Here is a 114912-nt window from a genome sequence, read left to right as displayed (position 1 = left end):
GCGGCCGTGGCCCAGGACGGGACACGGCCCGCGGCCGGGGCCGGCCGGGCGGGTGCGGACACCTCCGCCGGGTCCGGCCGCGCCGCCCTGCGGTCGTCCGGCGCGGCGGACACACCCACCGGGCTCATCGTCAGCAGCAGGGAGGAGGGGATGGTCACCTCGGCCGTCACACCACCGCCCGGGGTGCGGGAGAGGACGACCTCGACCTCCCAGCGGCGCGCCAGGGTGCCCACCACGAACAGGCCGAGCACCTTCGTCGGCACCAGGTCGAGGCGCTCGCGGCGCACCAGCCGGGCGTTCTCCTCGGTGAGCCGCTCGGCGCTCATGCCCAGGCCGTGGTCGGAGACCAGGATCAGCGCGCCCTCGACACCGTCCTTGACGGTGACCTCGACGGGGCTGCCGGCCGGGGAGAACGACACGGCGTTCTCCAGGAGTTCGGCCACCATCAGGGTCAGGTCGCCGATGATGTCGGGCTCCACCATGACCTCGGTGGCGGCGTGCAGCCGGACCCGCTGGAAGCCCTCGATCTGGCCGAGCGCGGCCCGGACCACGTTGGCGAGCTCGGTGGGACCGGAGTCGAGCACGGTCTCGTGGATGCCGGCCAGCAGCATCAGACTGTCGGCGTTGCGGCGCAGACGGACGGCGATGTGGTCGATGGAGTAGAGGCGTTCCAGCAGCGCCGGGTCCGTCTCCCCGCGCTCGACCGCGTCGATCAGCGCCAGCTGCCGGGTGGTGAGGTTGCTGACCCGGCGGCCCACGTTGCCGAACATCTCGGCCACGTTGCGGCGGCTGAGCACCTGCCGTTCCAGCAGGGCGGCCGCGGTGGTCTGCACGTGGTTGAAGGCCGTGGCCAGGTCGCCGATCTCGTCGTGGGCGGTGACCGGGACCTCGCGCAGCCGGGGCGGCCCCTCGTCCTCGCCGTCCTCGTCGGCAACCCTCGCCAGCTCGCGTCCGGCGACCTCGGCGACCTGCCGGGCGGCGCCGGTGAGCGCCTGCACGGGGCGCACCACCGAGCGGCGCACCAGCACCGAGAAGGCGATCCAGACGGCGAAGCCGAACAGGGAGATCGCCAGCAGCAGCCCCGCGCGCCAGGAGGCGTCCTCGGAGGCGTCGTCGGCCCGGTCGGCGATCGCGCCGATGAGCGACGTGGTGATCGTCAGCCGGGTGTCGGACTGCTTCTGGTAGGTGGGGTAGGCGTCGAGGGCGTCGGTGAACGCCCGCCGGACCTGCTCGGGCGAGGTCGCCTGGAGGCCGCTGGGGTCGAGCTGGAGCTCGGCGTAGTGCTGGGCGATGGCCGCCTGCGCGAGGTTGTGCTCGATGCCGCCGAGCCGGTCCGTCTGGGCCTCGGTGGCGAACCGGCCGAACCGGGTGGCCTGGTGGGTGTACAGCTCGTACGACGCGACCGCGTTGTTGTATTCGATCAGCGCGTTGGTGTCGCCGGTGCGCGCCGAGAACACGCTGGTCTCGAAGGAGCTGTGGGCCGCGTCGGCGCGCAGCAGGGAGTCCAGCAGGTTGCCGGTGAAGGTGGCCGCGAGGGACGAGTTCCGGTCGAGCCCCAGACCGTCGATCAGACCCTCGGAGGCGTTGGTGTAGGCCGGGTCGATGTTGTCGGCGGGCAGATAGCCCTGCTCGATCGTGTCGCGCAGGCTGTCCAGGCCGCTGACCTCCTTCAGGGCCTGCGTCTCGGTGGCCGGCAGCCGCTCGCCGAAGGTCTCGCGCACCTTGAGCACCTGCGCGTCCGTGGACAGCTGTGCGGCGCGGTAGGCGGCCTGCGAGGGGGTGCCGCCGTCCTGGGTGGCCTCGTGCCGCACGGACAGCAGGACGGCCTGCTGGTGCTCGGCCTCCACCCGGTCGACGAGCTCCGCGACCTGGGCGCTGTCGCGGACGAGCCGGGCCGCGTCGTCCGCGGTGCCCGACTGCCCTACCTGGTCCGCGATGAGATAGCCGAGCAGCGCGGCGACCACGGCCAGCGGAATGCCGACCAGGAGGTTGAGCTTGCGGCGGAAAGGCCATCGGTCGGCGAAGCCGCGCAGACCGCCCCGGTGTGGCGTGGGGGCCGACTGGGCGGACGCGTCCACTCCGTTCGTGGACACCGGGCCTCCTTCATGAGGTGCCGCACGGCGCTCGAACGGGCCACCGTGACTGGTTCTGATCGAAGTCCGCGTCAGGTCCGCAATGGTGCGCGATGACACCCGAGCGGCCCCCGCACACCGCTGTGACCGACGCCAACTGCGGTGAGAGTACCGCTTCTTCGAACGATCAAGCGCGTCGCCCTACGTCAAGAATCCGTTACGAGGCGCTTGCACGGTCGTGTCGCCTTGTCCGCACTTCCTTCACATGTGATCACACATTGAAGCCAATTGGTGACCAGGCTGCTCTTGACTGCCCGGGAACCGGCTGGATTGGATCAGTACAAGAGCTTGCCAACACCCCTCGAGCCCGGAACGGGAATCGTGACTTCCAACAGCCCTCGCAGCAGGTCCATCAGGAGACATCCCGGCGCGGCCGCCTTCGCGCTCGCCGCCACGGCGGCCCTGCTGGCGGGATGTTCCTCCTCCGACGGCAACTCCGACGACCCCCTCGCGAACGACAAGGCGAGCGGTGACACCGTTGTCGTCGGCTCCAACAACTTCGCCGAGAGCATCCTGATCGCCGACATCTACGGCGAGGCCCTCAAGGCCAAGGGTGTCAAGGTCACCTACAAGCCGAACATCGGCAGCCGAGAGACGACCTACGGTCTGCTCAAGAACGGTTCCATCACCGTGCTGCCCGAGTACAACGGCGCGCTGCTGGCCTACCTCGACGCCAAGGCCACCCCGAAGACGGTCGCCGCCACGACGGCCGCCATCGAGGCCAAGCTCGACTCCAAACTCGCCCTGCTGGAGCCGGCGTCCGCGCAGGACAAGGACTCCGTGACCGTCAACGCGGCCACGGCGAAGAGGTACAACCTGACGTCCGACTCCAGCATCGCGGACCTCAAGAGCGTCGCGAAGGACCTGGCCATCGGCGCCTCGCCGGAGTTCCAGACCCGGCAGCAGGGTCTGGTGGGCCTCAAGGACGTCTACGGCCTGGAGTTCAAGTCCTTCAAGGCGCTGGACGCGGGCGGCCCGCTGACCCAGGCGGCGCTGAAGAAGAACACCGTGCAGGCCGCGGACCTCTTCACCACGGACCCGACCATCGTCAAGGAGAAGCACGTCGTCCTCCAGGACCCGGAGAACCTCTTCGGGTTCGAGAACGTGCAGCCGCTGGTCTACAAGAGCGGTCTCTCCCAGGACGGCGTGACCGCCCTCAACGCGGTCTCCGCCAAGCTCGACACGAAGGCCCTGCTGGACCTGGACTCCCAGGTGCAGACAGACAACAAGGACCCGCTCGACGTCGCCAAGGCCTGGCTGAAGTCGGTCGGCCTCGCCTGACGTCCACCGTCCTCGGTGGAGACGGACGCCGACGGACCGACGCGGGTGCCCCCACGCACCGGGGGCACCCGCGTCGTCCTGGACGGCACAGGCGTGCGGATCGAGGCGCTCGTGGCGCTCGCCGACGGCGCCGCCGAGCCCGCCGTGGCCCCGGAGGCCCGTGAACGGGCGCAGCGTTCCTGGCACACCGCCCAGCGGCTCGCCGCGGCCGGCCGTCTCTACGGGCGCGGCACCGGCGTCGGCGCCCACCGTTCGGTGGCGGTCGACGCCCAGGACGAGGCCGGACACGGCCTGAGGATCCTGCGCAGTCACGCCGGCGGCGCGGGCGCCCTGCTCCCGGCCCGCCAGGTGCGGGCCATGCTCGCCGTGCGCGCCAACCAGCTGCTGGCCGGCGGCTCCGGCATCCGGCCCGTCTTCGTCGACGCCCTCACCGACGCCCTGCGCCTCGGTGTGCACCCCGCCGTCAACGAGTACGGCGCGGTCGGCACCGGTGATCTGACGGCGCTGGCCCAGACCGGCCTGACCCTCATCGGGGAGCGACCGTGGCTGGGCGATCCCGCTCGCGGCCTGCCCGCCCCCGTCGCGCTGGAGCCCGGCGACGCGCTCGCCCTGCTCAGCAGCAACGCCCTCGCCCTCGGCCAGGCCGCGCTCGCCGGCCACGCCCTCGACACCCTGCTGCGTGCCTCACACGCCGTCACGGCGCTGTCCCTGACCGCGGTGTCCGGGTCCCTGGAGGCCTACGCGGCGCCCGTCCACGCCCTGCGCCCCTACCCGGGCGCGGCCCGCGCGGCGGCGGAGGTGCGCCGGTTGCTGGGCGCGTCCGACCCGGCCCCGGGCGCGTCGTCCCGGCCCGCCCCGGAACCCGGCCGCCGGCTCCAGGACCCGTACGGCTTCCGCGCCTTCCCGCAGGTGCACGGCTGCGCCCTGGACGCGGCGGAGGGTCTGCGCCGGATCGTCGAGGTCGAGATCAACTGCCCCTCGGAGAACCCGCTCATGGCCCCCGACGGCAGCGCGGCCTTCCACCACGGCGGCTTCTTCGCCGCCCCGCTCGGCCTCGCCCTGGACGGTCTGGACCTCGCCGTGCTCCAGACCGCCCAGTTGTCCGCCGCCCGCCTGACCGCGCTCGGCCGGCCCGACCTCACGGGCCTGCCCGCGTTCCTCGCCGCGGGCCCCGCGAGCAGCTCGGGCACGATGATCCTGGAGTACACCGCCGCCTCAGCGCTCGCCGAGCTGCGTTCCTGCGCCCTGCCCGCGTCCGCCGGCCACACCGTCCTGTCGCACGGCCTGGAGGAGGCCGCCAGCTTCGCCTCCCAGGCCGCCCGGCAGGCGCTGCGCGCGGTGGACGCCTACGGCACCGTCCTGGCCTGCGAACTCGTCACCGCCGTACGGGCGTTGAGGATGCGCCCGCTACCGCCGCGGGCTCCGTCGTTCACCACGGCGGCCGCGGCCCTGCCGGCCGGCACAGAGGACCGCCCGCTGACGGCGGACGTCCAGACGGCGGTCGAACTGCTGCCGGTGCTGGCGGAGTTGTAGCCGGACAGCTCCTGGTAACCGATCTGGCAGGCCGCGTCCCGCTGTTCGGCGGCGGTGGAGACGGGGCCGATCCAGCCGTATGCAGCGGCTCGGGAAGTCGTACGAGCGCGACGACGGCCAGGAGACCGTCTCGCTGCTCACCGTGCGCTCCCTGGGTGGATCCGGGCCCCGCCCGGTGGTCCGCGCAACCGCTCAGCCGGGCCGGCGGGTGAGACCGTCGCCCGAGCCCGCCCGGCCCGCGGCCACGATCAACTGGTCGACCAGCGCGATCAGCACGTCACGGCAGGACCCGCGTTCCCGCGCGTCGCACAGCAGCACCTGCACGTCCTCCGGCAGCGCCAGCGCGTCCCGGATCTGCTCGGGCGTGTAGGGGTGGCGTCCGAAGAAGCCGTTCACCGCGACGACGAAGGGGATGCCCCGGCGCTCGAAGAAGTCGACCGCGGCGAAGCTGGTCTCCGGCCGCCGGACGTCGATGAGGACCACCGCCCCCAGCGCCCCGATGGCCAGGTCGTTCCACATGAACCAGAACCGCTGCTGCCCGGGCGTGCCGAACACGTACAGCACCAGGTCGTCGCCGATCGTGATCCGGCCGAAGTCCAGGGCGACGGTGGTGGCGCGCTTGCCCTCGATGCCGTCGAGGTCGTCGACGCCCAGACTCGCGACGGTCAGCGACTCCTCGGTCCGCAGCGGGGCGATCTCGCTGACCGATCCGACCATCGTGGTCTTGCCGACTCCGAAGCCCCCGGCGATCAGGATCTTGACCGTGGCGGGTGCCGTGGCCGCCTCGGCGGTGGGGTCAGAGCCGGTCAAGGCCGTCCCTCACTTTCTGCAGCAGGTTCAGGTCCCGCTCGGGGTCGCGGTGCACCGGATGCGGCGGGGTCACCGTGATCCGGCCCGCCTCCAGCAGGTCGCACAGCATGATGACGATCACGCTCACCGGCAGGTCGAGGTGGGCGGCCAGCTCCGCGACGGCCACCGGCCGCGCGCACTGCCGGAGGATGCGCGCGTGCTCGGGCTGCGCCCGGACGCCCCACTCCGGCGGCGGATCCACCGCGGTCACCGTCGCGATGAGCGTGAAGTCGGCGCGGCTGGGCCGGGTCCGGCCACCGGTCAGGGTGAACGGCCGTACCAGCCGGCCCGACGGGTCGCCTCCGCTCACCTCACGCGCCGGAACCGGCCGTGGGACCGATGCCCGCCCGCGGCGCCGCGGCGAGGTGCTCGCCGATCTTCTTCACCAGCATGTTCATCTGGTACGCCACCACGCCGACGTCCGCGCCCGGCCCGGTCAGCACCACCAGATGCGAGCCGGCCCCCGCCGAGGTCAGGATCAGATAGCTGTTCGCCATCTCGATGAGCGCCTGCCGCACCGGACCGCCGCGGAAGTCCATGCTGACGCCCTTGCTGAGGCTCATCAGTCCGGACGCCGTCGCCGCCAGCCGTTCGGCGTCGTCGCGCAGGAACCCCGTCGACTTGCTGACGACCAACCCGTCCTCGGACAGCACGACGGCCTGGTTCACGTCGGCGACCCGCTCGACGAGGCCGGTGAGCAACTGGTCGAGCTGGGCGTGCGTGGCGGGGGCGGGACGTGTCATGGCGGTGTCCTTCACGAGCGGTCGGCGGGCGGGGGCGAGGGGACTGCGGTGGGGGCGTTGTCGGCGGGGACCGGTGTGCCGAGCTCCTGCGGGGTGGCGGCTTCCTCCAGGTCGTACCGCTCCGGGGCGTCGTCGTCACGCGCCCGCAGCGTGCCGCGCTGGAACCCGGCGAGCGAGGAGGCGGCGCGCTCCGCGGTGAAGTCCTCCAGGGTGTCGTCCTGTTCGGGCGGCGCGGCCTCCTCGCGCAGCTCGGCGGCCAGGCTGGTCTGCGGCACCCGGCGGGGCAGCGGAGCGGGGCCGTCCCCGGCGGCGGGCGCGGGGGCCGCGGTGTCGGAGGTCCGCGCGGGCACGGCCGGCCGGGCCTCCCGCGCGGGTTCGGCGGCCGCCTCCGGGGCCGGGTCCCCGGGCGCCTCGCGGACCACGATGTCGTGCGGAAGCAGCACGATCGCGGTGGTTCCGCCGTACGGCGACGGGCGCAGGGTGACGTCGATGCCGTGCCGGGTCGCGAGCCGGGCGATCACGAACATGCCGAGCCGCAGGTCGTCGGCCAGCGCCACCACGTCGAACTGCGGCGGCTGGGCCAGCTGCGCGTTGAGCGAGGCGTAGTCCTCCTCGGACATCCCGAGGCCACGGTCCTCGACCTCGACGGCCAGACCCCTGGCGACCATCGCGGCCCGCACCCCGACCGGGCTCGGCGCCGGGGAGTACACGGTCGCGTTGTCGATGAGTTCGGCCAGCAGATGGATCACGTCCGCCACCGCCGGCGGGGTGAGGTACAGCTCCTCGCCCGTCTGCACCTCCACCCGCCGGTACTCGGCGACCTCCCCCACCGCGCTGCGCAGGATGTCGATCAGCGCGACCGGCTCGGTCCAGCTGCGGCGGGGCTGCTCACCGCTGATGATGACGAGGTTCTCCTCGTAGCGGCGCAACTGGCTCGCGGTGGAGTCCAGTTCGTACAGCCCCTTGAGGACGTCGGGGTCCTGGTGCTCGCGTTCCAGCGCGTCGAGCTTGGTGAGCTGGAGGTTGACCAGGTTCTGGCTCTGCCGGGCGATGCCCAGGATCACCTTCTGGAACCCGCGCCGGGTGTCGGCGAGTTCCACCGCGGTGTGCACCGCCGTGCGCTGCGCGGCGTTGAACGCCTGCGCCACCTGGCCGAGTTCGTCACGGCCGTAGTCCAGCGGAGGAGTGGCCTCCTCCACGTCGACCGTCTCCCCCCGGTCCAGGCGGGCCACCACGTCGGGCAGCCGCTCCTGGGCGAGGCCGAGGGTCGCCATCCGCAGTCCGTGCAGCCGCCGGGACAGGGAGCGGGTGATCCGCCAGGACATGCCCACGCACAGCAGCAGGGCGGCCAGTCCGCCGGCGCTCAGGGAACCGGCCGTCACCAGCAGGCTGTGGGCCTTGTCGGAGCTGTCCGTCAGCAGTGCCGAGGTCTGGTCCTGGATCAGCCGCGTGTACTGGGCGGACACCGTCGCCAGCGCGGCGTCCCACCGCTGCCGCAGGTCCGGCAGGACCACCGCCTTCGTGTCGCCGGCCGCCCGGGCCGCCAGCACCTGGTCCTCGACGTCCTGGATCGTCTGCCACTGCGGGCTCTGCAGGATGCGCTCGGTCTGTGTCTTCGCGCCGCCGCGCAACTGCGGCAGGATCTGGTCCTGCACGAGCCAGCGCCGGGTGTTGACCAGCTGGGTGAACCGCGCCCACGTCTTCTCGTCGAGACGGCCGGCCGGCCGGGCCAGCGTGAGCTGCGCGTCCTCCTCCGAGACCAGCTCCGCCGCGTGCTCCAGGGCGACCAGCGGGCCGGCCTGCGAGGTGAGGTCGCCGTCGTCGACCTGCGACAGCCCCTGGAAGGCGTGGATCTGGTCGTCGATGATCGACGTGTACTGGTCCAGGGCCTGTCGGGCGGTGATGTCGGTGGGGTCGTCCACCTGGCCCCGGTAGTACTCCAGGCTGCCCACCGACCCGAGGACCGAGTACAGCCGGTCGGCGACCCGGCCGGGGGCCCGCTGGATCGCGTCGGATCGGCGCACCACCTTGGCGACGGCCGCGTCGGTTCTCGTCCGCTGGGCGTCCAGCGCGGCCCGGGAGCCGCGCGGCGAGGAGGCCAGCCACGCGGCCGACAGGCTGCGTTCGCGCTGCAGCGCGAGCGTCGCGTCGGTGCCCATGGCCCCGGTCGCCCGGCTCAGGTCCGTCTGCTCACGAAGCCGCAGCCCCTCCGCGAACATCTGCGTCGTCGTCACACCCCACATGGCGGCGAGGGTCACGCTGGGGACGAGGGCGAGGAGAATCAGGGAGAGACGTATGGAGCCGAGACGGCGGCGGGCGCCTGTCCGTGGAGACATCGTCGTCCTAGTGCGGGGAGCGGCGGGCGGGGAGGCCCGGCGGGGGAGCGGGGCGTGGCGGACGGGCGCTGGGTGACTGCCCGCCGGTACGGCGCAAGGGGTGCGCAGGATGTTATCCGTACAAGTGGCCGTACGTACGACGAGTGACCGAATCGTTGGCGGGGCCGCCGCGCGCGGTCAGCGCGTCCCGGCGGCCGCGAACCGGGCCACCGCGGCGACGTTGGTCCTGGTCACGAACGCGGGACCGGTGAGCACCGGAGCCACACCGCCGCCGCTGATGTTGCCGTTGGTCCGGTAGAGCCACAGCGAGTCGACGGCGAGATAACCCTGGAGATACGGCTGCTGGTCCACCGCGAACTGCACGGTGCCGTTCCGCACGGCCTTCACCAGGTCCTTGTTGAGGTCGAAGGTGGCGACGTGGGCCTTGCTGCCCGCCTCCTTCACCGACGCGACGGCGCCGAGAGCGAACTGCGCGCCCATCGTGACGACCTCGTCGATGCTCGTGTCCTGCCGCAGCTTCTCCGTGAGGGCGGCGTTCACCGCGTCGGTGTCGGTGCCCTCGACGTACAGCATGTCGGTCTGGCCGCCGAACGCCTTCTTCACGCCGGCGCAGCGCGCCTCCAGGGCGACGTTGCCCCGCTCGTGGATGACGCACAGGGCGTGCCGGGCCTTCAGGTCGTCCAGCTTGTCGCCGACGGCACGACCGGCGACGCTCTCGTCCTGGCCGAAGTACTCCAGGAGTCCCGCGGACTGCCAGGCGTCGATACCGGAGTTGAGGCCGACCACCGGGATGCCCGCCGCCTTCGCCCCGGCGACCGCGGTCCGCATCGCCTCCGGCTTGGCCAGGGTCACCGCTATGCCGCCGACCTTGTCGCGGACCGCGTCCCGCACCAGTTCGGCCTGGCCGGCCGGGTCGGAGTCGTTGGCGTAGGTCAGGTCGACACCGTCCTTGGCGGCCGCCGCCTCGGCGCCCTCGCGCACCAGGTCCCAGAAGGCGTCGCCCCGCCCGCCGTGCGTGACCAGGGCGACCGTCATCCGGGTGGTGCCCGCCTTCCCCGCCGTGTCGGCGTCGGACCCGGAGGAACCGACGGACAGGGAGCAGCCGGTCACCAGCAGGCAGGCGACCGCGAGGGCGGCGAGGCGCGCGACGCCGGGGGAGGCATGAGGTGGGGGAGGAGTGTTCATGAGGGTGCGGCACCTCGCTGTGCGGCCGAGCCGGAGGAACGGGGAGGGCACGGCCGGACCGTACGAGCAGGTGGGCCGACCGGGTGACTCTCGATGGCTGGGAGCCAATCGTGTGTGACCGCCGGTAGTCAAGTGAGCGGCCACCTGGAGTGAGTCGTCGCTGCCGCATTGTGATGATCTACGGGTGGACGGCCGGTCGTCGGCCTCCGCCCTGGTCGTCGGGCCGGAGCCGCGGAGTCAGCCGGGTGCGGCGGAGTCAGCCGGGTGCGGCGGAGTCAGCCGGGTGGGGCGGGCGGGGTTGCCGGGCGGCCGGGTTGCCGGGGCGGCCGGGAGGGGCGCCGGACCCGGCCTCCCCCGGCCACACACCCGGTCTCAGAGATCGAACTCGTGCGGCGGCAGGTCGAGCGAGAAGCAGGCCTCGCGGACCACGGCCTGCTCGGTCTTGTCGAAGTCGCCGTCGGCGCCGCCGATGACGATGCCGATCTGGATGACGGCCCGCGCCTCGGCGGGCTTCTTCTTCGCCTTGGCGATCTCCTGGAGCACGCTCACCTTGCCGAAGGCGAAGTCGGCGGTCAGTTTGTTCAGGTTCTCGTCGAAGCGGCGCTGCAGGTCGGTGGCGTCGAAGTTCTTCAGTACCTCGTTCGTGGCGATGAGCTGGGCGACGCGCTGCCGCTCGGCTGGGTCGATGCTGCCGTCCGCCGCCGCGACCAGGGCGCACATCGCCATACTGGCGTCGCGGAAGGCGCCGCTCTTCAAGTCGTTCTTCTTCGCCACCAGCTGGGTCTGCATCGTCGACGCGGACTCCTTGACGCGGTCCCACAGGGCCATGTGTGCTCCAGGTGTGCGTAGTCGTGCCTCTGTCATCTACAGCACTGTAGAAACTCGCCCGGCGGCCGACGAGTTCCCGTAATGCGCCGGTCTTTTTTCGACAAAGGGCGACGGACCTGGGCAGAGTCCGGACAGCGGCCGGCTGTACAGTCGCGCACGGCAGCACCTGCGCTGGAAGGAAGAAGGCGGCATGCTCCGCAACGGACTGGAACCCTGGCATCTGCTGATCGTGGCGATCGTGGTCGTCGTGCTGTTCGGCTCGAAGAAACTCCCGGACACCGCACGAGCGCTGGGCAGGTCCATGCGCATCCTCAAGAGCGAGGCACAGGCCCTGAAGGCGGACGGCACCCCCGCCCCGGCAGAACCCCCGGCGGCGTAGCCGGACGGGGCGTTCGCGGAGGGCGCGGCCGGTCCTGCCGTACGGCGACGGTGTGCACCCCGACAGCGACCCGGGCCGGCGTCCGCCGGTCCACCGGCTGGTCGCGGACGGAACCCTTCCCGTTACCCACTGCACGGACGACGGGGACGGTCCGGCCTTTCGTCACCGAACTCGTCGAGGCGGTCACCGAGGTCCCGGGGAAGGGCGTCTACGTCTTCGCGCGCGACGGTGACGCCGCGGTGGAGCGGGTCGCCGAGCCTCGCGGGCTGCCCGGCGTGTCAGGGTCCGCCGGGCGGCCGTGGGCGCGCGTCGGGAGAGCCGGAGGCCGCTGGGAGAGCGCCGCACGCTGGTGCCGCGACAGGCGACGTTCGCCCCGCCGCGGCACTAGGAACGCGCCTCCGCGACCTCCGGGCCCTTCGTGAGGTTCACTTCCGAACCGTTCGTCGCCTCCGAACCGTTCGCGGTCTCCGAACCCTTCGCGGCCTCCGCTCGCGCCGCCCGCTCGCGCTGCCGGCGTTCTCGGCGCGGTTCCTGGTCCGGGAGCCAGCCGAAGGCCAGGCAGCTGCCCACGGCTCCCAGGATCAGGCCGACGAAGAAGCCGCCCAGGTTCGAGGTGAGCCAGGTGCCGAGGGTGACCAGGATCCCGGTGATGGAGTAGAAGAGGCGCTGGGTGGGGTTGAACAGGATGAGCAGGCCCAGCAGCAGCATCACCGTGGGCAGGAGATAGCCGGACAGGGTCCGCGCGCTGCTGTGCAGGATGACGTCGAGCGACGCCTTCTCGGTGAGCAGGATCTCCGCTCCGCCCAGGGTGAGCAGCAGCCCGCCCCAGAACGGGCGGTTGGCCCGCCAGCGCCGGAAGCCGGCCCGTACCCCCTGCCCTGGCAGGTCCGCCATCAGCAGGCCTCGTCGCTGAAGCCGAGCTTCAGGCCCGGCAGCCTGAAGATTCCCGCGGTGGTGGCGTAGTTGGTCTGCCGCAGATCGTCGATGTGCACGGTCTTGGCCTGCTGGCTGAAGACGCCGGGCTGGCCCTTGGGCTTGGCCCTGTTCAGGGTGCTGGCGTCGTTGCCGATCTCGATGTCGGTGAACTCCGCGTTGCCCGACAGCTGTGTCGAGTCGGTGGTGAGGTCGGTCGCGGTCACGGGGTGGCCCTTGGCCGCGCCGGCGCGGATGACCAGGTTGATCCCGCCCAGGTCGACGCTCTGGCACAGCTTGACGAGCGTCGCGTCCTTGATCGCGGAGGTCACGACCAGCACCTGGCCGCCGGTGTCGCCCTGGTTCGGGCTGCCCTCGATCATGTTGTCGAGGTCGCCGTACTGTTCGAAGCCGGTGCCGTCCAGCGAGGTCGCGGTGACCGTGAAGGGCATCCCGGAGATCGCGAACTGCACACCGAGCGCTCCCTCGGCGGTGAAGATCGCGAGTGCGGCGGCGATCGCGGCGGCCGGCACGGCCATCACCGCGGCCCGCCGCAGTCTGACCTGCCCGCGTCTGCCGGTCCTGTCGGAGGTGTCGGGCACGGAACCGCTTTCCGGGTTCTCGGGCGTGTTGGCGGCGGACGAGGTGTCCGAGGACGAGGCCATGTGCTGCTCCCGTGGGCATAGTCAGTGCGGTTGGGCTTCAGTGGCACGTTGTCCTGGCGCGGACAGCGACTGAGGCGTGCGTCTCCTCGCACCTCCCGGTGGCGCAAGGGCTTTCACGTACTCCGCAGTAGCCGACGAGGAAGTTACCGGGGGTTACACCCAGGGTCAAGGGAGTTGTGGAAAAAACGTGTCGATTGTGCTTCGGGCGTGTGTCGCGGCACGTCGGAGATGTCACGACGCATCAACTCCCGCCCGATCCCTTGACGCTGACTGATCCTCAGGTCTACAACTTGCCCTGGCCTTCCCCGGATCCGTGGCGCCGGATCCGTCACCGCGTGGCACCGTCCACGCGTCTCCCGGACGTCACGTCCAGTACGGGCACGTCCTCGCCCCGGCCACATCCGGCAGGGGCGCCGCATCGCCCGGACCGCATCCGACGGGCACCACCTCGCCCGGACGGAAACCCTCACGGCACCCGTACGGCCGCTTCCCCCTCGGCCGTGCCGGGCCACCCTCTCGCCCGGCCCGGCCGAACTCCCGCCCCCACGGGTCATCGGCCGGTCACCGGACGCCTGCCGTTGCCGGCCCGTCGCGTACGGAGAAGGCGCCACGGGCCGGCAGCGGTGGACACCCCGCGTGTCCGTCACCCCCCGCACCACCCCACCCCCAAGAAAGAGGCACCCGCATGCGTACGCGAACCCTCCTCGCCCTGACCGGCGCTGTCGCGGCACTCACCCTCCCCGCCGTCGCCCCCGCGTCGGCGGCCGACAGCGCGGTCCTCACCACCGGCGGTCCCGGCGGTACGGCTGTCGCCGTGGGCGACGTCCTCACCGCGCCGCTCGCGACCGGCACGGCCGCCACCCTCTACTCCAGCGCGACCGGCACCAGCGGAATCTCCTGCACCTCCTCGCAGTTCACCGCCACCGCCACCGACAACCCCGCCGCACCCGGCACGGCCACCGAGTCGCTCACCGCGCACACCTTCGCCAGCGGCAGCTGCACCAGCAACGTCCTCGGCGTCACCAGCGTCACCAGCATCACCGTCAACAACGTGCCGTACACGACCTCGGTGGCCTCCGACGGCACCGTCACCGTGACCCCGGCGAGCGGCTCCACCATCCAGACGACGGCCGTGCTGCGCACCCTGCTGGGCAGCATCACCTGCGTCTACCAGGCGCCCAGCCTCACCGGCACGGCGAGCAACACCGACAACAGCATCAACTTCGCCAACCAGCACTTCACCAAGACGTCCGGTTCGTCGCTGTGCTTCGCCAACGGCTACTTCACCGCGAAGTACGCCCCGGTGACCGACGGTGGCGCGGCGGTCTACGTCAACTGATCCTCGTAGAAGAGGAGTTCACCGCCGACGAAGACGAAGTGCCAGGGCGGCGCCACCGGTGAGGACGAGCACCGCGGCGGCGCCGCCCGCCAGCAGTGGGGCCGAGGGCCCGCTGGAGGCGGGGTCGGCGTCGGCGGCGACCGGCGTGCTTCCGGGGGCGGTGGCGTCCCCGGCCGGCGGGGACGCCACGGTCCCCGCCGTCCGCTCGGTCCGCGCGGGAGCCGTCCGGCTTCCGGCGGTGGGTGAAGGGCTCCTGCCCGTACGGTCCTTGCCGCCCGTCGGGGAGGCGGACACGGCCGGAGCGGGCGAACTCCTCCTGCCCGCACCCGAGCCGGCGGCCGCCGGGAACACCACGTCGGAGCACGAGTAGTAGGTGTCCGGCGTGCTGCTGTTCTGCCAGATCGTGTACAGCACCTGGTGGCCGGTCCGGTCGGCCGGCAGCTTCGCCCGGATGCGGTAGGCGCCGTCCGTCAACGCCGGGTCCGTCACCTGCGCGAACGGCTGCTGCGGCAGGTCGGACCAGGTCAGCGGCTTCGACGGGTCGTAGCCCGGCTTGGTGAGGTAGAGCCGGAACGTGCCGGTGTGCGCGATCGTCGAGGCGTACTTCATCGTCATGGTCGCGCCCGGCGTCAGACGGGTCGTCGGCCAGTCGGAGCGGGCGAGGTCGAGACCCTTGTAGGCGGCCAGTCCGCCGCTGCACAGCTTCCCGTCGGGGATCGTCTGCCGGTCCCGGCCGCCGACGCCCGCGACCCGCAGGTTGTCCCAGGCCGTGAAGGGAGACCCGTTGGCGGCCACGGCCGCCCGGCACGCCGCCGAACCGGACGCGCTCCCGCCGTCGGGGGAGCAGGCGAAGACCCGGCTGACCGGGTCGGTCGGCGCGCCGTGCGCCTGGGCGGGACCCGCCGCCCACAGCAGAAGCGGAGCGAGGGCGGCGGCCGCCAGAGCGGTACGGTGTGCGGTCATCCGGGACATCCGGAACGTCTCCTCGGCCGACGCGGGAACAGGCTGCTCCCCCGTAGTACGGGAAACCCACCCGAGGCGTTCAGCACGAGGCGCGTGTCACGTGGTGGGCGGAGGCCCGGCGACCCGCCCCCGACCTCGACGCGCCCCGTACCCGGCGCCCCGACCTCGACGCTCCCCGTACCCGGCGCCCCGACCTCGACGCGCCCCGCACTACCCCCGAAACACCGCCAGATGCTCGCGCACCCAGTCCCGGTAGCAGCGGGCCGGGCGGCCGAGGAGGTGGGCTGTCGTGGGGTCCACCCGGTTCTTGGCCCCCGCCCGTCCGCGCGAGGCGCTCTCCACGAGAGCGTCGGCCACCGGGGCCGGCAGCCGGGTGAGCAGCCGGCGGCGGGCCTCGTCCTCGGTGAGTTCGACGAACCGCAGGGGACGGCGCAGGACCTCACCGAGGATCTCCGTCTGCCGCACCGCGCTCATGGCCTCGGGGCCGGTGAGCGCGTGCGCCCGCCCCGCGTGGGCGTCCGTGTCCAGCAGGGCCCGCGCCGCCACCTCGGCGATGTCCCGCGGGTCGACGGTCGCGTTGGTCGCGCTGCCGTTCTGCGCGCGCACCACGCCCTCCTCCCGGACCGAGTGGGCCCAGCTCAGGGTGTTGGTCATGAAGGCGCGCGGCCGCAGCAGCGTCCACAACAGGCTGGAGCCGCGCAGGAGTTGCTCGTTGTGCCGCTGCCAGGTGGTGATGAGGTCGGTCGCCCCGGGATCGGTGACCGCGAGCGCCGACAGCTTCACCACATGCCGTACGCCCGCCGCCCGGGCGGCCGCCACGAAGCGCTCGTCCTGGGCGGGCGCCAGCGGGTCGGAGGTGACCAGCAGGGCCGACCGTACGCCGCTCAGCGCCCGGTCCAGGCTCGACCGGTCGTCGAAGTCCCCGCCGGCCACCTCGTCCCGGGGGCCGGCCAGGGCGGCTGCGCGCCCCGGGTCGCGGGTCAGCAGCCGCAGCGGGGTCACCCCCGACAGCCGCCGGGCGACCAGGCGTCCGACGGTTCCGGTGGCTCCGGTCAGCAGGATCACGGCCCGTACCCGGACAGTTCGGCGCCGGCCAGGACCCGCGAGCCCCGGTCGGGTGCGCTGTCCAGGCCGAGCAGCAGGCCCGGCACCGCGATGCTCGGCAGGACGTGGGACCACAGGACCGAGATGCGGTGCCCGAGGTCCTCCCGGCCGGTCAGCGCCCGCGACATCTGCTGGATGCCGGCGAACGCGCCCACCAGCAGTTCCACCGTGTCCCTCGGCTGCACCGTCGGCAGCAACTCGCCCTGTTCCCGGGCCTGTTCCATCATGCCGACCAGCAGGTCCGCCCACTGCCGGTAGGGGCCCGTGTGATCGACGCCGGGTGGCGCGCACTGGTCCACCGTGAGCCGCACACTGCCCTGGAGCAGCGGGTTGTCCAACAGCCGGTGCCCGAACGCGAACGTGATGTCGATGATCTCCTGGAGCCTGCACGGGTGCGGCGGCACGGCCCCGAACGGCAACTGCTCGTCGAGGACCGCCTGGGCGAGGGATTCCTTGGACGGGAAGTGGAAGTACAGCGCGCCTTTGGTGACTTCGGCCCGCTCCAGGACCATCGAGATGGTGGTCGACGCGTAGCCGTGTTCGTCGAACACCGCGCCCGCGGCCTCCAGAATCGCCTTGCGCGTCCGGATGGCGCGCTCTTGTCTCGCCATAAGAGCCCTTCCCATGTGCCGAATCGGCCATCACGGGTCTCATTGAAAACAAACCGTCCGCCTCGTACTCTAGCGCTCACCGGTGCGGCCACGTCGCCGTCCGTCATCGCTTTCGGGGGTTCCGAGGGAGGGACATGCCTCAATTCCGGCAGCTTGCCGAGACCCCGAAGCCGTACGGTACCGAGCGCGCGGCGCCACCGCCCGACCCCGCCGCCGACACGCGGGACGGCGCGTTCGCGGCGGCCGGGTCCGACGGCCCGCCGGAACCGCTCACGGCCACCGTGCCAAGGGAGTTCGTGCACCGTGCGGCGCTCGCCGAGACCCTCCTGACCGGCTGGAGCGGCACCGCGGAGGACCGGTTCACGGTGTCCGCCCAGTGGCCGCGCGCCCACCAGCTGCACGTGTCGCCGGACCGCACGTCGTACGACCCGCTCCTCGTCGCGGAGACCGTCCGGCAGTGCGGCGCGCTCCTCGCGCACACCGAGTACGGCGTCCCCCTGGGCCACCGCTTCGTGCTGCACGAACTGCGCCTGACCGCACGCCCGGAGCGGCTGGCCGTCGGCCCGCTGCCCGCCGAACCCGTCGTCGGCGTCACGGTCACGGAGGTCCGGCGCCGCGGCGGCCGCCCGGCCGCGATGCGCTACGACGCGGACGTCACACTGGACGGCGACCGTGTCGCCACCGGGTACGTCGACGTCTCGTGGACCGGCGAGAACGTCTACCGGCGGCTGCGCGGCGGCCGTACCGCCGACTCGGTCGCGGCCCTCGCCGTCCCGCCCGGACTGCCGGCCGCCGCCGTGGGCCGTGCCGTGCCGGAGGATGTCGTGCTGGCCCCGACCCGCCGCCGCGACCGCTGGCAACTGCGCGTCGACACCGGCCATCCCGTCTTCTTCGACCATCCCCTCGATCATGTGCCCGGCATGCTCCTCCTGGAGGCGGCCCGCCAGGCGGCACGGGTGCGCCGCCTCGCCTCCCGTCCGCCGGTGGCCCTGCGCGCCGTCTTCCGCCGGTACGCCGAACTGGACCGCCCCGTCTGGATCCAGGCGACGGAGGAGGACACCGAGCACACGCAAGTGGTCGCGATGCAGGGCGAGTCGACCGTTTTTGAATGCCGGGTCAGTACCGGGGGCCGATGAGTTATCATGCACAGCTAAGAAACAAACGGCATGACCCGTTCTTTTCGCCGCCAGAAGTGTTCCGTTCCGTCCCAGGAGTGTTCAGCCGATGGCGAGGCAGTTACGCGCCGAGCAGACCCGAGCGACGATCATCACGGCCGCCGCTGACCTCTTCGACCGGCACGGCTACGAGTCGACCAGTCTCAGCGACATCGTCGACCACGCACAGGTCACCAAGGGCGCCCTGTACTTCCACTTCGCCGCCAAGGAGGACCTGGCCCAGGCCATCATGGAACTCCAGGCCGGCACCTCGCGCCGGCTGACCAACGAGATGGACGCCAGAGGCTGTTCCTCGCTGGAGGCCCTGATGCGCATCACCTTCGGCATAGCGCGGCTGTCCGTCGAGGGACCCATCCCGCGCGCCGGGCTCCGGCTGGCCACCGGCGGCGTCGAGGTGCGCCCGCCGCTACGGCACCCCTTCACCGAGTGGCTCGACATCGCCTCCCGCCGGCTCGTCGGCGCGGTCAAGGAGTCCGACCTCCACCCGGACACCGATGTCGAGGCCGTCGCCCACTCCCTGATCTGCTTCTTCGTCGGCACCCGGGTGGTGAGCCGGACCGTCGAACCCGTACGGCGGCAGCCGCGCCGCCTCGCCGAGATGTGGCAGATCCTCATCCGGGGCCTGGTCCCCGTCCACCGGCGCGCCCGCTATCTGACACTCGTCACGCGGCTGGAGGGGGAGACCAGAACGGCCTGACGTGCGCGATACGGTGACGCGCATGGCCGACACCCCGCCCGCACCCGTGATCCTCGGCGACGAACCCGGCTCGTTCCCCCACAGCGTCCTCGCCGAGCGGCACCCCGCCATCATCCGGCAGGTCCGGGACGCCTTCCCGTACGGCCCCGAGCAGCACCGCGCGCTCGACGCGCTGCTCGACAACTGCACCGGGGGCGTCATCGAAGCCCTCCCCGACGATGCGCACGACCGGGGCCACTGGGCGCGGTGGGGACTGCCCGAGTACACCGGCCGGTCCTGGTTCGACGTCCCCTGGCTCTGGTCCGAGAGCTACTTCTACCGCCGCCTGCTCGACGCGGTGGGCTACTTCGGCCCCGGCGCCTGGCAGGGCATCGACCCGTTCCGCCCGTTCAAGCAGGCCGAGCTCGACGCCCCGGAGACCGACGGGGAACTCGCCGCGCTCGACGGCCTCGCCGGCCTGCCCGCCGAAGGACGGCTGCGGGCGCTGCTGCTCGGCTCCCTGTGGGGCAACCGCGCCGACCTCGGCTTCCGCCTCTCCGCGCCGCGGGACTCCCCGGCCGCCGCGCCCGGACTGGTGGCGGACGACAGCGAGGCGCTGTGGGCGCTGCTCACCGGCCCCGGCACCCTGTGCCTGATCGCCGACAACGCCGGCCGCGAACTCGTCCCCGACCTGCTCCTCGTCGCCCGGCTCCTCGACGAGGGCCGCGTCGAGCGGGCCGTCCTGCATGTCAAGCCGTACCCGTACTACGTCTCCGACGCCACCACCGCCGACGTGGTCGACGCGGTCCGCCGGCTGACCGCGGCGGACGGGGAGGCCGCCGGGTACGGGCGGTCGCTCAGGTCCGCCATGGCCGACGGCCGGCTCGTGGTGCGCGCCCACCCCTTCTCCGCCGCCCCGCTGCCGTTCGCCGACCTGCCGGCCGACCTCCGCGAGGAGTTCGCCGCGGCCACCCTGACGATCGTCAAGGGCGACCTCAACTACCGCCGCCTGGTGGGGGACCGGCGGTGGCCGCCGACCACACCGTTCGCCGACGTCACCGCCTCCTTCCCCGGCCCGGTCGCCGCCCTGCGCACCCTGAAGTCCGACGTGATCACCGGCTTGGACGCGCGTACCGAGGCCGCGCTCGTCGCCGCCGGGGGACAGCGCTGGCGGACCGGTGGCACCCACGCGTTGATCCAGGTCCGGGGACACGGCGCCACCGGGGGCGCAGGCGCACGCGACGACCACTGACGCGCCACCGGTTCACGCGATGGTGTGATCATGTGCGGGCCCGCGGATGCCCCCGCGGGGCCCTGGGTAGGGCCCGGCCATGACGCAGCAGCCCTTCGAACTCCCGCACTTCTACATGCCGTACGTGGCGCGACTGAACCCCCATGTCGACGAGGCCCGCGCCCACTCCACCGCGTGGGCACGCGGGATGGGCATGCTGGAAGGCTCCGGGATCTGGGAGCAGTCCGACCTCGACGCCCACGACTACGGCCTGCTCTGCGCCTACACCCACCCCGACTGCGACGGCCCCGCCCTCTCGCTGATCACCGACTGGTACGTGTGGGTCTTCTTCTTCGACGACCACTTCCTGGAGATCTTCAAACGCACCCAGGACCGCGCCGGCGGCAAGGCCCACCTCGACCGGCTGCCCCAGTTCATGCCGCTGGACCTGTCGACCCCCGTGCCCGAGCCGCAGAACCCCGTCGAGGCGGGACTCGCCGACCTGTGGGCGCGCACGGTGCCCTCGATGTCCGTCGACTGGCGCCGGCGCTTCGCCGTGGCCACCGAACACCTGCTCAACGAGTCCCTGTGGGAGCTGTCCAACATCAACGAGGGGCGCGTCGCCAATCCCGTCGAGTACATCGAGATGCGCCGCAAGGTCGGCGGGGCCCCCTGGTCGGCGGGGCTCGTGGAGTACGCCACCGCCGAGGTGCCGGTGTCCGTCGCCGGGTCACGGCCGCTGCGGGTGCTGATGGAGACCTTCTCCGACGGCGTCCACCTGCGCAACGACCTGTTCTCCTACCAGCGCGAGGTCGAGGACGAGGGCGAGCTCAGCAACGGCGTGCTGGTCCTGGAGACCTTCTTCGGATGCACCACCCAGGAGGCCGCCGAGACCGTCAACGACGTCCTCACCTCCCGCCTGCACCAGTTCGAGCACACCGCCCTCACCGAAGTCCCCGCGGTGGCCCTGGAGACCGGCCTGGACCCGGCCGAGGTCGCCGCCGTCGCCCGGTACGTCCAGGGCCTGCAGGACTGGCAGTCCGGCGGCCACGAATGGCACCTGCGCTCCAGCCGCTACATGAACGCCCGCGCGCAGGCCACCACGCCCTGGCAGCGCCTGACGGGCCCCGGTACCTCCGCCGCCGACGTCCGCGCCCTGCTCGCCTCGGCCGGCGCCGAGCGGCTGCGCGCCCACACCCACGTGCCGTACCAGAAGGTCGGCCCCTCCCTGCTGCCCGACTTCCTCATGCCGTTCACCGTGCGGCTCAGCCCGCACCTGGCCGGCGCCCGCGAGCGCCTCACCGACTGGACGCACCGGATGGGCATCCTGCACGAAGGCGTCTGGGACGAGGACCGGCTCGCCGCCGCCGACCTCCCGCTGTGCGCGGCCGGACTCGACCCGGACGCCACCGCCGAGGCCCTCGACCTCAGCTCGCGATGGCTGGCCTGGGGGACGTACGGCGACGACTACTACCCCCTCGTCTTCGGCGGCCGCCGCGACCTGGCCGCCGCCCGCCTCACCACCCGGCGCCTGTCGGACTGCATGCCCGTCGACGGTGAGGAGCCCCTCGTCCCCGCCAACGCGATGGAACGCGGACTGATCGACCTGTGGGCGCACACGACGGCGGGGATGACCTCCGACGACCGGCGCGTCCTCAAGGCCGCGGTGGACGTCATGACGGAGAGCTGGGTGTGGGAGCTGTCCAACCAGCTCCAGAACCGCATCCCCGACCCGGTCGACTATCTGGAGATGCGGCGCGCCACCTTCGGCGCGGACCTCACCATGGGCCTGTGCCGGATGGGCCACGGTCCCGCCGTCCCGCCGGAGGTGTACCGCAGTGGCCCCGTCCGCTCACTGGAGAACGCGGCCGTCGACTACGCCTGCCTGCTCAACGACGTCTTCTCGTACCAGAAGGAGATCGAGTACGAGGGCGAGATCCACAACGCGATCCTGGTCGTGCAGAACTTCTTCGGTATCGACTACCCGAGCGCCCTCGGTGTCGTCCACGACCTCATGACCCAGCGCATGGAGCAGTTCCAGCACGTCGCCGCGCACGAACTGCCCATCGTCTACGACGACTTCGGGCTGTCGGAGGAAGCACGCGAGATCATGCGGGGCTATGTGGGCGACCTGGAGAACTGGATGGCCGGCATCCTGAACTGGCACCGGGCCGTCGACCGCTACAAACCCGAGTTCCTCGCCCGCCGCGCCCACGGCTTCCTGCCGGACCGGACCCCGGCGCTCCCGGTGGGCTGACCGGGCTGACCGGGCTGCGCGGTGCCGCGCACCGGGTCCGCGGCCCGGTCCCCGGCGTGGGCGCGGGCAGTCTCACTCGTTCGTGGTTCGTCGTGGGGCGGTGGGCCGGGTAGGGCTTCTGCCGGAGGTGATCCATGGAACAGACCGCGTTGCGGCCCAAGCCCATGCCGGGTCAGGAGTGCGGCGGGGACTCCCCGCCCGACCCCGTCCGGCGCCCGCATGCCACGCGCCGGCGTGGCCGCCGGCTCACCACTCTGCTCCTCGGCTGCTTCGCGGCAACCGTGCTGGTGCTGTCCGGGGTCGGGCTCGGGACGGTGGGCGCCGCGGTGATCGGCATGAACAGGCTCGCGGAGACACAACGGCAGACCGCCGGCGCCGCGGCCACCCGGCGCCCGGACGTCCCGGCACCGCCCGCCCCGGCGCCCTCGCCGACCCCCGCGCGGGTCAGCCTCGGCGTGGAGGCCGTGGACGCCGGGAGGCCGGGGGCCATGGTGGTCGGCGTGCACGTGCCGGGGCCCGGCTTCTCGGCGGGACTGGTCCGGGGCGACGTCCTCCTGACGTTCGGCGGGACCCGTATCGACTCCGCCGACGACCTGGCCCGGGCGGTGGCCGGGGCACACCCGGGAACCGCGGTCACGCTCACGGTCCGCCGCCGCGGCGGCTACCAGCAGCTCACGGCCACCCCGGGTGTCGTGACGTGACCGGCCCGCGTGCCCCTCGGCGGACGCGGCGGACGGCCGGCGGCGGCGAACCGGCTCGCGCGGCGACTTCCGTGCGGGCAGGATGCTGCCCGTAGTCCCTTCACGCCCAGGGAGATCCGGATGACCGTGAGTACGACCGCGCCGTTCACCGCCGACGACTACCGGGCCCGGATGGAGCGCGCCGCGCGGACCGCCGCCGAGGCCGGGCTGGCCGGTCTCCTGGTGGCGCCGGGACCGGACCTGGTCTGGCTCACCGGCTACGCCCCGACCGCGACCACCGAACGACTCACCCTGCTGGTCCTGGTCCCCGGACAGGACCCCGTCCTCGTCGTCCCCGCCCTGGAGGCCCCGGACGCCGCGAAGGCCACCGGCGCGCCCGCCCTGACCCTGCGCGACTGGAGAGACGGCAAGGACCCCTACGCGGCCACCGCCGACCTGCTGCGCGGCGCGGGCGGCCCGCAGGTCTCCTTCGGCATCAGCGACAACGCCTGGTCCCTGCACCTGCTGGCGCTCCAGAAGGCGCTGCCCACCGCCGCCTACGCCTCCCTCACCGAGGCGCTGCCGATGCTGCGCGCCGTCAAGGACGCGGCGGAACTGGAGCTGCTCGCCGCCGCGGGCGCCGCCGCCGACGCGGCCTTCGAGGAGATCCGCTCCGTCACCTTCGGCGGGCGCCGGGAGTCCGACGTCGCCGCCGACCTCGCCGCCCTGCTGCGCCGGTTCGGGCACTCCCAGGTGGACTTCACCATCGTCGCCTCCGGCCCGAACGGCGCCAACCCGCACCACGAGGTGGGCGACCGCGTCATCGAACGCGGAGACATGGTCGTCCTCGACTTCGGCGGCCTCAAGGACGGCTACGGCTCCGACACCTCCCGCACGGTCCACGTCGGCGAACCCACCGGCGAGGAGCGCCGGGTGCACGACCTGGTGCGGGAGGCGCAGGAGGCGGGCTTCGCGGCCGTACGGCCCGGTGTGGCCTGCCAGGAGATCGACCGGGCCGCCCGCGCGGTCATCGCCGGCGCCGGATACGGCGAGTACTTCATCCACCGCACCGGCCACGGCATCGGCGTCACCACGCACGAGCCGCCGTACATGATCGAGGGCGAGGAACAGCCCCTCGTCCCCGGAATGTGTTTCTCCGTCGAGCCCGGCGTCTATCTGCCCGGCCGGTTCGGGGTACGTATCGAGGACATCGTCACGGTCACCGAGAACGGCGGCCGGCGCCTCAACGACACCACACGCGAGCTGGTCACAGTGGACTGACCGAGCCCCGCCACCCTCACCCCCGACGACGACGGCGCGACCATGACCCAGGCACCCACACCCACGGCGGACACCGTCCGCCGGCTGGTCCGCTCCCTGCTCGACGACGGCGCGAACACCGCGGCCGGCGCGAACGGCGGGAGCGGCGCGGACCGCGGCGGACCCCGGGTCCGGCCGGTCACCGAGGACGGGGAGCACCGCACGTGGTGGGTCGGCACCCGCCACGTCCTGCGGCTCGCCCCCGACCGGGAGGCCGCCGTCCGCCAGCGGCGCGAGCTGCGCCTGCGCGACCTCGTCCGCCCGCACCTGCCTCTCGCGGTGCCGACGAGCGTGGCGCACGGCGAGTGGGCGCCCGGCCTGACCTACACCCTGGACACCAGGCTGCCCGGCGGTACGGCCGAGGACCACGACGTGTCCGCCGTCGGCGAGGACGATCTGGCGGGGCTGCTCACGGGGCTGCGCGAGGTGCCCGCGCGGCAGGCCGAGACACTGGGACTGCCGCGGGCCGCGCCGCGCTCCCTGGAGGCCCTGCGCCGAGCCGCCGAGCGCGCCGCCGAACGCCTCGCCCGCGCCGACGAGTTCGACCCCGCCGGCCTGCACCAGCTGACGTCCGCGGCGGCGGTCCAGCTGGCCGCCCAGCCCGGCGGCCAGGTCCTGGTGCACCACGGCCTCACCGGCGAACACCTCGTGGTCGCCGCCGACGGCCGGGTGCACGGCGTCCTCGACTGGAGCGCCGCCGCCCTCGGTGACCCCGCCGAGGACATCGCCGGGCTCGCCCTCGCCGTCGGCTCACCCGCCGCCGTCCGCGCCGCCACTCTCGCCGGCTACGGCGCCCGCCCCTGTCTGCGCGGCCTGTGGCTCGCCCGCTGCGACACCGTCGTCCGCCTCGCCGAACAGGTCGGCCGCGGCACCGGCGGCCCACCGCCCCTGCTGCGCACCCGGCTGCGGCGCGCCTGGGAGGCCATCCTGCTGGAGCGCGTGACGGAACTGCGGGACGACCCCGACGACTCCTAAAGCGTGTTGCAGAAGGTCGGGTCCGGGCAGGTCAGAGCCGAGATGGTGGCTGATCGGTTCATGCGGCCAGGGCGAGGTTGTGCATGTGGGCGACGGCCTGGACCGCGTGGTGCAGACCGTTGCCGCGCTGTCGGCAGTCGCGGAGGATCTTGAAGTGCTTCATGCGTGCGAAGGCGTGCTCGACGCGGGCTCGGACTCGGCGGTGCTCGGCGTTGTCCTCTTCCTCGCCGGGCAGGAGGGCACGTCCTGGGCGTTTGCGGTGCGGGACGACGAGCCCGGTGTTGATGTACGCGCCGTCGGCAAGCACGGTGACGCCCTCGCATGTTGCAGCCAGGCCGGAGTCCCGCCATGCCCTCGCATCAGCGGTGTTGCCGGGCACCGGCCGGGCCGCGGCGACCACCAGCTTGGTGTCGGCATCGATGATGACCTGCACGTTCGCTGAGAACCGGTAGTTGCGGGAAGACGCCCCGGTCTTCCGGTCGCGGACCGGAATAAGGGTGCCGTCCACGATCCACAGCCGTTCCACCGCGTCGACCGGACGGGTTGCCGGCTCGATGGCCAGGAGCGGCCGCAGCCGCTGGATCACCCGGCACACCGTCGCGGGTGAGACGCCGAAGAGCGGGGCGAGCTGCCGCATGGTGAGGTTCGTGCGGTAGTAGACGGCCACCAGCAGCACCCGGTCGGCCAGCGGCAGGCACCACGGCCGACCGCCACCAGGCCCGTTCCCGCCCCGTTCACGGACCACCTTCAGCAGCCGTTCGAACTGCCGCATCCGCAGTCCCGTGAACGTCTCCACCCACAACGGTTCAGCCCTCAACACCCCACGCATACACGGGAAATGCCCGCTCCCCAGCCTTCTGCAACACGCTTTAGGGCGTGTTTCGAAAGTCCCGTCTGCCCGGCGACGCCTGGCACGCACGCTCACCGCGTTGTCGGGATCGCCCCGATACAACCAGTATCGGGGCGACCCTCCGCCTTGCGATCGCACGCACCAGACGCCGCCGGGCCTGCCCTTCGGGCAGACGACGCTATTTTCGAAACACGCCCTAGCCGCAGGGGCGCCGCCGGGGCCCTGATCCGGACGGGGGGCCCTGGCGGCGCGGTGGCGCCGGGCGCCCGGCGCTCACGTCTGCAGGAGGACCACGGCCGACTCCCCGGGCACGTGCAGCACCCCGTCCGCGCCCGGCGTCGTCACGGGTTCCCACGCGGCCAGCACCTGCGCCCGGCGCGGGCCCAGCGGGATCGCCGCCGGCTCCTCGGCGAGGTTCACCGCCACGCGCACGTCCCCGCGCCGGAAGGCGAGCCAGCGTTCCTGCTCGTCGTAGGCCACCTTGATGTCGGCGAGGTCGGGGTCGGTGAGGTCGGGCTGCTCGTGGCGGAGCGCGGCGAGTCGGCGGTACCAGGCCAGCACGCGCGCGTGGGGTTCGCGTTCGGGTTCGGACCAGTCGAGGCAGGAGCGGTCCCGGGTGGCCGGGTCCTGCGGGTCGGGCACGTCCTCCTCGGCCCAGCCGTGCGAGGTGAACTCCCGCCGCCTGCCCTGCCGTACGGCCTCGGCGAGCTCGGGGTCGGTGTGGTCGGTGAAGAACTGCCAGGGGGTGCCCGCCGCCCACTCCTCGCCCATGAACAGCATCGGCGTGAACGGGGCGGTCAGCGTCAGCGTCGCCGCGCAGGCCAGCAGGCCGGGGGAGAGCGAGGCCGAAAGGCGGTCGCCCTGGGCGCGGTTGCCGACCTGGTCGTGGGTCTGGCTGTAGCCGGTGATCCGGTGCGCGGCCACCCGCGCGCGGTCCAGGGGACGTCCGTGGTGCCGGCCCCGGAAGCTGGAGTAGGTGCCGTCGTGGAAGTAGCCGCCGGTCAGCGTCTTGGCGACGGCCGCGAGGGGAGCGCGCGCGAAGTCGGCGTAGTAGCCCTGGGACTCACCGGTCAGCGCGGTGTGCAGGGCGTGGTGGAAGTCGTCGTTCCACTGCCCGTGCAGCCCGAGGCCGCCCTCCTGGCGGGGTGTGATGAGCCGGGGGTCGTTGAGGTCCGACTCGGCGATCAGGAAGTGCGGCCGCCCCTGGTCGGCGGCGAGCGCGTCCACGGCCGTCGACAGTTCCTCCAGGAAGTGGCACGCGCGGGTGTCCGCGAGCGCGTGCACGGCGTCCAGGCGCAGGCCGTCGATCCGGTAGTCGCGCAGCCAGGCCAGCGCGCTGCCCAGCAGGTAGGCGCGCACCTCGTCCGAGCCGGGCGCGTCCAGGTTGACGGCCGAGCCCCAGGGGGTGTGGTGCGTGTCGGTGAAGTAGGGGCCGAACGCGGGCAGGTAGTTGCCCGAGGGGCCCAGGTGGTTGTGCACCACGTCCAGGACCACGCCGAGGCCGAGTTCGTGGGCCCGGTCGACGAAGCGTTTCAGCGCCTGCGGACCGCCGTACGGCTCGTGCACCGCCCACAGCGACACGCCCTCGTACCCCCAGCCGTGCCGACCGGGGAACGGGCACAGAGGCATCAACTCGACGTGTGTGACGCCCAGTTCGACGAGGTGCCCGAGGCGCTCGGCGGCCGCGTCCAGGGTGCCCTCGCGCGTGTAGGTGCCCACGTGCAGCTCGTAGAGGACGGCGCCCGGGAGCGGCCGTCCGGGCCACTCGGCACGCCACGCGTAGGTGTCGTGGTCGACGACCGCGCTCAGCCCGTCGGGGCCGTCCGGCTGCCGCGGCGAGCGGGGGTCGGGCAGCACCGGGCCGTCGTCCAGCGCGAAGCCGTACCGCGTGCCGTCCCGCGCGTCGGCGTCCCCCCTCCACCATCCGGCCCTCCCGGGATCGCGCTCCATCACCCGCGTGACACCCTCGCAATGGAGCGTCACACGGCCGGCCTGCGGTGCCCACACCTCGAACTGCACGGACGGTTCCCCTTCGTCTGCTCACTGTGGAGTAGCACGTCCATGGTGCGTCAAACGAGATCAATGCGCTTTTGCAACACCCCTTTTACGGCAGGTGTCGCCGGGTTTCGCGGCGGATGTCGTCGGGCACGCGCGCGGGGCGGCCGTTGTCCCGTTTTCTGGACACGCGCGGTCCGCTGCCCGACAATCGCGAACGTGACGTCGTCTTTCGAGTTCAACACGTACCCCGCGCGGTTGTCCGACGCGGAGCGCGACAGGGCGCTACAGGTGCTCCGTGACGGCGTCGCCATGGGTCGTCTCTCGCACGACACCTTCGTCCGCCGGATGGAACTGGCGCTGACCGCCCGCCGCCCGGACGAGCTGGCGGTGCTCACCGCCGACCTGCCCACCGAGAGCCGGGTCTCCCGCCTGGTGTTCGGCACCGTCGAGGCGGTCTCCGGCTTCACCGTACGGCTGCGCAGGGCCTGGCAGGCGGAGCGGCTCCCCAAACTGCTGCTGCCGCACCCCGGCGACAGCCGGTCGCTGCGCATCGGCCGCGACCCCGCGAGCGGCCTGCGGCTGACCCACGAGACGGTCTCCCGCGTGCACGCCGAACTGCGCCGCCAGGGCGGCATGTGGGTGCTGCGGGACCTCGGCTCCACCAACGGCACGACGGTGAACGGGCGGCGGGTCATCGGCGCGGCCGTGGTCCGCGAGGGCGACCAGGTGGGCTTCGGCCGGATGTCGTTCCGGCTCGCCGCCAACTGAGCCCAACCTCACCTCTGGCCTGGGCTTTACGGGGTGTCTTCTCCTGGACGGCGGACCAAAACCCTTTCCGTTCGCCGGTGTTGACGTACCCGTCAACTCGTGACTGACTGTGCCTACACCATGCACAACAGGTGAATCGACGGCACCGCATTGTGGAGGTGTGCCCTGCCGCCCCTCCTCCGCTACCCGACCGTCGACGAACTCGCGGCCCGGGCTGCCGCACTCGTGGCCCGCCACCCGCGTGAGGCCCGGCTGCGCCGGGTCGGCACCTCCCGTGCGGGCTCGCCCCTGCTGCTGCTGTCCGTCGGCCACGGCAGCCGGCACGCCCTCGTGGTCGCCGGACCGCACGCCAACGAACCCGTGGGCGGCGCCACCGTCCTGCGCCTGGCCGAGCGGGCTCTCGCCGACCCCCGTCTCACCCAGGGCGCCGACGCCACCTGGAACCTGCTCCTGTGCCTCGACCCGGACGGGCTGCGCCGCAACGAGAACTGGCTGCACGGGCCGTACACCCTGGGCAACTACTTCCGGAACTTCTTCCGCCCCGGCTTCCTGGAGCAGCCCGAGTGGCTGCCCGAGGGCGCGGACCGCGCCGGCCTCCCGGAGACCCGGGCCCTGCTGGACGTCCAGGACGAGCTGCGGCCCTTCTTCCAGTGCTCCCTGCACGGCGTCGACGTCGGCGGCGGCTTCGTCGAACTCACCCGCGACCTGCCCGGCCTCGCGCAGCGCGTGGCGCACTGCGCGGCCGGCCTGGGCATCCCCCGTGAACTCGGCCCCTACGACACCCTGTACTGGCCGAGCCTGGGACCGGCGGTCTACCGGATCCCGTCCCCGCGCGTGAGCGATCTGGCCGCGGCCATCACCGAGGCCGCCGTGGAGTCCACCTGGTTCCATCCCCACCGGCACGGCACGGTCACCGCGATCGTCGAGGCGCCCATGTGGGGCGTGGCCGCCGTGGAGGACGCCACCCCACCCGCCGACCGGGCCGCCGTACTGCGCACCGTCAGCCACACCCTGCGCCGCGACGCGGGCCACCTGGAGCGGCTCCTCGCCCGGCTCAGACCGCACGTCCTGGCCGGCCCGGACGCGGCCCGGCTGCTCGCACCGGTCGACGACTACGTACTGGTCTGCCCGGGACTCGCCGACACCTGGGACCCCGACGTCGCCGACGGTGCCCGGCCGCTGCCACCGCTGAGCACCGGCCACCTGGCCGCACTGCGCATCGCCGGGCGGCGGCTGGCCCTGCGTACGGCCGGCCTGCTGCACCAGCTCGTCCGCCGCGCCGGCACCGACCCGGCCGGCGCGCTGCCGGAGCTGGACCGGCTCGTCGAGGAGTGGTGCGCCGACTACCGCGACGGCTGCGGGGCGCGCTGGATCCCGGTCGCCCGCCAGGTGGAGTACCAGTCGCGGGTGGTGCTCGCCGCGTTCGAGCTCGCCGGCCGGTACGCGCCCCAGGGCTTCCGTTCGGGTGAGCCGGGGTGGGGTTCCGGGGCCGCCGTGCCGATGCATCGGGAATGACGGCTTCCTCCACGACACGCACCCTCCCGGCGGCGATGGTCCGCGGCGCCCTGCTGGCCGCGGCCGCCCTGCTCCTCGCGACCCCGGCCCCGGCCCGGGCGGCGGCGGCCGGGGACGCCCTCCCGGGCAACTGGCTCTACCTCACGGTCACCAAAGGCGACGCCCCCTCCAGCGACGCCCGCGGCACCCTGCTGATGTGCGCCCCGCCCCAGGGCCACTCCCGCGCGGCCGAGGCCTGCGCACAGCTGGCGGCCACCGACGGCGACATCCGCGCCCTGCCGGTCCAGGACACCTACTGCCCGATGATCTACGCGCCGGTGACCACCCACGCGCGCGGCCAGTGGAACGGACGGCCGGTCGAGTACACGGAGACGTTCCCGAGCGCGTGCGTGCTGGCGGCGCGGACGGGAGCGGTGTTCGCCCTGGACGGCTGACGTGGCCCGGTTGACAGCAGGTGCAGGGGCCTGCCCGCGCGGGAGATGCCCACCTGCCGCAGGCTGCGCAGGCCCGGCCGGTGAGCGGCCGACGCCCGCGCGGACGAGATCATTTCGGTCACGCTGGGGCAGCGCAGCTCCGGCAGGAGACTCACCCCCGTCACGTCCGCCCGGCCTCGCAATCCGCAGTACCCCACGGTCCGGTTGGCTTGTCAGGGACACCGCGGGGGAGGCGCCAGCGGGCGCCCGGAAGCGCGCCCCCGGCCGGGGCGTCCCCCGCGCCGCCACCGGGCGAAGGGGCCGGCAGCCCACCGGGGCGCGGGCCCCGGCGCCCCACTCACCGGGCCCCGCGGCCCTACAACGGAGGCCCTCCGCCTCCCAGGCCCTGCGTCCCACTCACCGGGCCCCGCGCCCCTACGCGAGGGGTCCTACACCGAAGACCTCCGCCCTCCAGGCCCGGAACTCCACTCACGGGCCCGCCACGCCGTGGTCGCCCGGTGCGGCATCCCCCACGCGTTCCAGCAACGCCACCGGGAGGCGGTCGAAGAGGTCCGCGGCGCGTACCCGGCCGGTGAACTCGCGGTCCGGGTGCGGGGTCAGCGCGTCGGTCCAGCGTCCGGGGGGCAGGGTGAGCGCGGTGTCGCGCCAGCCGCCGGCCTCCGCCAGGCGCAGCGACAGGCGGGTCACCGCGGTGACCACCTCTCCGGAGCGGGCGAACGCCAGGCAGTGCGCCGCCGCCGGTCCCTCGGCGGTGAGCGGCGTGTACGTCGCCGAGTCGCCGAAGACGTCGGGCCGCCGCGCGCGCAGCGCCAGCGCGGCCCGGGTCACCGCACCCTTGTCACCGGGGTCGTCCGGCGGGGGGAACCCGGCCGGCCGCCGGTTGTCGGGGTCGACCAGCGCCCGGTACTCGCCCTCGGTGCCCTGGTAGAGGTCCGGCACGCCGGGCATCGTCAGGTGGACCAGAGCCGTCCCCAGCACGTTCGCCCGGATGGCGGGTTCGAGGTCCCGGCGCAGGGCGGCGACGTGCTCCCCGGGCGCCCCGCACGGTCCCGCCGTGACGAAGGCGGCCACCGCCTCCTCGTACGCGGGTTCCTGCTCGGTCCAGCTCGTGTACAGCCCGGCCTCGCGCACATGCTTCAGCAGGGCTTCCCGCACCCGGTCGGGGTCCGCCGGGCCCAGTCCGAACACCGTCTGCCAGGCCGCCCACGCCAGCTGGGCGTCGGGGACGCCCTTGCCGGTGTGCGTCACCTCGGTCAGCACGTCCGCCCAGCGCCGCGGGGACTCGGTGAGCACGGCCAGCGCTGCCCGTACGTCCGCGCTGCGCTTGGTGTCGTGCGTCGACACGGCGGTTCCGGTGGCGGGCCAGTCGCGCTGCACGCGCGCGCAGTAGGCGTGGAAGTCCTCCGGGCGGACGCCGGGGCTGCCCGGGTCGCCGCCCACCTCCGTCGCCGACAGCAGCGGCACATAGCGGTAGAACGCCGTGTCCTCGACGGACTTCGCGCGCAACGCCGAGGACGTCTGCGCGAACCGGGTCCGGAACTCCACGTGCTCCGGCCCGTCCCCGGCGCGCCCCAGCACCAGGTCCCGTACGACGTCGACGGCGCCGGCCTCCTCGGGCACCGTGAAGGCCAGCCGGGCCTCGGCCGCCGCCTCCTCGGTGACGACACGGGCCGCGTCACCGGACTCGTAGGGCCGGTAGACCTCCATCCGGACCAGGAGTTCCTGGAGCGCGGTGCGCAGCGCCCAGGGTGCCCGGTCGCGCAGCGCGGGGTCGGGTGAGGTGGCGCACAGCCGGCTGGTCAGCCGGGTCAGCCGGTCGGTCTCGGCGGCCAGCTCGTGCGTGAGGACCTTGTACGCGGCCCGCCGTACCGTCGCCGCCCAGTCACCGCCACGGTCGGTCTGCGGGGCCGCGAACCGCCGGTACTGCCCGAGGAGCTCGCCGGCCCCGGCGCGGTCGGTGAAGAGGCCGTCGACGTAGCGCAGGGCGTCGTAGCCCGTGGTGCCCGCGACCGGCCAGGAGGCGGGCAGCTCCTCCCCGTCGGCGAGGATCTTCTCCACGACCGTCCAGCGGCCGCCGCTCGCCTCGTGCAGCCGGCGCAGATACGTGTCGGGGTCCGCGAGGCCGTCGGGGTGGTCGACGCGCAGTCCGTCGACGACACCCTCGTGGAGCAGGGAGAGGATCTTGGCGTGGGTGGCCTCGAACACCTCGGGGTCCTCCACGCGCACCCCGATCAGCTCGGAGATGCTGAAGAACCGCCGGTAGTTCAGTTCCGTACGGGCCAGCCGCCACCACACCGGGCGGTACCACTGGGCGTCCAGGAGCTGCGGCAGCGGCAGGTCCGCGGTGCCCTCGCGCAGTGGGAACGCGTGGTCGTGGTAGCGCAGGACGTCGCCGTCGACCCGCAGGGCGCCGATCTCCTCGCCGAGCGGGCCGCCGAGCACCGGCAGCAGCACCTGGCCGCCCTGCGCCTCCCAGTCGATGTCGAACCAGCGCGCGTACGGCGACTTGGGGCCCTCCCGCAGCAGACCCCACAGGGCGCGGTTGTGGCGCGGGGACATCGCCATGTGGTTCGGCACGATGTCCACCACCAGGCCGAGTCCGTGCTCCCGCGCGGTCCGGGACAGCGCGCGCAGTCCTTCCTCGCCCCCGAGCTCCTCGCGCACGCGCGCGTGGTCCACGACGTCGTAGCCGTGCGCCGAGCCCGGGACCGCCTCCAGGACGGGGGACAGGTGCAGGTGCGAGACGCCGAGCGAGGCCAGGTACGGCACGGCCGCCGCCGCGGCGGCGAACGGGAACTCGGGCTGCAGCTGGAGCCGGTAGGTGGCCGTGGGCGCGCCGCCGCCCCCGGCCACCGGGTCAGGTCGCTCAGATGTCATGCAGACCTACGTACCCGCCCCGGCGCCTTTCGTGTCACCGTGTGCGCAATCGTTCCCCGCGGGCGTCTCCACCCCTCCCGCGTGATCCGGCCCGCGCCCCCGTGGGAGGGCCCGGGCCGATCGCGCCTACACGGGCCGCTGCAGCACCACCATGCTGCGTTCCACCAGCGTCAGCCGGTCCCCGGCGGCCACCTTCCGGCCCTCGTCCGCGGGCACCCCGTCGGTGGCGGCGGTGTCGACCACGACCTGCCACTGGCGGCCGTGGTTGACCGGCACCACGAACTCCAGCGTCTCGGGCGAGGCGTTGAACATCAGCAGGAACGAGTCGTCGGTGATGCGCTCCCCGCGCACTCCGGGCTCCGAGATCGCGTTCCCGTTGAGGAACACCGACAGCGCAGAGGCCTGCGTCGAGTCCCAGTCCCGCTGGGCCATCTCCTTGCCCTCCGGGGTGAACCAGGCGATGTCCGACAGCTCGTCGTGAGTGCCCTCCACGGGCCGCCCGTGGAAGAAGCGGCGGCGGCGGAAGACCGGGTGGTCCCGGCGCAGCCGCACGATCGCGCGGGTGAAGTCCAGCAGCTCACCGCCCGGCTCGTCGGCGTCCGGCCACTGCACCCAGGCCAGCTCGCTGTCCTGGCAGTAGGCGTTGTTGTTGCCGTGCTGCGTGCGCGCGACCTCGTCGCCGTGGCTGATCATCGGCACGCCCTGGGACAGCATCAGCGTGGCGATGAAGTTGCGCATCTGCCGGGCCCGCAGTTCCAGCACGGCGGGATCGTCGGTGTCGCCCTCGGCCCCGCAGTTCCAGGACCGGTTGTGGCTCTCGCCGTCCCGGTTGTCCTCGCCGTTGGCCTCGTTGTGCTTGTCGTTGTAGGAGACGAGGTCGTGCAGGGTGAAGCCGTCGTGGCAGGTCACGAAGTTGATCGAGGCCAGCGGGCGGCGGCCGTCGTCCTGGTACAGGTCGGAGGAGCCGGTCAGCCGGGAGGCGAACTCGGCGAGCGCCCGCGGCTCACCGCGCCACAGGTCCCGCACGGTGTCGCGGTACTTGCCGTTCCACTCGGTCCACAGCGGCGGGAAGTTGCCCACCTGGTAGCCGCCCTCGCCGACGTCCCACGGTTCGGCGATCAGCTTCACCTGGGAGACGACCGGGTCCTGCTGCACCAGGTCGAAGAACGACGACAGCCGGTCGACCTCGTGGAACTGCCGGGCGAGCGTCGCCGCGAGGTCGAAGCGGAAGCCGTCGACGTGCATCTCGGTGACCCAGTACCGCAGCGAGTCCATGATCAGCTGAAGGACGTGCGGGGACCGCATGAGCAGGGAGTTCCCGGTGCCCGTGGTGTCCATGTAGTACTGCTGGTCGTCGGTGAGCCGGTAGTACTGCGGGTTGTCGAGGCCCTTGAAGGACAGCGTCGGGCCCAGGTGGTTGCCCTCGGCGGTGTGGTTGTACACGACGTCGAGAATGACCTCGATGCCGGCCTCGTGCAGCGCCCGGACCGCCGACTTGAACTCCAGGACCTGCTGGCCGCGGTCGCCCCAGGAGGCGTACGCGTTGTGCGGGGCGAAGAAGCCGATGGTGTTGTAGCCCCAGTAGTTGTTGAGGCCCATGTCCACCAGCCGGTGGTCGTTCACGAACTGGTGTACGGGCATCAGCTCCAGCGCCGTGACACCCAGCTCGGTCAGGTGTTCGATGATGGCCGGGTGGGCGAGCGCCGCGTACGTGCCGCGCAGTTCCTCCGGCAGTCCGGGGTGGCGCATGGTGAGGCCCTTGACGTGGGCCTCGTAGATCACCGTGTGGTGGTACTCCGTGCGCGGCCGCCGGTCGTCGCCCCAGTCGAAGTAGGGGTTGACCACGACCGAGGTCATCATGTGCGGCGCGGAGTCGAGATCGTTGCGCTCGTCGGGGGTGTCGAAGTGGTAGCCGTAGACCTCCTCGCCCCACTGGACGGACCCGCTGATCGCCCGCGCGTACGGGTCGAGCAGCAGTTTCGCCGGGTTGCAGCGCAGACCGCGCTCGGGGGCGAAGGGGCCGTGCACACGGAATCCGTACCGCTGTCCCGGCATGACACCGGGCAGGTAGGCGTGCCGCACGAACGCGTCGCTCTCGCGCAGCTCCACCGCCGTCTCCGAGCCGTCGTCGTGCAACAGACACAGCTCTACTCGGTCCGCGGCCTCGGTGAAGACCGCGAAGTTGGTGCCGGCGCCGTCGTACGTGGCACCGAGTGGATATGCCTCTCCAGGCCAGACCTGCATGTATTGGACTCTTTCAGCTGTAGCGCGCTGCCGGGGTGCCTTGCTTCCGAGTGTCCAGGAAAGAGATGGAACCACCTATGACTTACGTCCCTCTTACCCAATGACCAGTGCGTACGGCGCTCTATCGGGTGCCGTGTGCCGAACATGTGGGGCAAAACGTACTCCCGGGGACTTTGGGGGAGTAGGGGGAAGATGTGCGCAAGATAGTGCACCGCCACCTGGGCAAGGTGGTGGCCGGTGCGGCCGTCGCGGTCGCCGGGACCGCCGTGATGGTCGGGATCACCCTGCCGGGCACGGCGGGGGCCGACGAGGCGGGGGGCGCCGGTCAGGGCGGCCGGTCCGCACAGCAGCAGGCGGGCCAGGAACAGGCCGCCGTCAAGCCCGGTGTGGTCGAGCAGGCGCCGGCCCAGACCGAGCGGGGCACGGGCCGGGACCCGCTGACCGACGACGAGGTGGAGCGCGTCGAGAAGCTCGCCGTGAACCGGCAGCTGTTCGACTCCAGCGAGGACGTCGAGGGCGCCCGCGGCCCGCAGCGGCTCGGCGTCGACCTCGCCGAGCCCGAGGACGCCGAGGTGGACGACCCGAACGCGCCGCGGCGCGCCGAGGTGTCGTTCTACGACTACCGCGACGACACCCTCGTCACCAGGACCGTCGACCTCGGCACCGGCAAGGTCGTGGAGAGCGGCACCCAGCACGGCGTCCAGCCGCCGCTGAGCCGGGCCGAGAACGCCGAGGCCGCCGCGCTCCTGATCGCCGACCCGCTCGGCGCGGGCCTGAAGGCGGACTACAAGGACGCCATCGGCAAGGAGCTCACCTCCCCGGACCAGCTGCTGCTCAACGGCGCGGTCTACCGGGCGGCACCGGGCGCCCAGCCCGCCGTCCTCGACAAGTGCGGCGAGCACCGCTGCGTGCGGCTGTTCCCGAAGGCCAAGAACGGGCCGTGGTTCGACGCCAGGTCCCTGGTGATCGACCTCAGCGCCCGCAAGGTCGCCCGGCTCGACCGCGGCTGAGCCGCCCCCATCCACCTCTCGACCTGCTACTCCGGCAAGGGAGTCACCTCTTCATGCGCGTCAACAGAATCGGTCGTGTCCGCAGGGGGGCGGCCGTGGGCTTCTCACTGGCCGCGCTCGCCGCCGGTGCCACGACGGCTGCGGGACCGGCCGTCGCCCAGCCGAAGGCCGCCCCCGCGGCCGCCGCCGACTGCAGCGCCGCCTACCGCATCGAGCAGACGCTCTCCAGCGGCACGACCTGGCGGATGTGCTGGCACTACAACAGCAAGGCCGGGCTCGTCCTGGAGGACATCTCCTACCAGCCCAAGGGTGAGACCAAGCCGATCAAGGTGCTCAACAGTGCCAGGCTCGCCCAGATCGACGTCCCCTACGACGACGGAAGCGTCGAGTACGACGACCTGACGGGCTTCGGCTTCGCGCAGGGCCTGGTCAACCTGGCGTCGGGCGAGTGCCCCGGCGGCACCATCAAGACCGTCAAGGTCCCCGACGCCTGGGACCCCGAGCACCCGGACGTCAAGGGCCTGTGCACCACGACCCGCTCCCGGGGCCACGCCTACCGCATGCAGGGTGACTCCGCGAACAAGGTCTTCCAGGCCCAGGGCAAGGACCTGCTCGTCTACACGGTCAACCAGGTCGGCTGGTACGAGTACATGACCGAGTGGCGTTTCCAGGACGACGGCACGATCAACATGAACGTCGGCGCGACCGGCAGCCTCAGCTACGAGGACTACGACGCCGGTGACGGCCGCGGCTGGCCCATCGGCAAGGGCGCCAAGGCCTACGCCACCAGCCACAGCCACAACGTCTTCTGGCGCCTGGACTTCGGCCTCGACGGCTCCTCCAAGGCCAAGGTCGAGCAGTACGACTCGAAGGTCACGGCGCGCGCCGCCGGCCAGGAGGCGCCGACCAACAAGACCACCCGCACCAAGATCACCAAGGAGCTCGCGGGGGACACCAGGCCCTACCGCTGGTGGCGCGTGGTCAGCGCGACCGGCAAGAACAAGGACGGGCACGCGCGGTCGTACGAGATCGTCCAGGGGCCCACGACCCGCTACCCGGGACGCAGCTTCACCAAGCACGACATCTTCGTCACCCAGTACAACAAGTGCGAGCAGTACGCCAGCAACAACCCGGGCAACTGTCCCGCCCCGGCGGGCAAGTCGGTCGACAAGTGGGTCAACGGGCAGACCCTCACCCACCCCGTGGTCTGGATGAACGTGGGCTTCCACCACATCGCCCGGGACGAGGACCAGCAGCCCATGCCGATCCACTGGCAGGGCTTCTCCATCGCCCCGCGTGACGTCACCGCCATGAATCCGCTCACTCCCGCCGAGCTGGCGTCGCAGAACGGACACTGGCAGCCCGGCAGTTGAGAAACGACCTGTCCATCCGGCTGCACCGCCGACCGCTCCCGGAGTACCCTTCCTTGATCGTTGGGACGGGTAGAGCTCGGGGGAGCGGAAGGCGGTGCACGGGTGGGCTCGGGAGGGCTGGAGCTGCCCCCTGGTGACGAGGGTCACGAGGGGAACTCCGCAGACGTCCCGCCCGGCACGGTGTCCCTGGCCCGGCCGATGGACGCGGGTGCCATCGGTCCGGAGCTGGACTGGGACGCCGACGCCTGGCGCGAGGTGCGTACGCGCGCCCAGCGGGCCGGCCGGGCCTACATCTGGCTGAATCTCGTCGAACAGCGGCTGCGTGCCGTCGTGGCCGCCGTTCTGCGCCCCGTCTACGAACCCGTCCACGGTGACGAGTGGGTGGTCGCCGCGGCCGGGCCCGCCGGTCAGGAGTGGGTGCAGCGCGCCGTCGCCGTACGCGAAGTCAGCCGCCGCAAGGGGTACTTGCTCGACCCGGCCGACGACAACGTCCTCAGCTTCCTCACGCTGCCGCAGCTGCGCGAGCTGATGGTGCAGCACTGGCCGTGCTTCGAGCCCTACTTCGACGAGCGCCGCGACGTCGAACTCGCCCTGGACGAGCTGGAGGTCACCCGCAACGTCGTCTCGCGCAACCGGGCGCTGTCCGAGGCCGTCCTCGGCCAGGCCGAACGCGCCTCCGCCAAGCTGCTGGAGATGCTCGGCACCGGCAGGGACGTGCCGTCCGCGCGCCGGCTGCCGGTCGACGCGGTCGAGAACCTCGTCGGCGACCGGTTCGCGGACGTGGTCGCCGTGCACTCCGACCGGGTCCGGCTCATGCGCCAGTTCCCCGCGGAGGACCTGTTCGCCAGTGCCCGCCGGCTCGACGCGGTCGGCATCGGACTCAACCTGCTCGTGCAGAACTTCTCCGGCCGGCGGCTGGTGCGGCTGGCCGAGTCGGGCTGCCGGGTGCGGCTGCTGTTCCTCAACCCCGCCTCCAGCGCGGTCAAGCGGCGTGAGCGGGAACTCGGCATGAAACGCGGCGAGTTGAGCCGCTCGGTGGAGATGAACATCCTGCACATGCGCCGCGTCCGCTCCCGGCTGCGCGACCCCGGCGCCTTCGAGATCCAGGTATACGACGAGACCCCCCGCTTCACGGCCTACCTCGTCGACGGCGACGGCTCGGACGGTGTCGCGGTGGTGCAGTCCTATCTGCGGCGGGCGCGCGGCATGGAGGCACCGGTGCTGGTGCTGCGCGGTGGCAGCCGCGTGGTCAAGCCGGGCGACGTGGACGACAGCGGGCTTTTCCCGACATATCGCGAGGAGTTCGAGGTGGCCTGGGCGGATTCGCGCCCTGTGTCCTGACCTGTTCCGGTTCCCGCTCGTTCCTGTTCCCGTTCCGGTTCCCCGTGCCGCTCCTCTGCCCGTGCCGTCCTCTGCCCGTGCCGCTCCCCTGCTTGTTCCCGGCCCCGCTCCGTTGCCTGTTCCCTTGCCTGTTCCCGGGCCCCGATTCGCTTTCTCGGGCCCGGTGGTGGCAGGCGGCCGGCCGATTGTCAGTGGCCCGTGGGAAGGTGGAGGCCACTGGGGGGAAAGCACCACCGAGAAGGGGGGCCGCCGATGGGCTGGCACCAGGAGCTGCTGGTCGGCTTCGACCTGGAGACCACGGGTACCGATCCGCGCGTGGCACGGATCGTCACGGCAGCCGTGATCGAGGTCAGAGGCGGACAGCCCATGGGGCACCGTGAATGGCTCGCGGACCCGGGCGTGGAGATCCCGGCTGACGCGGTGGCCGTCCACGGGATCAGCAACGAACGAGCCGCCGGCGAGGGCAGACCGGCCGACCAGGTCGCCGACGCCCTCGCGGACGTCCTCGTGGCGTACTGGAAGGCGGGCGTCCCGGTCGTCGCCTACAACGCGGCCTTCGACCTGAGCCTGCTCGCCGCCGAACTGCGCCGCCATCACCTGCCGTCCCTGCGCGATCGCCTGGGCGGCGGCCTCGACCCCGCCCCGGTCATCGACCCGTACACCATCGACCGCTGGGCCGACCGCTACCGCCGCGGCAAGCGCAACCTGGAGGCGGTCTGCACGGAGTACGGCGTCGCGCTCGACTCCGCCCACGACGCCTCGGCCGACGCCCTCGCCGCCGCGCGGCTGGCCGGCGCGATAGCCGTCCGCCACCCGAAGGTAGCGGCCCTCGGCCCGGCGGAACTGCACCGCCGCCAGATCGAGTGGTACGCCGAATGGGCGGCGGACTTCCAGGACTTCCTGCGCCGCAAGGGCGACCCGACGGCGGTCGTCGACGGGGTGTGGCCGCTGCGGGAGTTGGCGGACGAGCCGGCCTGACCCGGACGCCGTCCGGCTGGCAGCCGCGCGAGCCGCCCGGCCCGGCGCGGCCGGTACGGAGCGACTGCCCGCGGCCGTTCCTCAGAACGGGTACCAGCGCACCGTCTCGTCGCCGTCCCGCAGGGACGCCACCCGTCGCTCGAACTCGGCCCGCGCCTTCGGGTTGGCGGGCGCGTGCTGGGCGACCCACGCGCAGCTGGCCGTCTCGCGCGCGCCGCGCAGCACCCGGCAGCCCTCCCAGTCGCGCACGTCCCAGCCGTACGCCTCGGTGAAGGAGTCGTAGGCCGCGGCCGGCAGACCGTAGCGGTCCCGGGACAGGGCCATCACCACCAGGTCGTGCTCGCGCAGGTCGGCGGAGAAGGTCTCCAGGTCGACCAGGACCGGGCCGTCCGGGCCGACGTGCACATTGCGGGGCAGCGCGTCGCCGTGGATCGGACCGGGCGCCAGCCGCGGGGTGAGCGCGGCCGCGGCCGCGGCGAAACCGTCGCGGCGCTCGCGCAGATACGCCGCGTCCGCGGGGTCCACGGCGTCGCCGGCGAGCCGGAGCCAGCGCTCCACCCCGCCCAGCAGCTCGCGCGGCGGCAGTGCGAGAGCCCCGGGTGGGGGGAGGGGCAGCGCGTGCACCGACCGCAGCAGTTCGGCCAGATCCCGCGGTGCGGCGGGCCGTACGGCCTCGGGCAGCCGGTGCCACACGGTCACCGGGTGTCCCTCGACCAGCCGCGCCCGGGGGTCGGCCGCCCGCACCGCGGGCACGCCCGCTCCCGCGAGCCACACCGCGACGGCCAGCTCCCGGCGTGCCCGGTCCAGGAGTTCGGCGTCGCGGCCCACCTTCACGACCAGGTCACCGACGGCGAACACCGCGTTCTCGCCCAGGGCGAGCAGCCGCGCGTCACCCGCCGGACCGGGCAGTACCTCCGCCGCCGCCAGTACGTCCCGCGCCCGCGTCTCGTCCATCGTCCGCCTCTCCGTCCTGTCCGTCCGGCCGTCCGGTGCCTCTGGTCCGTCCGGTCCGCCCGTCCCTCGTCCGTCCGGGCGGTCCGCCCGCCCGGTCGGTTCGCTCGGCCCGTCCGACAGGTCCGGCTTGTCCCGGACCCGGGTGCCGGGTTTCCGCCATCCGTCGGCCAGTCTGGCATTCCCACAGGTCGGGGCGTGTGCGCGGTCCCTTGACGAGTCGTCGGGCCTTCACGACCATGACGGAGGCCCGCCGGACGGGGATCGTCACGACCCGCGCGAAGGAGCACATCACGTGACCAAGGAGCACATCAGGTGACTCTGGTGACGGCGACGAAGCGGTCGGTGCCCGGCGCGCCGCGCGCCGACGGAGACCGGCGGCCCACCGGACACGGCGCCTGGTTCCTGGTGCTGCCCGCGCTGGTCCCGATCCTCCTGCTGAGCGTGGGCCCGCTGCTCTACGCGATCCTGCTCGCGTTCACCGACTCCCAGTCCGGCCGCACCGAACCCACCCGGTGGATCGGCGCCCTCAACTTCCAGGACCTGCTGCACGACACGCTGTTCTGGGAGTCGTTCCGGATCGGACTGGTCTGGGCGGTCGGCGTGAGCGTGCCGCAGTTCCTGCTGGCCCTCGGCCTCGCCCTGCTGCTCAACGAGGACCTGCGGCTGAGAGGGGTGGCCCGTGCTCTGGCGATCGTTCCGTGGGCGATGCCCGAGGTCGTCGTCGGCATCATGTGGCGGCTCGTCTACACCCCCGACGCGGGCGTCCTCAACGAGACGCTCCGCGACCTCGGACTCGGTGACGGCCGGGACTGGCTGAGCGGCCTGTCCACCGCCCTGCCCGCGGTGATCGTGGTCGGTGTCTGGGCGGGCATGCCCCAGACGACGGTCGCACTGCTAGCCGGGCTGCAGAACACCCCGCGCGAACTGCACGAGGCGGCCGCCATGGACGGCGCGGGCGCCTGGCGCCGCTTCCGCACGGTCACCTGGCCCGCCCTCAGACCGGTCGCCCTGTCGATCACCGCACTCAACTTCATCTGGAACTTCAACTCGTTCGCCCTGGTCTACGTCCTCACCAGCGGGGGGCCCGGCGGCCGTACCCGGCTGCCCATGCTCTTCGCCTACGAAGAGGCGTTCCGCTACGGCCAGTTCGGGTATGCGGCGGCGATGGGCTGTGTCATGGTCGCGGTCGTCTCGGTGCTGCTCGCGTTCTTCCTGGCCGGCCGGCTCCGGGCGGGTGACGACGCGTGAGGACCAGCGGACGGGCCCGCGCCGGACAGTATCTGGCGCTGCTCGCCTATCTCGTCTTCCTCGCCTTCCCGTTCCTCTGGCTGGTCTCCACCGCGTTCAAGTCGCCGCGCGAGCTGGGCAGTCTGCACCCCACCTGGATTCCACGGCACCCCACCCTCGACAACTTCCGGCAGGCCTTCGACGAACAGCCGCTGCTGCACGCGGCGCTCAACTCCCTGCTCGCCGCCGTCGCGGCCGCCCTGCTCGCCGTCCTCCTCGCGATCGGGCCGGCGTACGTCATGGCCCGCCACCGCACCCCGCTGGCTCGGGCGGCGACCGGCTGGGTGGTCGTCAGCCAGGCGTTCCCCCTGGTCCTGGTGATCATCCCGCTGTTCCTGGTGCTGAAGAACCTGCGGCTGATCAACTCCCTGCCCGGGCTGGTCGCGGTGTACGTGGTGTGGGCGCTGCCCTTCGCGCTGTGGATGCTCGTGGGGTACGTGCGGGCCGTGCCGGCCGAACTGGAGGAGGCGGCGGCCGTCGACGGGGCCGGGCGGGTGCGGACGCTGGTCTGGGTGACCGCGCCGCTGCTCGCGCCGGGACTGGTGGCGACGGGGCTGTTCGCGTTCGTCACCGCGTGGAACGAGTTCTTCTTCGCGCTGGTGCTGCTCAAGACGCCGGAGAAGCAGACCCTGCCGGTCGTCCTCACACATTTCATCGGTGCGGAGGGCGTCGCGGACCTCGGGCCCCTGGCCGCGGCCGCGTTCCTCGCCACGCTGCCCTCGCTGGTCGTCTTCGCGGTCATCCAGAAGCGGATCACGGGCGGCATGCTCACCGGGGCGGTGAAGAGCTGATGCGCCTCAGAGCCGGACACCTTCTGACCCTCGTGCTGGCGCTGCTGCTGGCGGGCTGCACGGGCGACGGCGGTGACCGGTCCGGCGGCCGGATCACCCTCCGTTTCCAGTCCCTGGCCTGGCAGGAGGAGTCCGTCCGGGCCAACAAGGATCTGGTGGGGGAGTGGAACGCCACCCACCCGGACATCAAGGTCGAGTACGTCCAGGGCAGTTGGGACAGTGTCCACGACCAGCTCCTGACCTCCTTCGAGGGCGGCGAGGCACCGGACATCATCCATGACGCCTCGGACGACCTCGCCGACTTCGCGTACGGCGGGTATCTCGCCGATCTGCGCGAGCTGCTGCCCGCGCGGCTCAAGGCCGACATCCCGCAGCGAAGTTGGCGGACGGCCACCTTCGGGGACGGCGTCTACGGCGTGCCGTTCCTTCAGGAGCCGCGCGTGCTGATCGCCAACGCGACCTGGCTGAGGAGGTCAGGGGTACGGATACCCACCCCCGAACGGCCGTGGAGCTGGGCGGAGTTCCGGCGGATCACCAGGGAGCTGAGCGGCCCGGGCCGGTACGGCGTGGCCTGGCCGCTCAAGGAGCCGGTCTCCGCCACGCTCAACCTGTCGCTGTCGGCCGGCGGGCAACTGTTCCACCGCGGCCCGGACGGCCGGGTCCAGGTCCGCTTCGAGGCGGCCGACGAGGTGGTGCCGCGCACCGTACGCGACCAGGTCCGCACCGACCACAGCGCGCCGGGATCGACCCTGGGCAGCGGCGGCTCCGACACCCTGCCCGGGTTCTTCGGCGGCAGGTACGCCATGGTCCCGCTCGGGTTCTCCTACCGGCAGCAGATCGCGCAGCAGGCGCCGAAGGGGTTCGACTGGCAGGTGCTGCCCGCTCCGGCCGGCGCGGACGGACTGACCCAGGGCGTCAGCCCGCAGACCCTGTCCATCGCCGAGGACAGCCCGCACAAGAGGGCGGCCGCCGCGTTCGTCGACTTCCTGCTGCGGCCCCGCAACATGGTCCGGCTGGCCCTCGGCGACTGGATGCTGCCCACCGGCACCCAGGCCCTGCGGGACCCCGCCCTGCACACCGCCAAGGACGGCTGGGTCACCGGCACCGCACTCGCCGGCCGGCTGCGGTCGGCGCCCGCACAGTCCGTCCGCGGTTACCCGGAGTGGAAGGACAAGGTCGCCACACCCGCCTTCCAGGAGTACTACAGCGGAGCCATCGGACTCGACGAGCTGCGCGGACGCCTGGAGAAGGACGGCAACCTGGTACTGGACCGCTACCAGCGCTGAGCGCCGGCCAGGGCACGGCGGGACCGGCGCGACGCCACCCGTCGCCGGACAGCTGAATCTGGCCGGCACCTGAGCGTGTCCGACACCCGAGCGTGCTCGACATCCGAGCGTGTCCGATACCTGGGCGTGGCCGACATCCGCGCGTGTCCGACACCTGAGCATGGCCGACACCTGAGCGTGCCCGACATCCGAGCGCGGCCGACTCCCGAGCGCGGCCGAAGCCCGCACGGGTGAGGGCCCGTTGGCTCCCCCGGAGACCAACGGACCCTCGTTCGGTGGCGGGTCGGATCCTCCGGCCCGCTGGCGGTTCAGACGCCCAGCCGCTCGCCCTCGTCGTTCCGCACGGCGGGCGCGACGGCCTCCGCCGACTCGTCGTGCGTCAGGTCCGGCAGCCGGTGCAGCCACTTCGGCAGGTACCAGTTGCGCTCACCGAGCAGCGCCATGACCGCCGGGAGCAGCACACCCCGGATGATCGTCGCGTCGATGAGCACCGCGGCCGCGAGACCGACACCCATCTGCTTCATGGACTGCATCGACAGCGTCCCGAAGATCGCGAACACGGCGACCATGATGACCGCGGCGCTGGTGACGACACCCGCCGTGGTGACCACACCGTGCCGGATCGCGTCGTTGGTGGTCCGGCCCCGCAGACGCGCCTCGCGGATACGGGAGACCACGAACACGTGGTAGTCCATCGACAGGCCGAACAGGATCACGAAGAGGAACAGCGGCAGCCAGGTGATGATGGCGCCGACACCCTCCGCGCCCACCAGGGACGCGCCCCAGCCGTGCTGGAAGACCGCCACGAGGATGCCGTAGGCCGCGCCCACCGACAGCAGGTTCAGCACGATCGACGTGATCGCGATCGTCAGCGAGCGGAACGACAGCAGCATCAGCAGGAAGGCGAAGACGACGACGAACGCGAACACCGGGACGACCGCGCCGGCCAGCTGGTCGTTGAAGTCGTGCGAACCGGCGACCTGTCCGGAGATGGGCGCCTCGACGCCGTCGACCCGGCCGAGGGTGGCCGGCCGTACCTCGTCGCGCAGCTTCTCCAGGCTGGCGCCCGCCCTGTCCAGGTCGGAGCCGCCGACCAGCGGGACGTACACGAAGGCGATGTTCTGCCTGTCGTGCAGCTTGATCTCGACCGGGCCGCGCGAGGCGCCCGAACTGATCGCCCGGTCACGGAAGTCGGCCAGCGCGGACTTCACCTCGGGCGCGTTGATGTCCTTGGCCCGGACGACGACCTCGGCCGGCTCGGAGCCGCCCGGGAAGGCGTCGTTGACCCGGTTGTAGGTGCCCACGATGGGCAGCGAGTCGCCGAACTCCTGGTCCAGCGTGAGGTTCTGGGTCTTCATGCCGATCGCGGGAGCGGCGATCGCCAGCAGCGCGCCGGCCGCCACCAGGACACAGACCAGGGGCTTGGCGAGCACGCCCTTGAGGACGGCCGTCCAGAACCTGCTGTCCCGGGCGGCCTTGCGGCGCCGCTTGAGGAACGGAAGGCGGCCCCGCTCGACCCGCTCGCCCAGCAGGGAGAGCAGCGCCGGAAGCACGGTCACCGACCCGACCATGGCGACCGCCACGACCATCAGGGAGGCCAGGCCCATCGCCTCGAACTCGGCGAGCCCGGTGAACAGCATGCCCGCCATCGCCACGCACACCGTGACTCCGGAGACGACGATCGCGCGTCCACTGGTGGCGGCGGCGATCCGCAGCGCCGTCTGCGCGTCCCGGCCGGCCTCGCGCTCCTCCCGCTCACGGCGCAGGTAGAACAGGCAGTAGTCGACACCGACGGCCAGGCCGACCAGGAGCATCACGGAGTTCGCGGTGTCGCTCATCGGCATCACATGGCTGACGACGCCCATCAGACCCATCGTCGCCATGATCGCGGTGACCGCCAGGGCCACCGGCAGCAGCGCCGCGACCAGCGCGCCGAAGGCGATGAGCAGAATGCCGAGGGCCACCGGTACGGCGGACAGCTCGGCCTTCTGGAAGTCGTCCCCGAACGCGTCGTCGAACGTCTTCATCATGCTGGCGCCGCCGATCTCCTCGATCCGCAGCGACCCGTGCGCCTTCCGCACCCCCTCGACGGCCTTCAGCACCGGCTCGACCCGCTCGCCCGCGGTGTCCGCGTCGCCGCGCATGTCGAACTGCACCAGCGCGCTGCGGCCGTCCTTCGAGATCGTCTTCGTGTCGTAGGGCGAGGTCACGTCCGTGACCTCGCCGGTCCCCTCGACCGCCCGGACGACCGCGGTGACCGCGGACCTGAACTCGGCGTCGGTGGACGTGAGGCCCGCGTCCTTCGCCTGGACGAGCACCGTCTCACTGGCCGGCTCGACGATCCCGGCGTCCTCGACGATCTTGGCCGCGGTGTGCGTCTCGCCCTTGAGCTGGTCGCTGTCCTTGACGTCGACCCGGCCCGCCGCCGAACCGAGTCCCATCGCCAGGACGACGAACAGCACCCAGATGCCGACCGCCGCCCAGCGGTGCCGGGCGCTCCAGCCGCCGGCTCGGGCCGCGATGCCCCGTACCCGCGTATTGCCGTTCCCCATGACGGGCCTGCCCCCTCGTGTGCCGTGACAGCCGCCTGCCGCCACTTCCACTTCGAAGGTATGGGCCCGATAAAGCCATCTCCTCCTGCTGCCCGACGACCTGCCCGGGCCCCGGCTCATCCCCTCGGGCCCCGCTCCCTCACCACTGGGGAGGACCCTGACCCCTTACATCTATCCGGCCGCCTCGGGGACGGTGATCAGGGTGCCCACTCCGGCGGTCCGGGCCCCGGCCGCTCTAAGGTGAGTGGATGACGACGACGTACGCGGCCCTGCTGCGCGGGATCAACGTGGGCGGCAACAAGAAGCTCCCGATGGCCGAACTGCGCGCGGTCCTGGAAGCCCTCGGGCACGAATCCGTAGGTACCTATCTGCAGAGCGGGCAGGCCGTGTTCACCAGCGCCCACGGCGACGAGGAGTCGCTCGCCGGCGAACTGGGCCAGGCGATCGAGAAGCGCTTCGGGTTCACGGTCGACGTCATCGTGCGCGACCACGCCTATCTCAGGGCGATCGCCGACGACTGTCCGTTCCCGGCCGCCGACCTGGAGCCGAAACAGCTCCACGTCACGTACTTCTCCTCGCCCGTCGGACCCGAGCGGTTCGCCGGCGTCGACCGGGCCGCCCACCTCCCGGAGGACTTCCGGCTCGGCGACCGCGCGCTGTACCTGTACGCCCCCGACGGCCTGGGCCGCTCCAAGCTCGCCGAGCAGCTCGCCAAGCCCCGGATCACCAAGGGGCTGATCGCCACCAGCCGCAACTGGAACACCGTCCTGAAGCTCGTGGAGCTGACCCGACCCGTCTGACGGCCGTCCCCCCGCCTGTGGGAGGCTCCTGGCATGCGCTACATCATCATCGGGGCCGGGGCGGTGGGCGGCACCGTCGGCGGACGGCTCGCGGGTTCGGGCCACGAGGTCGTCCTGGTCGCGCGCGGCGCGCAGTACACCGCCCTGCGGGACGGCGGACTGCGGCTGACCGTGCCGGACGGGGAGTTCACCCACCACCTGCCGACGGTCGACGGACCGGGCCCGCTCGGACCGCTGCGTGAGGACGACGTCCTCGTCCTCACCGTCAAGACGCAGGACAGCGAGGCCGCCCTGCGGGCGTGGGGGCCGGCACCGGTCCAGGGCGGCGGCACGGCCGCCGAGCGGCTGCCGCTGCTGTGCGCGCAGAACGGGGTGGAGAGCCAGCGCCTGGCGCTGCGCCGCTTCCGCCGGGTGTACGGCGTCTGTGTGTGGCTGCCCGCGACCCACGTCGAACCTGGCGCCGTCAGCGCCGCGGGCAGCCCCCTCACCGGCATCCTCCACCTCGGCCGCCACCCCGGCGGCACCGACGACACCGTCCGGCGGATCGCCGCCGACCTGGAGAGGTCGAGGTTCGAGGCGCCGGTCGTGCCGGACGTGTCGCGCTGGCAGTACGCCAAGCTGCTGTCCAACCTGGCCAACGCCGTCGAGGCCCTGACCGGGCCGGTGGCCGGCCCGGAGGCGGAACGGCTGAGCGCGCGGGTACGGGCGGAGGGCGAGGCCGTGCTCGACGCGGCGGGCATCGCCAGGGTGAGCGCGGAGGAGCAGCGGGCGGCACGCGGCGACAAGGTCACCCTGGTACCGCTGAACGGCACGGCACGCGGCGGGGGTTCCTCCTGGCAGTCCCTCACCCGGGGCACCGGCACGATCGAGGCAGACCATCTCAACGGCGAGATCGTGCTCCTGGGGCGCCTGCACGGCGTACCGACCCCGCTGAACGAACTGCTGCAGCGACTCGCGAACACCTTCGCGCGGGAGCGGCGGGCGGCCGGCTCGATGCCGCTGGACGAACTGCTCGGGCTGGCCGGCGAGGCTGCCGCGTTCGTCCAAGAGTCCTGAGCGGCCCTTTCCGGGGGCACGGGGCACGCGAGGACGAGAGACCCTACGCGCCGACCGCCGCGAGCGCCGGCACCCGCGCCTCGTCGTAGCGCTGGAGCAGCACCCGGGCCACCTCCGGTGCCGCGCCGAGGACGTCCGCGAGGACGTCCGCGCCGGCCGCGCCGCGCGCGATGCGGTCCGGGAGGAAACCGGGGGCCAGGACGTACGGCGCGACGGCGACCCGCTCGCAGCCCAGTTCCCGCAGTTCCCGCACCGCGTCCTCGGTGCGGGGCAGCGCCGCGGAGGCGAACGCCGGCCGTACGGCACGCCAGCCGGTGCGCCGCCACTCCCGCGCGATCGACGCGATCACGGCGATGGCCTCCGGGTCGGTGGACCCCGCCGAGGCCAGTACGACCCCGGTCGCCGTGCGGTCGGCGGACGTCAACCCGGCCTGACGCAGGCGGCGTTCCAGCGTCGACAGCAGCAGCGGCGACGGACCGAGCACCTCCGCCTGCCGGATACGCAGCCGCGGCGGCGCGTCCCGCAGTACGGCCGGGATGTCCGCCTTGGCGTGGAACGCGCGGGTCAGCAGCAGCGGAAGCGCCACCACGTCCCGCACGCCCTCCGCCGCCAGCGACTCCAACACCCCCTGCACGGAGGGAAGGTTGAAGTCGAGGAAGCCGGTCTCCACGCGCAGCCCGGGCCGCAGTGACCGTACCCGCCGAACCAGGGCGTGCACGGTCGCCGCGTGCCGCGAGTCGCGGCTGCCGTGGGCGATGACCACGAGGACGGGACGAACCGGCTTGTCGTTCATGTCAGTTCAGCTCTTCACCAGCAGACCGCGGCCGCGCAGCACCCGCCGCTCCAGCGGACTGAAGATCAGCAGGTCGATGGCGATACCGACGAACAGGATCAGGAAGATGGCCTCGAACACCATGGGCATCGAGCTGGCGTTGCGGCCGTTCTCCAGCAGCGCGCCCAGACCGATGCCGAGGTCGGGCGAGGAGGCGATGATCTCCGCCGCCATCAGCGAGCGCCAGGAGAACGCCCAGCCCTGCTTCAGACCGGCCAGATAGCCCGGCAGCGCGGCCGGCATGACGATGTGCCAGGCACCCTTGAGGCCCGTCGCCCCCATCGTGCGGCCCGCCCGCAGATACAGCGGCGGCACCTGGTCGATGCCGGAGACGAGCCCGTTGGCGATGGAGGGGACGGCGCCGAGCAGGATCACCGCGTACATCATCGAGTTGTTCAGGCCGAGCCAGATCACGGCCGGCGGCACCCACGCCACCGACGGCAGCGACTGGAGGCCGGACAGGACCGGGCCGATGGCCGCGCGGACGAACTTCACCCGCGCCACCAGCAGTCCGAGCGGAGTGCCGATGGCGAGCGCGAACAGGAAGCCGAGCAGACCGCGGGAGATGCTGGTCCAGACGTAGCCGAGGAGTTTGCCCTCCAGCCAGGCGTCCTTGAACTCGCCGCCCACGTCCGCCGGTGAGGGCAGCTTGGTGGGATCGTCGACGATCCTGAACGAGATCAGCGCCTGCCAGACGACCAGCACGACGACGACCGCGACGATCGGCGGCAGGATCTTGTCACGGAAGGTCTGCCGGAAGGGCGTCCGGCCCGAGGCGGAGCTCTCCAGCGCGTCGAGGCCCGCCTCCAGGCCGCCGAGGCCCGCGCCGTCCTTGGCGGGAGTGTCCGCCGGCGAGTCGGTGGTCTCAGTGCTGGCCATGGCGGCGGATCTCCCCACGCAGTTCTTCGGTGATCTCGAGGGACAGTTCGGCGACGGGGGCGTCCTCGATGCGGCGCGGCTGCGGGATGTCCACCGTCCACTCGCGCGCCACCCGGCCCGGCCGCGACGACAGCAGCACGACTCGCTGCGCGAGACGCACCGCCTCGCGCACGTTGTGCGTGACGAACAGGACCGACACACCGGTCTCCGCCCAGATCCGGGTCAACTCGTCGTGCAGCACGTCCCGGGTGATGGCGTCCAGCGCCGCGAACGGCTCGTCCATCAGCAGCAGCCGGCTGTCCTGCGCGAGCGCCCGGGCCAGCGCCACCCGCTGGCGCATCCCGCCGGACAGCTCGTGCACCCGCTTGCCGTACGAGCCCTGCAGCCGGACGAGTTCGAGCAGTTCCTCGGCCCGGCCGCGCCGCTCGTTCTTCGCCACCCCGCCCAGCCGCAGGGCGAGTTCGATGTTCTTGCCCGCGGTGAGCCACGGGAAGAGGGCGTGCTCCTGGAACATCAGAGCGGGACGCCCGTGGGTCGTGATGCTGCCCGAGGACGGGTCGTCCAGACCCGCCACCAGGTTCAGCAGCGTCGACTTGCCGCAGCCCGAGGCCCCCAGGAGGGTGACGAACTCGCCGGGTGCGACGTCCAGCGTGATGTCGTCGAGGACGAGCTGCTGTCCGGCCGGCCCGCCGAAGGACTTCGAGACGTGCTCGATACGGGCGGCGTGCTCCACCGACGTGATGTCGTCGGTCTTGGCAAAGGCTGTCGCCATGGTCGTCACCTCCTGGGAACTCATCGGGGTCCGGGCTTACTTGACGCCGAGACCGGCGTCGTCGACCGGGCTCTCGCCCGCGGCCTTCAGCACCTTGTTCAGGAGCGTGAGGTCATAGATGCCGTCCAGCTTGGGGTTCTCCAGCAGACCGGCCTTGACCGCGTGCTCCGCCTCGGTGTTGAGGGTGGAGGCCAGCGGGTCGTTGGTGATCTGGATGGACTTCCACGCCGGGTCCAGGACCTCCGCCGGCAGCGCCTTGCCGGAGTCCGTCTCCAGCTGCTCGTTCGCCGCGGCCTTCGCCTCGTCCGGGTTGGCGCTGATCCACTTGTTGGTCTCGACCGACGCCTTCAGCACCGCCTCGACGGCCTTCGGGTGCGCCGTGAGGAACTTCTGCGACACGATGATGTTCGTGATCACGAACTTCTTGTCCGGCCACAGGTCGGACTCGTCGAGGAGCACCTTCGCACCCTCGGCGACCAGCTTGGAGGCGGTGGGCTCCGGCACCCAGGCGCCGTCGACGGAACCGGCCTTGTAGGCGTCCGGGGTCACCTTGTTGTCGGTGCGGACGACCGAGACGTCACCCTTGCCGCTCTCCGCGTCGACCTTCCAGCCCTGGTCCGCGATCCAGTTGAGGAACGCCACGTCCTGGGTGTTGCCCAGCTGCGGGGTGGCGATCTTCTTGCCCTTGACGTCCTTCAGGGACTTGATCTTCTTGGGGTTGACCACGAGCTTGACGCCGCCGGAGGCCGAACCGCCGATGATGCGCAGGTTCTTGCCGCCGGACTTGGTGTAGCCGTTGATCGAGGGGGAGGGGCCGATCCAGCCGATGTCGATGGAGCCGGAGTTCAGCGCCTCGATCTCGGAGGGGCCGGCGTTGAAGATCTGGTACTTCGCGGCGGTGGCGCCGAGCTCCTTCTGGAAGAAGCCCTTCTGGTTGCCGACCAGGGCGGTGGCGTGGGTCAGGTTGCCGAAGTAGCCGATCTTCACGGAGTCGAGGCCGTCGATCTTCTTGGACCCGGCGGCGACCTTGGCGTTCGAGTCGGTGTCCTTCGAGTCCGACCCGTAGCCGCAGGCGGCGAGTGTCAGAAGGGGGAGTGCGGCGGCCACGGCGATGCCACGGCGAAGGAAAGCGGTGCGGTTGGCAGGCACGGGAGGTGTTCCTCTCGTTGGCCCGGCGGTCACGGTCTCAGGTCGTGGCCGGGAGGTCGGCAGGTCTTCGTCGCTTCCGGGACGTCGGGTGGGGGGACAGGGCGCGCAGGCGGTGCGCGTACGTCATCGCGCACATCGCGCGACTCCGCCCTGTCCGCTGCCGAGGGCGCCGCTGCCGACGCGGCCGCCCTCCTTCGCGAACGTGGAGTAGAAGTCCTGGCAGTTCATGTCAGAAGTCCCACCCGTCGTCGTCGGAGGCGTCCTTGACGGGCTCGGGGGACGCGAACGACTCGCCGACCATGCCCGCCGTCAGCGTGGTGCCGTCGCTGGGGTCGATGAGGATGAACGAGCCGGTGCGGCGCGAGTCGGCGTAGGAGTCGACCGGCAGCGGCTCGGCGGTGCGGATCTTCACCCGGCCGATGTCGTTGGCGACGAGCTGCCCCGGATGCGGGTGCAGGGACAGGTCGTCGAGCGTGAGCCGGGACGGGATGTCCTTGACGATCGCCTTCACCGTGCGGGTGCCGTGCCTGAGGAGCACCCGGTGGCCGATGGTGAGCGGCGCGTCGGCGACGTGGCAGACGGTCGCCTCGACGTCCTGCGTGGTCGGCGGGGCGTCCTTGCTGGGCACGATCAGGTCGCCGCGGGAGATGTCGATGTCGCTCTCCAGCAGCACGGTCACCGACTGCGTGGTCCAGGCGACGTCGACGGGTTCGCCGAGCAGGTCGATCGCGGAGATCCTGGAGGTGCGGCCCGAGGGCAGCACGGTGACGTCCTCGCCGACGCGGAAGGAGCCGGCGGCGATCTGGCCCGCGTAGCCCCGGTAGTCGGGGTGCTCGGCGGTCTGCGGCCGGATCACGTACTGCACGGGCAGCCGGGCGTGGCAGTGCGACAGGTCGTGGATGACCGGCACCGACTCCAGGTGCTCCAGGAAGGTCGGCCCGCCGTACCAGTCCATGTTCGCGGACGGCTCCACCACGTTGTCGCCGGCCAGCGCCGAGATGGGGATCGCGGTCACCTCGGGGACGCCCAGCTCGGTCGCGTACGCCGTGAACTCCTCGGCGATCGCGGCGAACACCGGCTCCCGGTACTCGACGAGGTCCATCTTGTTGACGGCGAGGACCACGTGCGGCACGCGCAGCAGGGCGGCGATCGCGGCGTGCCGGCGGGTCTGCTCCACGACGCCGTTGCGGGCGTCGACCAGGACCACCGTCAGCTCGGCCGTGGAGGCCCCCGTCACCATGTTGCGGGTGTACTGCACGTGGCCGGGTGTGTCGGCGAGGATGAACCGGCGCCGCGGGGTGGCGAAGTAGCGGTAGGCGACGTCGATGGTGATGCCCTGCTCGCGCTCGGCCCGCAGGCCGTCGGTGAGCAGCGCGAGGTCGGGAGCGTCCTGGCCGCGGCTCGCGGAGACGCGCTCGACGGCCTCCAGCTGGTCGGTGAGGACCGACTTGGAGTCGTGCAGCAGACGGCCCACGAGGGTGGACTTGCCGTCGTCGACGGACCCGGCGGTGGCGAACCGCAGCAGGGTGGTCTCCGTCAGCTGCCAGGCCGGCAGGGGCTCGGTGGTGCTGGTCATGGTTAGAAGTACCCCTCGCGCTTGCGGTCTTCCATCGCGGCCTCGGACATCTTGTCGTCGGCGCGCGTGGCGCCCCGCTCGGTGAGCCGGGAGGCGGCGATCTCGGCGATGACGGCGTCCAGCGTGGTGGCGTCGGAGTCGACGGCGCCGGTGCACGACATGTCACCCACGGTGCGGTAGCGGACGAGCCGCTTCTCGACCCTCTCGTCGCCCTTGGGGCCGCCCCACTCGCCGGCCGTCAGCCACATGCCGGCCCGCTGGAACACCTCGCGCTCGTGCGCGAAGTAGATCTCCGGCAGTTCGATCCGCTCGCGGGCGATGTACTGCCAGACGTCGAGCTCGGTCCAGTTGGACAGCGGGAACACGCGGACGTGTTCGCCGGGCGCGTGGCGTCCGTTGTAGAGGTTCCACAGCTCGGGCCGCTGCCGGCGCGGGTCCCACTGGGAGAACTCGTCGCGCAGGGAGAAGACGCGTTCCTTGGCGCGGGCCTTCTCCTCGTCGCGCCGGCCGCCACCGAAGACGGCGTCGAACTTCTCCGCCTGGATCTTCTCGGTCAGAGGCAGCGTCTGCAGCGGGTTGCGGGTCCCGTCGGGACGTTCGCGCAGCACACCGCGGTCGATGTAGTCCTGTACGGAGGCCACATGGAGGCGCAGCCCATGGGCGGCGACGGCACGGTCGCGGTAGTCGAGGACCTCGGGGAAGTTGTGCCCGGTGTCCACGTGCAGCAGGGAGAAGGGCACCGCGGCCGGCGCGAACGCCTTCAGTGCGAGGTGGAGCATGACGATGGAGTCCTTGCCGCCGGAGAACAGGATCACCGGCCGCTCGAACTCACCCGCCACCTCGCGGAAGATGTGCACCGCCTCCGACTCCAGCGCGTCCAGGTGGGACAGGGCGTACGGCCGGACCGTACCCTCCTGCCCCCTGACCTCGGCGGCGGCCGTCATGCCAGTCCCCTCTCGGTGAGCAGCGCGTGCAGTACGGCCGCGGACTCCTGGACCGTCTGGTGCTGCGACTCGATCCGCAGGTCGGGCGACTCGGGCACCTCGTAGGGGTCGTCGACCCCGGTGAGTCCGGTCAGTTCGCCCGCCGCCTGCTTGGCGTACAGACCCTTCACATCCCGTACGGAGCACACGTCGAGCGGGGTCGCCACGTGCACCTCGACATACGCTGTCCCGCTCTCCTGGTGGCGCTTGCGCACGGCCTCACGGCTGTCGGCGTAGGGGGCGATCACCGGGACCAGCGCCGTGACGCCGTTGCGGGCGAGCAGTTCGGCGAGGAACCCGATGCGCTGCACGTTGGTGTGCCGGTCCTCGCGGCTGAAGCCGAGGCCCGCGGAGATGAACTCGCGGATCTCGTCGCCGTCGAGCACCTCGACGAGGTGGCCCTCCTCGCGCAGCCGGCCGGCCAGCTCGTACGCGATGGTGGTCTTGCCGGCACTCGGCAGACCCGTGAGCCAGACGGTGGCTCCGGTTCTCACGTGCTTCTCCTGGGTGGTGTCGGGGGTGGTCGTCATCCGTGCAGCCCGCACTCGGTCTTGCCGCTTCCGGCCCAGCGGCCGGCGCGCGCGTCCTCGCCCGCGAGGACGCGGCGGGTGCAGGGGGCGCAGCCGACGGACGCGTACCCGTCGGCCAGCAACGGGTTGGTGAGGACGCCGTGTTCGGCGACGTAGGTGTCCACGTCGTCCTGGGTCCAGCGGGCGATGGGGGAGATCTTGACCTTCCGGCGCTTGTCGTCCCAGCCGACGACCGGGATGTTCGCCCGGGTCGGGGACTCGTCGCGGCGCAGCCCGGTCGCCCAGGCCGTGTACCCCTCGAGGCCCTCCTCCAGCGGCCGCACCTTGCGCAGGGCGCAGCACAGGTCGGGATCGCGGTCGTGCAGCTTCGGGCCGTACTCGGCGTCCTGTTCGGCGACCGTCTGACGCGGGGTGAGCGTGATGACGTTGACGTCCATCACGGCCTCGACCGCGTCCCGGGTGCCGATGGTCTCGGGGAAGTGGTAGCCGGTGTCGAGGAACACGACGTCCACGCCCTTCAGGACGCGGGACGCCAGGTGCGCGACCACCGCGTCCTCCATCGAGGAGGTCACGCAGAAGCGCCTGCCGAAGGTGTCGACCGCCCACTGGAGGATCTCCAGCGCGGAGGCGTCCTCCAGCTCGCGGCCCGCCTGCTCGGCGAGCTGCTTCAACTCCTCGGCCGTACGCTCTTCCTGAGCCGTCGTCATATCTGGTCCCCTCCGCTGTCGGCCTGCTGAACGCCCCGGGCGAGCAGCCCGAGGAACTTCAGCTGGAATGCGCGGTTGCATGCCGCGCATTCCCAGGAGCCGTGGCCCTGCTCGCTCGGACGCAGGTCCTCGTCGCCGCAGTAGGGGCAGTAGAAGGGGGCGGCCCGCTCGCTCATGAGAGGGCCTCCTCGGAGGCGCGCGCCGCCCAGGCGGCGAAGCGCTCGCCGTCCTCGCGCTCCGCCTGGAAGCGCTTGAGGACCCGCTCGACGTAGTCCGGAAGTTCCTCGGAGGTCACCTTCAGGCCCCGGACCTTACGGCCGAAGCCGGCCTCCAGGCCGAGCGCGCCCCCCAGGTGGACCTGGTAGCCCTCGACCTGCTCACCGTTCGCGTCCAGGACCAGCTGGCCCTTGAGACCGATGTCCGCCACCTGGATACGCGCGCAGGCGTTGGGGCAGCCGTTGAGGTTGATGGTGATCGGTTCGTCGAAGTCCGGGATGCGGCGCTCCAGTTCGTCGATCAGCGCGGCGCCGCGCGCCTTGGTCTCGACGATGGCGAGCTTGCAGTACTCGATGCCGGTGCAGGCCATCGTGCCGCGCCGGAACGAGGAGGGCCGGGCGGTCAGGTCCAGCGACTCCAGGGCCGCGACCAGCGAATCGACCTGGTCCTGCTCGACGTCGAGCACGATCATCTTCTGTTCGACGGTGGTCCGGACGCGGCCCGACCCGTGCGCCTCGGCGAGCTCCGCGATCTTCGTCAGGGTCGCGCCGTCCACGCGGCCGACACGCGGGGCGAAACCGACGTAGAAGCGGCCGTCCCGCTGGCGGTGCACGCCGACGTGGTCGCGCCAGCGCTCGACGGGGGCGGCGGGCGCCGGGCCGTCGACGAGCGTGCGCTTGAGGTACTCGTCCTGAAGGACCTGGCGGAACTTCTCCGGGCCCCAGTCGGCGACCAGGAACTTCAGCCGGGCGCGGGTCCGCAGGCGGCGGTAGCCGTAGTCGCGGAAGATGCCGATCACGCCGGCCCAGACGTCCGGGACCTCGTCCAGCGGGACCCAGGCGCCGAGCCGGACGCCGATCTTCGGGTTGGTGGACAGTCCGCCGCCGACCCACAGGTCGAAGCCGGGGCCGTGCTCGGGGTGTTCGACGCCGACGAACGCGACGTCGTTGATCTCGTGGGCCACGTCCAGGAGCGGGGAGCCGGAGATCGCCGTCTTGAACTTGCGCGGCAGGTTGGAGAACTCCTTGCTGCCGATGAACCGGCTGTGGATCGCGTCGACGGCCGGGGTGCCGTCGATGATCTCGTCCTCGGCGATCCCCGCGACCGGCGAGCCGATGATGACACGCGGGGTGTCGCCGCAGGCCTCGGTGGTGGACAGCCCGACGGCCTCCAGCCGGTTCCAGATCGCGGGCACGTCCTCGATGCGGATCCAGTGCAGCTGGATGTTCTGCCGGTCGGTGATGTCGGCGCTGCCGCGGCCGAACTCCTCGGAGATCTCCCCGATCACGCGCAGCTGCCCGGTCGTCAGCCGGCCGCCGTCGATGCGCACGCGTAGCATGAAGTACTTGTCGTCCAGCTCCTCCGGCTCCAGGATCGCGGTCTTGCCGCCGTCGATCCCGGGCTTGCGCTGGGTGTAGAGGCCCCACCAGCGCATCCGGCCGCGCAGGTCGTTGGGGTCGATCGAGTCGAAGCCCCGCTTGGAGTAGATCGTCTCAATGCGTGTCCGCACGTTGAGACCGTCGTCGTCCTTCTTGAACTGCTCGTTGCCGTTGAGCGGGGTGAAGTGCCCCGCTGCCCACTGACCCTCACCGCGGTGACGGCTCACCTTGCGGCGGGGAGTCGCGGCAGCAGGGTCCTGCGGGGTGGCGGCCATGGTTCTACGTCCTTCGGGACAGGCGGAAAGCGGCTCTTACCTGCGGGTACGGGCGCATGCGTGTACGTGCGCGGCATTGCGCGGGATAAGGAGACGAAAACAGAGGTGTCGGGCGGCGCTGCGGCTCAGCTCGCCGGACAGATGGCGCTGGACATGCGGCCGAGATCGACGTGCCGTCGACTCACCAAGGCGATTCCAGTTCCAGACATGACGGAAGCGTGTCACGGCGTTCTGGACACAGTCCAGCTTCGTCCGACATGCGGACACCCTGGTCCCGAATGGTGAGACCGGGGTGGTGTCGGTCACAGCACCCGGAGCGGCTCGCTTCCGCCCAGGTCAGGAGGGGTGGGCACCCGGCCACGGTCCGGGCGCCGACACCTCGGCCACCTGCTCGACCTTGGTGTCGAAGAGCGTGAAGCCACGCCGCAGGTAGTTGTCCATCGCGTGCTCGCCGTCGAGGCTGCAGGTGTGCAGCCAGACCCGCTTGGTCGGCGTCAGGCCCGGCCAGCGGTCCGCGAGGTCCCAGGCCCGGGCGACACCGTACGACAGCAGGTGCCCGCCGATCCGCCGGCCCCGGAAGGCGGGGAGCAGGCCGAAGTAGACGATCTCCACCGCCCCGTCGTCCTGCGGTTCCAGCTCCGCGTACCCCGCGGGCGTGCCCCGGTCGTGAGCGACCCAGGTCTCCACCCCGGGCCGGGCCAGGTGCTCCCGCCACCGCGCGTACGTCCAGCCGAGCCGGTCGGTCCAGCGGATGTCACCGCCGACGGACGCGTACAGGAAGCGGCTGAACTCGGGGGAGGGCACCTCGGAGCGTACGATCCGCACGTCCCCGGCGGGCGCCGCGGCCGACCGGAGGTCGGTGGGTGCGGTCTGCTCCAGGGACCAGGTGGTCACGGCGATGTCGGTCATGCCGGTCAGGGAATCATCTGCCCCAGAGATCTGTCGACCGAGGCCAGGGGCAGCGCGAACAGCACGCGCCCCGACTGCGACCACAGCTCGCCGGTCTCCTCCCAGTACGACAGGGACTCCGTGCGCGGGCTCCAGCAGCGCCGGTGCGCCTCGTCCGACCCGCACCGGGTGGCCTTCGCGCCGCTCGTGCTCTGCTGCCACAGGGTGCCGTGCGCGTCCGGTGTGCCGGTGGCGCCGCCCACGTACCAGTCGGAGCGGTACGACAGGACACCGCCGATCTCGGTCGCCTTCGTCTCGTACGCCTCGCTCGCCCGGACGACTCCCGCCGGGTCCGCGCCGAGGAGGCCGGACTGCCGCTCGTCCCTGCTGAACGGGTAGCGCCACAGCAGAGCCCGCCGGTCGCCGCCCGACGGGACCCACTGGTTCACGGCCAGAGAGTCGGGCGCCGTGCTGCGGTCGAGCGAGATGCCGTCGAGGCGCGGGGCGCTCGCGCCGCCGGTCAGCCGGTAGGAGCCGACGGCCGGCAGCACGTACCGGTAGCCGTGCGCCGACCAGCCGCCGTGCACCCGGCCGACGGCGTCGGCGGCGACGGTGGTGCGCTGGATGCGGTTCATGTCGTACACGTACAGCGCGTCGCGGTCCCCGCTGGTGGTGGTGACCAGCAGTTTGTTCTCGTACCAGACCATGCCGGACAGGCGGGAGGACAGGGCGCGGTAGTCGCGTCCGCCGTCGACCGGGACGGCGAGCAGGGCCCAGGTGTAGGTGGGGTGGTTCAGGTCGTTGGCGTCCACGAAGGCGATCCGGGCCAGGTCCTGGCCCGCCGAGGCGGACCCCCGCCGGCTCCAGCCGGAGAGGATCACCCGGTTCTGGCCCCACAGGCCGTCGTCGTCGGCGTCCCCGGAGGTGGTGACCGCGCCCGGCTGCCAGCCGCGCGTGTCGGTGGCGTCCCAGCAGTAGGCGCGGGTGGCCGCCGGCTCCACCGGCAGCGACTTCCGCTCCCCGGCCGAGCAGCCGATCGCCTCGCGCAGACCGCGGTCGGCGTCCGCGAGTACCGCGCCCACGCCCACCGGTCGGCCCATCGCCGAGGCGAGCCGCTCCAGCGAGGCCGGTGCCACCGACTGCTCCCGCAGCCGAAGTTGGCCCCGGTCTGCGACGGAGAGCGCCTTCAGGGCGCCCGGGTTGTCACCGACCGTGGCCTGCGAGGCGCTGATCAGGGTGGCGGCCGCGGTCAGGGCGAGAGCGGTTCCGGCCAGGAAGGCGCGTAGTGCTCTGCCCCGCCTGCGCCTGCGGTGTCGGCCACGTTGCGTCATACGTCCTCCCGAGGCGGGCCAACTACGCCTGATGAGCCGTACGTTGATCTAGACGCAGGTGGGGTGGCCCGTACCGGGATGCTACGGCAGTCAGGGGCGCCAAGGGGCGAAGACCCTGCAAATATGCGGAAGATGCCCCGAGAGGGTGCTCAGGGTACGAACGTGCTCACGTTGTGTCATCACGCGTGCGTTCTCCCGCCACCGCCGGGGCGGTCGAGTGGGGCAGCAGATCCCGTGGGTCCGCGGGCCGGAGCACCTCGATCTCCGCGTCCTCGCAGAAACGATACGGCCGGTGTTCCAGGAGACCCCCGAGATACCGCCGTACCCGCGACATCTCGGCCCGCACGGTCACCGTGCGGCCCGGATCGCCGAACACCTCCCCGGCCAGCCCGGCGGCGCTGCGGCCACCGCGTTCCATCGCCAGCAGATACAGCAACTCCGCGTGCCGCGGGCTCAGTTCATGGGTCCAGGAACCCGCGCCGCCGGACACCGTCACCGAACGTCGGTGCGGATGCGCCAGATCCAGCACGATCCGCGCCACGCCACGAGACCGCGGCTCCTCGGCGACCCGGACCAGCCAGCCGCCCGCCAGCGGCTCCACCTCGCACTGCCCCAGCGCCGGCAGCCGCCACGGACCCGCCGACAACGGCCTGGGCAGCGCGAACCGGTTCGCGTACGGCATGCCGCTCACCGCGGCCGTCCAGCCCTCCCGGTCGACCACCACCGCCCGGCCGGTCAGCCCCGCCAGCACCGGTGACGCCACCGCGCGCAACCGCTCCAGCGAGACCTGGTGCCGCTCCCGCAACCTCGCCTCCGCGAGCTTGGCCACCGAGTCGACCCAGGCGAGCGTCGCCGGGTGCATCGTCTCCAGCGGCCCGCTCACGTCCACCACGCCGATCAGCCGGCCGTCCCGCGGGTCCGTGATGGGGGCGCCGGCACAGGTCCAGGTGGTGTGCGTCCGCACGAAGTGCTCGGCGGCGAAGACCTGCACGGGCCGCCGTACGACCGCCGGAGTGCCCACCCCGTTGGTGCCGACGACGTCCTCCCGCCAGTCCGCGCCCAGTTCGAAACCGATCCCGTCGGCCTTGCGCAGCACGGGACGGTCGCCCTCGCGCCACAGCACCCGGCCGTCCTCGTCCGCGACCACCATGATGTGGTGCGTGACGTCCGCGACCGACAGCAACCCCTCCCGCAGCACCGGCAGGACGTGCCGCAGGGCGCTGCTCTCCCGGCGCCGCTGCACCTCCTCGCGGGACAACAGGCCCGTCCTGACGTCGTGGTCGGGATCGACGCCGCCGCGCAGCATCCGCCCCCACGACTGCTCGATCACCGGGCGCGGCGCCAGCGGGGCGGGCCGTCCGGCCAGCCGGGCCGAGCGCACCTCGCTGAGTACGCGGGCCGCGCCCGCCGCGTCCACGGCGGCGAGCCGCGTCACATCGGCCGGCGAGAGCGGCACGGGTCCTCCCGGGTAGAACTCGGCACAACCGGTTCCGGACAGCGGCCGCCGCGGTCCGGACGTCCATCCTGAACGCTCCTCTCCATAGTGGCGCCGGCCGCGGCCGGAAGGGCACGGTCCGCACACGCGGACCGACACGTTGCAACCCCCTGCAACCCTGGCGGCCCGCCCCGCTCCTGCTCGAAACTTGAGCGACGCCGTCCCGAGCGGCGTTCGAGGCCTCGAACAGGCCTGGGGGCGGGGGTGGTGCCGTGTCGGCGCAGCACCACCCCCGCGCCGCGTTCCCGCGGCTCAGGACACCGGCCTGGCCCGCTCGACGAGGGCCGCCAGCGGCAGGGTCGAGGGCAGCGTCCCGAAGGCGGTGCCCGCGTCGCCGCCCAGCCGCCCGGCGCAGAACGCGTCGGCGACCTCCGGCGGCGCGAACCGCACCAGCAACGACCCCTGCAGCACCTGGGCGAGCCTTTCGGCCAGCCTTCGCGCCCGCCCCTCGACGCCGTCCAGGTCGGCGAGTTCGGTCAGCAGGCCCTTGATCGCCCCGTCCAGCCGGTGATCGGCGCCGCGCGCCGCGCCGACCTCCTGGAGGTAGGCGTCCAGCGCCGCCGGCTCCCGCCGCAGCGCCCGCACCACGTCCAGCGCCTGCACGTTCCCGGCGCCCTCCCAGATCGAGTTGAGCGGCGACTCCCGCACCAGCCGGGGCAGCCCGGACTCCTCCACGTACCCGTTGCCGCCGAGGCACTCGGCGGCCTCCACCGCCACCGGCGGACACCGCTTGGTCACCCAGTACTTGGCGGCCGGCACCGCGATCCGCAGCAGCGCCCGCTCCCGCTCACCGCCGTCGTCGTGGGCGGCCGCGAGCCGCAGCGCGAGCGTGGTCGCCGCCTCCGACTCCAGCGCGAGATCGGCCAGCACGTTGCGCATCAGCGGCTGGTCGGCCAGCTTCGCGCCGAACGTCTCACGGTACGAACAGTGGTGGACCGCCTGCGCGACGGCCTGCCGCATCAGCCCCGCCGAACCCAGCACGCAGTCCAGCCGGGTCGCGGCCACCATGTCGATGATGGTGCGCACCCCGCGCCCCTCGTCACCGACCCGGCGCGCCCACGTCCCGTCGAACTCGACCTCGGCGGACGCGTTCGACCGGTTGCCCAGCTTGTCCTTGAGCCGCTGGAGGAGGAACACGTTGCGGGTGCCGTCCGCCAGCACCCGCGGCACCAGGAAGCAGGTCAGCCCCTCCGGAGCCTGCGCCAGCACCAGGAACCCGTCCGACATCGGCGCCGAGCAGAACCACTTGTGCCCGGTCAGCTCATACGTCCCCGACTCGGCCAGCGGCCGCGCCGAGGTGGTGTTCGCCCGGACGTCGCTGCCGCCCTGCTTCTCCGTCATGCCCATCCCGAAGAGGGCCCCGGCCTTCCGGTCTGCGGGCCGCAGACCCTGGTCGTAGACCGTGGACGTCAGCCGCGGCTCCCACTCGGCGGCGAGTCGGGGGTCCGCGCGCAGGGCCGGCACCGCCGCGTGGGTCATGGACAGCGGACAGCAGTTGCCGGCGTCGACCTGGTTCCACAGCAGGAAGGCGGCCGCGCGCCGCACATGCCCGCCGGGCCGTGCCCAGGCGGCGGTCAGGCCCGCCGAGACGCCCTTGCCGAGCAGCCGGTGATAGGCCGGATGGAAGACGACCTCGTCGACGCGGTGGCCGTACCGGTCGTGCGTGCGCAGTTGCGGCGGGTGGTCGTTGGCCTGTGCCCCCCATTCCTGCACCTGGGCCGAGCCGCAGGCCCGGCCGAGGGCCGCCAGCTCGTTCCGCACCTCGTCGAGCAGATCCGGGGCGGTGTGCCGCTCCACGGCCGCCGTCAGGACACGGTCGGCGGTGAAGACGTCGTATCCGGCCAGTGGCGGGGGCTGGTTGATCACGGTGTGGGTGCTGCCTGCCATGCGGCTGAACCTACCCCCGCGGGGGGCGGGGCAGCGCCGTGACGCGGGTGGGGAGGGGGAGGTGGGGTGGGTTGGGGCCGGGGGGAGCGGACGGTCGGGTGGATGCCGAGGGCCCATACGGTCTATCGCATATTGCATGCTGAATTGCTCCGCCTACCTCAGGGGGCGGGGTGAGCCGACGGCCGGGGCCGGGTGGATACGAGGGTCGCATACGACCTATCGCATACCGCATATCGCATATTGCATACCGCATTCCTCCGCCCACCTCCGGCATCCGGCAGGGGCCGGGTTTCCGCCGCCGCGCGAGCGGGGAGCCGCTTCCGGCGGCAGGTGCCACCGCGGGTGGGTGGAGGCCCCCACGGCGGATACCTTTAGGGCGTGCAGCCAGCAAGTGAATCCCCCGAGCGGTCCTCCGGACGTCTCCACCGGGCGCGTGCCCTGTACCGGAACGTCTCGAAGCGCAGGACTGCCTGGCTGCTGCTCAAGGACACCGTCAACTCCTGCATGGAGTACCGCATCCTCGGCCTCGCGGCCGAGGCCGCGTTCTTCACCCTGCTGTCCGTGCCGCCGCTGCTGCTCAGCATGATCGGACTGCTCGGTTACGTCGACGACTGGACCGGCGCCGACAGCATCCAGAGCCTGGAGAACAACCTCCTGGAGGCCTCGCGCACGGTCCTGTCCGACAAGGGCGTCAACGAGATCGCGCAGCCGATCCTGCACGACGTGATGAAGGGCGGCCGGCCCGACGTCATCTCCATCGGCTTCCTGTTCGCCCTGTGGTCGGGCTCCCGCGCCGTGAACGTCTTCATCGACACCATCACCGTCATGTACGGCCTCGACGGCGTCCGGGGCATCGTCAAGACACGGCTGATGGCCTTCCTGCTGTTCGTCGTCGCCCTGCTGATCGGCTCGGTCGCGCTGCCGCTGATGGTGGCCGGACCGGACGCGGTGGTGAACGTGGTGCCGTGGTCGACGACCGTCGTACAGGTCCTGTACTGGCCCGTCGTCATCGTGCTGTCCATCGCCTTCCTGACCACGCTCTACCACGTGTCCGTCCCGGTGCGCTCCCCGTGGATCGAGGACGTGCCCGGCGCCCTCGTCGCGCTCGCCATGTGGGTCCTGGGCAGCTTCCTGCTGCGGATCTACCTGACCAGCACCGTCGAGGGCCCGACCATCTACGGTTCGCTCGCCGCCCCCGTGGCCGTCCTGCTGTGGATCGGCGTGTCCGCGTTCGCCGTGCTCGTCGGGGCCGCGGTCAACGCCGCCATCGACCGGGTCTGGCCGGCCGCCGCCACCGCGGCGGCCCGCGCCGCCAACGAGCGGTTGCGGGAGGCGCAGGTCGCCGAGTACGTGGCCCGCGCCGCCGCCCACCGTGAGCCCGGCCTCGAGGCTGACGACGAGGACCTCGACGACCCGGACATGCCGTCCGAGTTCCCGGAGCGCTGGTCCCGGTTCCTGCCTCCGGAGGACGTCACCTCACGGCTGCGGACCCATGTCAGGAGCACCCACCCACCGCACAAGCCGGACGGTTCCTAGTGCCGCGAGAGGCAACGTTCGCCCCGTCGCGGCGAACGTCGCCCGTCGCGGCACCAGGCCGCGGCCGAACGTTCCCGCCGGGCGGCCGACGCCCACGGCCGGACGCGACCGAGCGCCGCGGAACCGGCCGACGCGGTCACAGCTGCCAGGTTCCGGCCGCCGCGGCCTCCCGGGCGAAGTCCGTGAAGTCGCGTGGCGGGCGGCCCAGTGCCTCCCGTACCGCGTCCGACGACAGGTAGGCGTTCCGGCCGTCGAGCAGCGACTCGAGCAGCTCGACCAGGAAGTCGGCCTCCTCGGCCGGCACCCCGGACCCGGCCAGGTCGTCGCCGTGGCGGCGGGCCGACACCGCCCGGTAGGTCAGCTCGCGCCCGGTCGCCGCGGCGATCTCCGCGACCGCCTCCCCGAAGCTCAGCAGCCGCGACCCCGACACGGCCAGGCCCTGCCCCAGGTAGCGGTCGCCCGCCGTCAGCGCGGCCACCACCACGTCGGCGACGTCCCGCACGTCGATGAACGGCTCACGCACCGCACCGCCCGGGAACACCAGTTCCCCGCGCCGCCGCAGCCCCTCCAGCAGCGGCCCCTCGCTGAAGTTCTGCATGAACCACGCGGCCCGTACGACGGTCCAGTCCGCCCCCGACTCGCGCAGCGCCTCCTCGGTGGGCCGCGCCCGCGCCTCTCCCCGCGACGACAGCAGCACCAGCCGCCGTACACCGAGCCCGACCGCCTCGTGCGCGAGCAGGCCGATCGCCCGGGCGGCGTCCGGCCCGCCGACGTCCGAGGGGAAGACCAGGTAGGCGGCGTCCGCGCCGCGAAGCGTCCCGGCCCACGTCGAGGCGTCCTGCCAGTCGAAGCCGTGGCTCCGCGAGGCCGGCCGCACGCTCCATCCCGCCGCCCGCGCGGACTCCGCCACCCGGCGCCCCGTACGGCCCGAGGCACCCGTCACCACCAGCGTCATGTTCCGCGTGTTGTGCGTCATACAGGCCAGTCAACTGCCGCTCGCAGCGGGCGGCCATCGCTGCACGGTCGGCCGCTCCGCATGGAAATCGAACGAGCATGCGAATCGAATCGGCAGGGCGTAGCCTTTCGTCTGTGTACGTGGAGCGGGCGTCGGCGCTGACCGGGGCGGTCGTGTGGCGCAACGTCCTCGACGGCGACCCCGCCGTCCGGCCCGTCCTGCCGGACGGCTGCATGGACCTGCTGTGGGACGGCGACCGGTTGCTCGTCGCCGGTCCGGACACCCGTGCCCACCTTCCCGGCGCCGGCCCCGCGCACTGGGCGGGCGTCCGCTTCGCGCCCGGTACCGCGCCCGCCGTCCTCGGTGTGCCGGCCCGCGAACTGCGCGACCGGCGGGTGGAGTTGTCCGACCTGTGGCCCGTGGCGGAGGTACGGCGCCTGGGCGGCCGCATCGCCGCCGCCGCCGACCCCGTGTCGGCGCTGGAAGAGGTCGCGCTGGCCCGCGCCGCGGACGCCGCCCCGCCCGACCCGCTGACCGGGATGCTCGTCGCGGCGCTCGACGCGGGCCGGCCGGTCGCCGCAGCCGCCGATGAACTCGGCATCGGCGCACGCCAGTTGCACCGCCGCTCACTGGCCGCCTTCGGCTACGGTCCCAAGACCCTGGCCCGCGTCCTGAGGCTTCAGCGGGCCCTCGTCCTGGCCCGCGGCGGAGTGCCCCTCGCGGTGACGGCGGCCCGGTCCGGCTTCGCCGACCAGGCTCACTTCACCCGCGAGGTCAGGCAGCTCGCGGGCATGACTCCCGGGGAGCTACTGGGCCGCCGCCGGCAGTGAGGCGAACAGGTCCACGCCGTTGCCGTCCGGGTCGTGCAGTACGGCGTATCGCTGCCCCCAGAACGCGTCCCACGGCTTGAGCTCCCCGTGGTAGCCGTCAGCCACCAACTCCTGGTACACGGAGTCGACTTCGGCGGGGTCCGCGCACGACAGGCCGAGCGCTGACCGGCTCCCCCCGGACGGAGGCCGCCACCCGGCGTGGAAGGAGCGGACCGTGTCCTCGGTGTCGAGCAACAGCCGCAGCCCGCCCGGGAGTCCGGCCTCGGCGTGCGGCAGTTCCTCGGCGCCGTCGGGGAAGGTGAACCCGAGGCGCCGGTAGAACGTGACGGAGGCGGCCATGTCGGTGACGACCAGCCCGATGGCATCGAATCGCGGAGTCATGCCGCCACGGTAGGCGCCCCGGGCGCGGCCGGTCTTGAAGGAATCGGACCTGCCCGCCGGGACCTGCCTGCCAGACCCGTTCGCCGGGACCCGCGCGCCGGACCCCGCCGGGACCCGCCCGCCGGACCCGCCGGGCCCGCCTAGGCTCCTGCGCATGGCCCCGCGACTCCTCGTCTTCACCCGTACCACCGACTACCGGCACGACTCCATCCCGGCCGCCGTCGCCGCCGTACGCGCGCTCGGTGACTTCACGGTCGACGCCACCGAGGACCCGGCGGCCCTGGAAGAACCCCTCGACCGGTACGCCGCCGTCGTCTTCCTCTCCACCAGCGGCGAGGTCCTCACTCCGGCCGGGCGCGCGCGGCTGGCCGCCCACGTGGAGGCGGGCGGCGGGTTCGCCGGCGTGCACGCGGCGGCCTGCACCGAGTACGACTGGCCGTACTACGGCGAACTCCTCGGCGCCCGTTTCGCCCGCCACCCCGCGTTCCAGCCGGGCCGGGCCCTCGTGGAGGACCCCGGGCATCCGGCCACCCGGCACCTGTCCGCCGTCTGGGAGTTCACCGACGAGTGGTACGACTTCCGCGCCAACCCCCGTGACGCGGTACGGGTGTTGCTCCGCGCCGACGAGTCGTCGTACGACGGAGGCGGGATGGGGCCGGACCACCCGCTGGCCTGGTGCCGCGGGCAGGGCGACGGCCGGGTCTTCTACACGGCACTCGGCCACGCCGTCGAGGCGTACCAGGACCCGGACTTCCTCGCCCACCTGAGGGGCGGCATCGGCTGGGCGGCGGACCCCGAGGGCAGTTGACCCGTCTCCGGGCCGCCGCCGCAGCACCCGGCGCGCCGCCGGCCGTCCCACCCCGTCCCGAGCCGTCCCGCGCCGTCCCCGGGCGGACCGCGCTCGGCCGTGACACCCCCGCGTCCGGCGTGGACCGTCCCCCGCCGGTCCCGGTACGCCGTCAGCCCTCGCCGTGCCCGCCGGCGGGCCGTGACTCTTTGCGTGCCAAGCCAATCGAGCCGCCCCAGGAGGAGAACGACGGGGGCCGGCGGTTCGGAAAGGAAGACTTCATGAGTATGCGCAAGCGGACCATCGCGATGACGACGGCCGTGCTGCTGGGGGCCGGCGCCACCGGCTTCGCGGTGGCGCCGGCGGCGAACGCCGCCGCCCCCTACCACGGCATCGACGGCAGCGGAGTCGTCAACGACGACTGGCAGGACGAGGAGGACCTCAGCGTCGACGACTACGCCCAGAGCAACGCCACCGCCGTCTGGGAGACCGTCCTGTACGCGGACGGCGCCCAGTGGCAGGACGACGACGGCGACTGGCACCCCTTCCGGAAGAACCAGGTCGACGGCTCGTTCGGCCCGGAGACCGAGTCGGCCACCCAGTGGTGGCAGGACCGGCACGGCCTCCCCGACTCCGACGGCGTCGTCAACGACGACTGCTGGCAGTCCGCCCAACTCCGGCTGCACGGCCTGTTCCCGGGCGGCGTCGTCCGGTACGCGGGTTCCGTGCGGACCGTCACCTTCAAGCGCGTCGGCGTCAAGTACCGGGTCAAGCTCAGGGGCACCGGCGCCTGGAAGAACGCCTCCTACGACACACTCGGCTGACGACCGGCAACGCGCGCGGGAGCGGGGGGCCTTGGGGTCACCCGCTCCCGCTGGGCAGCGTCCACAGCAGCCACAGCGCCAGCAGCGCGATCACGGCGAAGGAGACCAGCGCCGCCGCCCGCCACCGCCGGTAGCCGGCCCCGCCCGCCACCGTCGTGCGCACCGGCACCACCTCGGGGTCCGGTGGTCCGGGCGCTCCCGTCCCGCCGTGCGGCCAGGTCTGGTCGGCCAGTTCCCACAGCGCCAGCAGCCGCGCCTGCTCCACCTCCGCCACCCGGCACAGCGCCTGCACCGCTCCTCGCGGCGGCTGTTTCGCCCCGCTCAGATACCGCTGCCACGACGACTTGCTGTACGCGGTCCGCCGGGCCAGTTCGGCAAGGCTCAGACCCGTCCGGTCCTTGAGTCCGCGCAGCCGCCCGACCAGGTGCTGCGCCTCCCTCGGCAGCGCTTCGGGCAGCGGCCTCCAGCGTGTCATCGTCGTTCCCCCAGCGCTCGCCGCCACCCCTTCCCGGGGCGATGGCCCCTCCCCGCCGCATCGTTCGACGCCCCCTCTCGCCGGCCAGTTCCCTGCCCCGCGAGATGAACAAATGTGAGCGAATACGACAACAAGTGGCACACGCCGACATCCCGAACGCTCACGCACGTGAACGCGGTGGACACCCCAGCGCATGCGGGGGGACCGGGCACGCCCACTCGCTCCCCGGCGCGACCCTCCCGCGCCGGGGGTCGCTACGCGTCGGCGTGGCGGTGCGGGGCTGCCGTGCTCGCGCGCTCGACCAGGCGTGTCGACAGTTCCGTACGGGTGCTCTCCGGACGGGCACCGTCCATCATGCGGACCAGTAGGTGCAGCGCCGTCGCGGCCATCTCCGACAGCGGCTGGCGGACCGTGGTGAGCGCCGGTGCGGCCCAGCGGGCCTCGGGCAGATCGTCGAAGCCGACCACGCTGATGTCGTCCGGCACCCTCAACCCCCGTTCCGCCAGCGCCTCGTACGCCACGAGGGCCATCCGGTCCGAGCAGACGAAGACCGCCGTGGGCGGCTCGGGCAGGTCGAGGAGGTGCAGCATGGCGCGGCGGGCGAGCGTCTCGTCGGAGCCCGCGTGGCAGACGTACTCGGGGCGGTGGCGCACACCGGCGGACGCCAGCGCGGAACGGTATCCGGCCACCCGAGCGCCGCTGCCCAGCGTGCGCTGGTGCCCGGCGATGACGGCGACGCGTTCGTGGCCCAGCCGCAGCAGGTGCTCGGTCGCCGTGACCCCGCCGTGCCAGTTCGCCGCGCCCACCGACACCACGCCCGGGGGCGGCTCGACAACCGGGTCGATCAGGACGTACGGGATGCGGTGCTGGTCGAGCCAGGCGTACTGGGACGGCGCCGGCTCGGCCAGGTTGAACAGCACCCCGGACGACCCGCGGGCGGTGAGCCTGTCCAGCCAGCCGCGCTCCGGACGGGCACCGCGGGTCCGGGTCAGGCCCGCCGAGACGACCACCTCCAGCCCGAACTCGTGGGCCGCCGCCTCGACGCCGTGCAGGACGGCCCCCGACCCGGAGCTCTCCAGCGAGTGCACGACCAGGTCGACCAGTCCGGACGACTTCAGGGTGTCGAACCGGGGCCTGCGGACGTAGCCGAGCCGGTCCAGCGCCTCCGTGACGCGGCGGCGGGTCTCGGGTGCGACGTCCTCGCGGCCGTTGACCACCTTGGACGCGGTGGGTACGGAGACCCCCGCCTCCCGGGCCACGACCGCAAGGGTCGGCCCCGCCGCCATGCTCGCGCTCCCCGTGCGGACCATCGGGAACCACCTCTCCGGCCCGCCCGAGGGCCATCGACAGTCTCGACCAGCGCTGCCTGGACGGCCGAGTGATCGACCGACAGTAAGCGCTTCCTACCCTAAGTTGACCGCGTGACCCCGGGAAGGGGCCGGACTTCGCAGGAGGACGTCGACGCGCTGGGCTTTCGAAACCCCGAACGGGTTCGAATACCGTCGATCGCATACGATATCCGGTCGCCGGTCGCCGGTCGCCGGTCGCCGGTCGCCGGTCGCCGGTCGCCGGTCGCCGGTCGCCGGGCGGCGGGCGCCGGGCGCCGGGCGGCGGGCGGCGGATTGCGGCGGCCCCGTCCGTGCGTCCCCCAAATGGTCGCCGAGCGCTGCTCGCGCGCCGGAATACCCGCTCATGATGAGGTGCTCTGATGTTCACGGTGATCGGCGACGGGTGATCGATCACAGGTGATCGCGTGCCGGTCCCGGCGCGCGGGTGCGCACGGCCCACGGCCGGCCGGACGGACACCGCGTGGGGCCTCACGCGGTGCGCAAGCGCGGCGAGGAGGCTGGTGTTCGGATGACGGCAGTCCAGGCAGATCCCGTGGTGCGCACCCCGTACGGGGCGGTGCGCGGCCGGTACGAGGACGGCGTCGCGGTGTTCCGCGGGATTCCCTACGCGGCGCCCCCCTTCGGCACCCGCCGGTTCCGGCCGCCCGTGCCGCCCGAACCGTGGGACGGCGTGCGCGACGCGGGCGCCTTCGGCCCGACGCCGCCGAAACCGCCGTACTCCGAGGCCTTCGCCCGGCTGCTGTCCGACCCGGCGGTGCCCGGCGACGACTGTCTCAACCTCAACGTCTGGACGCCGGAGCCCGGTCCGGGGGCGCGGCTGCCGGTCATGGTGTGGCTGCACGGCGGCGCCCTCACCCGGGGCTCCTCGGCGGTGCCCGTGTACGACGGGCGGCCCTTCGCCAGGGACGGCGTCGTCTTCGTCTCGGTCAACTACCGTCTCGGGGTGGAGGGTTACGGCCTCTTCCCCGACGCTCCCGCCAACGCCGGTCTGCGCGACCAACTGGCCGCGCTGGCCTGGGTGCACGAGTCGATCGGGGCGTTCGGCGGCGACCCCGCCCGGGTGACGCTGTGCGGCCAGTCCGCCGGGGCGATCAGCGCCGGCGCCCTGCTGGCCGCCCCGCAGGCTCAGGGCCTCGTACGGCGTGCCGTCCTGCAGAGCGGGCCGCCCGAGGCCGCCGACCGGGACAAGGTCCGGCGGATGGTGCGCCGGATGGCGACCCGGCTGAAGATCCCGGCGACCGCCGCGGCCTTCGCCGACGTCGACCGCGATCTGCTGCTGCGCACCCAGGCCGACGTGGGCCGGCTCAGCAGTCCGGTGCTCGGCGGGCCCGCCTTCGGGATCGTCGTCGACGGCGACCTCGTCCCGCGTGACCCCCTGGCAGCCCTCGTCGAGGGTGACGCGGCGGCCGGCGTCGACCTGCTCATGGGCTGGACCCGTGACGAGTACCGGCTGTGGCTGGTGCCGGGCGGGCTCGTGGAGCGCGTCGACCGGCTCGGCGCCGTCGCCCTGGCCGGCGCCATGGCACGCTGCCACTGCGGCCACGAGGTGCCCCGCGGCTACCGCGTCCTCCATCCGGGGGCGACCCCCGCCGAGATCGTCGGCCAGATGGTCACCGACCACCTGCTGCGCGTCCCGCTGCACCGGCTCGCCGACGCCCGCCCGGACTCCTCGTACGTCTACGAGTTCGCCTGGCCCTCCAGCCGGCCCGGGCTGGGCGCCTGCCACGCGCTGGAACTCGGCTTCGTCTTCGACACGGGCGACGTTCCCGAGTCGGTCAGGCTCGCGGGGGAGGGGGCGCCGCGGGAGCTGGCCGACGCGATGCACGGGGCGTGGGTACGGTTCGCGGTCGACGGCGACCCGGGCTGGCAGCGCTGGGACGCCTCGCATCCGGTACGGATCTTCGGCGACGGTGAACCGCATATTGCATACGGTCCGCGGGATGCCGAGTTGGCGGTGTGGGCGGCGGACGCGGCCGCCCATGAGGGCCGGGTCGTGCCGGAGCCCCTCGACGGCGGTCCCACCGTCCGCGGAACGGAGCTGCGCTCGGTCGTACGGCGCCTGCGACTGCCCGGCGCGGTCCGGCGGGACTGACCCCGTCTCGGCCGGCGGGAGCACCGGGCTGAGAGCGGGGCCTCCTGTGCCCGGGCGCGGCCGGCCGGGGCGCGGCGGGACGGGGTCGGGCGGGGTGAGCCAAGGCCGGTCACCGGCCGCCGAACGTTGAGGTCTGTCCGGCGACGACACCGGCCACTCCGGTCACACCCGTGACCCGGACGCCATCGGCTACGACGCGATCGGCTACGACGCCATCGGCTACGCGGCCGGCTTCAGCGTGTCCGCGATCGCCGCGATCGCCGTCGGTCCCACCCGGCAGCACCCGCCGATGAGCCGGGCCCCGGAGTCCCGCCAGCCGCGCACCTCGTCGGGCGCGAACGTGGAGCGGCCGGTCCAGGCACGGGCGCCGGCGTCCCAGGTCTCGCCGCTGTTGGGGTACACGACGACCGGCTTGCCGGTGACACGGCTCGCGGTCTCGACGGCGGCATCCACGTCCTCGGGTGCGCAGCAGTTCACGCCGACCGCGATGACCTCCTCCGCGTCGGCGGCCAGGGCGAAGGCCTCCTCCAGGGGCTGTCCGGCGCGGGTGCGGTCGCCGGAGACGGTGTACGACAGCCAGGCCGGTACGCCGAGCCCGCGTACCGCCCGCAGCAGCGCCTCGGCCTCGTCGGCGTCCGGGACCGTCTCCAGCGCGAGCACGTCCGGTCCGGCCGACGCCAGCACCTCCAGGCGCGGCCGGTGGAACGCCTCGAGTTCCGCGACGCTCAGGCCGTAGCGTCCCCGGTACTCGGAGCCGTCCGCCAGCATCGCCCCGTACGGGCCGGCCGAGGCCGCCGTCCACAGGGGCCGCCGCACCCCCTTCGCCCGTGCCTGCCGGGCCGCCTCCCGCGCCAACTCGACGCTGAGGGCGATGAGTTCGGCGGCCCGCTCGGATCCGAGCCCGCGCTTGGCGAAGCCCTCGAAGGTCGCCTGGTAGCTGGAGGTGATCGCCACGTCCGCGCCCGCCTCGAAGTAGGCGAGGTGCGCCTGCGTGATCGCCTCGGGCTGTTCGGCGAGCAGGCGTGCCGACCACAGCTCGTCGCTCAGGTCGTGCCCGGCGGACCCGAGCTGGTTCGACAGGCCGCCGTCGAGGACGACCGCGCCGGCGGCGAGGGCCTGGGCCAGATCCTGGGCGGGGGAGGACGGGGTTTCCGGGAGGTCGCTGGTCATGACACGACGCTAGTCGACGGGCCCGGCGAGAGCCGGACGTGTCCAGTGAGTGAGCAAATCGCCCACCATGCGGGACGAAGGCGGCCGCGGGCCATGGTGACCGCCCGCACCCCTGTCGCGGGCGGTCACCACCGCGAGGCCACCGCGAGGCCGCCGTGAGGCCGCCGTGAGGCCGCCGTGAGGCCGCCCGAGGCTGCCGTGAGGCCGCCCGAGGCTGCCGTGAGGCCGCCGCGTGGCCGCCCGCCCCCGCCGTGAAGCCGCCAAGTGGCCGCCGTAAGGCAGACCCGTGGACAGCCCAAGGCCACCCCCACGCCAGCCCAAGGCCACCCCCACGCCAGTCCAAGGCCACCCCGCGCCGACCGGCAGCCCTGACGCCGACCGGCGCACCCCCACGCCGACCGACGCCGCCCTGACGCCGGCCGGAGCCACCCCACCGCCCCCGCCCTACCCCGCGTGTCGCCCACCCCCGCGACGCCCCCCGCGTCCACCCCCGCGTCGCTCCCCGCGTCCACCCCCGCGTCGCCCGCCCCGGCGGTGGCGGGTCGCCGGGATCACCAGTCCGCCCAGTAGGCCCAGTCCCAGTACGTACGGCCACCAGCCGAAGCGTTGGTCGTCCGAGGCGGCGGCGCTGCGGGTGACCGCGGGGGCGGTGGCCGGGGTCGTGCGGGCGGCGGGCGGGGCCGAGGTCGCCGCCACGGCGCTCAGCACGACGTCGTTCCCGTCGCCGCCCCGGTAGGTGACGCGGTAGGTGATGCCGGCGCGTTTCACGTGGGCGCCCTCCCCGAGCCCGGAGAAGGTGCCGGTGGTCTTCGACGGGCCGGTGTGGTCGATCACGGTGACCTGGCGGGCGGGCTGCGCCCCCGCGGCCGAGGGGTCGAGGCCCCCGGCCAGCCGTACGCTCCCGGACACCTTCAACGGCCGTACCCCCAGCACGAGTTCGCCCGTGGACCGCTGCGTGAAGTCGCCGCGGACCGTGAGGCCGCCCGCGACCACGCCCTCGTTGCGCACCGCTCCCCGTACGGTCCCCCTGCCGGTGAGGGTGTGCGTCACCCGCAGCCCCGCCGGTCCGGCGTCCAGCCGTGCGCCGCCGGACGTCAGCCGGATCGCCCTGCTGCCGGTGAGGCTCGCCCCCGAACGCAGGGCGAGGGTGCCCCTGTTCACGGTGGTCGTCCCGGTGTACGTCACCTCGCCGCCCGTCAGCGTGGTCGTCGCGGTGCCGGACTGGACGAGCGAACCGGAGCCGCCGATCCGGGACAGGGACACGGGTGTCGACGTGTTGCGCACGATCAGCGTGCCGTCGTTCACCACCGCGCTGTGGGGCGTCCCCGTCAGCAGGGAGCCGTCCCCGCGGCGGGAGCCCAGGCGCAGCACCGCGCCCTTCTCGATCGTCGTGGACCCGTCGTAGTACTGCTTCGCCGCGAAGGTCACGTCGTTGCCCGGTGTTCCGGCGACGAAGATGTCCCCGGCTCCTGGCGCGGCCAGCGTGTCGTGATAGCGGCCGCCGCCGATCGGGGCGCCCAGCGTCACCGGACCGTCGTAGTCGAAGGTCAGCCGGGACCGCCGGCCGCCGGCCTCGTGCAGGTTGACGTACATGGTGTCCGCGGTGCCCGGCATGAAGATCCGGTGCGTGCTGCCGTCGCCCCACCGGACGTCCGCACCCTCGATGTTGGTTCCGCGCTTGTTCAACTGGTGAGGCAAAGCACGCCAGTTGAGCTCCGGGTCGCTGAGTGAGGGGTTGGTGTCGCCGCCCCGGTCGCTGTAGCCGTACTGGCCGGTGAGCACGACCCGAGTGCCGGGCCTGGTGTGCACGTTGACGTCACTGCCGTACGCCCGCTGGTAGAAGTCCTGGCGCAGGGTGATCGTCTGGTTCAGGGGTGTGTCGACGATCCAGGAGCCCTGGTTGAGCACGGCGCGGACGTGAGGCAGTGCCACCGGGTACTCGGGGCGGCCGACCGCCATGCCGGTGCCGTTGTCGATCACTCCGGTGAAGGGCTGGGTGCCGGCGAGGTCGAGGGTGCCCCACATGTTCCGGGGCTGGGTGAGCAGGCCGGAGCCGCTGACGGTGCCGATGTTGAAGGTGCGGGTCAGGGACAGTCGGAGGGTGCCGTCGACGCGGACGTTGAGCTGGTTGAGCCGGTAGCCGGGGGTGTCGTACGGGAAGTGCCCGATCAGGCCGGTGCCGCCGCCCGTGCCGTACTGGAGGGTGGCCCCCCGCTCCACGGTGATCGCGGGCGGGTCCGGGTCGGCCACCGTCGTCCAGGGGTGGTTGCCGCCCTGGGTCGTCACCTTCTGCCGCTGCCGGGACCGGGGCAGGGTGAAGTCGCTGTCCCGGGTGAGGATCAGGGTCCCGCCGCCGCGCACGGTGAGGGTGCCCTCGCCGCGGAACACGCCGTCGTACGTCGTCGTGCCGGCGGGCACCGTGACCAGCGTGTCGCCGGTCAGGGTCACGTCCCGGCCGGCGAGCACGTCGGCGGTCGCGTCCCGGGGGCCCGCGGCCGCCGCGGGGGGAGTGGTGAGGAGGAGGGCCACGGCCGTGAGGGCACCGGCGACCGCCGCTGACGTGTGGATGTTGCTGCGCACGTGAGGGAGACGGGCGGCCGCTCGGCCGATAACAGAAAAACGCGGTCGGTTTTTGTCACGCGCGATCCGTTGACCTCCTCGTAACGCACCCGTACCTTTTCGGCGTCCGCGATGAAAGAACTTGTTCGTTATTTCGAACTTTTGGTTGTTCCGAGCATCGTCGACCACCTCGTATCCCCCCGCGAGAGGCAGTCCGTATGAGCCGCGACGACGACCTGCCCGACCACCCCGGCCGCCGCCTGATGCTGAGAGGCGCCCTGGCCGCGGGCGCTCTGGCGGCCACCCCCTCGATCGCCCGTGCCGCCGGCCGGCGGGCCGCGGTCGCCCCCACCAACCCGTTGGTCCGCAACCGCGCAGATCCGCACATCCACCGCCACACGGACGGCCAGTACTACTTCACCGCCACCGTCCCGGAGTACGACCGCCTCATCCTGCGCCGCTCCCGCACCCTGGCCGGTCTGAGTACCGCGGCCGAGTCGGTGATCTGGACCCGGCACCAGAGCGGCCCGATGGGTGCGCACATCTGGGCACCGGAGATCCACCGCATCGGCGGCAAGTGGTACGTCTACTTCGCCTCCGCCCCCGCGGAGAGCGTCTGGGACATCCGCATCTGGGTGCTGGAGAACGCCAACAGCGACCCTTTCCAGGGAAGTTGGACCGAGCGGGGACAGGTCAGGACGGCCTGGGAGACCTTCTCCCTCGACGCCACGACCTTCACCCACCGCGGCTCCCGCTATCTGGCCTGGGCCCAGCACGAGCCCGGCCTGGACAACAACACGGGCATCTTCCTGTCCCGGATGGCGAACCCCTGGACCCTCACCGGGCCGCAGGTCCGGCTGTCGACACCGGAGCTGGACTGGGAGTGCGTCGGCTACAAGGTCAACGAGGGGCCGTCGGTCATCGCGCGCAACGGCCGGGTGTTCATGTCGTACTCGGCCAGCGCCACCGACCGGCACTACTGCCTGGGTCTGCTCACCGCGGACGCCGGCAGTGACCTCATGAACCCCGCGAACTGGTCGAAGTCGCCGACGCCGGTCTTCACCAGCAACGACACCACCCGGCAGTACGGCCCCGGCCACAACTGCTTCACCGTCGCCGAGGACGGTCGCAGCGACGTCCTCGTCTACCACGCCCGCCCGTACGAGGAGATCACCGGCGATCCACTGGACGACCCCAACCGTCACACCCGTGTCCAGAGGCTGCGCTGGAACCGGGACGGCACCCCCGACTTCGGGATCCCCGTGGCCGACACGCCCGCGGCCGCGGGCACCGCCGCGAGCCCGGCCGCAGCCACCGGCTCGGCCGGCCGCACCACGGACCGGGCCGCGACCGCGCCCGCCCTGATCGACACCGGCAAGGAGAGTTGAGATGAGACGTCCGTACGCGGCTCTGCTCGCCTTCTGCCTGGCCCTGCTCGGCGCCCTCGCCATCGCCGGACCGGCCCGGGCGGCATCCTGGACACTCACCAACGGCACCCAGATCAACGACACCTCGGGTGCGCTCGTGCACGCGCACGGCGGAGGGGTCATCAAGGTCGGCGCCTACTACTACTGGTTCGGTGAGCACCGCGACACCGACAACACCTTCCTCTACGTCGACGCCTACCGGTCCACGGACCTCAGGAACTGGGAGTTCCGCAACCACGTCCTGACCCGCTCCAGCGGCGCCGAACTGGCCAGCGCCAACATCGAGCGGCCCAAGGTCATGTACAACGCCTCCACCGGCAAGTTCGTGATGTGGATGCACAAGGAGAACGGCACCGACTACAGCGAGGCCCGGGCCGCCGTCGCCGTCTCCGACACGGTCGACGGCGACTACGCCTACCAGGGCAGCTTCCGGCCCCTCGGCGAGCACATGTCCCGTGACATCACGGTCTTCGTGGACAGCGACGGCACCGGCTACATGGCCTCCGCCGCCAACGAGAACTACGACCTGCACATCTACCGGCTCACGGCCGACTACACCGGGATCGCGAGTCTCGCCGCGAACCCCTGGCCGGGCGGCCACCGCGAGGCCCCCGCCCTGTTCAAGCGGAACGGCGTCTACTTCATGCTGACCTCGGGCGCCACCGGCTGGAGCCCCAACCAGCAGCAGTACGCGACCGCGACCAGCCCGGCCGGCCCGTGGAGCGCGATGACGAACGTCGGCGACTCCACGGCCTACGGCTCGCAGACCGCGTACGTCCTTCCGGTGCAGGGCACTTCGGGCACGGCGTACCTCTATCTGGGGGACCGCTGGGGCAACTCCTTCGGCGGGACGGTCAACGACTCGCGGTACGTGTGGCTGCCGCTGACCTTCCCGAGCTCCACCACGATGTCCATGTCCTGGTACCCGGAGGTCACCGTCGACGCGGCCGCCGGAACGGTCACCGGCACGAGCGCCACCTACAACACCCTCATCGCCCGCCACTCGGCCAAGTGCGCGGACGTGACCAGCCAGTCGCTGTGGCCGGGTGCGGTCGTCAAGCAGTACGACTGCAACGGCGGCGGCAACCAGAAGTACTGGTTCAAGTCCGTGGGCGGCGGCTACTACCAGTTGGTGGGGCGCGGAAGTTCGCTGTGCCTGACGGAGAACGCCACCAGTGTCACCCAGGAGAACTGCACGTCGGCCACCGGCCAGCAGTGGAGTGTGACGTCGTCCGGCAGCTACTCGCTCCTCAAGGCCAGGGCGAGCGGCAAGTGCCTGGACGTGAACGGCGCGTCCACCGCCAACTCCGCCGCGATCATCACGTACACCTGCAGCGGCGGTACCAACCAGCAGTGGACGCGAGGCACCTGACGGTGTGTGAGCCGTTCAGCCCAGCAGGTCGATGGCATCGACCGACGTGCCCGCGCTGAGATAGGAGGACGTTCCCGAACCGCTCACCACGTTGATCCTCAGCACGTTGTACCGGCCGGTGTCCGTGAGCCAGGCACTGGCCGGCACGCTGTAGGTGAACGTGTGGTTGTTGCCCCTGTAGGAACCCACGGTCAGTGACCGGGTGCCCGGCTGGGCGGGCGGCGCGGGGACGGCCGAGGTCCAGGTGTCGTTGACGACGACCTGCGGCCGGCCGTTGGCGTAGGCGGTCGTCACACCGATCCGCAGCGTGTGCGCGGCGGCGGCCTGTGCCGCGGTCAGCCGGAAGTACACCAGCAGGCCGCTGTTGACGTCCTTCCAGAGGTACGCCGGGAAGTCCGAGGTCTCGGTTCCGCTGCCGATCACGACGTCGCCCCTCCAGGGGGCGGCGCGGACGTCCGACGGATGCGCGTACGTCATCAGCGCGGCGTTCTTGAAGCCGCCCGGCGTGCCGTTCCAGTCCCCGATCCGCCAGATCGCGCTCGCGTTGCCGGGATCGTTCGAGGACGGGACGGCGAGGGTGTTGAGGGTGGTCGTCGCGCCCGCGGCCACCGTCACCGATGTACTGTGTACAGCCAACTCTCCCTTGTAGACCGTCAGCGTGTACGCACCCGGCAGTACACCTCCGACCGAGAACCAGCCGTCCGAGGCCCGCGCGGAACCCCAGTACTGCGCCGCGGCGTTGGCGAGCCCCACGGTGTACGGCTGCGCCGGGTCCCGTCCGGTGATCCCGACGCCGGCCACCCTGCCCCGGCCGCTCGCACCGACGTACCCGGCGATGCCGAGCGAGTCCGCCCACGGGGTGGTCAGGGTGCCGGGGGACAACGCGGAGGAGGGCGCGCCGCCGTCCGTGAAGGCGATGACGTAGGGCCCCTGGAGGCCGAAGCGCTGGTCCTCGGTCTGGTTCTCGCCGTAGTAGAGGATCTCGTACAGGCCGCCGCCGTCCGCGCTCTGGTGGCGCAGCAGCGATCGGTAGAACGGGCCGCCGGACGCCTTCTCGTGGTTGCTGCGGACCATCCACAGGCCGACGCCGCCGGCGGACCATCCCACGTGGTCGTAGTCGATGACCCGGAGCTTGGAGTAGTGCTTCGAGCGGGTCTGGCCGTCGGACTTCCCGAACACGTCCGAGGCTTCGAGGGTGGTGGGCGCGTACGTGTAGGAGTCGGGTTCGTCGTTGAGGAACAGGCCGGCCCTGACACGCACGATGTAGCGGGTCGCGCTGACCGACGTGTCGGCCTTGTTGGTCCACACGTACACGTTGTCCTCGCCGCTGCGGGCCGCGTAGTAGTGCCGCAGCGTGCCGTACGCGACGGAGACCAGGATCGTGGAGCCGGACTGCGCGAGGGTCACCGTGGAGGCGCCGAGGCCCGACTCGACGTGCGAGTTCTTGCCGCCGTAGCCCTGGTACTCGGTGCCCCGGTAGACCAGTGAGGTCAGGTCGCCGTTGGTCTTGTCGACCTTGAACACGAGGTGGGCGCCGGTGTCGACGACGTAGTGGGAACCGTCGTCCGACCAGCCGAACCCGGCGGCCGAGGCGGTGGGGGCGAGCGGTCCTGCGAGTGCGGCCGAACCGGCGCCGGCGGCGGTGCCGAGGACGAAGGTGCGGCGTCGGACCGGTCGGTTCAGGGAGCCGGACATGGGGGTGCCTCCTTCGGGAGGTGAGGGGTGCGGGTGATGGGTCAGCGTGGCAGTTGAATCGATTTCGCGAAAGGGCTTTCACCGTGCGGGAGTTGGCGGTTGTGTGAAAGGCGCTCAAAGACTAGAAAGCGCTTGCCGGGCACGGTACGGTCCACCCGCCAGGCCCCGCAGACCTGCCGGAGGAGCTGTTCATGAGACGTTTCAACCTCGCCGTGCTCGCGGCGCTGACCCTGGGCACCGGCCTGACGGCCGTGCCGGCCCAGGCCGACGGAGGGCGGCACCCCTCCGGCCTCGACCACTGCGCCGCCGGCGCCTGCCACTTCGACGTGCCGCCCGGCACGTACGACGTGACGGTCCGTCTCGGCGGCGCCGGCGGTTCGACGACGAGCGTCGCCGGAGAGACCCGGCGTTCCCTGCTCCCGGAGACGGCCGCGCCGGCCGGGGAACGCGTCACCCGCAGCTTCACCGTGAACGTCCGCACCCCCGAGGGCGAACCGACCGGCCCGGACGGAAATCCCGGCCTTGACCTGACGATCGGCGGCCCGGCACCCGCCCTGGCCGGCATCCGCGTCACCCCGGCCCGCCCGTACGCCCGGACCCACGCGGACCCGACGGCCCGCGCCGCCCGGCAGATCATCCTGGTCGGCGACTCCACCGTCTGCGACCAGCCCGCCGCCCCCTACTCGGGCTGGGGCCAGCAGCTGCCGCAGTTCCTGCGCCGGGGCGTCTCCGTCGCCAACTACGCGGACTCCGGCGAGAGTACGGTCAGCTACCTCCAGGACCCGCGGCTGTGGGCCACCGTCCGGCCGCTGATCCTCCCCGGCGACCTGGTGCTCGTGCAGCTGGCCCACAACGACAAGACCACCGACGAGACGACCTACCGGGCCAATCTGGAGACGCTCGTCGCCGGTGTCCGCGAGCGCGGCGGCCGCCCGGTCCTGGTCACTCCGATCGTGCGGCGCTGGTTCAACGCCGACGGCACCCTGAACAACGACACCGCGCTTCTGGTCAACGGCCTCGGAGTGAACCATCCTGAAGTGATCCGCTCGGTCGCGGCGGCCCAGGACGTGCCGCTGATCGATCTGACGGCGAAGACGAAGGCACTGGTGGAATCCCTCGGCGTCGAAGGCTCCAAGGCCCTGTACCTCTACAACGAGAAGAGGGACAACACGCACACCTCCGCGTACGGTGCCACGGTCTACGCCGGCCTGGTCCGCGACGAACTCCTCGCCCGGCACCTGGTGCCGCGGGCCGGAGTGCGGGTGGGCTGAGTCCCCCACGATCCCTGGGGCGTCCCGACCGGAACCGGGGCGCCCCAGGCCCCACCCCGCCCGCCACCACCCTGCCCGCCACTGTCCATCGACTGCCGACTGCCGACTGCCGACTGCCGACTGCCGACACCGCGCCTGCCGACTGTCGCCACCCACCGCCCTTCACAGCGACCTACGTCACCGTCCTTCACCACCGAGCCGCACCCCAGCCTCCACCGCCGACGAGGAAGAGAGCCGATGCACCTGCCCCCCGACGACCGCGTCCTCAGCCCCCGCACCGGCTTCACCCGCGCCCACTGGGAGGCGGCCGCCGACTCCCTGCTCGCCGCGGTCGAGCCGTACGCCGTCGAGGGCGGGGCGCTCTACCACCTGCCCGGCGACCGGGTGAGCTGGTCGGGCCGGCTCTCGGACGGCCTGGAGGGGTACGCCCGTACGCTGCTGCTCGCCGCCCTCCGCCGGGACGAGAACGCCCTGGAGCGGTACGCCGAGGGTCTCGCGGCCGGCGTCGGCGGCGTCTGGCCGCGCATCGAGGACCGGAGCCAGCCGCTGGTGGAGGCGGCGTCCATCGCCTTCGCCCTCCGCATCACCCGTGAGCAGCTGTGGGACCGCCTCGACGACCGGGTGCGCGGGCGCGCCGCGGCCTGGCTCGGTGACGCCCTCACCGCCGAACCCTGGCCGTGTAACTGGGAGTTGTTCCCCGTGACGGTCGGCGGCTTCCTCCAGGAGATCGGCCACGAGCCCGACGCGTCCCGCAAGGCGGTCGACCGGGGCCTGGAGCGCGTCGAGGAGTGGTACGCCGGTGACGGCTGGTACTCCGACGGCCCCGGCCGTGCCTTCGACTACTACAACGGCTGGGCCATGCACCTCTATCCGGTGCTGCACGCCTGGCTCGCCGGCGACACCCGCCTGCTGGACCTCTACGGCGGCCGGCTCTCCCGCCATCTGGAGGACTACGCCCGCCTGTTCGGCGCCGACGGCGCCCCGATGCGCCAGGGCCGCAGCCTCACCTACCGCTTCGCGACGACGGCCCCGCTGTGGCTGGGCCAGCTCACCGGCCGTACACCGCTGTCGCCGGGGGAGACCCGCCGGCTGGCCTCCGGCGCGCTGCGGTACTTCCTCGACCGCGGCGCGGCCGACTCCCGCGGCCTGCTGACCCTCGGCTGGCACGGCCCCGACGCGACCGTCCTGCAGGGCTATTCGGGCCCCGCCTCGCCGTACTGGGCGAGCAAGGGCTTCCTCGGTCTGCTCCTGCCGGCCGACCACCCCGTGTGGACCGCCACCGAGGAACCGGGGCCGGCCGAGCGGGCGGACGCCGTCACGCCGGTCGCCGCCCCCAACTGGCTGGTCCAGTCGACGCGTTCGGACGGCCTGGTACGTCTGCACAACCACGGCAGTGAGGACGTCCGCTACGACCCGCACTACACGCGCCTGGCCTACTCGACGGTGACGGCGCCCTCGGCGTCGTACGACAACAGCGTGATCGTCGGCGGTGATCCGGGCCGTACCGGCATCGAACCGCTGGGCGTCGGTGAGGGCTGGGCGGCCTCGCGGCACCGGGCGGGGGGTGGCGCGCGGGTCACCGGCGTCGTGCTCGCGCACGGGGCGGCGGAGGTGCGCGCCCACCGGGTGACGGGGGCGGACCCCGGTACGCCGGTGCGGGTGACCGGCTGGACCGCCCCGGACGGCGTCCGCGCCGAACTCCTGCCGGTCGTCGGCCTCACCGGCGACCTCACCGGCCTGACCGGCCCGGACACCGAGGGCGGCACCCTCTTCGTGGCCCTGGCCCGGCTGACCGCCGAACCTGCCCCGGCGCCCCTGCCGAAGACGGTGTCCCTGCGGGTGACCGAAGCCGGGGATCTGGAGGTCGACTGGCACGGAGGGCCCGCACTGCGGGTGCGGCTCGATGACGACGACGTGACGGTCACCACGGTCGGCTGACCGGCGGGGACAGGGCCGGGCGCGGGCGGGGCCGGGGCTGGGAGGCCGGGCGAGGGGACAGGCCGGGGAGCCGCGTCGAAGCCGGTGGCGGAGCCGGCTGCCGGTGTCCGGCCGGTACGTCGCGTGCCCGTGGGCGCGGTGGGCGTGGCGCATGGGGTGGGACGGTGCGGAGGGGGAATTGCGGGCCCGCTATCTTCGGTGCGGACATCCGACGTGGGGAGCTGGTGTGCTGACGACAGTCCAACGGGCCGAGGGGGCGGCGGTCACCACCGGCACCCCGGCGGACCAGGAGCCGGCCGGCGGTGGCTGGCCCCGGCACTGGCCGCTCCTGCTGCTGGGCGCGGCGGCGGTGCCGGGGCCGGCGCTCTTCGCCTTCGGCCGGTGGGGGGACGAACCGGCCGTGCACGCCTGGCGGACCGTCTGTCTCGCCGTCACCCTCCAGGCCCTGCCCTTCCTGCTGCTAGGCACGGCCCTGTCGGGGGCGATCAGCGCGTTCGTGCCGGCGCGTGTGTTCAGCCGGGTGCTGCCCCGACGGCCCGCGCTGGCCGTCCCGGTCGCCACGGCCGCCGGGGTCGTCCTGCCGGGCTGCGAGTGCGCCTCGGTGCCGGTCGCGAGCAGTCTGATCGGCCGGGGCGTCACCCCGGCCGCCGCCTTCTCCTTCCTGCTGTCGGCGCCCGCCGTCAACCCGGTCGTGCTGACCGCCACCGCCATCGCCTTCCCCGCCAGTCCCGTCATGGTGCTGGCCCGGCTCCTCGCCTCCCTCGCCACCGCCGCAGTGATGGGCTGGCTGTGGCTCTGGCTGGGCCGCGCGGAATGGCTCAGGCCAGCCGTACGGCACGCCGGGCACACCCCCGGCCACAGCCGCTGGACGGAGTTCCGGCGCGGCTTCCAGCACGACTTCCTGCACGCGGGCGGTTTCCTGGTGGTCGGCGCGATGGCGGCGGCCACCTTCAACGTGTCGGTGCCGCGCTCGGTCCTGGACACGTTCTCCGGCTCGCCCTGGCTGTCGGTGCTGTTCCTGGCGGCGCTCGCCGTCCTGCTCGCGGTGTGCTCCGAGGCCGACGCGTTCGTGGCCGCCTCCCTCACCGGTTTCTCACTGGCGGCCCGGCTGACGTTCATGGTCGTCGGGCCGATGGTCGACCTGAAGCTCATCGCCCTCCAGACGGGCACCTTCGGCCGGGCCTTCGCGGTCCGTTTCTCCGCCGCCACCACGGTCGTCGCGATCGTGTGCAGCGTGCTGATCGCGGGCGTGCTGCTGTGAGACGCAACCTCCAGACACTCCTGCTCGTCCTCAGCGGCCTCGGCGTCCTGCACGCGTCCCTCTTCACGGACCTGTACGTCAGATACGTCAAGGAGGGCATGCGTCCGCTGCTGGTCGCCTCCGGCGTGCTGCTGCTCCTGCTGGGCGTGGCGGAGGCGTGGTCCCGGCACGGGATGCCGGACGGGGGCACGGGCGACGCGGACGCGCACCCGCGCGACGACGCCCACCCCCATGACGGCGGGGTCGCCCATGACCGCGGGGTCGCCCATGACGACGAGGGCGTCCAGGCGGGCGGCGCCCACAGCGGGCACGATCACTCCGGGGTGCCCCGGGTGGCCTGGCTGCTGTTCCTGCCCGCGCTGAGCCTGCTGTTCTACGCGCCGCCCGCGCTCGGCGCGTACACGGCGTCCCGGGAACCCGCCAAGGCCGTCACACACCGGGACGACTTCGGCCCGCTGCCCGCGACCTCACCGCTGCCGATCACGCTCAGCGACTTCACCGGCCGGGTCACGCAGGACCGCTCGCGGGCCATCGCGGGTCGTACCGTCCTGATGACCGGTTTCGTCACGCCCGGGAGAGCGGGCGGCGCCTGGTACCTGACCCGGATCATGCTCTCCTGCTGCGCGGCGGACGCCCAGTCCGTGAAGGTGCTGGTCCACGGTTTTCCGGCGCCGCCCGCCGACAGCTGGGTGAGCCTCACGGGGACCTGGCACCCGGGCGGCACCCTCGGCACGAGGTCCGCGCCGGTGGCCCTGGACGTCCGTACCGTCAGGAAGATCGCCCGGCCGACGAACGGGTACACCGACGCCCTGCCGATCGGCGCCCCCTGACGTCCCGGCCGCGGTTCCCGGCCCGAGGCACCGACACCCGCGTCGTCGCGGCCGGAACTCAGCCGTCGCCCGCGTGCCCCGCCTGCCCGGCCCGCTCGGGTGCGTCCGCGGGCCAGTGTTCGAGCGCGATGTGCAAGGCGTCGATCGCGCGCTCCCAGGACTTCTGTACGTCCCTGGGGGCGCCGAAACCGCCGCCGGCCTCCAGGGCGCAGTAGCCGTGGAAGGTGGCGCGCAGCAGCCGTACCGCGTCGGTCAGGTCGGGTTCGGCGAGACCGTAGGCGCGGAGCATGCCGTGGGTGATCTCGGCGGTGCGGCGCAGCGCGGGGGAGTCGGCGACCAGGGCTTGGTCGATCCGGATCTGGGTGGCGGCGTACCGGCCCGGATGCAGGCGGGCGTACGTCCGGTAGGCGTCGGCGAAGGCGCGGAGGGCGTCCTTGCCGGCCCGGCCCGCGACCGCGTCGGCGATCCGGTCGATCAGCTCGCCGCCGGCCAGCAGCGCGACGCGGGTACGCAGGTCCTGAAGGTTCTTGACGTGCGAGTAGAGGCTCGCGTCCCGCACCCCGAAGTGCCGTGCCAGCGCGATCAGCGTGACGTTCTCGAAGCCCACCTCGTCGGCGAGTTCGGCGGCGGCCGCGACGACGAGGCCGGGGGTGAGTCCTGCGCGAGCCATGGGCGACCTCCGCGTGCGATGCCGGCAGCCTGGGACAGCCGGGGAGAGGCCCATGATCCCAGTTCCGCGACGCGCGGCGGACCCGGCGGGTCGCGAGGGCGTCCGCGGCCGGGCGGGAAACGCGCCGGGCGGCGCCTGGAAGAGGCGGCAACCGGCGTGACGAACAAGGGCAGTTGGGACAACCGGGGGCCGTGGGCCGACCCGCCGTGTCCGGGGCATCCGGCGCTCACTCCCCGGTCGTCCACCGTTCAGGTTCCGCCTCGATCCTCCACACGCGGCGCCCGCGCACAGCCCGGCGGGCGGCGGCGGGCGGCAACGGCATCCAGGAGGCACACATGGGGCACGGGCACGGTCACCACCACGGACATGACCACGACCACGGGCACGACCACGCGGACGGGGCTACAGCGCCCCTGCCCGCCGCCTTCGACCTCGCCGTCCCCGACGAGGCCCTGACCCCCGAGCAGCAGTCGCGCCGCTCCCTGCTCCGCCGGGCGGGCCTGCTCGGCGCCGGCCTGACGGCCGCCGGTGTGCTCCCCGGCGTGGCCGCCCCCGCGTACGCCGCCACCCCCGCGTACGCCGCCGCCTCCGGTGCTCGCGGCAAGAACGGCTTCCTCTGGCTGGCCGGCGACCACCACATCCACACCCAGTACAGCAGCGACGGCAAGTACCGCGTCGTCGACCAGGTCCGCCAGGGCGCCCGGCACGGCTTGGACTGGCTGGTCATCACCGACCACGGCAGCGAGACGCACGCCCGGATCGGTGTCGACAAGGTCAACCCGGACATCAGGGCGGCCCGCGCCGCCCACCCGGACACCCTGGTCTTCCAGGGCCTGGAGTGGAACATCCCGGCGGCCGAGCACGGGACCGTGTTCGTGCACCCGGGCAGGAACGAGGTCGCCGTCCTCAAGCAGTTCGAGTCCGACTACGACGGCAGCGTCCACAACGCGTCCGACTCCACGCCCGCCAACGAGGCCCTCGCGGTCGCCGGCCTCGCCTTCCTCGGGGAGCAGGTCAGGCTCCGCAGGGTCAGGGACGCGCTGATGCTCGCCAACCACCCGGCGCGGCGCGGGGTGGACTCCCCGCACGAGATCCGCGCCTGGCGCGACGCGACCGACGCGGGCCACCGGATCGCCGTCGGCTTCGAGGGCGCGCCCGGCCACCAGGCCGCCGGCCTGCCCGCGCCGCTCGGCGCCGGCCGGGCCCGCGGCATCTACGACAACAGCCCGAGCGCCAACTCGTTCGCCGGGTTCCCCCTGGAGAGCTACCGCACCTGGGGCGGCTTCGACTGGATGACGGCCACCGTCGGCGGCCTGTGGGACAGCCTCCTCGCTGAGGGCCGGCCCTGGTGGATCACCGCCAACTCCGACTCCCACCAGGTCTACGCCGACACCGCCGTGCGCGGACCGGGTGGTGACTTCAACACCGACGGCCGGTACCAGGACCCGGTCTACGGCGGCCAGATCGACATCACCCAGGGCGACTTCTGGCCCGGCCAGTACAGCCGTACGCACGTCGGCGCCGACGGCTTCTCCTACGCGGCCGTCATGGACGGCATCCGCGCGGGCCGCGTCTGGGTCGACCACGGCCAGCTCCTCGACGGCCTGGACGCGCGGGTGTCCGGCGGCGGCCGGTGGGCCACTCTCGGCGGCGCCCTGCACGTGAAGAAGGGCACGAAGGTCTCGCTGACGGTGGACGTGACGACAGCGGGCGGCCCCAACTGGGCCGGATTCATGCCGGCCCTGGCCCGGGTGGACGTCATCCGGGGCGAGGTGACCGGCCCGGTCACCGACCGGGACACGTTCACCGCGCCCACGGCGAAGGTCGTCCGCTCCTACGACGTGCACGGGGCCACCGGCACGGTCCGTCTCACCTACGACCTCGGCCGCGTCGACCGCCCGCTGTACGTGCGGCTGCGCGGCACCGACGGCAACCGGTCCGCGGTCGGCGCGAGGGGAGCGGCGGTGGACCCCGCGGGCCCGGCCATCGACGTCGCCGGCGACGCCGATCCGTGGCGCGACCTGTGGTTCTACGCCAACCCGGTGTGGGTACTGCCCTCGTGACGCCGTACGCCCTCACCGTGGACGCGGGGGTGCGGGACCTGCGCGCCGCCGATCACCTGCTGCACTCCCTGGCAGCCGAACTCGCCCTGACCGAGGACGCGTTCGGCTGCACCCACCTGTTGCGCCAGGGGCGGCCGCGCGTCGCCCTGTCCTTCGCGCTGCCGAGCGAGCCGCTCCTGCGCACCGCCCTGGAGCGGCTCGGGGCCGGAGGGTACGAGGTGTCGCCCGGTGTTCCGGACCCGGTGGGCCGCGCGGTGCTCTACCCGGGGGTGTCGGCGCTCACCGGCACCCTGTCGGTGGCGGACCTGCTCGCCCGTTCCGCGATCGACCGCGTGACCGTCCTGGGTCGGGGCACGCGACAACCTCACCCCGACACGCCGTTCCTGACGAACGATCACGTACGTCCGCAGTGGCAGGGCGGCGCGCTGGTCCTCGCCGCCATGCCCGCCGTGGCCGGCGCCCTCGTCCCCTTCGAGGTCCCCGACCCGACCCCGTGCTGCGCGGACCACTGACCGAAGTGCCGTCCCCGGGCCACCCGTTGACCCCGCGCAGTGCGCAGGCCGCGGTGCCGCGGGAGGCGGGCCGCCGCACAGGCCAGGACGCCCAGCAGGGGGGAGAGGGCGGCCGGCCGGCACGGTACGCGGGTGCCGTGGCCGGTGAGGACGGCGGCCGGGAGGTCCGCCACGAACGCGAGCGGAAGGCCGTACGTCACAAGGCCCCGGACCGCCGATGCCGGCAGTCACTCGGTCGACCGCCACGTGGAAAGGCGGCCGGCCGGCTGGGAAGCCGGCCGGCCGCGGACAACCTGACGACCTCGGCGAACTGTCGGTTCGATCGGTCGACCGGTTGGTCGGCTGTTTCCTCGCCCGGAAGTCACGGGCCGGGCGTCACCGGTCGAGGACCGAGAACACGAAGGAGAACTCGGTCGGTTCGGCCCGCAGGTAGTACTGCGGCAGCGGGCCCGGACCGCAGGACTGCGAGCCGATGCCGTGCTGTCCGTGGTCGAGGTTGACCCAAACCGTGTCGCCGGGCGTGAGATCGGTGAGGTGGGCGGCCGCGTCCAGCCGTTCGTTCGTCCAGCGGCGCGCGCTGAACCAGAACTCCGGGTCGCCCTCGACGCGCAGGCCGCCGATCTCCACCCAGCGGACGTCGGCGCGGGCGCCGTTCTCCTGCGGGCGCACGTACGGCGTCTGCAGTGCGTCGACCGTGGACTCCCAGCGGTTCAGGACGGCAGCCGTCCTGGTGTCCGGGTACGCCTCACCGGGGCCGCCGCCGAACCAGCGCACCCGGTCCGCGGTGCCGGGCAGCCCGAGGCGGACGCCCAGCCGGGGCAGCGGCAGCGTCCACTCGCCCTCGGGGGACACCGACACCGCGAGCCGCAGCCGGTCGCCGTCCGAGGTCCAGCGGTACACCGTGGCGAGGCCCAGTTCCCGGGCGGCCGGCGCCACCCGGGTCCGTACCGTCAGCGCCTCCTCGGTCAACTCCACGGCGTCCAGGCGGTGTTGCATGCGGTGCAGGCCGAGTGTGCGCCACAGGACGCCGTAGCGGGTGTCGGACTGCCACTCGGCGCCCTCGTCGTTGTCGGTGGTGGCGCGCCACACGTCCAGGCGCGGGCCGCTCACCTCGATCCCGCCGATCGCGGTGAGCGCGCCGGTCCGGGCGTCGAAGCGGGCCGGGCCCAGGGTGATGTGCCCTTCGCCGCGTACCGGCCGGCCGGTCGAGCCGACGACCGGCAGCGGCCGCGGGGCGACGGGGAGCTGACCCCACGCGACCCGGTGGCCCGTCGGCGCCCACGCGGTGTCGGCCGCGAGCAGCGCGCTCACCGTCCACTGCGTCTCCGCGCCCCGTGGGCCCGCGGGCGGCTCGGGCAGCTTCACCTCGGCCGACTCGCCGGGCGCGAGGGGCGGCACGGACAGCGTGCCGGCCTCGACGGTCTCGCCGTCCACCTGGTACGACCACTCGAAGGTGAGCGCCGACAGGTCCGCGAAGTCGTGCTTGTTGGTGACGCGGACGGTGCCTTCGAGGCCGTCACCGTCGATGCGGACCGGTTCGAGGACCTTCTGGAACTCGACGAGCCCGGGGGAGGGGCTGCGGTCGGGGAACAGCAGTCCGTCGCAGACGAAGTTGCCGTCGTGCAGCTCCTCGCCGAAGTCGCCGCCGTAGGCGTAGCCGAGCTCAGGGTGCTTGACGCCGTGGTCGATCCACTCCCAGACGAAGCCGCCCTGGAGTCGCTCGTACGTCTCGAACAGCCGCTGGTAGTCGGCGAGTCCGCCGGGACCGTTGCCCATGGCGTGCGCGTACTCGCACTGGATGAAGGGCAGTCGGCGCCGCTTCTCGGTCCCGCCGTCCTGGCCCCGGCCGATCGTCTCGACCTCGGCGTGGAAGGCGTACATCCGCGAGTACATGTCGGTGTCGCGGCAGTTCCAGTCGCCCTCGTAGTGCACGAGGCGTCCGGCGTCCCGGGCGTGGATCCACTCGGCCATCGCGGTCAGACCGCGGCCGGTGCCGGCCTCGTTGCCGAGGGACCAGATGACGACGGACGGGTGGTTCTTGTCCCGCTCGACCATGCGGGCCGCGCGGTCCAGGAGGGCGGGGGTCCAGCGGTCGTCGTCCACCGGGTTGTCGCGCCAGCCCTGTTCGGTGAAGCCGTGGGTCTCCAGGTCGCACTCGTCGATGACCCACAGGCCGTACTCGTCGCACAGGTCGAGGAAGGCCGGGTGCGGCGGGTAGTGCGAGGTGCGGACGGCGTTGATGTTGTGCCGCTTCATCAGCAGCACGTCCTCGCGCATCGTCTCCAGGTCCAGGGCGCGGCCCCGCTCCGGATGCCACTCGTGCCGGTTGACGCCCTTGAAGAGGATGGCGCTGCCGTTGACCTTGATCAGGCCGTCGGCGAGTTCGACGGTGCGGAAACCGATGCGCAGCGGCACCCGCTCGCCCTCGGTCACCAGCTCGCCGTCGTACAGCCGGGGCGTCTCCGCCGTCCACGGCAGGACCGGGACCGTCACCGGGGTACCGGTCGCGACCTCGATGTCCAGGTCGGGCACGGTCACCCGTCCGTCGACGTCGGAGTCGACGCGCAGGGTGCCCTCGCCGGAGCGGTGGTCGTAGGAGGCGTGCACGAAGAAGTCGAGCGCGCTGCCCGCCGGGCGGTGCAGCAGGGTGACATCACGGAAGATGCCCGGCAGCCACCACTGGTCCTGGTCCTCCAGGTACGAGCCCGCGGACCACTGGTGGACCCGGACCGCCAGCACATTGCCCGCGGGCTTCAGCAGATGGCCCACGGCGAACTCGTGCGCCAGCCGCGAGCCCTTGAACTCGCCGATGTCGGTGCCGTTGAGCCAGACCCGCGCGCACGACTCGACGCCGTCGAAGCGCAGGACCGCGCCGCCCGCGTCCGGCCCGGCCGGCCAGTCCCGCGGCAGGTCGAAGACCCGCAGATGGTCACCGGTCGGGTTGTCGGTCGGCACGTGCGGCGGGTCGACGGGGAACGGGTAGAGGTGGTTGGTGTAGATCGGGGACCCGAAGGCCCCGTCGCCCTGGAGGACCCAGTGGCCGGGGACCGTGACCTCGGCCCACTCCCCGGCGTCGAACCCCTCCTCGGCGAACGAGTCGTCCTCGGCGTCGGCCGTCGCGGACAGCCGTAGCCGCCAGCTGCCGTTCAGCGACAGGGACTTCGCGTCCGAGGACGCGTACCAGGCGCGGGGCGGCAGGGCGCCGCTGCCCGGTGAGACGTCCTCGACATAGCCGGCCGTGGTGGTGCGGAAAGACATCGGTCTCCAGGTTTCGGGAAGAGGCGTCAGCCCTTGATGCCGGTCTGCGCGATCCCCTGCACCAGCCAGCGCTGGAGGAAGAGGAACACGAGCAGCAGGGGCAGGATGGAAATGGCGGTGGCCATGAAGATCAGGTGGTAGTTGACCGTCTGGTTCGTCATGTACGAGGACAGGGCGACCTGTACGGTCCACGCGCTCGGGTCCTGACCGATGACCAGTGGCCACAGGAAGGAGTTCCACCCGTTGATGAAGGTGATGGTCGCGATCGCCGCGAAGAAGTTCAGCGAGTTGGGCACCACGACGCGCCAGTACGCGCCCCAGTAGCCGAGCCCGTCCACCCGCGCCGCCTCCTCCAGCTCCTTGGGGAACCCCAGGAAGTACTGCCGGAAGAGGAAGCAGGTGAAACCACTGAACAGGCCCGGGATGATGAGACCCCGGTAGGTGTCGACCCAGCCGAGGGACGAGACCAGCACGAAGCTCGGCACGAAGGTGACGGCGGCCGGCACCATCAGGGTGAACAGGACGGCGTAGAAGATCTTGTTGGCGTGCCGGTAGGGGATGCGGGCCAGGCCGTAGCCGGCCAGCGAACACACCAGCAGCGTGCCGACGGTGTGCAGCACGCCCACGACCAGCGAGTTGACCATCGACTGGCCGAAGTCGACCGTGGTGTCGCGGAACGGCTCGGTGATGTTGCTCCACTGGATGTCCGTGGGGAAGAACTTCCAGTTCTCGCCGGTGATGTCGGGGTCCGTCGAGAGGGAGTTGCGGACCAGCAGGTAGAACGGGATCAGGAAGAGGAAGGCGGCGACGCCGGTGGCGAGGTAGAGGCCCGTGGACCCCATGACCGCGCCGCGCCGCCTGCGCGCCGGCGCTGCGGGCGGCGGTGGCGTCTGCCTCACCTCGGGTGCGGTGGTGGTCACTTGGACTCCTCCCCCCTTCCGAATCCCATGAGCTTGCCCTGGAACAGGGTCACGACGACGATCAGCAGGGTCAGCATCACCGCGCCGGCGCTGCCCGCGCCGTAGTCCTGGTTCTGGCCCAGGGCGGTGTAGTACAGCTCGACCAGCGGCGGCCGGCCCCAGGTGGTCTTCGACAGGAGGTTGAAGAACTCGTCGAACGCCTGGTAGGCGGCCACCAGGAGCAGCAGGACCACGGCCGTCGAGGTCGCCCGCAGCTGGGGCAGCGTGATGTACCAGAAGGTCTGCCAGCCCCGCTTGGCACCGTCGATCGCGGCGGCCTCGTACAGCTCGCCCGGGATGTTCTGCAGCGCGGCCAGGAACAGGATCATGAAGAACCCGGACTGGAGCCAGAGCCTCGCGGTGAGGATGACCAGCCAGTACCACGGCGGGTCGGGGTTGGCGAGCCAGGCGATGTTGTCGACGCCGAACCAGCCGATGACGGTGTTCGCCAGACCGAAGCGGACGCCGTTGAAGAGGGACATCTTCCAGATCAGCGAGGCGGCGACGTAGCTGCACGCGGTCGGCAGGAAGAAGACCGAGCGGAAGAACGCCCGCATGAAGCGCAGCCGGTTCACCAGCAGGGCCAGGCCCAGCGACAGGGCCCAGGTGGTCGGCACGATGAACGCGGCGAACACGGTGAAGGTGCCCAGTGAACCGACGAAGTCGCTGTCGCCGAGCATGAAGCGGTAGTTCTCGAGGCCGACGAACTTGTCCGGTGTGACGGTGAAGCGGGCCTCGAAGAAGCTGAGCCAGATGCTCCAGCCGATGGGAACGTAGACGAAGATCACGAGCCCGATGAGGAACGGGCCGGTGAAGAGCCAGAAGTTGAGGGTGCTGCTGCCCCGCAGCCCCCGCCGCGACGACGCCCCGGAGGGCTTCGCCGGGGCGGGGCGCGCGAGGTCGCGTGTGGTGGTCGTCGACATGGCGCAGTCCGTCCGCCGGCCTATCCGAAGAGCTTCTTGAGCTCGCGGCCCACCGTCTTGTCGGCCTTGTCGAGAGAGGCCTCCGGATCCCCGCCCTTGCGCACCGAGTTGGCGAACACGTCCTCCAGCGCGGTGATCATCGCCTGGGTCCAGCCGATGTTGTCGAAGTGTCCGTAGTCCGTGAAGAGTTTGACGCCCTCGGCCGGCAGACCCGACTTCAGCTTGGTGGCCGACGCGGCGATCGAGGTACGCGGCGGGATGTGGAAGCCGTAGGAGGTCGCCCAGTCCTCCTGGTACGTCTTCTGGTCGATCCACAGCCACTTGACGTACGCCTTGGCCGCCTCGACGTTGTCCCCCTTGGCGTTGACGAACATCGACCAGCCGCCGTTGTAGACCGAGGGCTTGCCGCTGTCGGTGACCTTCGGGAACGGGAAGACGCCGATGTCGTCGCCGAGCGTCTGCTGGAACTGCGGCATCGCCCACATGCCGCAGAACTGCATCGCGCACAGGCCCTGGTTGAGCGCCGAGGGGTCCCAGTAGTCGGCCGGGGCGTCCAGGAGCAGGTGACCGCTGGTGAACAGCTTGCGCATCTTCTTGATGCCCTCGATGACGCCGTCCGTGTGGTAGGCGATCTGGTTCTTGTCGTCGAGGGTGTCGGCGCCGGCGGACCAGATCATCGGGTTGATGACGGCGTGCAGGTCGTTGCCGAGGAACAGGCCCTTGACCTTGCCCGTGGTGAGCTTGGCGGCCGCCTCGATGAGCTCGTCGAGGGTGGTGGGCACCTTGACGCCGGCCTTCTCCAGCAGCGAGGGCCGGTAGAAGAAGAACTGCGGGTCGTCGATCATGCGGACGCCGTATATCTTGCCGTCGACCGTGTGCGACTTGATGTCGGCCTGGTTGAAGTCGTCCTTGACCGGCTCGATGATGTCGGTCAGGTCGGCCACCTGACCACTCTTCACGAGCTGGATCTGCGGGTGGAACTCGAAGAGGTCCGGCGCGTTCTTGGTGAGCAGCGTCGCGAAGAGCTTGCTCTCGAAGTCGGAACCGGTGATCCACTGCGTGTTCACCTTGGCCTTGTCGTACGCGGCCGCGTACTTCTTGATGGCCTGCTCGGTGCCCGCCTCGCCGTAGGCGTGGAAGAACTGGGTGAGGTTCGTCCCCGAACCGCCGCTGCCGCCACGGCCGTTGTTGCTGCCGCAGGCGGCCAGCGTGCCGGCCGCGGCCAGGCCCGCTGCTGCCTTGAAGAGTGACCGGCGGTCCCAGTTGCTGCTCATTGCCGACATGGTGACGTCCTTGTCTCGAGTACGGCGGTGGCTCCACGGCGTTGCGGCCGGGCGGCTCGATTCGGCTTGCGGTGCGGGACGTTAACCTTCGGCCAATCCTTCGGCAAGGGGTTGGACGAAGTCTGTTCGAAGCGTTGTGTGGCGTTCGGGATACCGGACGTGACGGAGGGCGGGCCGCCGTGGCGCGCCCCGCGCGGTCTTCCGGTTTCCCCTCGTCGTCAGGAAGGGTGTACGCCGCGGCCCCTGGCGGGCGAGGTGCGCGCCGCGTTGCGCTGACCCACCGACTGGAGCGCGCCCTCGAGCGCGAAGGTCGCCGCGCCCAGGCACACCGGGTCGGTGGGGATGGGTGACAGGACGATCTCGGTGGCGGCCAGCGGCCGTCTCAGCGCGTGCCGGGCCACGGCCTCCCGCACCTCCGCCACCAGCGGCGCACCGAGGGTCGCGGCCACCCAGCTGCTCAGTACGACGACCTCGGGATTGAACAGGTTCACCAGGTCGGAGATGCCGGCGCCCAGGTAGCGGGCGGTGTCGTGGACCACCTTGAGTGCCACCGGATCGCCGTCGGCGACCCCGCGGGCCAGCGCGTCGACGGTCGCCGTCTGGTCCTCCGGGTGCAGCAGGGGGCTGCCGGGGCTCAGCTCACGCAGGTTCAGCATGATGCCGGGCGCGCCGACGTACGTCTCCACGCACCCGTGGTTGCCGCAGTGGCACAGCCGCCCGTCCAGGACCAGCGTGGTGTGCCCCCACTCGCCGGCACTGTTGCTCACGCCCCGGTGCAGTCCGCCGCCCAGGACGAGCCCGGCGCCCACCCCGGTCCCGAGGTTGACCACCACGGCGTCCCCGCGGCCGCGCGCGGCACCGAACCACAGCTCGGCGACCGCGCAGGCACGCAGCGGATTGTCCAGGTAGAGGGGGTAGGAGATGTGCTCGGAGAGCAGGTCGAGCAGGGGCACGTCGTGCCAGTCCCAGTTGGGCGCGTACTCCGAGATCCCGGTGTCGCGGTCCACCTGGCCCGGCACACTGACCCCCACGCCGAGAACCCGCGCGCCCTCGATCCCGGCCTGGGTGACCACCGAGCCGACGGCCGCGGCGACATGGCCGACCACCTGCTCGGGGCGGCTCTCACCGGGGCGCATGTCCTCCTCGGCGCGCGCCAGCACGTTCAGCCCGAGGTCGAAGAGCTCGACATGGACGTACGTCTCGGCGATGTCCACGCCGATCAGCGCGCCCCCCGACGCGTTGACGGCGACGAGACCGCGGGGGCGTCCCCCCGCCGAGTCCTCGAACCCGACCTCCGTGATCATGCGCAGGTCGAGCAGTTCGCCGACCAGTGTGGCGACCGTCGCCAGACTCAGTCCGGTGGCGGCCGCCAGCTGCTGGCGGGAGGTGGGCGAGGCGGCGACGAGCTGGCGCAGCACCCCGTAGCGGTTCGCGGTCCGGATGTCACGTGAGGTGCGCTTCATGGGGCCGGCCCCCGTCCTTTCGACTCCGGCGGACCGGGGCAGAACGGCACCGGCGCGGCGCAAGGCTATGGCGCGCCGGGACTTACTACAAGGGGTTAGGAAAGGGGTTTGACAAAGTCAGGAGCCCAGCAGGTCCCGGACGAAGGCGTTGCTGAACTTACCCTCCCGGTCCAGGTCGCGGACCAGCGCCCGGAAGTCGTCCAGGCGGGGGTAGCGGCCGCGCAGCACCTCCGCCGGCACGGTGAACACCTTCCCCCAGTGCGGGCGGGCGTCGAAGGGGTCCAGCGCCTCCTCCACGCGCCGCACCACCGGCAGCACCGCCTCGGTGTCCTCGACCCAGGTGAAGTGAGCGGCGACCGTGTCCCGTCCGTGGGACGGGCTCAGCCACTGGGCGTCGGCGGCGACGGTCCGCACCTCGCAGGTCTGCAGTACGGGGGCGACCGTCTCCCGGATCCTGTCGATCGCATACAGCATGTCGGCGGCGAACCGGCGCGGCAGCAGGTACTCCGACTGGAGCTCCGTCCCGCTGCTCGGCGTGAACTCGGCCCGGAAGTGCGGCAGCCGCTCGTGCCACGGCCCCGGCACACCGAACTGCTCGGTGCAGTTGACCGCCGGCATCCCCGGCACCGGATGCAGCGCCTCGGTGGCCGGCGCCGCCCACGGGAAGTCCGCGAGGGGCTGGTCGGTGCGCCGCTTGCGCCACACCTGCCGGAAGCCCGGCTCCCGCCAGTCGGTGAACAGGCTCACACTGTACGCCGACGCAGCCACCGCCTCGAAGTCCAGCCCGGCCAGCGGCAGTTCGGTGAACAGGTGCTGCTCGACCTCGAAGCCGGGCTCCAGGTCGAGGGTGAGGGCGGTGACCACGCCGAGGGCGCCGAGGGAGGTGACGGCGCCGCCGAAGCGCGGGTCGTCCCGTCCCAGGACGACCGTCGAGCCGTCCGCCGTGACGATCTCCACCTCGCGCACCGCCGACGCCAGCGACCCGTTGCCGACACCGGAGCCGTGTGTGCCGGTGGCGACCGAACCGGCCACCGAGATGTGCGGCAGCGACGCCATGTTGGCCAGCGCCAGCCCGCGGTCGTGCACCCGGCGGGCCAGTTCCGCGTACCGGACGCCGCCGCCGACCCGCACGGTACGGGCCGCCGTGTCGACCTCCACCTCGGCCGGCAGGGCGTCCAGCGAGAGCAGCACGCCACCGGGGCCGGGCTCGGCGATCTCGTTGAAGGAGTGCCCGCTGCCCAGCACCCGCACCGCGGCACCGGCGGCGACCAGGGTCCGCAGCGCGTCCAGCGAGCGCGGGCGGTGCAGGTCCCCGGCGAAGGTGATGTTCCCCGCCCAGTTGGTGACCGTCTCCGTCATCGTGTCGTCCCTCCCGAGAGATGCGTCCGCGCCGACCCTCTCATCCGGCGCCACCCGCCGCGCGCACCGGCCCGTCGCCCGTTTCGCCGCACCCCGCGCGGCGGAGGGGGCCCCGGCACGGCCGGCGCGCAGGCGGGGGCATACCGTGAGGAGTCGTACGCCTGAGCCGCAAGGAGATGACGGATGGGCAGCCGTACCGCGCTGGTCGAGGATCTGATGGAGCGCTTCCCGCACGTACCGCGGGAGGCCGTCTTCAAGGAGGACCTGCTCCGTGGCGGGGTGGCCTTCGACCCGTCGGCCCTGAGCGACAACGAGAAGGGCGAGGTCAAGCCGAAGTCGTACTTCATCTTCAGCTTCGACCACGGCACCCTGCCCGAGCTCGGCGAGGCCGCGCTGCGGCGCCCGCCGGAGGAGATCATCCTCACCGGCGGCCCCTACGACCTGCGGCGGACCGTCGTCTCCGTACGGGTGAACCCCTCCTCGCCGTACCGCGTGGCCGCCGGTGAGGACGGCCTGCTCGGGCTCTACCTCGACGGACGGCGGATCTCCGACGTCGGGGTGCCGCCCATGCCCGAGTACTACCGGCACACCCTCGCGAACGGGAAGTCGGTCATGGAGGTGGCCCCCACCATCCAGTGGGGCTACCTGATCTACCTCACCGTCTTCCGGGTCTGCCAGTACTTCGGCGCCAAGGAGGAGTGCCAGTACTGCGACATCAACCACAACTGGCGACAGCACAAGGCCGCCGGTCGACCGTATACGGGAGTCAAGGACGTCGAGGAGGTCCTCGAAGCCCTGGAGATCATCGACCGCTACGACACCGCCAAGGCGTCCACCGCCTACACGCTGACCGGCGGCGCGATCACCTCCAAGCTCCAGGGGCGCGACGAGGCCGACTTCTACGGCCACTACGCCAAGGCCATCGAGGAGCGCTTCCCGGGCCGGTGGATCGGCAAGGTCGTCGCCCAGGCCCTGCCGCGCGACGACGTGCAGCGCTTCAAGGACTACGGCGTGCAGATCTACCACCCGAACTTCGAGGTATGGGACCGCCGGCTGTTCGAGCTGTACTGCCCCGGCAAGGAGCGCTACGTCGGCCGCGACGAGTGGCACCGGCGGATCCTCGACTCGGCGGACGTGTTCGGCGCGCGCAACGTGATCCCCAACTTCGTGGCGGGCGTGGAGATGGCCGAGCCGTTCGGCTTCACCACGGTCGACGAGGCGATCGCCTCCACCACGGAGGGCCTGCGCTTCTTCATGTCGCACGGCATCACGCCCCGCTTCACCACCTGGTGCCCCGAGCCGACCACCCCGCTCGGCAAGGCCAACCCCCACGGCGCGCCCCTGGAGTACCACATCCGGCTGCTGGAGGCCTACCGCGCCACCATGGACGACTTCGGCCTGTCCTCGCCCCCCGGCTACGGCCCGCCGGGGCCCGGCCGTGCCGTCTTCTCCGTCAGCTCCTTCATGGACAGCCTGCCCGCCCGCGAGCCCGCCGGGGACCAGGACGAGGTCCGCGCCTAGAGGGCTGCCGACCGGCCCTCCGGCGGGGGCGGGAGGGCCGGAAGAACAATCAAGTGGACCGGCGTCGATACTTTTCGGCGTTCCTTCCGTATTACTCCGGTAGTAACGAGAAACGGGTGCGGGAACACCGGACGGAGACGGCCGGGGCGGGCGAGCCCCGGCCGCGAATCGGCGGACGTCTCAATTGAATACGGCGCTTGTCAGTTGTGCGGAAAACGTGAAAAGCTCTTCTCCTGCCCCGAGGTTCCCCCCAACTCCGTTGCCAATATGGTGAGTTGACCTCGCTTGTGGATGCAGGAGACCCATGCCCGACCTGCCGACCCCCCAGGACGCCGCTGAGGCCGCACTGTTCTCCGAGTGCTGGGATGCCGTGCTCTCCTACGCCGATCTGTGCACGGCCGGCTCCACCGCGGCCACACAGCTGGCCACCGAGGCGTTCGCCCTCGGCATGCGGGAGGCACGTACCGCCGACACCGGCCTCGCCCGCGGCGCCGCCCGCCGCTCCGCCCGTCTGCCCATGATCCCCCTGCTGCTGACCGCCGTCCGCACCACCGCGGCGACCTGGGAGGACCATGGCCAGGGACACCGCCTCGACCCGGAGCTGCGGCTGTGGCTGCACTCGGACGGAGCGGCCCGCTACACCGGACCCCCGCTGCAGCGGCCGCTCGCCCTGCGCGGCGTGCGCGACCTCCAGGAACCCGACGCGGCGCTGCTGTGGCTGGCCGAGGTGGAGGCGCTGCCGCTGCCCGTGGTGGCCCGCCGGCTCGGCCACGACCCGGCCGCGATAGCGGAGGAACTCGCCCAGGTACGCGGCCTGTTCCGGGACCGCTGCCACCGCAACCACCTCGACACGCCGATGACCGGGCAGTGCCGCAGCTACGCCCGGCTGCTCGACGCGGTCACCCGCTCGCCCGCCGCCGACACCCCGCCGGACCTCTCCCGGCACATGGCACGCTGCGTGGAGTGCGCCGAGGCCGCCGCGTGTCTGCGGCTGCACGGCGGCGGACTGCCCGGGGCCCTCGTCGGTGGCGTCATCGGCTGGGGCGGCCTCGCCTACCTGGAGCGCCGCCGCCGGGCCGCCGAGGTGCGCCTGGGCGCGGGACGCCCGGACCCGGTGGACGGACAGGGCGCGGAGCCCGGCTCCGTCGCGCACAAGGCGCGCGTCGTGCGCAGCGGCCTGCTCGTCGCGGCCGTCCTGGTCTCCCTGCTGGCGCTCGCCGTCTCGATGATGCCCATGGGCGGCGACGACGGCGCCGCGGCCTCCGGGGACTCCAACCGCCAGCCGGTGGCCGACCCCGGCGTGTCCGCGCCGTCCGTCGACCCCCTGCCGTCCGGCTCGAAGAAGTCGTCCGCGAAGGGCGAGCCGAACGCGTCCCGGTCGGGCGGGGGCGGCCAGGGGAGCAAGTCCGACCCCGAGCCCCAGGGCACCTCCGCGTCGACCGCCGGCGGCGAACAGGGCGACGGCGGGAGCAAGTCGGCCGGCTGCGCGTTCCGCTACGAACTCGTCAACCAGTGGCCCGACGGCTTCCAGGCCACCGTCACCGTCACCAGCACCCGGGCCCTCGCCAACTGGCGGGTGTCCTGGACCTTCCGGGACGGCCAGAAGGTCAACCAGATGTGGGACGCGAGCTTCGCCCAGAACGGCTCGCGCGTCACCGCGGCCGCCGCCGACTACAACAAGTCCGTCCCTGCGGACGGCACCCTCACCTTCGGGTTCCTCTCCTCGTGGCAGGGCAGGAACTCCCCGGCGTACGGCTTCGAGCTGAACGGCACGAGCTGCACGAAGGCCTGACGCGGAAAAGGTGTTGAGGGCCGGGGAAGGGCCGGTCTAGAGTTGCCGCGCGGCACGCCGGACGGCGTGCCGGAGCGCGGACGAGTGGAATCGAGGAGGTGTCGACCGATGGCTGTCATTGCGATGGGCGCTGCCCGCATCAGTGAGTTCATCACGTCCACCTCCGTGGCCGCCGGCTGACACCACGAATCCTCCGCGCCCGAGCGCGCGGTGCCGGGGCCGCCCCTGTGAAGGGTCACCCTTGTCTTCCACCTCTGCTTTCTCCGCTCTCGTCCCCTACGGCTGGGACGAGGCGTGGGCGGACGAGTTCGCCCCGCACGAGCCCGAGGGTCTGCTGCCCGGACGTGTCGTCCGGGTCGACCGCGGGCAGTGCGACGTCATCACCGCCGACGGTCCGGTGCGGGCCGACACCGCGTTCGTCACCCCCCACGACCCGCTGCGCGTCGTGTGCACCGGTGACTGGGTCGTCGTGGAACCCGGCGGCAACCCGCGCTACGTACGGACGTGTCTGCCGCGCCGTACCGCCTTCGTGCGCTCCACCTCCTCCAAGCGGTCCGAGGGGCAGATCCTCGCCGCCAACGTCGACCACGCGGTCGTCGCCGTGTCGCTGGCCGCCGAACTCGACCTCGGCCGCATCGAACGCTTCCTGGCCCTGGCCTGGGAGTCCGGGGCGCAGCCCGTGGTCGTCCTCACCAAGGCCGACCTCGTGCCGGACGCGGCGACCCGGGCGTACCTCGTCCAGGATGTCGAGACGGCCGCGCCCGGTGTGCCGGTGCTGCCGGTCAGCGCCCGGGACGGGGACGGGCTCGACGTGCTCGCCGCGGTCGTCTCCGGCGGCACCTCCGTGCTGCTCGGCCAGTCCGGCGCGGGCAAGTCCACGCTCGCGAACGCCCTGCTCGGCGCGGACGTGATGGACGTCCAGGCCATCCGTGACGTGGACGGCAAGGGCCGCCACACGACCACCACGCGCAACCTCCTCGCCCTGCCCGGCGGGGGCGTGCTGATCGACACCCCGGGCCTGCGGGGCGTCGGCCTGTGGGACGCCGGGACCGGTGTCGGGCAGGTCTTCTCCGAGATCGAGCAACTCGCCCGGCGGTGCCGTTTCCACGACTGCGCGCACGGGTCCGAGCCGGGGTGCGCGGTGCTGGCCGCGCTCGAATCCGGCGAACTGCCCGAGCGCCGGCTCGACAGCTACCGCAAGCTCCTGCGGGAGAACCAGCGGATCGTCGCCAAGACCGACGCGCGGCTGCGGGCCGAGATCCGCAAGGACTGGAAGCGGAAGGGGGCGGAGGGCCGGGCGGCGATGGAGGCGAAACGGGGGAGCCGACGCGCGTAGTCCCCACGTTTCCGTCCCGCGTACCGGGACGTATCGTCGCGTCCGATTTCCGCCAGCGGTGTTCTCCACCGTCGCTCACACTGGAGGGCGTGATGGACGAGGACACCAGGTACGAGGCGGTGCGCAGCCGGGACGCCCGGTTCGACGGCGCGTTCTTCTTCGCCGTCGAGACGACCGGTATCTACTGTCGGCCCAGCTGCCCGGCGGTGACGCCGAAGCGGCGCAACGTGCGCTTCTTCGCGACGGCCGCCGCCGCGCAGGGCTCGGGTTTCCGGGCCTGCCGGCGGTGCCGCCCGGACGCCGTGCCGGGCTCCGCCGACTGGAACGCCCGCGCCGACGTGGTGGGGCGGGCCATGCGCCTGATCGGCGACGGAGTCGTCGACCGGGAGGGCGTGGCCGGCCTCGCCGCACGGCTCGGGTACAGCGCGCGCCAGGTGCAGCGGCAGCTCACCACCGAGCTGGGCGCCGGACCCGTCGCGCTGGCCCGCGCCCAGCGGGCGCACACCGCGCGCGTCCTGCTGCAGACGACCGAGCTGGCGGTCACCGAGATCGCCTTCGCGTCGGGGTTCGCCAGTGTGCGGCAGTTCAACGACACCGTCCGGGCCGTGTACGCGGCGACACCGAGCACCCTGCGGGCCACCGCACCGCGCGGCGGCCGGGCGGACCGGCGGGCGGCCACCCCGGCCGCGGGCATCCCGCTGCGCCTCGCCCACCGCGGGACGTATCAGGCCGGTGCCGTCTTCGACCTGCTGGAGTCCGAGGCGGTGCCCGGCGTGGAGGAGATGAGCGGCCCGCGCGGCCGGCGCACCTACCGGCGCACCCTGCGCCTGCCGCACGGCACCGGCATCGCCGCCGTCGACGAGCGGCCCGGCGGCCCCGGGCCGGCGCCCGGCGCCGCGCACCCGGGCGGCTGGCTGGACGTGCGTCTGCACCTCACCGACCCCCGGGACCTGACCACCGCCGTCGGCCGGCTGCGGCGCCTGTTCGACCTGGACGCCGACCCGTACGCCGTCGACGAACGGCTCGGCGCCGACGAACGCCTCGCCCCGCTGGTCACGGCCCGCCCCGGGCTGCGCTCGCCGGGCGCGGCCGACCCCGAGGAACTCGCGGTACGGGTACTGACCGGCCGGGCCGGGGCCGAGCGGCTGGTCCGGCGGTACGGCAAGGCCCTGGACGCCCCCTGCGGCAGCCTCACCCACCTCTTCCCCGAGCCCGCCGTCCTCGCCGGGGCCGCACCGCACGGACCGCGGGGCGCGCTCACCGCGGCCCTGGCGGACGGTGCCGTACGCCTGGACCCGGGCGCCGACCGGGACGACACCCAGCGCGCGCTGCTGGCGCTGCCCGGTCTGGACGCCCGTACGGTCGCCGCCGTCCGCACCCGCGCCCTCGGCGACCCGGACGTCGCGCCACCCGGCGCCGACATCCCCGACAGCTGGCGCCCCTGGCGCTCCTATGCCGTGCGACACCTGCTTGCAGCAGGGGAGTTGGAGTTCTCGTGAGCACCCCGACCTACTGGACCAGCGTGGACAGCCCCGTCGGCACCCTGCTGCTGACCGCCGGCCCGTCCGGCGCCCTGACCTCGCTCTCGGTACCCGGCCAGAAGGGCGGCCGCGGCGTCCAGGACGACTGGCTGCACGACCCGGGCCCGTTCCGGACGGCCGGGGAGCAGCTCGCCGCCTACTTCGCAGGCGACCTCAAGGAGTTCCGGCTGGAGCTGCGGCCGGCCGGCACCGAGTTCCGGGTGCGGGTGTGGGACGCCCTCGACTCCGTTCCGTACGGAGGCACCGTGACCTACGGCGAGATCGCCGCCCGGATCGGCGCCCCCAGGGCCGCCGTACGGGCCGTGGGCGGAGCGATCGGCGCCAACCCGCTGCTCATCGTCCGCCCGTGCCACCGGGTGATCGGCGCCGACGGCTCGCTGACCGGGTACGCGGGCGGCCTCGACCGCAAGACGCGGCTGCTCACCCTGGAGGGCGTCCTGCCGCACCCGGCCCCCGGACTCACGGCGCCGCCTCCTCCAGTCCCCAGCTGTGGATCCGCCGCGGCACGACACGGATCACCTCCTCGCTGAAGTGCGGGCCCAGCTCGTGCGGGCCGGTGAGGAGTTCCGCCTCACCGCGGATCTCGACCCCCCGCACCTTCCACGGCCGCAGGCTGACGATGTCGTCGACGACCAGGGCGACCTTCTGGTTCTGCCGCAGATTGCGCCACTTCTTCGTACGGCCCATGGCCATGCCGCCGATCAGGATCGTGCCGTCCTCCTGCGGGAAGAAGCCGACCGGGTTGGCCTGCGGCTGGCCCTGGGCGTCGACGGTGGCGAGCCGTCCCAGCCGCTGCGACCTGAGGTACGCGCGCTCGGCCTCGCTGAATGCGGTCATGGCAGCCAGCCAAACACGCACGGCGGACCCGGCGCATCGTCTTGTGGACCTACGTCCGAGGCCCCGCGTGTCCCACGACCGGCCGAGTCACGCCTCACCCCGTGAGCACCGCTCCCAGCCACGCGCCCATGATCAGCAGACAGGTGAAGAGTTCCGCGAGGACGCTGGAACCGCCCGAGCGCATCGCCGTCCGCAAGGACGCCATCGCCTCGCCGTGCCGGCCGAGGCGGAGGCGCTCGCAGAGATAGATGCCGCCCATGAAGCCGGGGATCGCGCCCAGCACCGGAAGCAGGAAGAAGCCGGCCAGCGCCCCGGCCCCGGCGTACACCGCCATCCGGGGAGTGGCGCCGCTCGCCCGCAGTTGTCGGGGCGGCAGCGCCCAGCGCACCACCTGGGACACGAACAGCGCGACGGTGGCGCCCACCAGGGTCCACCAGGCGACCGGCCGCGGGTCCTTCAGCGCCCACCACAGGACCGCGGCCCACACGAGCCACGACCCCGGCACCCCGGGCACCAGCACTCCGCACAAGCCGAGCAGGAGGACCGCACCGACCAGCAGGAGGTCCCACACTCCCATCTGACCAGACTGCCGGAGAGCAGGGGACGCCGCAGGTCAGCCCGGCTCGCCGGGCAGCCCCGTACGCGCCCCGCCTCCGTATCCCTGTTCGACAGGTCACCCGACGCGCCGTGCGCAGCACCGGAGTCGGACCGGATTTTCCCGATGCCCCGTTTTCATCCCGGCCAAGCGGTGGACAATCGGGGGCATGAGTCAGCAGGGGGGAACGCCCGCCGGTCACGAGGACGACTGGTGGAGGCAGCTGTACGAGGACTCCACCGGGGACACCGGCCCCACGGCCGCGCCCGATTCACTGGACGACCGGTTCGCGTCGGCGGCGGAAGCGGTGGACGCCGGGCCGGGCACGTCCGAGGCCCCGCCCCGCGCGCGGCCCACGCGGGACACCCCGCCCCGCGCCCCCTGGGAGCCGCCGTCCGGCGCGCCCCCGGCCTCCACGACCTTTCCCCGCGGACCGATGCCGCCGGGTTTCGTCGGGCGCACGGCGGACGCCCGGACACCGTCCTCGACCGACGGCCACCCCTCACCGCAGCCCCCGGCCCCCACGATCCCCGCCTCCCGGACACCTCCCGAAGCGCCCCGGCCCACCGGCTCGGACGCCGCCCGGGACGAAGGCAGGGGGCCGGACCCGTCCGAGGGCTCGGCCACCGGCCGGGGGCCCGACCCGGACCGGGAGGCTGACCCGGGCCCTGCGTGGGACACCGGTCAAGCCACCGGTCAAGCCGCTGGCCGGGACGCGGGCCGGGACGTCGGCCGGGACGCGGGCCGTGGGGCGGATCGGGGCGCCGGTCCGGATGCGGGCCGGGGCGCGGACCGCGACCGGGACGCCGACCCGGGTCCTGAGTCGGGCAGGGGTCCGGCTCCCGCCTGGGGCCGCGACCGGAACGCCGACCCGGGTCCTGAGTCGGCCAGGGGTCCGGCTCCCGCCTGGGGCCGGGACCGGGACGCCGTGACCGGTGGCCCTCATGCCGACGTCAGTGACCAGGACGTCAGGGGTGACGATCCTTACGCCGGTACCGATGGCCGCTTCGCCGATCCCAGCGGTTCCGGCGCCGGTTCGGGTGCCGGTTCGGGTTCCGGTGCCGTGGCCGATGCCGACCGGAACGCCATCGCCGCCGCCGCGGAGGCCGCCGAGGCCGTGCAGACGGGCCCCTTTTCCCGCGGCTGGCCGCCGGGCCCCTTCGCGGGCCGGACCACGCCGGACCGCGTCCCCGGCCCGACCTCGCCGGACCCCGTCCCCACTCCTGCGGATGACCACCCCGACGGTGGTGGCGCGGTCGTGCCCCCGGTCGTCGCGGCGGGTCGTGGCGACACCCGGGCGGACGTCCCCGCCGCGGCCCCCGTCGCCGTCGACTACGTCGGTTCCGGTCCGCCGACCTACGACGCCGAACCCACCGCCCTGCCGCCCGCCGACCCCGACGACCTGGACGACCTGGTGGCGGACACCGTCCTCGACGGGGCCCGGTACGGGGCCTGCACGCTGCGGGCCGTGTCCGCGCGCGGGGACTCCGCCCGGTTCCGGGGCGAGCCGCGCCGGGACTCCCTGCTCACCGCGCGCTTCGGGACCGGCGACCAGACGCTCGTGCTGGTCGCGATGGCGACCGGGGCGCGGGCCACCCCGGAGGCGCACCGGGCCGCCGCCGAGGCCTGCCGGTGGATCGGCCGGGCCGTGGGCCGCAGCCACGCCCGGCTCGCCGAGGACATAAGGGCGGGCCGCCGCGGCGACCTGAAGTCCGGGCTGCACCGCCTCACCGACCGCAGCCTCGGCCGGCTCCGGGCCAGCGCCGCCGAACAGGGCGTCAGCCCGGAGGAGTACGCGGCCAGCCTGCGCTGCCTGCTCCTGCCGGCCGACCCCGACTGCCGTACCCGCGTGTTCTTCGGCGTCGGCACCGGCGGACTGTTCCGGCTGCGCGACGGGGAGTGGCAGGACATCGAGCCGAGGGTCGCCGACGTCACCGGCGAACCGGTCGTCGGCTTCGGGTCGCCGCCCGCCGAGACCCCCGAGGGCGACCGGCTCACCATGGACCTCGGCATCCCGACCCCGCCGAGCCCCTACGAGCCCGCGCCCGAGCCGCCCCGCGAGCCGTTCCGTTTCCGCGCCTCCGTCGGCCGCCCGGGTGACACGCTCCTGATGTGCACCGGCGGCCTCGCCGAGCCGTTGCGGGGCGAGCCCGAGCTGTGCGGATACCTCACCGGGCGGTGGGCCGGGCAGACCCCGCCCGGTCTCGCCGCGTTCCTCGCCGACGTCCAGGTCCGGGTCAAGGGATACGCCGACGATCGTACGGCCGCGGCCGTTTGGGAGGCATGACGGCGGTCCCTGTGCATTCATGGACCCTGCGGGGATCTCCGGACACCGAAGGGGCACGGAAGCACCATGGCCAAGCAGAACGTCGCCGAGCAGTTCGTCGACATCGTCGTCCGCGCCGGAGTCAAACGCCTCTACGGCGTCGTCGGCGACAGCCTCAACCCGGTCGTGGACGCGGTCCGCCGCAACGCCGCCCTCGACTGGGTGCACGTCCGCCACGAGGAGACCGCGGCCTTCGCGGCCGGTGCGGAGGCCCAGATCACCGGCAAACTGACGGCCTGCGCCGGCTCCAGCGGACCCGGCAACCTGCACCTCATCAACGGCCTCTACGACGCCCACCGCTCCATGGCGCCCGTCCTCGCCCTCGCCTCGCACATCCCCTCCAGCGAGATCGGCCTCGGCTACTTCCAGGAGACCCACCCCGACCAGCTGTTCCGCGAGTGCAGCCACTACAGCGAGCTGATCTCCAGCCCGAAGCAGATGCCGAGGCTGCTGCAGACGGCGATCCAGCACGCGGTCGGCCAGTCCGGCGTCAGCGTCGTCGCCCTCCCCGGTGACATCGCCGGGCAGCCCGCGCCCGAGAAGGCGGCGGAGACCGCCCTCGTCACCTCGCGGCCCAGCGTCCGCCCCGGCGACACCGAGCTCGACAAGCTCGTCGACATGATCGACCGGGCGGAGCGGGTCACCCTGTTCTGCGGCAGCGGCACGGCGGGCGCGCACGCCGAGGTCATGGAGTTCGCCGGCAAGATCAAGTCCCCGGTGGGACACGCGCTGCGCGGCAAGGAGTGGATCCAGTACGACAACCCCTACGACGTCGGCATGAGCGGTCTGCTCGGCTACGGCGCCGCCTACGAGGCCACCCACGAGTGCGACCTGCTGATCCTGCTCGGCACCGACTTCCCGTACAACGCCTTCCTGCCCGACGACGTGAAGATCGTGCAGGTCGACATCCGGCCCGAGCACCTGGGCCGTCGCTCCAAGCTGGACCTCGCGGTGTGGGGCGACGTGCGGGAGACCCTGCGCTGTCTCACCCCGCGCGTGCGCACCAAGGACGACCGGCGCTTCCTCGACAAGATGCTCAAGAAGCACGCGGACGCGCTGGAGGGGGTCGTCAAGGCGTACACCCGCAAGGTCGACAAGCACGTGCCCATCCACCCCGAGTACGTGGCCTCCGTGCTCGACGAACTCGCCGACGACGACGCGGTGTTCACCGTCGACACCGGCATGTGCAACGTCTGGGCAGCCCGCTACATCTCACCCAACGGCCGCCGCCGCGTCATCGGTTCCTTCTCCCACGGCTCGATGGCGAACGCGCTGCCCATGGCGATCGGGGCGCAGTTCGCCGACCGGAGCCGCCAGGTCGTCTCCATGTCGGGCGACGGCGGGTTCTCCATGCTCATGGGCGACTTCCTCACCCTCGTGCAGTACGACCTGCCGGTGAAGGTCGTCCTCTTCAACAACTCCTCGCTCGGCATGGTGGAGTTGGAGATGCTGGTCGCCGGACTGCCCTCGTACGGCACGACGAACAGGAACCCGGACTTCGCCGCCGTGGCCCGTGCCTGCGGTGCCCACGGGGTGCGCGTCGAGAAGCCCAAGGACCTCGCGGGCGCCCTCAAGGACGCGTTCCGGCACAAGGGCCCGGCCCTGGTCGACGTGGTCACCGATCCCAGCGCCCTCTCCATCCCGCCGAAGATCAGTGCCGAGATGGTGACCGGGTTCGCCCTGTCCGCCTCGAAGATCGTGCTGGACGGCGGGGTCGGCCGGATGCTGCAGATGGCCCGCTCCAACCTGCGCAACGTGCCGCGGCCGTAGGGGCGTCGGGCGCAGGGGCGCGTCGGTGGTCAGTCGGCGGGCACCCACCGGCGCTCTCCCGCATCGTTCGACCCGTACCAGTAGCGGGGCAGTCCCCTGATGCCGCTCGTCCGGAAGGGGCGGCCGTGGTCGTCCACGCGGACCGTGCCCGTGCGGCCCTGCGAGGACCAGTCGAGTTCGAGGTACCAGTCGCAGGCGCAGTTCTCGGTCCGCGCGGTGACCAGCAGTACCTCCGGGTCCTCGGCGGACACCCGGTAGGGCATGCTCACCGCGGGGATCGTGTGCTCGCTGTCCGCGCCCGCGACCGAGCGGGCGATCGGCCGGTCCTGGTCCAGGTCGACGGCGAAGTAGCGGGGACTGATCTCTCCGCCGCAGCCCTGTTCCATGGCGTAGACATTGCCCTGGACGGGGGCCGCGCGCCCGACGACACGGACCCGCAGCGCCTCCAGGACCACGGCCGTCGAGGACCGCCCCTGGACCGAGATCCGTACGTTGGTCTCCCGCCCGTGCACCGCGCCCTGCGTCGCCGCCCAGGGGCCGGCGTCCTGGGCGGCCGGAGGCGGCGGGACCTGCCCGGGCGGCTTGGCGATGACGTAGTCGTGAGCGCATCCGAGCGCCCACGCCTGGGAGTCGGCGGACCAGGCCAGGGGGACGGCGCCGGAGTCCGGCCTGCCGGGCCCGGGACTCCCGGCGGTCCCTGAGCCCTTCCCCGTGCCGGTCCCGGAAGCCGGGCGGGACGCGGACACCCTGGCGTGCGCCGAGGGCGACCGTGTCACCGAGACGCCGGGGGAGGGGCTTGCAGGGGTGGCCGACGGGCGGTGGACGGTGCCGGGGGCCGAGCTGCGGGAGACCGGCGGCGCCTGGGCGGTACCGCCGTCCGGGCGACGGTCGGCCGACAGGGCCGAGAGGCTGCCCAGGGTGACCAGCAGCACGGTGGCCACGGCCGCCGTGACGGCGGTCCGGCGACGCCGGTACCAAGGGGGCAGGAGCGGAGACGCCGAAGCTCCGGTGCCGGTGGGGCCCCCGGAAGCTCCGTCGGTGTCGTCGGCAGGTGGGGTGGGGCTGTCGGCAGGTCCGTCGGTGTCGTCGGCGGGGCGGGTCGTGTCGTGGGCGGGTCCGGTGGGGTCGTCGGCAGGTGGGGTCGTGCCGTCGGCAGGACCGGTGGTGCGGGGGCGTTGGCGGGCGGCCACCGCCCGGAGCCACACCCGGTGCAGCTCCAGGCGCTCGTCCGCCGACGCCCCGCACAGCACGGCGAAACGCTCCACGGGCGCGTAGTCGAGGGACACCGCCTCACCGGCGCAGTAGCGGTGCAGCGTGGAGGTGTTCATGCTCAGGCGGCGGGCCAGCGAACCGTAACTGCGGTCCGTGCGCTCCTTCAGCCGCCGCAGCAGCGCCGCGAACTCCTCGACGTCCTCGTGTGCGGGCACCGTACCCCCGTCTCCCGGCCCGGGACGGCATCCCAGGCACTCCATGTACCTGCACGTCAGATGGCCTGGGACGGTTCCACCGTCACCGATCGCGCTTCGGTGGTTGCGCCTGCCGGCCCCATCAGCCGATGCTTCTGGTGTCGCACCGACCGCCGCCGGACCGACCAGCCGGCCGCCGCGATTTCCGACACCCAGCCACCTCAACACGGGGGACCCCCATGTCCACACGCATTCGAGCGGGAACGCTCACCGCACTCGCCGTCGCGGGACTCGCCGCAGGCGCCACGCTCGCCGCACCGGCGGACGCGGCCACGAGGGCGCCCGGCTTCCTCACGGCGTCGGACCTGCCACCGCAACCCTCCTCGCCGTGGACGGCCGGCAAGGTCACCGCCGGGGTACCGGAGGAGGTGGCGAGCGACCCGTGCCTGAGCAGGGCGCTGGGCGGCGGCTCCGGCACCTGGTACCGGAACTTCAGGACCGACCTCGACACCGGTGCCCGGCAGGTCTCCGTCGAACTGCCGGACGTCCGGGCCGCCAAGGGCCGCTTCTCGCGGTTGGACAAGGACATCAGGTCCTGCCCGGTGCGGATCGAACGGGCCGATCCGGAGGTGGAGGCCACGCTCAAGGACTACGGCTCGCTGGCCGTCGAGGAGGGCGCCCACGTCTACGGCCTGCACACCGAGACCTCCTGGGGCGCGACCGACATCCGTCTGCTCTCGGTCGGCCGGGACGGCCGCACGGTGACGGTCGTGGACTGGGGCCGGCTGGGCGACTTCCGGGACGCGCCGGTGAAGGCCTTCAAGAAGACGACCAGAACCGCCGTCAGGAAGCTGCACTGAGCGTCCCGACCACGCCGGCTGTCCCGACCACACCCACCGGCCGGACCACACCGACCGGCCGGACCACACCGACCGCACCGGACCGCCGCACCACGGACGTGCCGTCCGGAACCAGGGCCGCCCTCCCGCCACGGGGGTCGGGAGGGCGGCCCCGCACCTGTTCGACCGCGCACGGCCGAACGACACGACCCTCGCCGAGACCGGTCCTGACGACCCATCGCCATGACCGACCATCACGACCGAACACGGGGAACACTCAGATGACCAGCAGCACCACCCGCCGTACCACCCGCCGTTCCGTCCGCCGTACGGCGCTGACCGCGAGTCTGCTCGCCGTCGCGCTCGGCCTCGGCGCCACGGCACAGGCGTCCGCCGGCGCGCCGCGTTCCGTCAGCGGCAAGCCGTCCGACTCCGTCACCCGCATCGCCGACTTCTACGGCGCCTACATCGACGCCCAGAGCGACCCGGACCACGGCGGCAAGCTCGCGCGGGAACTCCGGAAGTACTACCTCAGCGCCTCCTTCGCGAGGGAGCTGAAGGCGTGGGAGGCGGAGAACCACGCGGACGGCGTCCTGCGCGCCCAGAACGTCCCGCTCAAGTGGAAGGTCACCGACAACGGCACCGCCGACTACACCGAGGCGGGCATCACCCTCACCTGGGGCGGCGGCAGGACCACCAGGCTGGTCGTCGACATGACCCGCGGCCACAAGATCTTCCACATCGGCACCAGGGGCGCCGGGTCCCGATAGCCGCTGGGGGACCGCCTGATTCCGGCCAGTTTCGCGAGCCGGGGACCTCACTCCGTACCCGCGTGTCTGGCGCGTGCCCCACTGGGCATGGATCCCGTGAACGTGTTCGAGCAGGGGGAACCGACATCGGCACGCGGGCGGGCGGGGGACATGGAGAGGCAGGTACGGGGAGGCGGTCCCACGGCAGTAGGGGCCTTCTCGGCGGAGACGGCGGCGCACGCGGCCGCGAGCGCCACGGAAAGGGCGCCGGCACCTCAGCTCAGGCGCAGACTCGGACGGGCGGACCTGCGGGCGGTGCCCGAGGCACGCCGGGCACTGCGTGAGCTGTTACGGACCTGGGGGAGGCCCGGACGATCGGAGATAGCCGAACTGCTGACCAGTGAACTCGTCACCAACGCGGTGATCCACACCGACCATGACGCCCTGCTCACGGCCACGCTGGGTCCCCGTGGACTCAGGGTCGAGGTGCGGGACTTCGTGAGCCGCAGACCCCGGCTGCGGGTACCGATCGCCGACGACGGTACGCACGGCCGGGGCCTGCTTCTGGTGCAGTCCCTCGCGGACGCGTGGGGTGTGCGGGTGCACGGGGTGGGCAAGGCCGTGTGGTTCGAGCTCGACGCCCACGCGGCGTGAGGGGCAACGGGGAGGGGGGGGGGGGGGGGGGGGCCGCGCCCCCCCCCCCCCCCCGCCGTTCCCCCGACACCACGCCTCCAAGAGCCCGAGCTTTTTTTCCCCGGAGAAAAGGAGGGG

Annotated in this window: 95 protein-coding genes and 3 pseudogenes (1 of these 98 only partly in view); 47 read left to right on the top strand and 51 right to left on the bottom strand. The window is 72.6% G+C overall.

Annotated features, from left to right (window positions below; translation table 11 throughout):
- Positions 1-2093, bottom strand: partial view of a sensor histidine kinase gene (locus AC07AZ_RS02245; RefSeq protein ID WP_478842868.1) — the 5' portion only. The gene continues 514 nt to the left of window position 1, outside the view; only the first 2093 of its 2607 coding nucleotides appear in the window; it begins with the start codon at positions 2091-2093; the stop codon falls past the left edge of the window.
- Positions 2094-2453: 360 nt separating this feature from the next.
- On the opposite strand from AC07AZ_RS02245, the gene AC07AZ_RS02240 reads away from it, so the two are divergent.
- The gene (locus AC07AZ_RS02240; RefSeq protein WP_478842866.1) at positions 2454-3413 is read left to right on the top strand and encodes an ABC transporter substrate-binding protein; all 960 of its coding nucleotides are present in this window, start codon (positions 2454-2456) and stop codon (positions 3411-3413) included.
- 45 nt (positions 3414-3458) lie between these two features.
- Entirely contained in the window at positions 3459-4946 is a 1488-nt protein-coding gene (locus AC07AZ_RS02235; RefSeq protein WP_478842864.1) for an aromatic amino acid lyase, read from the top strand.
- A 192-nt stretch (positions 4947-5138) separates the two neighbouring features.
- Here the strand turns inward: AC07AZ_RS02235 and AC07AZ_RS02230 are convergent, their stop codons facing one another.
- The 6 genes from AC07AZ_RS02230 to AC07AZ_RS02205 form a co-directional block, all read right to left on the bottom strand.
- A complete protein-coding gene (locus AC07AZ_RS02230) occupies positions 5139-5756 on the bottom strand; it encodes a GTP-binding protein (RefSeq protein WP_478842862.1) in 618 nt (205 codons plus the stop codon).
- Positions 5743-6105, bottom strand: coding sequence for a DUF742 domain-containing protein (locus AC07AZ_RS02225; RefSeq protein WP_478842860.1), 363 nt, complete (start codon positions 6103-6105; stop codon positions 5743-5745). Before AC07AZ_RS02225 ends, AC07AZ_RS02230 begins: the two co-directional genes overlap by 14 nt.
- Position 6106: 1 nt before the next feature.
- On the bottom strand, positions 6107-6538 hold the full coding sequence (locus AC07AZ_RS02220) for a roadblock/LC7 domain-containing protein (RefSeq protein ID WP_478842858.1): 432 nt from the start codon (positions 6536-6538) through the stop codon (positions 6107-6109).
- Positions 6539-6549: 11 nt separating this feature from the next.
- Complete coding sequence (locus tag AC07AZ_RS02215; protein WP_478842856.1) at positions 6550-8874, bottom strand: sensor histidine kinase; 2325 nt, start codon at positions 8872-8874, stop codon at positions 6550-6552.
- Positions 8875-9051: 177 nt separating this feature from the next.
- Complete coding sequence (locus AC07AZ_RS02210) at positions 9052-10059, bottom strand: substrate-binding domain-containing protein (RefSeq protein WP_478842854.1); 1008 nt, start codon at positions 10057-10059, stop codon at positions 9052-9054.
- Positions 10060-10431: 372 nt separating this feature from the next.
- Positions 10432-10887: a tellurite resistance TerB family protein gene (locus tag AC07AZ_RS02205; RefSeq protein WP_356035959.1), complete on the bottom strand. Its 456-nt coding sequence runs from the start codon at positions 10885-10887 to the stop codon at positions 10432-10434.
- Positions 10888-11077: 190 nt separating this feature from the next.
- Between AC07AZ_RS02205 and tatA the strand changes: the two are divergent.
- Positions 11078-11254: pseudogene (tatA, locus tag AC07AZ_RS02200) on the top strand (Sec-independent protein translocase subunit TatA); the annotation flags it as partial.
- A 43-nt stretch (positions 11255-11297) separates the two neighbouring features.
- Positions 11298-11541 (top strand): annotated as a pseudogene (locus AC07AZ_RS02195) (peptidase E); the annotation flags it as partial.
- Positions 11542-11650: 109 nt separating this feature from the next.
- Here the strand turns inward: AC07AZ_RS02195 and AC07AZ_RS02190 are convergent.
- Together AC07AZ_RS02190 and AC07AZ_RS02185 are read right to left on the bottom strand one after the other, a co-directional pair.
- A complete protein-coding gene (locus tag AC07AZ_RS02190; protein ID WP_478842852.1) occupies positions 11651-12160 on the bottom strand; it encodes a DUF6114 domain-containing protein in 510 nt (169 codons plus the stop codon).
- Entirely contained in the window at positions 12160-12843 is a 684-nt protein-coding gene (locus AC07AZ_RS02185) for a DUF6230 family protein (protein WP_478842850.1), read from the bottom strand. The genes AC07AZ_RS02190 and AC07AZ_RS02185 overlap by 1 nt, the downstream gene beginning before the upstream one ends.
- 685 nt (positions 12844-13528) lie before the next feature.
- Here AC07AZ_RS02185 and AC07AZ_RS02180 point away from each other — a divergent pair.
- Positions 13529-14182: a Tat pathway signal sequence domain protein gene (locus AC07AZ_RS02180; RefSeq protein ID WP_478842848.1), complete on the top strand. Its 654-nt coding sequence runs from the start codon at positions 13529-13531 to the stop codon at positions 14180-14182.
- A gap of 18 nt (positions 14183-14200) precedes the next feature.
- Here the strand turns inward: AC07AZ_RS02180 and AC07AZ_RS02175 are convergent, their stop codons facing one another.
- The 3 genes from AC07AZ_RS02175 to AC07AZ_RS02165 all read right to left on the bottom strand — a co-directional run bounded on the left by AC07AZ_RS02175 (position 14201) and on the right by AC07AZ_RS02165 (position 16860).
- Positions 14201-15154 carry a lytic polysaccharide monooxygenase gene (locus tag AC07AZ_RS02175; protein WP_478842846.1) on the bottom strand — a complete coding sequence of 318 codons (954 nt, stop codon included), beginning with the start codon at positions 15152-15154 and terminating at the stop codon, positions 14201-14203.
- 201 nt (positions 15155-15355) lie between these two features.
- On the bottom strand, positions 15356-16210 hold the full coding sequence (locus AC07AZ_RS02170; RefSeq protein WP_478842844.1) for an NAD(P)H-binding protein: 855 nt from the start codon (positions 16208-16210) through the stop codon (positions 15356-15358).
- Positions 16207-16860: a ScbR family autoregulator-binding transcription factor gene (locus tag AC07AZ_RS02165; RefSeq protein ID WP_478842842.1), complete on the bottom strand. Its 654-nt coding sequence runs from the start codon at positions 16858-16860 to the stop codon at positions 16207-16209. Before AC07AZ_RS02165 ends, AC07AZ_RS02170 begins: the two co-directional genes overlap by 4 nt.
- 134 nt (positions 16861-16994) lie before the next feature.
- Between AC07AZ_RS02165 and AC07AZ_RS02160 the strand changes: the two genes are divergently transcribed.
- The 7 genes from AC07AZ_RS02160 (at position 16995) to AC07AZ_RS02130 (ending at position 25174) form a co-directional block, all read left to right on the top strand.
- A complete protein-coding gene (locus AC07AZ_RS02160; protein ID WP_478842840.1) occupies positions 16995-17996 on the top strand; it encodes a ScbA/BarX family gamma-butyrolactone biosynthesis protein in 1002 nt (333 codons plus the stop codon).
- Between the two features lie 88 nt (positions 17997-18084).
- Entirely contained in the window at positions 18085-18732 is a 648-nt protein-coding gene (locus AC07AZ_RS02155) for a ScbR family autoregulator-binding transcription factor (protein WP_478842838.1), read from the top strand.
- A gap of 22 nt (positions 18733-18754) precedes the next feature.
- Entirely contained in the window at positions 18755-19963 is a 1209-nt protein-coding gene (locus AC07AZ_RS02150; RefSeq protein WP_478842836.1) for a damage-control phosphatase ARMT1 family protein, read from the top strand.
- A gap of 79 nt (positions 19964-20042) precedes the next feature.
- Positions 20043-22199, top strand: a complete 2157-nt coding sequence (cyc2, locus tag AC07AZ_RS02145; RefSeq protein ID WP_478842834.1) for a germacradienol/geosmin synthase Cyc2 — start codon at positions 20043-20045, stop codon at positions 22197-22199.
- 134 nt (positions 22200-22333) lie between these two features.
- Positions 22334-22900 carry a PDZ domain-containing protein gene (locus tag AC07AZ_RS02140; protein WP_478842832.1) on the top strand — a complete coding sequence of 189 codons (567 nt, stop codon included), beginning with the start codon at positions 22334-22336 and terminating at the stop codon, positions 22898-22900.
- A gap of 120 nt (positions 22901-23020) precedes the next feature.
- Positions 23021-24160, top strand: coding sequence for an aminopeptidase P family protein (locus AC07AZ_RS02135; RefSeq protein WP_478842830.1), 1140 nt, complete (start codon positions 23021-23023; stop codon positions 24158-24160).
- Between the two features lie 42 nt (positions 24161-24202).
- Positions 24203-25174, top strand: coding sequence for an aminoglycoside phosphotransferase family protein (locus AC07AZ_RS02130; protein ID WP_478842828.1), 972 nt, complete (start codon positions 24203-24205; stop codon positions 25172-25174).
- A 58-nt stretch (positions 25175-25232) separates the two neighbouring features.
- Here AC07AZ_RS02130 and AC07AZ_RS02125 read toward each other — a convergent pair whose 3' ends face one another.
- Both AC07AZ_RS02125 and treZ read right to left on the bottom strand, forming a co-directional pair.
- Positions 25233-26003: a transposase family protein gene (locus AC07AZ_RS02125; RefSeq protein WP_478842826.1), complete on the bottom strand. Its 771-nt coding sequence runs from the start codon at positions 26001-26003 to the stop codon at positions 25233-25235.
- A 294-nt stretch (positions 26004-26297) separates the two neighbouring features.
- Entirely contained in the window at positions 26298-28043 is a 1746-nt protein-coding gene (gene treZ, locus AC07AZ_RS02120; protein ID WP_478842824.1) for a malto-oligosyltrehalose trehalohydrolase, read from the bottom strand.
- Positions 28044-28238: 195 nt separating this feature from the next.
- Here treZ and AC07AZ_RS02115 point away from each other — a divergent pair, with 195 nt between their 5' ends.
- The 3 genes from AC07AZ_RS02115 (at position 28239) to AC07AZ_RS02105 (ending at position 30739) form a co-directional block, all read left to right on the top strand.
- On the top strand, positions 28239-28790 hold the full coding sequence (locus AC07AZ_RS02115; RefSeq protein WP_478842822.1) for an FHA domain-containing protein: 552 nt from the start codon (positions 28239-28241) through the stop codon (positions 28788-28790).
- A 150-nt stretch (positions 28791-28940) separates the two neighbouring features.
- Positions 28941-30305: a M14 family zinc carboxypeptidase gene (locus AC07AZ_RS02110; RefSeq protein ID WP_478842820.1), complete on the top strand. Its 1365-nt coding sequence runs from the start codon at positions 28941-28943 to the stop codon at positions 30303-30305.
- On the top strand, positions 30302-30739 hold the full coding sequence (locus AC07AZ_RS02105; RefSeq protein ID WP_478842818.1) for an SSI family serine proteinase inhibitor: 438 nt from the start codon (positions 30302-30304) through the stop codon (positions 30737-30739). Before AC07AZ_RS02110 ends, AC07AZ_RS02105 begins: the two co-directional genes overlap by 4 nt.
- A gap of 468 nt (positions 30740-31207) precedes the next feature.
- On the opposite strand, the gene treY is transcribed toward AC07AZ_RS02105, so the two are convergent.
- Positions 31208-33616 carry a malto-oligosyltrehalose synthase gene (gene treY / locus AC07AZ_RS02100; RefSeq protein WP_478842816.1) on the bottom strand — a complete coding sequence of 803 codons (2409 nt, stop codon included), beginning with the start codon at positions 33614-33616 and terminating at the stop codon, positions 31208-31210.
- A 126-nt stretch (positions 33617-33742) separates the two neighbouring features.
- Entirely contained in the window at positions 33743-35860 is a 2118-nt protein-coding gene (glgX, locus tag AC07AZ_RS02095; RefSeq protein WP_478842814.1) for a glycogen debranching protein GlgX, read from the bottom strand.
- A 194-nt stretch (positions 35861-36054) separates the two neighbouring features.
- Here glgX and AC07AZ_RS02090 point away from each other — a divergent pair, with 194 nt between their 5' ends.
- From AC07AZ_RS02090 to AC07AZ_RS02075, 4 genes are all read left to right on the top strand, one after another.
- Complete coding sequence (locus AC07AZ_RS02090; protein WP_478842812.1) at positions 36055-36870, top strand: Tat pathway signal sequence domain protein; 816 nt, start codon at positions 36055-36057, stop codon at positions 36868-36870.
- Between the two features lie 53 nt (positions 36871-36923).
- On the top strand, positions 36924-38243 hold the full coding sequence (locus AC07AZ_RS02085; protein WP_478842810.1) for a copper amine oxidase: 1320 nt from the start codon (positions 36924-36926) through the stop codon (positions 38241-38243).
- A gap of 102 nt (positions 38244-38345) precedes the next feature.
- Positions 38346-39584: an SAV2148 family HEPN domain-containing protein gene (locus AC07AZ_RS02080; protein WP_478842808.1), complete on the top strand. Its 1239-nt coding sequence runs from the start codon at positions 38346-38348 to the stop codon at positions 39582-39584.
- A gap of 252 nt (positions 39585-39836) precedes the next feature.
- Entirely contained in the window at positions 39837-40562 is a 726-nt protein-coding gene (locus AC07AZ_RS02075) for an exonuclease domain-containing protein (RefSeq protein WP_478842806.1), read from the top strand.
- Between the two features lie 81 nt (positions 40563-40643).
- Here AC07AZ_RS02075 and AC07AZ_RS02070 read toward each other — a convergent pair whose 3' ends face one another.
- Positions 40644-41516, bottom strand: a complete 873-nt coding sequence (locus AC07AZ_RS02070; RefSeq protein WP_478842804.1) for a phosphotransferase enzyme family protein — start codon at positions 41514-41516, stop codon at positions 40644-40646.
- A 312-nt stretch (positions 41517-41828) separates the two neighbouring features.
- Between AC07AZ_RS02070 and AC07AZ_RS02065 the strand changes: the two genes are divergently transcribed.
- From AC07AZ_RS02065 to AC07AZ_RS02055, 3 genes are read left to right on the top strand one after another with little or no spacing between them, the layout of a single operon-like run.
- Entirely contained in the window at positions 41829-42764 is a 936-nt protein-coding gene (locus AC07AZ_RS02065) for a carbohydrate ABC transporter permease (protein ID WP_478842802.1), read from the top strand.
- Positions 42761-43594 carry a carbohydrate ABC transporter permease gene (locus AC07AZ_RS02060; protein WP_478842800.1) on the top strand — a complete coding sequence of 278 codons (834 nt, stop codon included), beginning with the start codon at positions 42761-42763 and terminating at the stop codon, positions 43592-43594. The genes AC07AZ_RS02065 and AC07AZ_RS02060 overlap by 4 nt, the downstream gene beginning before the upstream one ends.
- On the top strand, positions 43594-44880 hold the full coding sequence (locus AC07AZ_RS02055) for an ABC transporter substrate-binding protein (protein ID WP_478842798.1): 1287 nt from the start codon (positions 43594-43596) through the stop codon (positions 44878-44880). Before AC07AZ_RS02060 ends, AC07AZ_RS02055 begins: the two co-directional genes overlap by 1 nt.
- Positions 44881-45188: 308 nt before the next feature.
- On the opposite strand, the gene AC07AZ_RS02050 is transcribed toward AC07AZ_RS02055, so the two are convergent.
- Positions 45189-47432 carry an MMPL family transporter gene (locus AC07AZ_RS02050; RefSeq protein ID WP_478842796.1) on the bottom strand — a complete coding sequence of 748 codons (2244 nt, stop codon included), beginning with the start codon at positions 47430-47432 and terminating at the stop codon, positions 45189-45191.
- A 248-nt stretch (positions 47433-47680) separates the two neighbouring features.
- Here AC07AZ_RS02050 and AC07AZ_RS02045 point away from each other — a divergent pair, with 248 nt between their 5' ends.
- Entirely contained in the window at positions 47681-48232 is a 552-nt protein-coding gene (locus tag AC07AZ_RS02045; protein WP_478842794.1) for a DUF1697 domain-containing protein, read from the top strand.
- Between the two features lie 33 nt (positions 48233-48265).
- Positions 48266-49288: a ketopantoate reductase family protein gene (locus tag AC07AZ_RS02040; RefSeq protein WP_478842792.1), complete on the top strand. Its 1023-nt coding sequence runs from the start codon at positions 48266-48268 to the stop codon at positions 49286-49288.
- Positions 49289-49331: 43 nt separating this feature from the next.
- On the opposite strand, the gene AC07AZ_RS02035 is transcribed toward AC07AZ_RS02040, so the two are convergent.
- The 15 genes from AC07AZ_RS02035 to AC07AZ_RS01965 all read right to left on the bottom strand — a co-directional run bounded on the left by AC07AZ_RS02035 (position 49332) and on the right by AC07AZ_RS01965 (position 64187).
- Positions 49332-50081, bottom strand: coding sequence for a sirohydrochlorin chelatase (locus AC07AZ_RS02035; protein WP_478842790.1), 750 nt, complete (start codon positions 50079-50081; stop codon positions 49332-49334).
- A gap of 6 nt (positions 50082-50087) precedes the next feature.
- On the bottom strand, positions 50088-50999 hold the full coding sequence (locus AC07AZ_RS02030) for an ABC transporter permease (protein WP_478842788.1): 912 nt from the start codon (positions 50997-50999) through the stop codon (positions 50088-50090).
- Positions 50986-51771, bottom strand: a complete 786-nt coding sequence (locus tag AC07AZ_RS02025) for an ABC transporter ATP-binding protein (protein WP_478842786.1) — start codon at positions 51769-51771, stop codon at positions 50986-50988. Before AC07AZ_RS02025 ends, AC07AZ_RS02030 begins: the two co-directional genes overlap by 14 nt.
- Positions 51772-51807: 36 nt before the next feature.
- Positions 51808-52920 (bottom strand): aliphatic sulfonate ABC transporter substrate-binding protein, encoded by a 1113-nt coding sequence (locus AC07AZ_RS02020; RefSeq protein WP_478842784.1) that lies wholly within the window; start codon positions 52918-52920, stop codon positions 51808-51810.
- A 229-nt stretch (positions 52921-53149) separates the two neighbouring features.
- The gene (locus AC07AZ_RS02015) at positions 53150-54496 is read right to left on the bottom strand and encodes a sulfate adenylyltransferase subunit 1 (protein ID WP_478842782.1); all 1347 of its coding nucleotides are present in this window, start codon (positions 54494-54496) and stop codon (positions 53150-53152) included.
- 2 nt (positions 54497-54498) lie between these two features.
- A complete protein-coding gene (gene cysD / locus AC07AZ_RS02010; protein WP_478842780.1) occupies positions 54499-55440 on the bottom strand; it encodes a sulfate adenylyltransferase subunit CysD in 942 nt (313 codons plus the stop codon).
- Positions 55437-56009, bottom strand: coding sequence for an adenylyl-sulfate kinase (cysC, locus tag AC07AZ_RS02005; protein WP_478842778.1), 573 nt, complete (start codon positions 56007-56009; stop codon positions 55437-55439). The genes cysD and cysC overlap by 4 nt, the downstream gene beginning before the upstream one ends.
- Positions 56006-56716, bottom strand: coding sequence for a phosphoadenylyl-sulfate reductase (locus AC07AZ_RS02000; protein WP_478842776.1), 711 nt, complete (start codon positions 56714-56716; stop codon positions 56006-56008). Before AC07AZ_RS02000 ends, cysC begins: the two co-directional genes overlap by 4 nt.
- Complete coding sequence (locus AC07AZ_RS01995; protein ID WP_478842774.1) at positions 56713-56892, bottom strand: hypothetical protein; 180 nt, start codon at positions 56890-56892, stop codon at positions 56713-56715. Before AC07AZ_RS01995 ends, AC07AZ_RS02000 begins: the two co-directional genes overlap by 4 nt.
- The gene (locus AC07AZ_RS01990; protein WP_478842772.1) at positions 56889-58586 is read right to left on the bottom strand and encodes a nitrite/sulfite reductase; all 1698 of its coding nucleotides are present in this window, start codon (positions 58584-58586) and stop codon (positions 56889-56891) included. The genes AC07AZ_RS01995 and AC07AZ_RS01990 overlap by 4 nt, the downstream gene beginning before the upstream one ends.
- Before the next feature lie 125 nt (positions 58587-58711).
- A complete protein-coding gene (locus tag AC07AZ_RS01985; RefSeq protein ID WP_309486338.1) occupies positions 58712-58795 on the bottom strand; it encodes a putative leader peptide in 84 nt (27 codons plus the stop codon).
- A gap of 127 nt (positions 58796-58922) precedes the next feature.
- The gene (locus AC07AZ_RS01980) at positions 58923-59495 is read right to left on the bottom strand and encodes a GNAT family N-acetyltransferase (protein WP_478842770.1); all 573 of its coding nucleotides are present in this window, start codon (positions 59493-59495) and stop codon (positions 58923-58925) included.
- 5 nt (positions 59496-59500) lie between these two features.
- Entirely contained in the window at positions 59501-60805 is a 1305-nt protein-coding gene (locus AC07AZ_RS01975; RefSeq protein WP_478842768.1) for a hypothetical protein, read from the bottom strand.
- Positions 60806-60971: 166 nt separating this feature from the next.
- Complete coding sequence (locus tag AC07AZ_RS01970) at positions 60972-62261, bottom strand: GAF domain-containing protein (protein WP_478842766.1); 1290 nt, start codon at positions 62259-62261, stop codon at positions 60972-60974.
- A gap of 291 nt (positions 62262-62552) precedes the next feature.
- Entirely contained in the window at positions 62553-64187 is a 1635-nt protein-coding gene (locus AC07AZ_RS01965; protein ID WP_478842764.1) for an acyl-CoA dehydrogenase family protein, read from the bottom strand.
- A gap of 378 nt (positions 64188-64565) precedes the next feature.
- Here AC07AZ_RS01965 and AC07AZ_RS01960 point away from each other — a divergent pair, with 378 nt between their 5' ends.
- Complete coding sequence (locus tag AC07AZ_RS01960; protein ID WP_478842762.1) at positions 64566-65723, top strand: YihY/virulence factor BrkB family protein; 1158 nt, start codon at positions 64566-64568, stop codon at positions 65721-65723.
- A 136-nt stretch (positions 65724-65859) separates the two neighbouring features.
- On the opposite strand, the gene AC07AZ_RS01955 is transcribed toward AC07AZ_RS01960, so the two are convergent.
- Positions 65860-66699 (bottom strand): NAD(P)H-binding protein, encoded by an 840-nt coding sequence (locus AC07AZ_RS01955; RefSeq protein ID WP_478842760.1) that lies wholly within the window; start codon positions 66697-66699, stop codon positions 65860-65862.
- A 113-nt stretch (positions 66700-66812) separates the two neighbouring features.
- On the opposite strand from AC07AZ_RS01955, the gene AC07AZ_RS01950 reads away from it, so the two are divergent.
- Positions 66813-67508, top strand: a complete 696-nt coding sequence (locus AC07AZ_RS01950; RefSeq protein ID WP_478842758.1) for a helix-turn-helix transcriptional regulator — start codon at positions 66813-66815, stop codon at positions 67506-67508.
- Here AC07AZ_RS01950 and AC07AZ_RS01945 read toward each other — a convergent pair.
- On the bottom strand, positions 67485-67889 hold the full coding sequence (locus tag AC07AZ_RS01945; protein ID WP_478842756.1) for a VOC family protein: 405 nt from the start codon (positions 67887-67889) through the stop codon (positions 67485-67487). The two genes, AC07AZ_RS01950 and AC07AZ_RS01945, sit on opposite strands and share 24 nt — an antisense overlap.
- Before the next feature lie 154 nt (positions 67890-68043).
- On the opposite strand from AC07AZ_RS01945, the gene AC07AZ_RS01940 reads away from it, so the two are divergent.
- The gene (locus tag AC07AZ_RS01940; RefSeq protein ID WP_478842754.1) at positions 68044-68697 is read left to right on the top strand and encodes a ThuA domain-containing protein; all 654 of its coding nucleotides are present in this window, start codon (positions 68044-68046) and stop codon (positions 68695-68697) included.
- 260 nt (positions 68698-68957) lie between these two features.
- Positions 68958-69500, top strand: coding sequence for a peptidoglycan-binding domain-containing protein (locus tag AC07AZ_RS01935; RefSeq protein ID WP_478842752.1), 543 nt, complete (start codon positions 68958-68960; stop codon positions 69498-69500).
- Between the two features lie 37 nt (positions 69501-69537).
- On the opposite strand, the gene AC07AZ_RS01930 is transcribed toward AC07AZ_RS01935, so the two are convergent.
- Both AC07AZ_RS01930 and AC07AZ_RS01925 read right to left on the bottom strand, forming a co-directional pair.
- Positions 69538-69975: a helix-turn-helix domain-containing protein gene (locus AC07AZ_RS01930; RefSeq protein WP_478842750.1), complete on the bottom strand. Its 438-nt coding sequence runs from the start codon at positions 69973-69975 to the stop codon at positions 69538-69540.
- Between the two features lie 254 nt (positions 69976-70229).
- A complete protein-coding gene (locus AC07AZ_RS01925; protein ID WP_478842748.1) occupies positions 70230-71285 on the bottom strand; it encodes a LacI family DNA-binding transcriptional regulator in 1056 nt (351 codons plus the stop codon).
- Positions 71286-71832: 547 nt separating this feature from the next.
- Here AC07AZ_RS01925 and AC07AZ_RS01920 point away from each other — a divergent pair.
- Positions 71833-73416, top strand: a complete 1584-nt coding sequence (locus AC07AZ_RS01920; RefSeq protein WP_478842746.1) for a carboxylesterase/lipase family protein — start codon at positions 71833-71835, stop codon at positions 73414-73416.
- A 219-nt stretch (positions 73417-73635) separates the two neighbouring features.
- Here AC07AZ_RS01920 and mmuM read toward each other — a convergent pair whose 3' ends face one another.
- Together mmuM and AC07AZ_RS01910 are read right to left on the bottom strand one after the other, a co-directional pair.
- Complete coding sequence (gene mmuM / locus AC07AZ_RS01915) at positions 73636-74586, bottom strand: homocysteine S-methyltransferase (protein WP_478842744.1); 951 nt, start codon at positions 74584-74586, stop codon at positions 73636-73638.
- Between the two features lie 444 nt (positions 74587-75030).
- Entirely contained in the window at positions 75031-77166 is a 2136-nt protein-coding gene (locus AC07AZ_RS01910) for an autotransporter (RefSeq protein ID WP_478842742.1), read from the bottom strand.
- Positions 77167-77363: 197 nt separating this feature from the next.
- Here AC07AZ_RS01910 and AC07AZ_RS01905 point away from each other — a divergent pair, with 197 nt between their 5' ends.
- Complete coding sequence (locus tag AC07AZ_RS01905; protein ID WP_478842740.1) at positions 77364-78533, top strand: glycoside hydrolase family 43 protein; 1170 nt, start codon at positions 77364-77366, stop codon at positions 78531-78533.
- Between the two features lies 1 nt (position 78534).
- Entirely contained in the window at positions 78535-79944 is a 1410-nt protein-coding gene (locus AC07AZ_RS01900) for a family 43 glycosylhydrolase (protein WP_478842738.1), read from the top strand.
- A gap of 15 nt (positions 79945-79959) precedes the next feature.
- Here the strand turns inward: AC07AZ_RS01900 and AC07AZ_RS01895 are convergent, their stop codons facing one another.
- Positions 79960-81639 carry a rhamnogalacturonan lyase B N-terminal domain-containing protein gene (locus tag AC07AZ_RS01895; protein WP_478842736.1) on the bottom strand — a complete coding sequence of 560 codons (1680 nt, stop codon included), beginning with the start codon at positions 81637-81639 and terminating at the stop codon, positions 79960-79962.
- 191 nt (positions 81640-81830) lie between these two features.
- On the opposite strand from AC07AZ_RS01895, the gene AC07AZ_RS01890 reads away from it, so the two are divergent.
- The 4 genes from AC07AZ_RS01890 (at position 81831) to AC07AZ_RS01875 (ending at position 86939) form a co-directional block, all read left to right on the top strand.
- Complete coding sequence (locus AC07AZ_RS01890) at positions 81831-82910, top strand: rhamnogalacturonan acetylesterase (protein ID WP_478842734.1); 1080 nt, start codon at positions 81831-81833, stop codon at positions 82908-82910.
- 237 nt (positions 82911-83147) lie between these two features.
- On the top strand, positions 83148-84848 hold the full coding sequence (locus tag AC07AZ_RS01885; protein WP_478842732.1) for a DUF2264 domain-containing protein: 1701 nt from the start codon (positions 83148-83150) through the stop codon (positions 84846-84848).
- 226 nt (positions 84849-85074) lie between these two features.
- Positions 85075-86109, top strand: a complete 1035-nt coding sequence (locus tag AC07AZ_RS01880) for a permease (RefSeq protein ID WP_478842730.1) — start codon at positions 85075-85077, stop codon at positions 86107-86109.
- Complete coding sequence (locus tag AC07AZ_RS01875) at positions 86106-86939, top strand: TIGR03943 family putative permease subunit (protein WP_478842728.1); 834 nt, start codon at positions 86106-86108, stop codon at positions 86937-86939. Before AC07AZ_RS01880 ends, AC07AZ_RS01875 begins: the two co-directional genes overlap by 4 nt.
- Before the next feature lie 58 nt (positions 86940-86997).
- Here the strand turns inward: AC07AZ_RS01875 and AC07AZ_RS01870 are convergent, their stop codons facing one another.
- Positions 86998-87609: a TetR-like C-terminal domain-containing protein gene (locus AC07AZ_RS01870; RefSeq protein ID WP_478842726.1), complete on the bottom strand. Its 612-nt coding sequence runs from the start codon at positions 87607-87609 to the stop codon at positions 86998-87000.
- 335 nt (positions 87610-87944) lie between these two features.
- Here AC07AZ_RS01870 and AC07AZ_RS01865 point away from each other — a divergent pair, with 335 nt between their 5' ends.
- Together AC07AZ_RS01865 and AC07AZ_RS01860 are read left to right on the top strand one after the other, a co-directional pair.
- The gene (locus tag AC07AZ_RS01865; RefSeq protein ID WP_478842724.1) at positions 87945-89672 is read left to right on the top strand and encodes a PHP domain-containing protein; all 1728 of its coding nucleotides are present in this window, start codon (positions 87945-87947) and stop codon (positions 89670-89672) included.
- Positions 89654-90184, top strand: a complete 531-nt coding sequence (locus tag AC07AZ_RS01860) for a hypothetical protein (protein WP_478842722.1) — start codon at positions 89654-89656, stop codon at positions 90182-90184. Before AC07AZ_RS01865 ends, AC07AZ_RS01860 begins: the two co-directional genes overlap by 19 nt.
- Positions 90185-90246: 62 nt before the next feature.
- Here AC07AZ_RS01860 and AC07AZ_RS01855 read toward each other — a convergent pair.
- The 7 genes and pseudogenes from AC07AZ_RS01855 to AC07AZ_RS01825 form a co-directional block, all read right to left on the bottom strand.
- A pseudogene (locus AC07AZ_RS01855) lies at positions 90247-90399 on the bottom strand (ABC transporter permease); the annotation flags it as partial.
- A gap of 160 nt (positions 90400-90559) precedes the next feature.
- Positions 90560-93442: a glycoside hydrolase family 2 TIM barrel-domain containing protein gene (locus AC07AZ_RS01850; protein ID WP_478842720.1), complete on the bottom strand. Its 2883-nt coding sequence runs from the start codon at positions 93440-93442 to the stop codon at positions 90560-90562.
- 26 nt (positions 93443-93468) lie between these two features.
- A complete protein-coding gene (locus AC07AZ_RS01845) occupies positions 93469-94362 on the bottom strand; it encodes a carbohydrate ABC transporter permease (RefSeq protein ID WP_478842718.1) in 894 nt (297 codons plus the stop codon).
- Positions 94359-95324: a carbohydrate ABC transporter permease gene (locus AC07AZ_RS01840; protein WP_478842716.1), complete on the bottom strand. Its 966-nt coding sequence runs from the start codon at positions 95322-95324 to the stop codon at positions 94359-94361. The genes AC07AZ_RS01845 and AC07AZ_RS01840 overlap by 4 nt, the downstream gene beginning before the upstream one ends.
- A 20-nt stretch (positions 95325-95344) precedes the next feature.
- Positions 95345-96607: an ABC transporter substrate-binding protein gene (locus AC07AZ_RS01835; RefSeq protein WP_478842714.1), complete on the bottom strand. Its 1263-nt coding sequence runs from the start codon at positions 96605-96607 to the stop codon at positions 95345-95347.
- A 218-nt stretch (positions 96608-96825) separates the two neighbouring features.
- Entirely contained in the window at positions 96826-98070 is a 1245-nt protein-coding gene (locus AC07AZ_RS01830; RefSeq protein WP_478842712.1) for an ROK family protein, read from the bottom strand.
- A 117-nt stretch (positions 98071-98187) separates the two neighbouring features.
- Positions 98188-99429 carry an FAD-binding protein gene (locus tag AC07AZ_RS01825; protein ID WP_478842710.1) on the bottom strand — a complete coding sequence of 414 codons (1242 nt, stop codon included), beginning with the start codon at positions 99427-99429 and terminating at the stop codon, positions 98188-98190.
- 183 nt (positions 99430-99612) lie between these two features.
- Here AC07AZ_RS01825 and AC07AZ_RS01820 point away from each other — a divergent pair, with 183 nt between their 5' ends.
- The 5 genes from AC07AZ_RS01820 to AC07AZ_RS01800 all read left to right on the top strand — a co-directional run bounded on the left by AC07AZ_RS01820 (position 99613) and on the right by AC07AZ_RS01800 (position 106149).
- A complete protein-coding gene (locus tag AC07AZ_RS01820; RefSeq protein ID WP_478842708.1) occupies positions 99613-100950 on the top strand; it encodes a radical SAM protein in 1338 nt (445 codons plus the stop codon).
- Between the two features lie 304 nt (positions 100951-101254).
- Positions 101255-102742: a cellulose binding domain-containing protein gene (locus AC07AZ_RS01815; protein ID WP_478842706.1), complete on the top strand. Its 1488-nt coding sequence runs from the start codon at positions 101255-101257 to the stop codon at positions 102740-102742.
- 241 nt (positions 102743-102983) lie between these two features.
- Positions 102984-104078 (top strand): ribosome small subunit-dependent GTPase A, encoded by a 1095-nt coding sequence (gene rsgA / locus AC07AZ_RS01810; protein ID WP_478842704.1) that lies wholly within the window; start codon positions 102984-102986, stop codon positions 104076-104078.
- Positions 104079-104170: 92 nt separating this feature from the next.
- Positions 104171-105577 carry a DNA-3-methyladenine glycosylase 2 family protein gene (locus AC07AZ_RS01805; RefSeq protein WP_478843419.1) on the top strand — a complete coding sequence of 469 codons (1407 nt, stop codon included), beginning with the start codon at positions 104171-104173 and terminating at the stop codon, positions 105575-105577.
- Entirely contained in the window at positions 105574-106149 is a 576-nt protein-coding gene (locus AC07AZ_RS01800) for a methylated-DNA--[protein]-cysteine S-methyltransferase (RefSeq protein ID WP_478842702.1), read from the top strand. Before AC07AZ_RS01805 ends, AC07AZ_RS01800 begins: the two co-directional genes overlap by 4 nt.
- Here the strand turns inward: AC07AZ_RS01800 and AC07AZ_RS01795 are convergent.
- On the bottom strand, positions 106079-106456 hold the full coding sequence (locus tag AC07AZ_RS01795; RefSeq protein WP_478842701.1) for a PPOX class F420-dependent oxidoreductase: 378 nt from the start codon (positions 106454-106456) through the stop codon (positions 106079-106081). The genes AC07AZ_RS01800 and AC07AZ_RS01795 overlap by 71 nt on opposite strands.
- Positions 106457-106550: 94 nt before the next feature.
- Complete coding sequence (locus tag AC07AZ_RS01790; protein ID WP_478842700.1) at positions 106551-107033, bottom strand: DUF456 domain-containing protein; 483 nt, start codon at positions 107031-107033, stop codon at positions 106551-106553.
- 1081 nt (positions 107034-108114) lie between these two features.
- On the opposite strand from AC07AZ_RS01790, the gene AC07AZ_RS01785 reads away from it, so the two are divergent.
- Positions 108115-109338: a protein phosphatase 2C domain-containing protein gene (locus AC07AZ_RS01785; RefSeq protein WP_478842699.1), complete on the top strand. Its 1224-nt coding sequence runs from the start codon at positions 108115-108117 to the stop codon at positions 109336-109338.
- A gap of 66 nt (positions 109339-109404) precedes the next feature.
- Positions 109405-111147 carry a pyruvate dehydrogenase gene (locus tag AC07AZ_RS01780; protein ID WP_478842697.1) on the top strand — a complete coding sequence of 581 codons (1743 nt, stop codon included), beginning with the start codon at positions 109405-109407 and terminating at the stop codon, positions 111145-111147.
- Positions 111148-111176: 29 nt separating this feature from the next.
- On the opposite strand, the gene AC07AZ_RS01775 is transcribed toward AC07AZ_RS01780, so the two are convergent.
- On the bottom strand, positions 111177-112619 hold the full coding sequence (locus AC07AZ_RS01775; protein ID WP_478842695.1) for a helix-turn-helix domain-containing protein: 1443 nt from the start codon (positions 112617-112619) through the stop codon (positions 111177-111179).
- 173 nt (positions 112620-112792) lie between these two features.
- Between AC07AZ_RS01775 and AC07AZ_RS01770 the strand changes: the two genes are divergently transcribed.
- From AC07AZ_RS01770 to AC07AZ_RS01760, 3 genes are all read left to right on the top strand, one after another.
- Positions 112793-113413 (top strand): hypothetical protein, encoded by a 621-nt coding sequence (locus tag AC07AZ_RS01770; RefSeq protein ID WP_478842693.1) that lies wholly within the window; start codon positions 112793-112795, stop codon positions 113411-113413.
- Between the two features lie 260 nt (positions 113414-113673).
- Positions 113674-114162: a hypothetical protein gene (locus AC07AZ_RS01765; RefSeq protein WP_478842691.1), complete on the top strand. Its 489-nt coding sequence runs from the start codon at positions 113674-113676 to the stop codon at positions 114160-114162.
- Positions 114163-114312: 150 nt separating this feature from the next.
- The gene (locus AC07AZ_RS01760) at positions 114313-114795 is read left to right on the top strand and encodes an ATP-binding protein (RefSeq protein ID WP_478842689.1); all 483 of its coding nucleotides are present in this window, start codon (positions 114313-114315) and stop codon (positions 114793-114795) included.
- The last annotated feature ends 117 nt before the right edge of the window (positions 114796-114912 follow it).

It is taken from the genome of Streptomyces sp. NPDC043878, assembly GCF_056435735.1.
The sequence above is the reverse complement of the archived record's forward strand: the minus strand, read 5'-3'. Positions and strand labels throughout refer to the sequence as shown.

Coding starts and splice junctions, on each gene's coding strand:
- AC07AZ_RS02220 (WP_478842858.1), bottom strand. CDS start 6,538: ATGACACGTCCCGCCCCCGCCACGCACGCCCAGCTCGACCAGTTGCTC.
- AC07AZ_RS02215 (WP_478842856.1), bottom strand. CDS start 8,874: ATGTCTCCACGGACAGGCGCCCGCCGCCGTCTCGGCTCCATACGTCTC.
- AC07AZ_RS02210 (WP_478842854.1), bottom strand. CDS start 10,059: ATGAACACTCCTCCCCCACCTCATGCCTCCCCCGGCGTCGCGCGCCTC.
- AC07AZ_RS02205 (WP_356035959.1), bottom strand. CDS start 10,887: ATGGCCCTGTGGGACCGCGTCAAGGAGTCCGCGTCGACGATGCAGACC.
- AC07AZ_RS02190 (WP_478842852.1), bottom strand. CDS start 12,160: ATGGCGGACCTGCCAGGGCAGGGGGTACGGGCCGGCTTCCGGCGCTGG.
- AC07AZ_RS02185 (WP_478842850.1), bottom strand. CDS start 12,843: ATGGCCTCGTCCTCGGACACCTCGTCCGCCGCCAACACGCCCGAGAAC.
- AC07AZ_RS02180 (WP_478842848.1), top strand. CDS start 13,529: ATGCGTACGCGAACCCTCCTCGCCCTGACCGGCGCTGTCGCGGCACTC.
- AC07AZ_RS02175 (WP_478842846.1), bottom strand. CDS start 15,154: ATGTCCCGGATGACCGCACACCGTACCGCTCTGGCGGCCGCCGCCCTC.
- AC07AZ_RS02165 (WP_478842842.1), bottom strand. CDS start 16,860: ATGGCGAGACAAGAGCGCGCCATCCGGACGCGCAAGGCGATTCTGGAG.
- AC07AZ_RS02160 (WP_478842840.1), top strand. CDS start 16,995: ATGCCTCAATTCCGGCAGCTTGCCGAGACCCCGAAGCCGTACGGTACC.
- AC07AZ_RS02155 (WP_478842838.1), top strand. CDS start 18,085: ATGGCGAGGCAGTTACGCGCCGAGCAGACCCGAGCGACGATCATCACG.
- AC07AZ_RS02150 (WP_478842836.1), top strand. CDS start 18,755: ATGGCCGACACCCCGCCCGCACCCGTGATCCTCGGCGACGAACCCGGC.
- cyc2 (WP_478842834.1), top strand. CDS start 20,043: ATGACGCAGCAGCCCTTCGAACTCCCGCACTTCTACATGCCGTACGTG.
- AC07AZ_RS02140 (WP_478842832.1), top strand. CDS start 22,334: ATGGAACAGACCGCGTTGCGGCCCAAGCCCATGCCGGGTCAGGAGTGC.
- AC07AZ_RS02135 (WP_478842830.1), top strand. CDS start 23,021: ATGACCGTGAGTACGACCGCGCCGTTCACCGCCGACGACTACCGGGCC.
- AC07AZ_RS02130 (WP_478842828.1), top strand. CDS start 24,203: ATGACCCAGGCACCCACACCCACGGCGGACACCGTCCGCCGGCTGGTC.
- AC07AZ_RS02125 (WP_478842826.1), bottom strand. CDS start 26,003: ATGCGTGGGGTGTTGAGGGCTGAACCGTTGTGGGTGGAGACGTTCACG.
- AC07AZ_RS02105 (WP_478842818.1), top strand. CDS start 30,302: ATGACGGCTTCCTCCACGACACGCACCCTCCCGGCGGCGATGGTCCGC.
- treY (WP_478842816.1), bottom strand. CDS start 33,616: ATGACATCTGAGCGACCTGACCCGGTGGCCGGGGGCGGCGGCGCGCCC.
- glgX (WP_478842814.1), bottom strand. CDS start 35,860: ATGCAGGTCTGGCCTGGAGAGGCATATCCACTCGGTGCCACGTACGAC.
- AC07AZ_RS02085 (WP_478842810.1), top strand. CDS start 36,924: ATGCGCGTCAACAGAATCGGTCGTGTCCGCAGGGGGGCGGCCGTGGGC.
- AC07AZ_RS02075 (WP_478842806.1), top strand. CDS start 39,837: ATGGGCTGGCACCAGGAGCTGCTGGTCGGCTTCGACCTGGAGACCACG.
- AC07AZ_RS02070 (WP_478842804.1), bottom strand. CDS start 41,516: ATGGACGAGACGCGGGCGCGGGACGTACTGGCGGCGGCGGAGGTACTG.
- AC07AZ_RS02055 (WP_478842798.1), top strand. CDS start 43,594: ATGCGCCTCAGAGCCGGACACCTTCTGACCCTCGTGCTGGCGCTGCTG.
- AC07AZ_RS02050 (WP_478842796.1), bottom strand. CDS start 47,432: ATGGGGAACGGCAATACGCGGGTACGGGGCATCGCGGCCCGAGCCGGC.
- AC07AZ_RS02045 (WP_478842794.1), top strand. CDS start 47,681: ATGACGACGACGTACGCGGCCCTGCTGCGCGGGATCAACGTGGGCGGC.
- AC07AZ_RS02040 (WP_478842792.1), top strand. CDS start 48,266: ATGCGCTACATCATCATCGGGGCCGGGGCGGTGGGCGGCACCGTCGGC.
- AC07AZ_RS02035 (WP_478842790.1), bottom strand. CDS start 50,081: ATGAACGACAAGCCGGTTCGTCCCGTCCTCGTGGTCATCGCCCACGGC.
- AC07AZ_RS02030 (WP_478842788.1), bottom strand. CDS start 50,999: ATGGCCAGCACTGAGACCACCGACTCGCCGGCGGACACTCCCGCCAAG.
- AC07AZ_RS02025 (WP_478842786.1), bottom strand. CDS start 51,771: ATGGCGACAGCCTTTGCCAAGACCGACGACATCACGTCGGTGGAGCAC.
- AC07AZ_RS02015 (WP_478842782.1), bottom strand. CDS start 54,496: ATGACCAGCACCACCGAGCCCCTGCCGGCCTGGCAGCTGACGGAGACC.
- cysD (WP_478842780.1), bottom strand. CDS start 55,440: ATGACGGCCGCCGCCGAGGTCAGGGGGCAGGAGGGTACGGTCCGGCCG.
- cysC (WP_478842778.1), bottom strand. CDS start 56,009: ATGACGACCACCCCCGACACCACCCAGGAGAAGCACGTGAGAACCGGA.
- AC07AZ_RS02000 (WP_478842776.1), bottom strand. CDS start 56,716: ATGACGACGGCTCAGGAAGAGCGTACGGCCGAGGAGTTGAAGCAGCTC.
- AC07AZ_RS01995 (WP_478842774.1), bottom strand. CDS start 56,892: ATGAGCGAGCGGGCCGCCCCCTTCTACTGCCCCTACTGCGGCGACGAG.
- AC07AZ_RS01990 (WP_478842772.1), bottom strand. CDS start 58,586: ATGGCCGCCACCCCGCAGGACCCTGCTGCCGCGACTCCCCGCCGCAAG.
- AC07AZ_RS01985 (WP_309486338.1), bottom strand. CDS start 58,795: ATGTCTGGAACTGGAATCGCCTTGGTGAGTCGACGGCACGTCGATCTC.
- AC07AZ_RS01980 (WP_478842770.1), bottom strand. CDS start 59,495: ATGACCGACATCGCCGTGACCACCTGGTCCCTGGAGCAGACCGCACCC.
- AC07AZ_RS01975 (WP_478842768.1), bottom strand. CDS start 60,805: ATGACGCAACGTGGCCGACACCGCAGGCGCAGGCGGGGCAGAGCACTA.
- AC07AZ_RS01965 (WP_478842764.1), bottom strand. CDS start 64,187: ATGGCAGGCAGCACCCACACCGTGATCAACCAGCCCCCGCCACTGGCC.
- AC07AZ_RS01955 (WP_478842760.1), bottom strand. CDS start 66,699: ATGACGCACAACACGCGGAACATGACGCTGGTGGTGACGGGTGCCTCG.
- AC07AZ_RS01945 (WP_478842756.1), bottom strand. CDS start 67,889: ATGACTCCGCGATTCGATGCCATCGGGCTGGTCGTCACCGACATGGCC.
- AC07AZ_RS01940 (WP_478842754.1), top strand. CDS start 68,044: ATGGCCCCGCGACTCCTCGTCTTCACCCGTACCACCGACTACCGGCAC.
- AC07AZ_RS01935 (WP_478842752.1), top strand. CDS start 68,958: ATGAGTATGCGCAAGCGGACCATCGCGATGACGACGGCCGTGCTGCTG.
- AC07AZ_RS01930 (WP_478842750.1), bottom strand. CDS start 69,975: ATGACACGCTGGAGGCCGCTGCCCGAAGCGCTGCCGAGGGAGGCGCAG.
- AC07AZ_RS01925 (WP_478842748.1), bottom strand. CDS start 71,285: ATGGTCCGCACGGGGAGCGCGAGCATGGCGGCGGGGCCGACCCTTGCG.
- AC07AZ_RS01920 (WP_478842746.1), top strand. CDS start 71,833: ATGACGGCAGTCCAGGCAGATCCCGTGGTGCGCACCCCGTACGGGGCG.
- mmuM (WP_478842744.1), bottom strand. CDS start 74,586: ATGACCAGCGACCTCCCGGAAACCCCGTCCTCCCCCGCCCAGGATCTG.
- AC07AZ_RS01905 (WP_478842740.1), top strand. CDS start 77,364: ATGAGCCGCGACGACGACCTGCCCGACCACCCCGGCCGCCGCCTGATG.
- AC07AZ_RS01900 (WP_478842738.1), top strand. CDS start 78,535: ATGAGACGTCCGTACGCGGCTCTGCTCGCCTTCTGCCTGGCCCTGCTC.
- AC07AZ_RS01895 (WP_478842736.1), bottom strand. CDS start 81,639: ATGTCCGGCTCCCTGAACCGACCGGTCCGACGCCGCACCTTCGTCCTC.
- AC07AZ_RS01890 (WP_478842734.1), top strand. CDS start 81,831: ATGAGACGTTTCAACCTCGCCGTGCTCGCGGCGCTGACCCTGGGCACC.
- AC07AZ_RS01885 (WP_478842732.1), top strand. CDS start 83,148: ATGCACCTGCCCCCCGACGACCGCGTCCTCAGCCCCCGCACCGGCTTC.
- AC07AZ_RS01870 (WP_478842726.1), bottom strand. CDS start 87,609: ATGGCTCGCGCAGGACTCACCCCCGGCCTCGTCGTCGCGGCCGCCGCC.
- AC07AZ_RS01865 (WP_478842724.1), top strand. CDS start 87,945: ATGGGGCACGGGCACGGTCACCACCACGGACATGACCACGACCACGGG.
- AC07AZ_RS01850 (WP_478842720.1), bottom strand. CDS start 93,442: ATGTCTTTCCGCACCACCACGGCCGGCTATGTCGAGGACGTCTCACCG.
- AC07AZ_RS01840 (WP_478842716.1), bottom strand. CDS start 95,324: ATGTCGACGACCACCACACGCGACCTCGCGCGCCCCGCCCCGGCGAAG.
- AC07AZ_RS01835 (WP_478842714.1), bottom strand. CDS start 96,607: ATGTCGGCAATGAGCAGCAACTGGGACCGCCGGTCACTCTTCAAGGCA.
- AC07AZ_RS01830 (WP_478842712.1), bottom strand. CDS start 98,070: ATGAAGCGCACCTCACGTGACATCCGGACCGCGAACCGCTACGGGGTG.
- AC07AZ_RS01825 (WP_478842710.1), bottom strand. CDS start 99,429: ATGACGGAGACGGTCACCAACTGGGCGGGGAACATCACCTTCGCCGGG.
- AC07AZ_RS01820 (WP_478842708.1), top strand. CDS start 99,613: ATGGGCAGCCGTACCGCGCTGGTCGAGGATCTGATGGAGCGCTTCCCG.
- AC07AZ_RS01815 (WP_478842706.1), top strand. CDS start 101,255: ATGCCCGACCTGCCGACCCCCCAGGACGCCGCTGAGGCCGCACTGTTC.
- AC07AZ_RS01805 (WP_478843419.1), top strand. CDS start 104,171: ATGGACGAGGACACCAGGTACGAGGCGGTGCGCAGCCGGGACGCCCGG.
- AC07AZ_RS01795 (WP_478842701.1), bottom strand. CDS start 106,456: ATGACCGCATTCAGCGAGGCCGAGCGCGCGTACCTCAGGTCGCAGCGG.
- AC07AZ_RS01790 (WP_478842700.1), bottom strand. CDS start 107,033: ATGGGAGTGTGGGACCTCCTGCTGGTCGGTGCGGTCCTCCTGCTCGGC.
- AC07AZ_RS01780 (WP_478842697.1), top strand. CDS start 109,405: ATGGCCAAGCAGAACGTCGCCGAGCAGTTCGTCGACATCGTCGTCCGC.
- AC07AZ_RS01775 (WP_478842695.1), bottom strand. CDS start 112,619: ATGGAGTGCCTGGGATGCCGTCCCGGGCCGGGAGACGGGGGTACGGTG.
- AC07AZ_RS01770 (WP_478842693.1), top strand. CDS start 112,793: ATGTCCACACGCATTCGAGCGGGAACGCTCACCGCACTCGCCGTCGCG.
- AC07AZ_RS01765 (WP_478842691.1), top strand. CDS start 113,674: ATGACCAGCAGCACCACCCGCCGTACCACCCGCCGTTCCGTCCGCCGT.
- AC07AZ_RS01760 (WP_478842689.1), top strand. CDS start 114,313: ATGGAGAGGCAGGTACGGGGAGGCGGTCCCACGGCAGTAGGGGCCTTC.